The following is a 115,343-nucleotide window of genomic DNA, read 5'->3' as shown; positions in this document are numbered from 1 at the left end:
CAATTAATGTGGCCTATATACTCTCTTTTGAACGCCTTGAATTCTATTTTGAATTCCATTTTTATAAAAGGATACAACTACACTTATACTCCAGACTTACTGTATAACCAATTATATTTTTTATATTATGTATCTATGTTTTGTTCAAAGATAAAATCACAATATTTGCATAAATAGAATAAATCGAGGAATAAAATCAAAAGTCCTCGGTTTATTTAAAATGAGCCGAGGACTTTAAGCGATTAAACAATAGTATTAGGACTATTGTTTCGGCAGCTCTTTAACAGGACTCCCACCCATGGCTTGCATTAAAGTCACATAGGCATTGTATTGATTCTGCTTGGTTTCCACCAAGCTGAGTCGTGCATTACGTGTGGTTTCCTGCGCATCCAATAAGTTCTTTAATGCAATCGCACCATTGCGATAACGCACTTCGGTTAAACGTTCTGTCTTATCTGCCAGCTCGACATTACGTTGCTGTAACTGCACTTGCTGATTGAGTTGAGTGCGATTGGATAAAGCATTTTCGACATCGGCAAAAGCTTGGTATAGCGTCTGACGATATTGGGTAATGGCTTTTTCATATTCAAGGTCACTGATCGCAATGTCTTTCTTCATATCATTATATTGAAGAAAAGGCAGGCTAAGACTTGCACCCAAGGTCAATGCAGGATTCTTTAACAGTTGGGTTAAAGACGTGCTTGAAGAACCAACATTTCCAGTCAAATTAATCGAAGGATAATAGCTGGCTTTGGTCGCATCCTTATTGGCTAAGGTCTTGCGTAAGCGTAACTCAGATGCTTGTAGGTCTGGGCGGCGCGATAGAATATCAGCAGGGAGTCCGACCGCGATATTCGGCAGGGCATTGCGAGGTAACTGCGCAGGCTCTTGAATATTTAATTGTTGTACAGGTTCATGCAACAGCACTGCAAGGGCAGTGCGAGCTTCAACACGCTGCTGCTCAATCTGACTGAGACTGGCTTTTTGGCTTTGCACCGATTGTTCAGCTTGGGTGAGGTCCAAACCAGATACTGCACCTGCTTTATATTGCGACTGTACCAAAGAATAGGTCTTTTGAGTTGAGGCTAAATTTTGCTGAATGGTTTGATAGCGCTCATTCAGATAGCCTAGCTGCCAATACAGTTTTGCTGTCGTGCCAACTAGACTTTGTGCTGTCGCTTGCAAATCTTGTTCAGTGGCTAAAGCTTCCCATCTGCTTGCTTCGGTTTGGCTGGCAAGCTTGCCAAATAAATCGAGTTCATAGCTAACGCCAACGCTAGTCGATAAACCACGATCAGAGCCATCGCCAGAACGTAGATCATAATTATGACCCGTAGAGACACTAGAACTGGTTCGAATCCCTTGTTTATTTTCAGCGAGCCCTGCTTGTAGTCGGGCTTGTTGCAGGGTGATGCCTGCGACACTTAAGTCACTATTTTTAGCCAACACTTGATCGACCAATTGATTCAACTGGGCATCATTAAATAGCGTCCACCATTGATCAGTTAAATTGATACTTTTACTTTTTTGGGCATCGTATTGGAACTGCTGCGGCACTTGGACGGTTGGTGCGTTATAGGGTGTTTTGACCACAGCAGAACAGCCAGCTAAGGAACCAGTGAGTACCAGTGCAAGTCCTAATTTTGTGAATTGAAAAGACATACTCAAATTCCTTATTCTCTCGCTAAAGCAGCAACTGGATCGAGTTGTGCTGCATTTCGTGCTGGCAAGAAGCCAAATACAATACCAATCATGCTTGAGCAGACAAAGGCTGCAACAATCGAGGTGGTGGAATAACTCATCTCAATTACGCCTTTGGCAAAGTGTCCGATGATTTGTCCAATCCCTAAAGAGAGCAGTACACCTAAGATACCGCCCAGTAAACAGACCAGAATTGCTTCAATCAGGAATTGCTGCAAAATATCGCTTTGACGTGCACCGACCGCCATACGTACCCCGATTTCTTGAGTCCGCTCGGTCACAGAAACCAGCATAATGTTCATTACCCCAATGCCACCCACCACCAAAGAAATCACGGCGATTGCTGAAATTAGCAAGGTCATGGTTGCAGTGGTTTGTTGGATGGTTTCGCGAATACTGTCAGAGTTTTGGGTAAACACATCTTGTGCGCCGTGACGCTGTTCCAGCAAGGTCAGAATCGCATTTTCAGCAGCGCTACTTGGGTATTCATCTTTGATACGCACGATGATGCTACGTACATTGGATTGCCCCAGCATACGGCTCATGACCGTCGAGTAGGGCAGATAAACATTCAGGCTGTCTGAATTTCCCATAAAGCCTTGTTGGGCATCAATCACGCCGATAATTCGACTTGGCACACTACCTAATAGCAGCACTTGACCGACAGGATTGGTGCCATCTGCAAAGAAGGTCTTTTCAGTATTGGTATCAATCACCACATCTTGGGCCCGTTCAGTCACACTTGCCTTGTCAAAAGGTTGCCCTGATTTAAAGGTCATACCACGGACATAGAAGAAATCAGAACTGACGCCATTCACCGTTGCCGCTGCTTCGGTATCTTTATAACGCAGGGTTAAACTGGTATTGGCAGAAGGGCTGACCCCATCCACATAGGGCTGTTCAGCCAATGCTTCGGCATCGGCAGGGACCAGTGTTTTGGCTTGTGAGGTCCGAGAGTTATCACCAAAGCCACGCCCCTGATACACGGTGATGGTGTTGGTACCCAGACTACTGATATTTTCTAAAATTTGCTTCTGCGAGCCATTACCTAGCGCCACTACGGAGACCACGGATGCAATCCCGATAATAATCCCAAGCATGGTCAAAAAGGTCCGCATACGATGCGCATTCATGGCAAGCAATGCCATGCGGAAGGCTTCACCAAGACGGTCGAAGAACGAGCGCCAAGCAGAGGTTTTCTTCTGCGGGTTACGCTCTAAGGTTTGATGCTCCAGTTCTGGATCACTATGTTCAGGCTCATTGGCACGGTCGGAAATGATATTTCCGTCACTGATCTCGATAATACGGGTCGCATTTTTCGCGACATTGAGATCGTGCGTGACCAGAATAATGGTATGGCCTTTGGCATTCAGCTCACGCAAAATGCGCATTACTTCGATACCGCTATTCTTATCCAAGGCACCTGTGGGTTCATCGGCAAGAATCACATCACCACCATTCATCAGCGCACGTGCAATCGACACACGTTGTTGCTGACCACCAGATAGCTGGCTAGGGCGATGATGCAAACGTTCTTCTAGTCCAAGTTCGGATAATAGTTCAGCAGAACGTTCTTGGCGAAGATGACTGTCTACACCCGCATAAATGGCAGGGACTTCAACGTTTCCTGAAGCACTCAGATCACCCAATAAGTGATAGCGCTGGAAAATAAAGCCAAAATATTCACGGCGCAGTTGTGCCAGTTCATCAGGTTCAAGCTGACGGGTTTCCCGCCCATTGACCCGATAGCTGCCTGCGGTCGGTTTATCCAGACAACCCAAGATATTCATCAGGGTCGATTTACCTGAGCCGGATTGCCCGACAATCGCAACCAACTCGCCTGCATAAATTTTTAAATCAATGCCTTTGAGAATCTGTACGGTTGCTTCGCCCGCGGGAAATTCACGGGTGAGCTGACTGACCTCAAGCAATGGCTGTGATGAATGTGTTTGATTTTGAGTCATATTACATTCTCATTGCACGTTGATTGCTACGTTTGGCTGCTTCATTCGAATTGTCAGAGGCATCTGCAATCACTACTTGGTCGCCTTGTTTTAAACCTTTCAGCACTTGTGCAGTGACTCGGTTATTCAGGCCAATCAATACAGGTTGTGGTTGAGCCGTACCATCAGCTTGTAGAACACGAACCATACCTGTTGAGGCTTTGCCCTGTGCAACTAAGGCCTTTTCTTCGTCACTGAGTTCTAGGCGTTTTGGACGTTGAGTCTTGTCAGTATCGGATTTTTTCGCTTGATCAGCTGATGAAGCAGCATTGGCTTGGTTACCTTTAGCACGGTTACCACGTTGAGTCTGGATAGCTGCCGCAGGCACAGTCAGTGCATTCTTTGCTTCTGCCAACACAATATAAACCTGCGCGGTCATATCAATACGAAGTTTGCCGTCTTCATTCGGCACATCAAATAAAGCGTTGTAGTACACCGCAGCATTCGACGTTGATGAACTGCTGCTACTGGTGGTTTCTGTATTAATTGAATTCGGTGCAGGTTCCACTTGGCGCAATTTAGCGTAATGTTTTTTATCACTATTGCCTAAAGTGGTGAAATACACGGTTTGGCCTTTTTCAACTTTCATGACATCGGCTTCAGAAATCTGCGCTTTAATGGTCATGGTGTCGAGTTTGGCCAATTTCACAATCGTTGGCGCAGTCTGGTTGGCGTTTACGGTTTGACCTTCTTCAGTCACAATCGCCACAATGGTGCCATCCATCGGTGCCACGATACGGGTATAACCTAAATCTTCTTTCGCAGTTGCCAAGGTCAGGCGAGATTGCTCGATCTGTGCATTAATCGACGCAATTTGTGCCTGAGCTGTTTTAAAGTTTGCCAACGCACTTTCGAGTTCAGCACGCGAAGTGGCATCTTGGCTGTACATGGCTTGTTGGCGTTTATATTCCGCTTCAACTTTGGCTAAATTGGCTTGCTGTACTGCCAGCTGCGCTTGCTGATTTTTAATACTGGCATCGGCTGTTTTGAGTTCGTTTTCTTGGCGAATTGAATCAATTTGTGCGATTAACTGACCTTGTTTAACTTGGTCGCCTAATTGCACATACATTTTTTTCACCTGACCCGATACCTGCGCACCGACACTGACCATTTTAGTGGCTTCCAGTACCCCTGTTGCCAATACCGAATTTTCGATATCGCCGCGAGAGACTTCAGCGCTAATATATTGTGGTGCTTGGGCTTTGGGCTTGAAGAACATCCATCCGAGCGCTGCAATAATCAGCACTCCGATAGCGATCATGATGATTTTGCGAGGCTGGATTTTTTTAGCATTTGTTTTTGGCATGGCAGCAGGTCAAAAGTGAAAAACTGGACTTAGTATAAAAGTGAAATAAGGATAAAGCGTGAATATTTTTAATCTAGAATGAGAATTATTTGCTATTTTGTTGGTAAGTTATTCTATAAAAATCTGATAAATACTGCGGACTCCTTGTTCGGCAGTTGTTGCAAGGGCGATGCCACCTGATGCAGGGAGCGTATATTCACGTAGGTTAATTCGAATCAGACCTGGCGCAAATTGCTCACTAAAATAACGTACGGTTGGAATGGCTGTACCCGCACCCATTTCGATCACCACAGGACGCTGATGATCTTTTAGAAAAGCTTTTAAGCGTTGTGCCTGCTGATCATGTTGATGGCTGATCCAACCCATATCATTGAACATTAAGATATTTGGTCGTGCCAAACCGCCACAGTGTGGGCATTGTGGTAACTGTCCTCGCCATTGGCAGTCTTGATGATCAATTTGTGGCCTTAATTCATCTGCGGACCAAATGGTCTGTGTACACGCGTCCAGACATTGCAGGTGGTGAATTGAACCATGACATTCATAAATGTGATCAGGATTAAATCCCGCTTTTTGAAATTGACCGTCAACATTCGAGGTAAATACAAAGGTAGGAAGTTCTAATATTTTTGCCAGTTGCTTGAGTTGTTGAAAACCAGAATGGGGCGTGGTCTGACGATACAGTGCCAAGCGATGCCCGTAAAACCCCCAAGCCAAACGTGGATGCCGTTTAAATGCGGCAGGATTGGCAATTTCGGTAAAATCGATACGTTGTTTACCCAGCTCGGGATAGGCTTGCCACATGCCTTGATTACCGCGGAAATCGGGCAACCCCGAGTCAACGCCCATGCCTGCACCAGCGCTAATGATTAGACTATCGGCTTGTTGGAATAGACTTTTGATCTGCTTGATTTGGTCAAGGCTTAAATGGAATGACATCGGCTGATCCATTATTTTTATTATGTACGCTGTGGTTTAAGCAGGTTGAGCAAACAGGGTGGTACCACACAGTTCAGCTAAGGCTTGTAGCATCAGCTGTTCAGGGTTTTCTTTGGACATGCCTTTGATCGAAGCATCAATGCGCAGTAATAAATCAGACCAAGTTAGGAATTGTCTCGGATTTAAACGACGTAGTGCTTGTTGATATTGTGATACTTTGGTTTTCCAGATCCCGAGTTGAATCGCATTATGCGGTTGTTCAAACAATTGCATCAATAAGCGCATTTCTTTGCTTAAGGTCCATAAGATCAGGCTATCAGGCTCGCCCGCAGCAATCAGGTATTGATAAATCTTGACCGACTGCGCCAAGTTTCCAGCAAGCAAGGCATCACTTAAATCATACGTCGTATAACGTGATTGATCCTGTAAGCAGGAATATAGTTGTTCAATCTGAATCTGTTGAATATCGGGGAATGTATCGGCAACCCGCATTAAACTGTTTTTAGCAGCCAATAAGTTGTGTTCATGATGCTGCATCAACCATTGCCATGCATCATGATTCAGTTGAATCCCCAGTTTTTCGGCTTCGATGCTTAAGATGCGTTGTCGATCTTGTGGATAGGTCGCGGTCAGCGGAACCACTACACCATTAGCTTCAACCACTTGGAAAAAAGCTGACTTTAAACTGCTGCTGTCTTGCTTCGGTAAAACAATCAGCAAGAGATTATGTTCATTATGTTGAATATAGCTTTTCAGCAGTTTTAAGCCATTGGCATCAGGTTTGATATTGCCATGCACTTCAATCGCAAGCTGTTGCGAGAACAGGGATAAACTATTCAGTGCGTTAAAGACATTTTTCCAGTCATTGGCGCTACTGATATCATAACGCTGCCGCTCAACTTCTTGTTGTTGCCAGCTTTTACGGAATGCATCAAGCAAGTTTTGTTCAAGTAGAGGCTCTTGTCCATGCATGATCCATGCACCGCGAGCCTCGTGAACCCGTTTTAAGGCTTGAACATAATCCAGTTTCATAATGACAAACTAAGGCTGTGCTTTCGGTAAACGATTGGCTGCGATTTGACGCGTAATTTGCTGTGCCACATCATCAATCACAATACGATTCAAATACGCTTCTTGTTGGTTATCGGTGTTGACCGTTGCCACGTCGTATTGATAGGTACGAGAAGCGGTTAAGGTACGTGGTTCAGTGATCTTTTTACCTTGACGGTCTTCGATCTGGAAAGTCACGGTTAAACGCAGCAACACTTCAGTCAGCTTACCATTCAGTAATTGGCGACGCGGGGTGTAATCCAAAACACGGAGGACATAAGCATCATTGGCATTACTGAGTTGTACACCAGTTGCTCCAAGATAAATGCTGAGTTGGTTTTCAAGCTGATCGGTATTGTCAGGCAGGACTAAAGTCAGTTTGTTGTAGACCAAGGGTGCCGCTGTAGGATTGCTTCCCTTTAAATGAAAGCCACAGCCGACCAAGCCTGCACTTAGACCTAAAGTTAAAACGATAGCAGCTAAACGTTGAGCTAAATGCATGCTTTGTCCTTATGATATTCCATCAAATATGGAAGATTTAATCTTGGTAAATTGACCACATTTTAGAATCAAAGCCCGATGAATGACAGCGGGCTTTGATGAGGTTTTGTTTCGATAAATTCCGCCGCCTGTTTAGGAGGGGGAATTTAAGCAGCACATTAAACCACTAAATTAACAAGTTTATTGGGTACTACAATTTCTTTCTTGGTTGGGCCAGTCAAGAATTGTTGTACTTCTGGTAATGCTTTTGCCAATGCCAATAACTCATCTTTTGAGATATCGACTGCGACGTCTAACTTACCACGAAGTTTACCATTCACTTGTACAACAATCGTTTGCGTATTACGGGTTAACGCAGATTCATCCACTTGCGGGAATTCAATGGTCGTTAATTCCAAACCAAACTGAGTTAATAAAGTTTGACTCAAATGCGGTGCAAATGGGGCAAGTAGCGTCAATAAGGTGGTGATTGCTTCACGTGCAACAGCAACATCATTGTCATCTTTTGCTTCAAACTTGTTGCTGGCATTGAGCAATTCCATCAATGCTGCAATTGCCGTATTGAACGCATGACGACGTTCGATGTCATCACCCACTTTCTGGATGGTTTCATGGGTTTTACGACGTAAATCCTGCGCATCTTTCGATAAGGTTGCAGTATCAATTGCCGTTGCTGGGTTGCCTTTTTCCAAGAAACCAGCAGCCAAACGCCATACACGTTTCAAGAAGCGGTTAGCACCTTCAACACCTGCATCAGACCATTCGAGTGATTGATCTGGTGGCGCAGCGAACATCATGAAGACACGAGCTGTATCTGCGCCGTATTGATCAATAATCGCTTGTGGGTCGATGCCGTTGTTTTTTGACTTCGACATTTTTTCTTGTCCACCAATCACAACTTCCTGACCATCACCTGAATATTTCGCAGACAGGATACGACCTTTTTCATCACGCTCTAATTCGATGTCAGCAGGGTTGAACCAAGTTTTCTTACCATTCTCTGCTTCACGATAGAAGGTATCCGCCAACACCATGCCTTGGGTGAGCAAGTTAGTAAATGGTTCGTTACCTTGTACCACACCTTCATCGCGCATCAATTTATGGAAGAAACGTGCATAAAGTAAGTGCAAGATTGCATGTTCAACCCCACCGATATATTGGTTCACAGGAAGCCAGCTTTGTGCTGCTTCAGGTTTTACCATACCACCTGTGAAATCAGGAGATGCATAACGTGCATAGTACCAAGATGATTCTACAAAGGTGTCCAAGGTATCGGTTTCACGACGTGCATCGCCGCCACAGCTTGGGCATTTGGTTTCATAGAATTCAGGCATCTTATTCAATGGGTTACCTGAGCCATCTGGAACTACATCGGTCGGTAATACCACAGGTAATTGATCTTCTGGAACAGTGACTTGACCACAGCTGTTACAGTTGATCATTGGAATTGGGCAACCCCAGTAACGTTGACGAGAAACACCCCAGTCACGTAAACGGAATTGAACCTTAGAATTGGCTAATGCCTGTGGTTCTAATTTTGCAAGGAAGGCATCATAAGCAGCTTGGAATGCAAGACCATCAAACTCGCCAGAATTAACCAGTTTGCCATCTTTAGAACCATACCATTCTTGCCATTCAGCAACTGAGTATTCAGCATCGTCAGCGCCTTTGGCATCAATTACTTGTTTGATTGGTAAGTCGAATTTATTGGCAAATTCAAAATCACGTTCGTCATGCGCAGGAACCGCCATTACAGCGCCTGAACCGTATGACATCAATACATAGTTAGCAATCCAGACAGGGAGGTCTTCGCCAGTCACTGGATGTTTAACAGATAAGCCTGTTGCCATGCCTTTCTTTTCAGCCGTGGCTAAATCCGCTTCTGCCACTGAACCCATACGGCATTCTTCAATAAATGCAGCAAGTTCCGGGTTGCCTGCTTCTGCTTGGAGGGCAGCCGCTTTAAGCGCCATTGGGTGTTCTGCTGCAACAGCAACATAGGTCACACCCATCAAGGTATCAGCACGCGTGGTATAAACGGTTAGGCCATCTGCATAAATTTCAGTATTGGCAGAAGGGAAGGTAATTTCCATCCCCGTTGAACGACCAATCCAGTTACGCTGCATGGTCAAGACCTGTTGCGGCCAGCCATCTTTTAACGTATCTAGGTCGTCTAATAATTCTTGTGCATAGTCGGTAATGCGGAAGTAGTACATTGGAATATCGCGTTTTTCAACCAATGCACCTGAACGCCAGCCACGACCATTTTCAACTTGTTCATTCGCAAGCACAGTCTGGTCAACAGGGTCCCAGTTCACGGTTGAAAGCTTACGATAGATCAAGCCTTTCTTATAAAGTTGTACGAATAACCATTGTTCCCAGTGATAGTACTCTGGTGTACAGGTCGCAAATTCGCGATCCCAGTCGACAGACAGACCCAATTTTTTTAATTGGTCACGCATGTAAGCGATGTTTTCAAAGGTCCATTTCGCTGGTGCAACTTGGTGTGCAATCGCTGCATTTTCAGCCGGCAAACCAAACGCATCCCAACCCATTGGTTGTAATACTGTTTCGCCTTTTAAGCGATGGAAACGGCTGATCACGTCACCAATGGTGTAGTTACGCACATGCCCCATGTGCAGTTTGCCACTTGGGTAAGGGAACATCGACAGGATATAGCGATGTTTGCCCTCTACAGTGTCTGCAACTTTAAAAACTTTGCGATTGTCCCAGTCTTGTTGAACTTGAGGCTCAATGGCACTTGCTTGATATTCGGAGTCAATGTGAGAAGTCGTCATAGGGATATGCGATACAACAAAAAAGTAAAGTTAAGATTGCTGCACAGCATAGCGCAAAATTGTAGGAAATGTCAGTTTTTAGATCGGGATTTTATCTGCAAGGCCGCCGTGTTGAAGATGACCTTGCAGGATTATGCAGGGGTTTAGCGATCAGATGATGCTGCTGCAGATGGCTGGCTTTGTGGTTTCACTGTGTTAGTCGGCGTGGATGGCGCTGTCTGCGGTGCTTGCTGTGTTACATTCGGAGTGGCTTCAGAATTCGCTCGATGGCCTTGCTGAGTCGTTGGGTTGCTGCTTTGAGGGCTATTGCCATACGTTGAAACTTTGTCCAAACGCTTGGCACCTTTTGGCGGCGGCGTGGTGGTGTAATGGGTTGAACCTTTGGCATCAACCCATTTGTAATATTGTTGTGCATAGTTCTGGCTGGAACACAGTAGTATTGCAGCGGTTGATGTTGTGTAAAGTATTGTTTTTAAATAAGATAAATTCATGTTTAATCTCCCCAAATGAATGCCGTCTATATTCGATCAAAGTACTTAAATAAGCAATTTACAATGCCTATTTTTCATTAAAAAGAAAATAGTTTTTTGATAAATGGGCGTTTTGACAAGACCAAATAATTCCGTGAAATGTGTCTAAAAAAACAACAGCTAAAAAATATTCGTTAAAATCCTTTTCTTTGTTCTTGACATTGCTTATGAAAGAAACAAGAATGCTTTCTCAAGTTTTATATGTGTTTATTTGATCACCCTTCGAATAAATGTCATGGCTTGCAATGGACATTCTTTCTAGCCGAGAGAATGATTTTTTGAAATATGCTTATCCCAGCACATTTTGATTCGAGATGTCATCAAGTTTATACGGCTGATGAGTCTCAGAAAATTTTTCCTATTGCAGCAAAAACGAGTAGAATACGCACACTTATAAGAAGTGCAAAAGTTAATGAATGAACACAATTTATGTCTCCCATAAATTGTGCAAAATACTAGGGTGAATCACGTTGGAACTTTTATCTGGTGGTGAAATGCTCGTTCGTGCGCTTGCGGACGAAGGCGTAGAGCATGTTTTTGGGTATCCAGGCGGCGCTGTATTACATATTTATGATGCGCTATTTCAACAAGACAAAATCAACCATTACCTCGTTCGTCATGAGCAAGCTGCCGGTCATATGGCAGACGCATACTCACGCGTAACAGGTAAGACAGGTGTGGTACTGGTCACTTCTGGACCGGGCGCAACCAATACCGTCACTCCAATCGCAACAGCCTACATGGACTCAATCCCAATGGTGATTCTGTCTGGTCAGGTTGCAAGCCATCTGATTGGAGAAGATGCATTCCAAGAAACAGATATGGTTGGTATTTCTCGTCCAATCGTAAAACATAGTTTCCAAGTGCGTCACGCTAGCGAAATTCCTGCAATTATTAAGAAAGCATTCTATATTGCTGCGTCTGGCCGTCCGGGTCCAGTTGTGGTTGATATTCCGAAAGATGCGACCAATCCTGCGGAAAAGTTTGCCTACGAATATCCTGACAAAGTGAAGATGCGTTCATATCAGCCGCCTTCACGTGGTCACTCGGGTCAAATTCGCAAAGCGATTGATGAGTTGATTACGGCTAAACGCCCAATGATCTATACCGGTGGTGGTGTGGTTCAAGGCAATGCGTCTGGCTTATTGACTGAGCTTGCACATTTATTGGGTTATCCAGTTACGAATACTTTAATGGGCTTAGGTGCTTTCCCTGGTAATGATCCACAGTTCGTGGGCATGTTGGGGATGCATGGTACTTATGAAGCCAACATGGCGATGCATAATGCAGATGTGATTTTGGCCATTGGTGCACGTTTCGATGACCGTGTAACCAACAACCCTGCAAAATTCTGTACCAATGCAAAAGTCATTCATATTGATGTTGATCCAGCAACCATCTCGAAGACCATTATGGCGCACATCCCAATCGTGGGTGCTGTAGAGCCTGTACTTCAAGAAATGTTGGCGCAACTCAAACAAATGAATGTATCTAAGCCAAACCCTGAAGCAATTGCGGCATGGTGGTCTCAGATCAATGAATGGCGCAAAGTACACGGCTTACGTTATGAAGCAGGTCAAAATGGTGTAATGAAACCTCAGCAAGTGGTTGAGGCATTAGATCGTGCGACCAATGGTGAAGCCATCATTACTTCTGACGTGGGTCAGCATCAGATGTTTGGTGCAAACTACTATAAATACAAACGTCCGCGTCAGTGGATTAACTCAGGTGGCTTAGGCACCATGGGTGTAGGTTTGCCGTATGCGATGGCTGCAAAGCTTGCATTCCCAGACCAGCAAGTGGTTTGTATTACTGGTGAAGCATCGATTCAGATGTGTATCCAAGAATTATCGACCTGCAAGCAATATGGCTTGAATGTAAAAATTCTCTGCTTAAACAACCAAGCCTTGGGCATGGTGAAGCAGTGGCAAGATATGAACTACGAAGGACGTCATTCAAGTTCTTATGTAGATTCATTACCTGATTTTGCCAAGTTAATGGAAGCGTATGGTCATGTTGGTATTCAGATTAACCACGCTGACGAGCTCGATTCTAAATTAGCTGAAGCGATGGCAATTAATGATAAATGTGTATTCATTAATGTCATGGTTGATCGTACAGAACATGTTTATCCAATGTTGATTGCAGGCCAGTCCATGAAGGATATGTGGTTAGGTAAAGGAGAGCGTACATAATGAGACATATTATTTCTGTACTCGTTGAAAACGAAGCTGGTGCGCTTTCTCGTCTTGTTGGCTTATTCAGTCAACGTGGCTACAACATTGAAACACTGAATGTTGCACCAACAGAAGACGAAACCCTATCGCGTTTAACCTTAACGACTTATGGCGATGATCATAAAATCGAGCAGATTACCAAGCAACTGAACAAATTGGTTGAAGTGGTAAAAGTGGTTGATCTCTCAGAAGGTTCGCATATCGAACGTGAGTTGATGCTCATCAAAGTGAAAGCATTGGGTGCTGCACGTGCGGAAATCAAACGTACAGCGGATATCTTCCGTGCGCAAATCGTTGATGTGACACCGACGACCTATACCATTCAGATTGCCGGTACCACTGAAAAGATTGATGGTTTTATTGATGCACTCGCAGAAAATACCATTCTTGAAGTTGTACGCTCTGGTGTTTCAGGCATCGCGCGTGGCGAAAAAGTTTTAACAATTTAAGTTTTTAAAAACCCTCATCCCAACCTTCTCCCAGAGGGAGAAGGAGTTCCCTCTCCTTGGGGAGAGGGTTAGGGTGAGGGGGAAATACCCAACATATTTTAAAGTTTTCATGGAGAAAACAGATGCAAATTTTTTACGATAAAGACTGTGACTTATCAATCATCCAAGGCAAGAAAGTTGCAATCATTGGTTATGGTTCACAAGGCCATGCGCATGCACTTAACTTGAAAGATTCTGGCGTAGACGTAACTGTTGGTTTACGTGCTGGTTCTACTTCTTGGAAAAAAGCTGAAAACTCAGGTCTTAAAGTTTCTGAAGTTCCAGCTGCGGTTGCTCAAGCTGACTTAGTCATGATTTTGACGCCAGATGAGTTCCAATCTCAACTTTATCGTGATGTGATTGAACCAAACATCAAAGAAGGTGCAACTTTAGCATTTGCTCATGGTTTCTCTATTCTTTATAACCAAGTTGTTCCACGTAAAGACCTAGACGTAATCATGGTTGCACCGAAAGCACCTGGTCACACTGTACGTTCTGAATACCAACGTGGTTCAGGTGTTCCTGATTTAATCGCGATCCATCAAGATGCTTCTGGTAATGCACGCAACGTTGCACTTTCTTATGCTTCAGGCGTAGGTGGTGGTCGTACAGGTATCATCGAAACTTCTTTCCGTGAAGAAACTGAAACTGACTTATTTGGTGAGCAAGCAGTTCTTTGTGGTGGTGCCGTTGAATTGGTTAAAATGGGCTTCGAAACTTTGGTTGAAGCTGGTTATGCACCAGAAATGGCTTACTTCGAATGCTTGCATGAACTTAAGTTAATCGTTGACTTGATGTTCGAAGGCGGTATCGCGGACATGAACTATTCAGTATCTAACAATGCTGAATATGGTGAATATGTGACTGGTACTGAAGTCATCAACGAACAGTCTCGTGAAGCAATGCGTAATGCGTTGAAACGTATTCAGTCTGGTGAATATGCGAAGATGTTCATCCAAGAAGGTGCGTTGAACTATCCGTCAATGACTGCACGTCGTCGTCAAAACGCTGCACACGGTATTGAAGTAACAGGTAACAAGTTACGTGCGATGATGCCTTGGATTCAAGCGAACAAAATCGTAGATAAAGAGAAAAACTAAGTTTTAGTTTAATCTTTAAAAGCCCTTGTTTGTACAGGGGCTTTTTTATTGGGTAATCCTGATGCTGCGTGCGTTAGCGAAGCATAGCTTCACTCTTACGCAGGGGAAAAGCGATGCTTTTCTATTTCCCTGCTCATGCCTTGGATTCAAGCGAACAAGATTGTTGATAAAGAGAAAAACTAATTTCTCGAATCAATTGATTTGAACGCGAAGACCCACTCTATTTGAGTGGGTTTTTTATGTTTATCTTTACGTGCCTCAAAAAGATGAAAGCAGTGCTTTCATCTTTTTTCGTACCTTGGATTCAAGCAAACAAAATCGTAGACAAAGAAAAGAACTAATTTTTTCTAAGTCAAATAAAGACCCTTGTTTATTCAAGGGTTTTTTTATGGAAAATCCTAATGTTACGTACGTTAGCGAAGCATAGCTTCACTCTTGCGCAGGGGCCTTACGAAGCGATGCTTCTCATGCTTTTCTATTTCCCTGCTCATGCCTTGAATTCAAGTAAACAAAATCGTAGACAAAGACAAGAACTAATTTTTACTCTGAGTTAAACAAAAAATCTTGTCGAAGATAAACAAGGTTTTTTTATGGGGTGCGATAACAGAGTTATAACAATATAGATGAATAAATCAGCTTATATTGTTTATGTTTTAATCATATTGCTGAGGATGAGCAGTTCGGATTCAAGCTAAAAAAGTGTTGCATGCTTTGGGGTGTCTGCACGACTAAAAATAAACACATTGTAATGACTTAAAAATTAAAATGATTTAGCAAAAATAAATGAGTCTTTTGGTCAAAAAAATGAAATAAAAAAACAAGATTTTTCATTGGTTTGAAATGATTATGTGCTTTTATTCTATTGATTTATAAAGTGAAAAAGACTTGACCTTATGCTAGATGATGTTATTGTTAAGGAAAGTTTATGAATACACTATTCATGACTTCTTTGGGTGTGAAACGTCGTTCGGATTTCGAGCATTTTGCTCATCATATAAAAAAAAGTACTGAATAATCATGGAAGTCCTTTATGGTTCACGTTGATTACGATAGCACATTGGTCATCGTTTCCATTTTGGTTGCAGTCGTGACATGTTACGTTGCAGTATCGATGGAAGAACTCGTCTTTAAGGGTGCTTATAAAAAGTTTGAAAAAAGCATTTTGATTGCGAGCGGGCTAATCTTAGGCTTAGCCATATGGTCAATGCACTTTGTGGGAATGCTGGCTAGCCATTTGCCAGAAGGCTATCATTTTGATGTTAATTTAACCATACTATCTTATTTAATTGGTGCTGCGGCTTCGATTTTTGCCGTTTGGCTCACTTCAAGACCCACTTTACCGATCCCTCGTTTAATCCTTGGTGCTGTATTCATGGGCTTGGGAATATCTGGGATGCACTATACGGGGATGGCCGCATTGATGGTAGAACATCATGCCATGCATTATGATCCGCTTTTGGTTCTGTGTTCTGTTCTCATTGCAATTAGTGGTTCTGGTCTGAGTTTCTTCTTTATTTTTAAATATAAAACCGCAGTGACATACCGGACCTTACTGAAAGTTGTGGTTGCTGTCCTCATGGCCTTAAGTATCGTTGGGATGCATTACACGGGTATGGCGGCAACTTATTTCGATGAAAGTTTGGCGCAAATACTGACGTCAGAACATACGGAACAAAGTGTCTTGCTGTTTACCATTATCTTTATTACCAGTCTTGTTCTGGTGGCGGGTTTTGCCGTTGCAGTGCTTGAGGCCCGACTCGAAGAGAGAAATGAACAACTCACCTTAATCAATAAAGAACTAGCGACTCAATCTTTACATGATGCATTGACCAAGCTCCCAAATCGTTTGTATCTGACCGAACATGCAGAAGTGGTGTTTAACCATCATCGTTTAAATGGGCAAAAAGCGGCATTTCTGTATATTGATTTAGATCGTTTTAAATCAGTGAATGATGCTTTTGGCCATCATATTGGCGATCAGCTCCTGATCCAAATGGCAAACCGTTTATACAATAAGCTGGATTCGAGTCATAAGTTGTTTCGGATTGGCGGTGATGAGTTTGTCTTAATTTCTGAAGATACCGATATTAATGAAGCGATGCAGCTTTCAGAAGATATTTTGCACTACATTCAGGAAACCTATCTGATTGCGGCAAAGGATATTAATATTTCTGCCAGTGTCGGGATTGCCATGTATCCTGAGCATGGTTGTAATGTACAAGACCTGTTGATTAATGCCGATGTCGCGATGCTGATCTCCAAAGATCAAGGCCGTAACACCTATACCATGTTCCATTCCATGTCCGATCAGCAAGATGTACGCAGTCAGTCCAAACTGATTAATGACTTGTATAAGGCTGTTGATGAGCAACAGTTTGTCTTGTTCTACCAACCCAAATTTACTTCGAATTATGAGGTCTGCGGGGTGGAAGCACTGATTCGATGGAAGCATCCAACCCTAGGACTACTGACCCCACAAATGTTTATTGAAGGGGCAGAAAAAACCGGTTTGATTATTCCGATGGGATATTGGGCACTGGAACAAGCCTGCCAACAAATCCAGAAGTGGGAACGAAGTAAGAGTCCGTTTTATCCAATTGCTGTTAATCTTTCTGCACTACAATTTGAAAATAAAAAGCTGTTTAGTGTCCTCGAACAATTATTAGAACAATACCAAATCCAACCCCATCACCTCATTCTTGAAATTACTGAATCTACAGCCATGCATCATATTGATTCCAGTATTCGTACTTTGGAGCGCCTGCGTAAGCTCGGCATTCGCATTGCCATTGATGACTTTGGTACAGGCTATTCAAGCTTCTTATATTTAAAAGACTTGCCTGTAGATGAACTTAAAATTGACCGCGGTTTTCTGATCGACCTCAAACCGAATTCTAAAGAAGAAGCAATTCTGGAAAGCATTATCCATTTGGCTGCAAAACTGGGTTTGGTCGTAACAGCAGAAGGCGTCGAAACACAGCAACAAGCAGACATCCTAACCAGTTTAGGTTGCAACCAGTTACAGGGCTATTTATTGGGTACGCCTGTCAATGTGGAAGGTTTGGTATTGCATCGTTATCAACATTTTGCATGATCAAGCTGCATGGGAATTAAAAAAGGCTGCCTAGATGGCCGCCTTTTATTTGTGTAGATGAGTGACATTTATTCAGAACGTGGCGCTAACCACTGCGTTACCACAGGCCAGACCAGTTCTGGTGCTTGGCTGCCTGAGACCAGCCCCATATGTCCGCCGGGAACAATTTCAAATTGCTTGTCGCTACTGCTGATTAAATCCATCAGTGGACGTACTGCTTCCGCAGTTACGATAATGTCGCTACTGCCGCCAATTGCCAGTACTGAACAATCAATATCTTTTAGATTTGCACTTTGCTCACCAAATTGAACCGAACCCGTCGATAGTTCATTATCAATCCAGAAGCGCAGAATAATATCGCGCATTACACCGCCTGGATAGGCCAGCATATTGTCGACAAAGGAGCTTGAGGTGGCGTGGTTAATCACAAATTGGCGATCATTCAGGTTTTTTAACAGATCCCAATAGTTTTTAAAGTTTCCGATTGGATCGGTGAGTTTAAATCCCAGCGTATTTTGCCAGCCATGAATATGGAACACTCGGCTCGGCACTTGATGAATACGGAACTTGGTATTACTCCGAATCCATTGCGCAGGTACGGTAAGACGCTGATAAAACTTACCCATATAACCTGATTTATGCGTGTTGATAGGTGAAGCCAAGATCATCAGATTCTGGATGTTTTTATCTTTGAATAGAGCGGTATAACACAAGGATAAAGCGCCGCCTAGACTCCAGCCAAACAGTGAAAGTTGTTGCTGACCGCTATGCTCACGAATCTTTTCGATAAAGTCGGGCATAAACGTTTTCACGTAAGTACCAAGATTATATTTGGCTTGGCGTAGGCTCGGGGTACCCCAGTCAATCAGATACACATCAAAACCTTGGGCCAGAAAATAGCGCACGAGGCTGCGATTTGGAAATAAATCATAGATCAGCATATTGGCAGCCAGAGGGGGCACAATCACCAAGGGAATACGATGCTGGGTTGTGTTCTCCGTTGCCGCTGTATAGTGACGTAGGCTGATAATTTCACGTTGATACACAATATCAAAAGGTGTGCTTCCAGAAAGCGCAAGTTGATGCCCACGTAAAATGCGATCAGTCGCATTCGAGAAGATATGGCGTGCCTGACGTCCGCTACGGCTATTCAGCAATTTTTTCGCAGTTTGCGAGTTGAGAAGACGACGTTTAACTTTTGGCAATTGAGTCATGTGAACCTAACGCTCGAAGCTTGCTATTCAATAGCCGCATATTAGAAGAAAAAATAAATTTGCTCAGTGACTCATTTACTGAACTTATCTTTCAAAATGATCAATTCGGTGAGAAGTGAACATCTACTAGAGTTGAAATAATGAAAAATATGTAAAGTATGCTTTACATTATGTTGTGTGCTAAATATACTGATGTAAAGCTTACTTTACATGGTGTGGTATGAATTATTCTCGGAATTTGTTGCAGCTGCTGATCGCGATTGCAATCTATGTGGTGGTTTTGATCGGCTCATTAAAAGTTTTAAATTTTATTGATCAACAATGGCTTAAAATTGTTGTTTCATTAACGCCAATGTTGCCGGCATTGCTGATTGCATTTGTGATTATTCAACAATTCAAACGTTTTGATGAACTGCAACAGAAGATACAATTACAGGCGCTTGGCATCAGCTTTGTAGGCACATCTCTGATTACGTTTAGTTATGGCTTTCTGGAAAATGTGGGCTTTCCAAAACTGACCATGTTTATCATTTGGCCGATGATGGCGATGCTTTGGTCAATTGCAACCGCCGTAGGAACTTGGAAATATCGATGAAAAATAATGTACCCCAGTTGAGAAAAGACAAAGGCTGGTCGCAAAGCGACTTGGGGGATCATGTCAGTGTATCGCGGCAAACCATTAATGCCATTGAAAAAGAGCGCTATGACCCGAGTCTAACGCTTGCCTTTAAAATTGCTCATGCATTTGGGTTGAGCATTGAACACGTGTTTCTTTATGAGGACGAATAAGTCTTTAGGGGCTGATGTGTAGATGTAAAAGCGGATAGGGGTTTCCCTGACCATCGAGCTCTGAACGACTCATCGTCTGAAATCCCATTTTTTGATAAAACTGAACGGCTTGTAGATTCTGCTCATTCACATCAACTTTATAGATCTGAAGTTGTGTGACTGCAAAATCGAGTAGGGCCTTGCCGATCCCCGATCTTCGATATTCTGGCAGAATAAACAGCATTTCAATATTGTCGCTACTGCTGCCAAGAAAGCCGACAATTTTATGCTCAATCACATATTTATATAGTGCAACATGATGAAAATATTCATTCATGATCAGTGGCTTGAGCTCTGCAATCATCGCTTCAGGTAAAAAGTCATGCGTCGCTCTGACCGATTTTTCCCAGATGTCTAATAAGGTTACATGGTCTTGTTGGGTCGCTTTGATAATCATAGATTTACTTCAGTCATCGCTACTTATTCAAGTTCTAACTGATCATCGTCCTTGGTCAGTTTGATTTTCAGTTTCTTGTATTTACGTTTATTCGGATCGAGTGCGGAATTTAGGACTTCGTTAGAAAAGTTTTGGTCTTGCATGAGGGTGGTATAGGCTTTATACCCGAGAATAATTCGTGTTGGTTGATATCCATTCCGTGTCACATAATAATGAATCATTTGATTTAATTCAGTTAACAGACCGACATCGCTCATTATTAAATATCACATTTAAGAGACCTATACAGCATAGTCTATAAAAGAAAACTTATCTAGCTGATGTTCATTGATTTTTTCTGAATTATTAAACTGTCATAAAAACGTCATCTAAAAACATTATCGTGATTTATATAATAAAAACTAAATAATAATAAAAATGCTTCCACACGTATCAGAATAAATTTAAATCATGGTGAATGAAGGGGAAGGGCTGAGAAAAACGAGGAGCGATTTATATGCAGGAGAAAGCGTTTACATTAAGAGAGAGCAAGCCACTAAGCCATCGTTTAAGTGTATTGCTTGCAGCTTATCAGGCATTTTTGGCAGCTAAAGGTTTGGTCAACAGCGAATTTAGCCGTCTGATTTTTGTTGAAAACTACACTCAAACCCTGAAATTTAAAATTTATGATGATGATTTAAAGAAACAGCTCATTGATGAACTGGAACGCTTTAGCGCTTTTCAATAATTCAACCTCCATCCACGATTTAAAAAAATAGTTCAAGTTGAGTCTCTCTATCTTTTTGATTTTTATCGGGTCTATTAAAAAATAGATTGAGCGCTAAATATATGGAATTGCATATATATGAATATTCATATATAAAAGGTCTATTCTCTTATTAAAAGATCAAGTGCAATGGACGACATCACGATTTACCACAATCCTGCGTGTGGAACTTCACGCAATACACTGGCTTTGATTCGCAATACTGGGGTTGAGCCGACCGTGATTGAATATCTGATTCACCCACCAACAAGGGATGAGCTGATGGGTTTGATTCGGGATGCACAATTAACGGTCAGAGAAGCAATCCGCCAGAATGTCGAGCCTTATCGTAATTTGTCACTTGATCGAGACGATTGGAGCGATGCTCAACTGATCGAGTTTATGCTTGAATATCCGATTCTGATCAATCGTCCCTTTGTGGTCACGACTTTGGGTACACGTTTATGTCGGCCATCGGAACGTGTACTCGACATTTTACCTTTCCCTCAAAAAGGTGCATTTCGCAAAGAAGATGGTGAACAGGTGATTGATGAACATGGTCAGCGAATTCAGTAAATCTTAAGCCCGAAAATTGAAGATCTAAATAGGAAACTGAAATGGAAGCTGTCGCTTTTTTTAAGTGTTTATCTGATGAAACCCGACTCAATATCGTAATGTTGGTTGCCCAGCATCAAGAGTTATGTGTATGTGATCTGACTGAAAAATTACAATTGAGTCAACCGAAAATTTCGCGTCATCTGGCTTTATTACGTGCATCAGGTTTGTTGCAAGATCGCCGTCAGGGGCAATGGGTGTATTACCGGATCAATCCGCAACTTCCCGCATGGGGGCATGAGGTTCTGTCGGTTTTAGATACGCAAGCGGTGACCTTATTACCAAGTTTGCAAAGCTTGGTATCAAAAAGTTGCTGTGATTAAAAAGCCATGCAGACCCTTTCCTTTTTAGATCGTAACCTGACGCTCTGGATTTTTATCGCCATGGCTTTAGGTGTTGCGATAGGTGTGTTTATCCCGCAAGCCTCGGTCAGCTTAAACCAAATGAGTGTCGATTCAGTCAATATTCCAATTGCGCTGGGTTTGATTTTGATGATGTATCCACCCTTAGCCAAAGTGGATTACGCCACACTACCGCAAGTGTTTAAAGACAAAAAAACTTTAAGCTTGTCTTTAGTGCAGAACTGGGTGATTGCACCTGTGCTGATGTTTGCATTAGCCATTCTTTTTTTGCATAGCTATCCAGAATATATGACTGGACTGATTTTGATTGGTTTGGCCCGTTGTATTGCAATGGTCTTGGTCTGGAACGGTTTGGCTTGTGGTGATAATCAATATGTCGCAGCCTTGGTCGCTTTCAATAGTATTTTCCAGATTCTATTCTTTAGCACCTATGCTTGGTTATTCCTAACATTTTTACCGCCTTACTTTGGGATTGCAGGGCAAGTGATCCATGTTGATTTTTGGACCATTAGCCATGCGGTGTTGATCTATCTCGGTATTCCATTTTTACTTGGGTTTTTGACCCGTTTAATCTTGGTCCGTGCCAAAGGTTTACAGTGGTATCAGCATGTTTTTTTGCCCAAGATCAGTCCGCTCAGCTTGTTGGCATTGCTGTTTACCATTGTGGCGATGTTTAGCCTGAAAGGTGCTGAGGTTGTGAGCTTGCCTTTGGATGTGCTTCGTATCGCACTTCCATTGACCATATACTTTGTCGTGATGTTCTTCATCAGCTTCTTTATGAGTAAATGGATGGGCAATGACTATGCGAAAACCACCGCGATTTCATTTACTGCAGCAGGCAATAATTTTGAGTTGGCGTTGGCTGTTGCAATTGCGACCTTTGGTTTGGCTTCACCTGTCGCTTTTACCACGGTGATTGGGCCATTGATTGAAGTCCCTGTGTTGATTGCGCTTGTCAGTGTGTCTCTGTGGTTAAGAAAGAAATATTTCTCTAATAGATTGGATTAGCACTTTATTTAGAAAATTATATTTAAAGTATAAATTGGTAAGGCTAAAAAATAAAAAGCCTCAGTTGCCTAATTCGGGGTATCGACAACTGAGGGTAAACTGAGGGCTATATAAAATAGCAAATTTTATTTAATAATGAATAATGCAATTCATTATTAATGTGTGTTTTGAATAAAAAGCCTCAGTCGCCTAATTCGGGGTATCAACAACTGAGGGGAAACTAAGTTTTTATAATGTATCTGTCTTTTTTTAATAATGGAATAGTTTGGGTGAAAAATGCATATTATGTTTAAATTTATGGTAGATAATGTTTAATGTGTTGAGATTGATAATGAGTGAGTTATTTATATAGTTTTTTAGCCTTTTCAATAGAATAGCTTTTAATTGAACTGCGTTGTTCACGAATATAATCACTTGGTTTTTTACCTGTCCAGCCAAAAAAAGCCCGAGAAAAAGCACTAATATGGCTATAACCCAGTAAATCAGAGATTTCTTGAATATTACGATTTGAGTCAATCAACTTTTTGGCAAGCTCAAACTTCTTTGATTGTAGTAGTGCAGAAAAAGTTGTGTTGGCAAGTGCTAATTCTCTTTTTAAGGTTCTTTCTGAGAGTTTTAATTTTTCAGCGACATCAGTTAGGCTTGGAAAACCGACACCAGGGGTAAATTTGAGTTGTTGGTTGACTTTTAAAATAATCTTATTGTCTAGATCTTGGTAGAAAAGGTATTCCTTATTCACCATTTCTATTGCAAGTTGATAAGCGCTATTTGAGTTAAACGTCAGTGGTAGATCCAAACATTTTAGATCAAAGCTAATCTGATTGTGCTCTTGATTAAAATGCATCATGGGTAAGCGCTTTTCATAAAATGAATGATAATCCTCTTTATCCCAGGTCACATGCATATTAATTCCGGTTAAATTAAAATTAGTGATCATTTGTAAGTTATTAATAATATCAACCAAAGCACTTTCGATAAAAAATTTATTAACAGAATTTTTTTTGCTTTCATTGAGTTGAGGTGAGAGCTGATACAGTGGATTAAGCCTTAGAATGATTTTATTATTTTTATTTAGAACGGCTAAATCCATTTTATGAATACGCATACTATAATATTTTTGTAAATCAATAAGGACTTTGCCGATTGAACTATTAGTAATTAATAGAAACCCAAGTGCACCATGTGTGGTGGGTTTACAATTTAAACCAAATTGATAACCCACACCTTTATCGGGTAAAAGCTCTAACAAATGAATAATAATCTCTGTCCATTGGTCAAAACTAATACGTTCCTGTTTATTATTATCAGTAAGTAAAGATAAAGGGATTTGGCAATAGCGAATAACTTCAGCTTTGGGGACACCAAATGTGGTTGCGGTATCCACAAGTAATTTTAGGTAATCATTATGGATGTTAAGTAACTGTTTTTTCATAGCATAGGAATAGAAAAGGTGTCGAATGTCGAGATGACACACTTATACCTGAGCCTAAATATACAGTTGTGATTTATCTTAAAATAGTCCCATTATGTTTATTATTTTTGTTTAATATGTATTTTATTATGCATTATGGGAATACTTCATTAAAATTACTAAAAATGTGACGCAATTGTTAAATATTGGGCTTAATTGTTAATAGTGTGTAGGTTTTGTTTATTTAAATTTGTACGGGTTAGAATCCTCTAAGAAGTACTGATTATGAATAAAATTTATCGTTTGGTCTGGAATAAAAGTCTAAATTTATGGACTGTTGTTTCTGAAAATGCACGCGGCGTCACAAAAAAACGTAATGTAGCTGCGAATATATCTATAAAAACAGAGACCACCTCATCTGCTGCAACATATCAACAAACTCTGCTTAAACCTAGCTTAATTGCACTTACGATTAGTTCAGTATTCTGGAGCGTAGGTGCTTTTGCTGCTGTCAATACTGGGGGCGGGACTTCAAATAATAGTTCAAGCATGGCCATTTCACCGTCTTCATCACAATGTGGTACTGGGGTGAATGAAGCAACTATCAGTGGTGGTAATGGTACAGCGGTGGGATGTGGTAATGATATTGCTGGCACTAACGCTGCATACCAGCAGGGTGTTGTCAATCGCCGTGGTGCAGGTAATGTTGCTTATGGTACAGGAGTAGCTACAGGCAACCAAGGAGGAGTATTTAGTTCTTCAACAGCTGTAGGCCGTCAAAATACAATTCGTGGTGTAGGAGGAGCAACTGTTGTTGGGGCTGCTAATAATTCAACCACATCTTCAAACTTTCATAATGTTTTGATCGGACAGGGGAATAGTACAGCTGGTGCAGGTGGTTACAATACTTTAATGGGGATTGGTAACCAAGTGGTAGATGCCTCTAATGCGACATCTGATGGTACTGGAGTAGGTACCAACAGCATTGCAATTGGTGTGGCTAACCGTGTCACAGGTCAGACCGCGATTGCGTTTGGACGTCAGAGTTATGCCGATGCTGATTATGCGATTGCCCAAGGGAATACTGCGACAGTCAATACTGGTGCAACGGGCGGGATTGCACTCGGATATTCTGCAACAACCAGTGGACAACGTGGTATTGCGATTGGTAGTAGTGATGGTCTTAGAAACTATGATCCGAATAATGCACCGAATGCAGCAGGCGTTGACTCGATTGCGATGGGAACGCGATCTAAAGCAACAGGTAATGAAACCATTGCGTTAGGTCGACAAAGTACTGCAACCAATGAACGGGATATTGCTGTAGGACGTAATGCAACAGCACAAGGACGCACAGAAAATGGAACAATTTTTACGGCAATAGCTGTAGGTGATGGGGCGAGTGCAACCAATAAAAATACAATTGCGATGGGTGAGTCGAGTGAGGCTTCTGGTGATGGCTCAGTCGCTGTTGGTGGAGATACGCAAGCTACAGGTGATTTTTCTACTGCGACAGGTAATGATGCTAAAGCAACTGCTGACTTTGCGACCGCAACAGGAAATGCAGCCGAAGCAACAGGTGTAGGGGCAACGGTAACAGGTTCAAATGCAAAAGCCAGTGGTGAGACGGCAAGTGCTTTTGGTGCATTAGCAAATGCTATAGGTAATGAGGCGACAGCCATCGGTGCGGGTGCTCAGGCAAGCAGCGATTTTACTGTGGCATTAGGTGCAGAATCTCAAGCACGAAGTAATGGTGATATTGCGGTCGGTTTTAATGCAGCCACTGCGGCTGGAACAACTGGCGATAATATTGCGATGGGGAATGGTGTAACCACAGGGGCAACTGGTAAAAATGTTGCCATTGGCTCGGATGGCACCACAGCCAACTCAGAAACAGCCTCAGGTGGTGCAGTCGCGATTGGCCGAGATCAAGTTGCCAATGGTGATGGTGCAGTCGCCATCGGTGATCCAAACCGTGCCAGTGGTAGTGGTGCGGTTGCTTTAGGTAAGGACAATACTGCCGCTGGGGATACAGGTGCAACGACTTTGGCCAGTGGAGCAGTTGCAATTGGTAATACCAACCAAGCCATTGGTCAAGGTTCAGTGGCAATCGGTAATACATCCAATGCGGCAGCAGCAGGCGCGATCGCTTTGGGTGATACCGCAAATGCACAGGCAAGCCGAGGTGTAGCGCTGGGTTCTAATGCCGTGGCAACTAATGCGGATGATGTAGCATTGGGTTCAGGTTCAGTTACTGCAGCAGCCAATCCAACCGCGAACGGGACAGTTGGAGATATTACTTATAACTATGCAGGTACCAGTCCGAGCAGTGTAGTCAGTATTGGTAGTGAAGGTAATGAGCGCCAAATCACCAATGTGGCAGCAGGTCGTGTCAGCGAAAGCAGTACAGATGCAATCAATGGTTCACAGCTTTATTCAACCCAACAGGCTTTAGGTAATCTGGCAGATTCTACTGCAAATCATTTGGGTGGTGGTTCAACCGTGAATCCAGATGGTTCTATAACCGCACCAAGCTATATTGTGAATGATACTCCAATCAATAATGTGGGTGCTGCGATAGAAGCTTTGGATCAGGGTTGGAATTTACAAAGCAATGGTGCTGGTGCAGATGCCATTAAGGCAGGAGACATAGTTGATATCGGTACGGTCGATGGTGAAGAAAATCTCACAGTCACTAAGAATGGCAACACGATTCAATATGGTCTCAACAAAGACCTGAAAGTGGACAGTGTGACTGCGGGCGATACGGTTATTAACGACAACGGTGTCACCATTACTAATGGCCCAAGTATCACCAAGTCAGGGATTAATGCAGCAGGGAATACAATCAGTAATGTTGCAGATGGCACAGCACCAAGTGATGCAGTGAATAAAGGGCAGTTGGATAAAGCTGCTGCAGCCTCGAAGACCGAAGTGACTCAAGGCAAGAACATCACCGTTTCTAAAACCACGGGAGCAGATGGGCAAGACATCTATAACGTAGCAACAGCGGACAATGTTGACTTTAACAATGTCACTGTAGGTGATGTCACGATTGATGGCAGCACGGGCAAGATCAGTGGTGTAACTGCGGGCGAAGTCAGTGCAACATCCGATGAAGCGATCAATGGTAGCCAATTGGCAGGAACAGCCAAGAGCGTATCTGATGCTTTAGGTGGTGGTTCAGTAGTGAATCCAGATGGCACTGTCAGCGCACCAAGCTATACCGTGAATGGTGTAGAAAGCAACAACGTTGGCGCAGCGATTTCAGAACTGGATAAAGGCTGGAACTTGCAAAGCAATGGTGCCAATGGTGCAGCAATCAAAGCAGGTGATACAGTTGATATCGGTACAGTCAATGGTGAAGAAAATCTGACGGTGACTAAAGCAGGCAACACCATTCAATATGGTCTCAACAAAGACTTAAAAGTGGACAGTGTGACTGCGGGCGATACGGTTATTAACGACAACGGTGTCACCATTACTAATGGCCCAAGTATCACCAAGTCAGGGATTAATGCAGCAGGGAATACAATCAGTAATGTTGCAGATGGCACAGCACCAAGTGATGCAGTGAATAAAGGGCAGTTGGATAAAGCTGCTGCAGCCTCGAAGACCGAAGTGACTCAAGGCAAGAACATCACCGTTTCTAAAACCACGGGAGCAGATGGGCAAGACATCTATAACGTAGCAACAGCGGACAATGTTGACTTTAACAATGTCACTGTAGGTGATGTCACGATTGATGGCACCACGGGCAAAATCAGTGGTGTAACTGCGGGCGAAGTCAGTGCAACCTCGGATGAAGCGATCAATGGTAGCCAATTGGCAGGAACAGCCAAGAGCGTATCTGATGCTTTAGGTGGTGGTTCAGTAGTGAATCCAGATGGCACCGTCAGCGCACCAAGCTATACCGTGAATGGTGTAGAAAGCAACAACGTTGGCGCAGCGATTTCAGAACTGGACAAAGGCTGGAATTTACAAAGCAATGGTGCCAATGGTGCAGCAGTCAAAGCAGGTGATACGGTTGATATCGGTACAGTCAATGGTGAAGAAAATCTGACGGTGACTAAAGCAGGCAATACCATTCAATATGGTCTCAACAAAGACTTAAAAGTGGATAGCGTGACTGCGGGCGATACCGTCATTAACGACAATGGTGTCACCATTACTAATGGCCCAAGTATCACCAAGTCAGGGATTAATGCAGCAGGTAATCCAATTACCAATGTCGGTGCAGGTGTAAATGATACCGATGCAGTGAACAAAGGTCAGTTGGATGATGCCGCGGCAGCAGCGAAAACTGAGGTTGAAGCGGGCAAGAACATGACCGTAGAAAGCCGTACAGGTACAGATGGTCAGACCATCTACGAAGTTGCGACAGCTGATGATGTGTCATTTGATTCAGTCCAAGTGGGCGATGTGAACATTGATGGGTCGACAGGCAAGATTAGTGGCGTTACAGCTGGCACGATTGCCGCAGGTTCAACCGAAGCGGTTAATGGCGGTCAAATCCATGGCATTGCGGATAGTGTCAAAAACTCGATTGGAGGTGAAACAACGCTGAATCCAGATGGTTCGATCACTACGGCTAATGTCGGAAATACGGGTCAAGATAATATCCATGACGCGATCAACTCTGTACGTGGGACCGCAGTTGCTGCGAAAACTGAGGTTGAAGCGGGCAAGAACATGACCGTAGAAAGCCGTACAGGTACAGATGGTCAGACCATCTACGAAGTTGCGACAGCTGATGATGTTTCATTTGATTCAGTCCAAGTGGGCGATGTGAACATTGATGGGGCGACAGGCAAGATTAGTGGTGTAACTGCGGGCGAAGTCAGTGAGACTTCCGATGAAGTCATTAATGGTAGCCAATTGGCAGGTACAGCCAAGAGCGTATCCGATGCTTTAGGTGGCGGTTCGGTAGTGAATCCAGATGGCACAGTCACAGCACCAAGCTATGAAGTCAATGGAGAAACAGTTCGTAATGTTGGCGCTGCGATTTCAGAATTGGACAAAGGCTGGAACTTGCAAAGCAATGGTGCCAATACAGGTGCAGTGAAAGCTGGCGATACGGTTGATATTGGCACAGTTGCAGGCGAAGAAAACCTGACGGTGAGCAAAGATGGCAACACGATTCAGTACGGTCTCAACAAAGATCTGAAAGTGAATAGTGTGACAGCAGGTGATACCCGTTTAGATACCAGTGGCGTAACCGTAACGGATGCAGTGGGTAATAGCAGTTCGATTGTTGCTGGTGGTACTGTTGTTAAAGATGCACAAGGCAATAATACAGCGATTACTGCAAGTGGAACCACGGTTAAAAACGCACAAGGCGATACCACCCTTATTAACAGTACGGGATTAGGTTTTACCGATGCAGCAGGTAATCCGACAGGACCTCGTGTTGATCGTACTGGTATTGATGCAGGCGGTTCTAAATTGACCAATGTTGCAGATGGTACGGTTGCAGCAGGCTCTAAAGATGCGATCAATGGCGGACAACTCAATGACAGCATCACGTCAACAGGCGATATCTTAGGCGGTGGTGTGACCAATGAAGGCGGTAAGCTGAATGGTCCATTTACCGTGAGCGGTAAAGGTTACGATACGGTTGCCGATGCAATTCAAGCTGAAGCAGCAGCAGCGAAAACCGAAGTTGAAGCGGGCAAGAACATGACCGTGGAAAGCCGTACAGGTGCAGATGGACAAACCATCTACGAAGTTGCAACCGCAGACGATGTGTCATTTGATTCAGTCCAAGTGGGTGATGTCAACATTGATGGCACGACAGGTAAGATCAGCGGCGTCGCAGATGGCACAATTGCCGCAGGTTCAACTGAAGCGATTAATGGTGGTCAAATCCATGGCATTGCAGACAGTGTCAAAAACTCAATTGGTGGTGAAACGACGTTGAATCCAGATGGTTCAATCACAACGGCCAACGTGGGGAACACAGGTCAAAACAACATCCATGATGCGATTGACTCAGTTCGAGGTCAGGCCGTTGCAGCTAAAACCACGGTGACCGAAGGCGACAATATGGTGGTGACGCAATCCACTAATCCAGATGGCAGCACCAACTATGAAGTTGCAACAGCACGCGATGTGGACTTTGATTCAGTCCAAGTCGGTGACGTCAACATTGATGGCGCAACAGGCAAGATCAGTGGTGTAGCAGATGGCACGATCGCAGCAGGCTCTAAAGATGCGGTCAATGGCGGACAACTCAATGACAGCATCACGTCAACAGGCGATATCTTAGGCGGTGGTGTGACCAATGAAGGCGGTAAGCTGAATGGTCCATTTACCGTGAGCGGTAAAGGTTACGATACCGTTGCCGATGCGATTCAAGGCGAAGCTGCTGCTGCAAAAACCGAAGTTGAAGCGGGCAAGAATATGACCGTAGAAAGCCGTACAGGTGCAGATGGACAAACCATCTACGAAGTTGCGACAGCAGACGATGTGTCATTTGATTCGGTTCAAGTCGGTGATGTCAACATTGATGGCACGACAGGCAAGATCAGTGGCGTTGCAGATGGCACGATTGCCGCAGGTTCAACTGAAGCGATTAATGGTGGTCAAATCCATGGCATTGCGGACAGTGTCAAAAACTCAATTGGTGGTGAAACGACGCTGAATCCAGATGGTTCAATCACAACGGCCAACGTGGGGAACACAGGTCAAAACAACATCCATGATGCGATTGACTCAGTTCGAGGTCAGGCCGTTGCAGCCAAAACCACGGTGACCGAAGGTGACAATATGGTGGTGACGCAATCCACTAATCCAGATGGCAGCACCAACTATGAAGTTGCAACAGCACGTGATGTGGACTTTGATTCAGTCCAAGTCGGTGACGTCAATATTGATGCAGCAACAGGCAAGATCAGTGGTGTAGCCGATGGCACGATTGCGGCAGGCTCTAAAGATGCAATCAATGGTGGTCAGCTCAATGACAGCATCACATCAACAGGCGATATCTTGGGCGGTGGCGTGACCAATGAAGGCGGCAAGTTGAATGGTCCATTTACTGTGAGCGGCAAAGGCTACGATACGGTTGCCGATGCGATTCAAGGTGAAGCCGCAGCCTCTAAAACGGAAGTGACCGAAGGTAAGAATGTCACGGTGACTAAAACGACAGGTGCAGATGGTCAAGATATTTACAACGTTGCGACCAAAGATGACGTGTCCTTTGATTCAGTCCAAGTGGGTGACGTCAACATTGATGGCGCAACAGGCAAAATCAGTGGTGTAGCCGATGGCACGATTGCCTCAGGTTCAAAAGATGCAATCAATGGTGGTCAGCTTAATGACAGCATCACATCTACAGGCGATATCTTGGGCGGTGGCGTAACCAATGAAGGCGGCAAGTTGAATGGTCCATTTACCGTGAGCGGCAAAGGCTACGATACGGTTGCCGATGCGATTCAAGGTGAAGCAGCAGCTTCTAAAACGGAAGTGACTGAAGGCAAGAATGTTACGGTGACTAAAACGACAGGCGCAGATGGTCAAGACATCTACAACGTTGCGACCAAAGATGATGTGTCCTTTGATTCAGTCCAAGTCGGTGACGTCAACATTGATGGCGCAACAGGCAAGATTAGTGGTGTAGCAGATGGCACGATTGCCGCAGGTTCCACTGAAGCGATTAATGGTGGTCAAATCCATGCTATTGCAGACAGTGTCAAAAACTCAATTGGTGGTGAAACTGTATTGAATCCAAATGGATCAGTAACGACCAGCAATGTGGGGAACACGGGTGAAAATAACATCCATGATGCAATTGACTCGGTTCGTGGTCAGGCCGTTGCAGCCAAAACCACGGTGACCGAAGGTGACAATATGCTGGTGACGCAAACCAAGAATGCTGATGGTAGCACCAACTATGAGGTTGCCACTGCAAAAGATGTGAAATTTGACAGTGTTACCTCAACAGATGCAGAAGGGAATGAAACCATTCTGGATGCCAAAGGTGTGAGCTTAAAAGATCAAGCTGGAAACACCACGATTCTTGGTCAGGATGGTCTTGGTTTCGCTGACCCGATGGGGAATAGCGTTGGTCCACGTATCAGTGCAAGAGGCATAGATGCAGGCAATACGGTGATTACAGGTGTTGCAGCAGGGCGTATTGCAACTGATTCACAAGATGCAATCAATGGCAGCCAGTTAAAAGGTGTTGCGGATAGTGTTGCAGGAGCGATTGGTGGAGATACCACGGTGAATCCTGATGGCAGCATTAGCACAAGCAACATTGGCGGAACGGGTAAAGACAACATCAATGATGCAATTGGTGCTGTGGGTAAAGCCGCACAAGAGGCCAAAACCACGGTAAGTAAAGCGGCTGGCGACGAAAATGTCACAGTTAGAAGTCGTCCAAATGCTGAAGGTGGTACAGACTTTGAAGTTGGCCTATCGAAGGATATTAAAGTCGATAGCGTGACTGCGGGTGATACGGTCATCAATGGCGATGGTTTAACCATTGCGGGTGGTCCAAGCGTGACAAAAGACGGCATTGATGCAGGTGATAACAAAGTCACGGGTGTTGCCGATGGTACGGTCGCGGCAGGTTCTAAAGATGCGATCAACGGTGGTCAATTGCATGGTGTTGCTGACAGCGTGAAAAACGTGGTCGGTGGTAATGCCAAAGTGAATCCAGATGGCTCAATTACGACCAGTAATGTGGGTGGTACGGGTGAAAGCAACATTGATGATGCGATCAACTCTGTTCGAGGTGCGGCTGCAGCAGCCAAATCGACGGTCAGCAATAAAGATGGCAATATTTTAGTCACGCCAACCGCCAAAGATGATGGCAGTAAGGACTTTGAAGTCGGTCTAGCCAAAGACATTACCGTAGACAGTGTCACGGCTAAGGATGTCAATGCTAATCAGGTCAATGTGGGCGGTGCTGGTGGAACCACAATTGCTGCTGATGGCGTGCGTATCGTTGATGGGCCAAGCATGACCAAAGAAGGCATCAATGCGGGTGGCAAGAAAGTCACAGGTGTTGCCGATGGTGCGATTGCCAGCGGTTCTCAAGATGGCATCAATGGTGGGCAGTTACATCGTTCTTATGAAGATGTTGGCAAGGCGCTTGGTGGCGGCGCGGGTTACGACCCAAGCACAGGCTGGAAAGGGCCAAGCTATGAGGTTGCTGGCGGAAAATATGACAACGTTGGTGATGCCTTAGGTGCAGTGGATAACCGTGTGACCAATCTTGGTGATCAGTTACAACAAGCCTTCTACGATACCAACAAGCGTATGGATAAGCTGGAAGACAAAATGTCTGCAGGTATTGCTGCAACTGCTGCACTTGAAAATGCGCCATTTGTTCCTGGTAAGGTCACCATGGCGGCAGGGGCGGCATATTACAACGATCAAAGTGCGATTGGTGTGACTTTCCGTAAAACAGCCGACAATGGCCGTTGGTCACTCACGACGGGGGCGGCAATGGGAAGCCAAGGCAATAGTCCACTTGTTCGCGTTGGTGTCAGCACCATCATTGATTAAGTCTTTTGAGGAGAGCCGTTTTGGCTCTCCTTTCTTCAAACAATAATTAAGTGAGAACGGATATGAAAAAGATTCAAGCTTTCATGGTGATTGCATTTGCAGGCATGGCATTTCAGAGTTATGCAGAAGAAACCCAAGCCGAAGTCGAACTGGAAACAACTCAAGAGGTGACTTTTCCCGAGGTGAACAGAAGTTACCTAAAACTGGTGAAACGTTATGAATATAACGATGTTGCCCGTTTAGATGTCGGTATGAACAAAGACCAATTCCGTCATATTCTCGGCAATCCACACTTTAGTGAAGGTGTTTTTGCGGTGAAAACATGGAACTATGTTTTAGATATCCGTGTACCGAATACACAGGATTATAAACGTTGTCAGTTACGCATTGATTTTGATAAGAAATACCTTGCCAATCGTTTGTCTTGGAAAGGTGAGGAGTGTCAAGGTTTGATGACTTGGGGCGTGAATAACGCTGTTCCAGCCGTATTGCCTGCACCGATTCAAACGGCAGCTCAATCAGGGACGGTATTTTTTGCGTTCGACCGTTCTGATGCCAATGCGATTGAAGCGGGTTCAGCGAATATTGGCAGTATGGCCAGTGCCATTCAACAATCCAAAAATCCAGTCATTATCTCGGGCTATGCTGATCGCTTAGGTAAGTTTGGCTATAACCAAGATTTATCTTCACGCCGTGCCAATACCGTGGCGCAGCTTTTGGTACAGCAAGGTGTGGATCCGAGTCGTATTCAATTGCAGGTGAGTGGTGGAACCAGTGTTTATCAGGAGTGTTCTGGTCAAGCACGTAATACCCAATTGGTTCAATGTCTAGCGCCAAACCGCCGTGTGAATATTCAATGGTAAGTTCAACTTAATCAACAGAGCAAACGATTTTTAGTTTGCTCTGTTTTTATATCAGTGTTTATTGAATAAATAATGTTGAATACTTAAAATAAGAAATGATTATTCGTATCACATTTGAATATTTAGTTTTATAGCATCGTGTTTTAAATTGAAATTGATTAAGGTAATGTGTTGGTGATAAATTAAATTTACAAAAGCAAATATTATATTTTCTTTAACTGTTTCTATTTATAAAGTGTTTCAATTGTAAATATTGTCTGCCTATTCTGTTTATAAAAAACTCCTGTAATGTTAATGTTTGTCTGTTTTTTGGTTTGATTTTATAACTTACAAAAAAAGCAACTTAAATGTTAAATTTTTGGATGCAACTGTTAAATGGTCTCTTATTTTATTCTCTAAATTAAATAGTGCTTGATTAATAATAAAGGCACTGGATCATGAATAAAATATATCGCTTAGTTTGGAATAAATATTTAGGTTTATGGACGGTTGTTTCAGAACTTGCACGCGGCACAACGAAAAAACGTAACGTTTCTGCGAATGTAACAGCAGCTCTTAACCCTCCCGTAAATACAGATTCTCTTTATACAAAACCTTATCTAACGCCAGTCATATTGGCGACGATGATGGGTTCAATTTTTTATAGTAGTCACGTGTTTGCAGGTTATGAAGCAGGTGGTGGAAGTACCTACCAGAATTGTAATGCAGGTGGTGTTGTCGGAAGTGGCTCTAAATCGAATAATAGTGTAGCGATTGGAGCAGGTTCTTGTGCTGCGGGGCATGGTAGTGTTTCTCAAGGTTATAGAGCCACCAGTCGTGGTTCAGATAATATTACGCTTGGTACAAATGCTTACACTGGGAATGTACAGTCTCCGACAGGTGATGGAACTCCACTTAATGGTGGCGGACAGATTGCCATTGGTAAAAATGCGCAGACACAGGTCGCAGGTTCAATTGCCATTGGGAATGATGCGAAAGCGACTGGACAAAATTTTGGTATCGCCCTTGGTGGTTATGCTGAGGCACTGGGAAATAGTTCGATTGCGATAGGTCGACGTGCTGCAGGGAATGGTCAAAATAGTGTGTCTGTTGGAGCATTTAGTGCCGCATCTGGTTTGGGCTCGACATCCGTCGGACAGAATGCACAATCGAGTGGTCTGTCTGCCAGTTCATTGGGGAGCAACGCTTCGGCCGCAGGTGCAGAGTCTACTGCTATTGGTGCAAACTCGGTCACCAGTGGACAGGCGGCAACAGCCTTGGGAAATCAAGCCGCAGCGACTGCTCGTGGCGCCACCGCACTGGGTTTTGGTTCTCAGGCGATCACAGTGGGGGCGGTGGCTGTAGGGATAAACTCCTATGCTGCTGGGAGAGTCAAAGATGGTGAGGATTGGGAGTCAAGCGCATTTGGTTCTAATTCCAGAGCGGATGGTGCTGGTGCAGTGGCTTTGGGGAATTATTCAAAAGCGACTGCAGATGAAACACTTGCAGTGGGAAATGGTGCGCAAGCAACTTCTCGTTATGCTGCAGCCGTGGGGACTTTAGCTGAGGCAACTGCAGAAGAATCAGTAGCAGTTGGTCATCTTTCGAAGGCGAGAAGTTTTGCTGATATTGCGATAGGAAGTGATGCAACTACAGCAACGGGTACGGGGGGTAAAAACATTGCGGTGGGTAATGATGTAACCACGGGTGCAACGGGCCAAAACATTTCCATTGGTTCAGATGGCACAATAGCTAACTCAGCAACCGCTGATGGTGGTGCAGTTGCGATTGGCCGTGCTCAAACCGCAACAGGTGATGGTGCGGTGGCCATCGGTGACCCAAACACCGCAAATGGTGACGGTGCGGTTGCGCTGGGGAAAGACAACACAGCGGCGGGCAATATTGGGGGGACGGCTGCGGCAAGTGGCGCAGTGGCAATTGGTAATACTAATCAAGCGATTGGTCAGGGTTCTATAGCCCTTGGTAGTACATCTAGGGCGGCAGTGGCAGGTGCGATCGCTTTGGGTGATACCGCTAATGCACAGGCAAGCCGAGGTGTAGCACTGGGTTCCAATGCCGTGGCAAGCAATGCAGATGATGTGGCATTGGGTGCAGGTTCGGTCACTTCAGCAGCCAATCCAACTTCGAATGGTACAGTGGGTGGAGTTACTTATAACTATGCAGGCACTAGTCCGAGCAGTGTGGCCAGTGTTGGTAGTGAGGGTAACGAGCGCCAAATCACCAATGTTGCGGCAGGTCGTGTCAGCGAAAGCAGTACCGATGCAATCAATGGTTCACAGCTTTATTCAACCCAACAGGCTTTAGGCAATTTGGCTGAGTCAACCGCAAATCATTTGGGTGGTGGTTCAACCGTCAATCCAGATGGTTCTATAACCGCACCAAGCTATATTGTGAATGATACTCCAATCAATAATGTCGGTGCTGCGATAGAAGCTTTGGATCAAGGTTGGAATTTACAAACAAATGGTGCTGGCGCAGATGCTATTAAGGCAGGCGACACAGTTGATATCGGAACCGTTGCAGGCGAAGAAAATCTCACAGTCACTAAGAACGGCAACACCATCCAATATGGTCTCAACAAAGACTTAAAAGTGGACAGTGTGACTGCGGGCGATACGGTGATTAACACTGACGGTGTAAGCATTAGTAATGGCCCAAGTATCACCAAATCAGGCATCAATGCTGCGGGTAATCAGATCAGTAATGTCGGTGCAGGGGTTGCTGGTACAGATGCGGTGAATAAAAGCCAGTTAGATGCAGCCACCGCAGCAGGTAAAAACACCGTGAGTGAAGGTAAAAATATCACGGTCACAGAATCAAGCAATGCAGATGGCAGTACCAATTATCAAGTCGCAACTGCAGATAACGTTGAGTTTAACAATGTCGCAGTCGGTGATGTCAGGATTGATGCAACTACGGGCAAGATCAGTGGTGTAACTGCGGGTGATGTGAGTGCAACTTCTACTGAAGCCATTAATGGTAGCCAATTGGCAGGTACAGCCAAGAGTGTATCGGATGCTTTGGGTGGTGGTTCAGTAGTGAATCCAGATGGCACTGTGACTGCGCCAAGCTATGAGATCAACGGCAACACCATGACCAATGTGGGTGCTGCCTTGACTGAGTTGGATAAAGGTTGGAACTTACAGAGCAATGGTGCTAATGCAGGTGCAGTCAAAGCAGGTGATACGGTTGATATCGGTACAGTCAATGGTGAAGAAAACCTGACTGTGACCAAAGACGGGAATACCATTCAATTTGGTCTCAATAAAAACCTTCGCGTTGATAGTGTACGGGCTGGCGACACCTTAGTGAATGATAATGGTGTGACCATTACCAATGGCCCAAGTATCACCAAGTCAGGGATTAATGCGGCGGGTAACCCAATTAGCAATGTCGGTGCAGGCGTGAATGATAGCGACGCCGTCAATAAAGGTCAGCTCGATGATGCCGCGGCAGCAGCCAAAACCGAAGTCACCCAAGGCAAGAACATCACCGTTTCTAAAACCACGGGAGCAGATGGACAAGACATCTATAACGTTGCAACTGCAGATAATGTTGACTTTAACAATGTCGCAGTCGGTGATGTCACGATTGATGGCACTACGGGCAAGATCAGTGGTGTAACTGCGGGCGAAGTCAGTGCAACCTCAGATGAAGCAATCAATGGTAGCCAATTGGCAGGTACAGCCAAGAGTGTATCGGATGCTTTGGGTGGCGGTTCGGTGGTGAATCCAGATGGAACCGTGACGGCGCCAAGCTATGAGATCAACGGTAACACCATGACCAATGTGGGTGCTGCCTTGACTGAGTTGGATAAAGGCTGGAACTTACAGAGCAATGGTGCCAATGCCGGTGCAGTCAAAGCAGGTGATACCGTTGATATCGGTACGGTCAATGGTGAAGAAAATCTAACTGTGACTAAAGATGGTAATATCATTCAATATGGTCTCAACAAAGACCTGAAAGTGGACAGCGTGACTGCGGGTGACACTGTCATTAACGACAATGGTGTGACCATTAGCAATGGCCCAAGCATCACCAAGTCTGGCATAAACGCCGCAGGTAACAAAATTACCAACCTTGCCGATGGTGCAATTGCAACAGGTTCACGCGAAGCAGTTAATGGTGGCCAACTACATGGTGTGGCGGATAGTGTGAGGAATTCAATTGGAGGGGAAACAACTTTAAACCCTGATGGTTCAATTAGCACTAGCAATGTTGGGAATACGGGGCAAAATAATATCCATGATGCGATTAATTCGATTAGAGGAACGGCTACAGCAGCAAAAACAACGGTTAGCGAAGGTGACAATATTGTTGTAACCGAATCGACCAATGCTGATGGCAGTACGAATTATGAAGTTGCGACAGCGCGCGATGTGGATTTTGATTCAGCCCAAGTGGGTGATGTCACGATTGATGGCACTACGGGCAAGATCAGTGGTGTAACTGCGGGCGAAGTCAGTGCAACCTCAGATGAAGCAATCAATGGTAGCCAATTGGCAGGTACAGCGCAGAGTGTATCCGATGCATTGGGCGGTGGTTCAGTGGTGAATCCAGATGGAACAGTGACTGCGCCAAGCTATGAGATCAACGGCAACACCATGACCAATGTGGGTGCTGCCTTGACTGAGTTGGATAAAGGTTGGAATTTGCAAAGCAATGTTGCCAATGCAGGTGCAGTCAAAGCAGGTGATACGGTTGATATCGGTACAGTTGCAGGTGAAGAAAATCTAACTGTGACCAAAGATGGCAATACCATTCAATATGGTCTCAACAAAGACCTGAAAGTAGATCGCGTGACTGCGGGTGATACCGTGCTTAATACCGATGGTGTGACCATTACTGGTGGCCCAAGCATCACCAAAGCAGGTATTGATGTTGCGGGTAACAAAATCAGTAATGTTGCACCAGGCACAGCGGGTACCGATGCAGTGAACAAGGATCAATTAGATTCAGCGGCTGCGGCATCAAAAACCGAAGTGACCGAAGGCAAGAATATCACGGTGACTAAAACCACAGGTGCAGATGGACAGGACATTTACAACGTTGCAACTGCGGATAATGTTGAGTTTAACAATGTCACAGTGGGTGATGTGAATATTGATGGAACCACAGGCAAGATCAGTGGGGTAACTGCGGGTGATGTAAATCCAACTTCGACTGATGTAATTAATGGTAGCCAATTGGCAGGTACAGCGCAGAGTGTATCCGATGCTTTGGGTGGCGGTTCAGTGGTGAATCCAGATGGCACGGTCACAGCCCCAAGTTATGATATTAATGGAACAACGGTGAGTAATGTTGGCGATGCTATTAGCCAGTTAGATAAAGGCTGGAATCTACAAAGTAATGGTGCCAATGTAGGTGCAGTCAAAACGGGAGATACAGTTGATATCGGCACGGTGGATGGCGAAGAAAATCTGACTGTGACCAAAGATGGGAATACCATTCAATATGGTCTCAACAAAGACCTGAAAGTAGATCGCGTGACTGCGGGTGATGCCGTGCTTAATACCGATGGTGTGACCATTGCTGGTGGCCCAAGTATCACCAAAGCAGGCATTGATGTTGCGGGTAATAAAATCAGTAATGTTGCACCAGGCACAGCGGGTACAGATGCAGTGAACAAGGATCAATTAGATTCAGCGGCTGCGGCATCAAAAACCGAAGTGACCGAAGGCAAGAATATCACGGTGACTAAAACGACAGGTGCAGATGGACAAGACATTTATAACGTTGCCACAGATGACGATGTTGATTTCAATAATGTGACAGTAGGTGGCCCAACTGGGGTGTCTATAGATGGCACGACGGGCAAGATTAGTGGTGTTGCAGCAGGTGAAGTCAGTGCAACTTCTACTGAAGCCATTAATGGCAGTCAGTTGCAGACTGTTGCGGAAGGCGTCAGAAATGCAATTGGCGGTGAAACGACTTTAAATCCAGATGGTTCGGTGACAACCAACAATGTGGGTAATACTGGTCAAAGTAACATTCATGATGCGATTGATTCTGTACGTGGTCAGGCTGCGGCATCTAAAACTGAAGTAACCGAAGGCAAGAATATCACGGTGACTAAAATAACGGGTGCAGATGGGCAAGACATCTATAACGTTGCAACCGCAGATAATGTTGAGTTTAACAATGTCGCAGTGGGTGATGTCACGATTGATGGAACCACGGGCAAGATCAGTGGTGTTGCAGCAGGTGATGTCAATCCAACTTCAACTGATGTCATCAATGGTAGTCAGTTGGCAGGCACAGCGCAGAGTGTGTCGAATGCTTTAGGCGGTGGTTCGGTAGTCAATCCAGATGGCACAGTCACAGCACCAAGCTATAACGTCAATGGGGTAGCAAGTAACAATGTGGGTGATGCCATTAATGCCTTGGATAAAGGTTGGAATCTGCAAAGTAATGGTGCAGACCAAGCTGCAATTAAAGCAGGTGACACGGTTGATATTGGTACAGTTGCAGGTGAAGAAAATCTGACGGTAAGCAAAGAAGGTAACACCATTCAATATGGTCTCAATAAAGACCTGAAAGTCGACAGCGTAACGACAGGTGACACGGTGCTAAATAGCGATGGACTAACCATTGCAGATGGTCCAAGCATCACCAAGTCTGGGATTGATGCGGCTGGGAATAAAATCAGCAATATTGCAGATGGCACAATTGCAGCGGGCTCTAAGGATGCCGTCAATGGTGGTCAGCTCAATGACAGTATCACGTCTACAGGCGATATCTTGGGTGGTGGTGTGACCAATGCAGGTGGCAAACTCAATGGTCCATTCACAGTAAATGACAAAGGCTACGCTACGGTTGCCGATGCGATTCAAGGTGAAGCCGCAGCCTCTAAAACGGAAGTGACTGAAGGCAAGAATGTCACAGTGACTAAAACGACAGGTGCTGATGGGCAAGACATCTACAACGTTGCGACCAAAGATGATGTGTCCTTTGATTCAGTCCAAGTGGGTGACGTCAACATTGATGGCGCAACAGGCAAGATCAATGGTGTAGCAGATGGCACGATTGCCGCAGGTTCAACCGAAGCGATTAATGGTGGTCAAATCCATGCTATTGCAGACAGTGTCAAAAACTCAATTGGTGGTGAAACTGTATTGAATCCAAATGGATCAGTAACGACCAGCAATGTGGGGAATACGGGTGAAAATAACATCCATGATGCAATTGACTCGGTTCGTGGTCAGGCCGTTGCAGCCAAAACCACGGTGACCGAAGGTGACAATATGCTGGTGACGCAAACCAAGAATGCTGATGGTAGCACCAACTATGAAGTTGCCACTGCAAAAGATGTGAAATTTGACAGTGTTACCTCAACAGATGCTGACGGAAACGAAACTGTCCTAAACGCAACTGGAACACAAGTTAAAGATGCTGAGGGTAATCAAGCTGATTATGGTGCTAAGGGGATCTCCCTGAAAGATCAGGCAGGGAATGGCACAGTCATCAATCAAACTGGCATTGGCTTTATCGATGCAACTGGCAATAACCTTGGGCCAAGTATCAGTGCTGCTGGTATTGATGCGGGTAATACGCTAATCCGAGGCGTTGCAGCAGGACGTATTGCAACTGATTCACAAGATGCGATTAATGGCAGCCAATTAAAAGGTGTTGCGGATAGTGTTGCAGGAGCGATTGGTGGAGATACCACGGTGAATCCTGATGGCAGCATTAGCACGAGCAACATTGGCGGAACGGGTAAAGACGACATCAATGATGCAATTGGTGCTGTGGGTAAAGCTGCACAAGAGGCCAAAACCACAGTAAGTAAAGCGGCTGGCGATGAAAATGTCACTGTAAGTAGTCGTCAAAATGCAGATGGCAGTACGGATTATGAAGTTGGCTTATCGAAGGACGTTAAAGTCGATAGCGTGACTGCGGGTGATACGGTCATCAATGGCGATGGTTTAACCATTGCGGGTGGCCCAAGCGTGACTAAAGACGGCATTGATGCCGGTGATAACAAAGTCACGGGTGTTGCCGATGGTACGGTCGCGGTAGGTTCTAAAGAGGCCATCAACGGTGGTCAATTGCATGGTGTTGCTGACAGCGTGAAAAACGTGGTCGGTGGTAATGCCAAAGTGAATCCAGACGGCTCAATTACGACCAGTAATGTGGGTGGTACGGGTGAAAGCAACATTGATGATGCGATCAACTCTGTTCGAGGTGCGGCTGCAGCAGCCAAATCGACGGTGAGCAATAAAGATGGCAATATTTTAGTCACGCCAACCACCAAAGATGATGGCAGTAAGGACTTTGAAGTCGGTTTAGCCAAAGACATTCAGGTTGATAGTGTGACCGCTGCCAACCAAGTCAATGTGGGTGGCGCTGGAGGTACGACCATTGCCGCAGATGGTGTTCGTATCACGGGAGGACCAAGCATGACCAAAGGAGGGGTGAATGCTGGAAATCAGAAAGTTACAGCTGTGGCTGACGGTGCAATTGCAGCAGATTCAAAAGATGCGATTAACGGTAGCCAATTGCATCAATCTTATGAAAATGTGGGCAAGGCCTTCGGTGGCGGCGCGGGCTATGATCCAAGTACAGGTTGGACCGCACCAAGTTATCAGGTTGGCGGTAACACACATAACAATGTGGGAGATGCGCTCAATGCTTTAAACAATGCTGATCAGGCCTTGGGTGATCGAATCACGAACCTCGGTGATCAAATGCAGCAAGCATTCTACGACACCAATCAACGGATTGATGATGTCAAAAAAATGGCGAATGCTGGGGTTGCCGCAGCGATGGCACTGGAAACCGCGCCGTATATTTCAGGGAAATATACTTATGCGGTTGGGGCTGCTTATCACGGTGGTGAAAATGCAGTGGGCCTCACACTTCGTAAGACAGCAGATAATGGGCGTTGGTCGCTCACAACAGGCGTGGCAACAGCCTCACAGGGTGATCCAAGTTTCCGTGTTGGTCTAAGCGGCGTATTTGATTGATTTGAATTTAGGGGGAACCATTTCGGTTCTCCCTCTTTCAGCAGAATAAAGTGAGAATAAAAATGAAGAAGCTACGAGTTTTCATCATCACGACACTGTTTGCTGTTGTTGGGTCGGACCACGCCTATAGCAAGCAAGACGTTGAACAGGTGCAGGACGTCAATTTTCCGGAAGTGGATAAGAGTTATCTGAAATTGGTTAAACGTTATGAGTTAAATGATGTTGCGCGTTTAGGTGTGGGAATGAATAAGGATCAGCTCCGTCACATTCTGGGAAATCCACACTTTAATGAAGGATTGATGCTGGTCAAAACCTGGAACTATGTATTAGATATTCGCGTACCCAATACACAGGACTACAAACGTTGCCAGTTACGTATTGATTTTGATCAGAAATATAGAGCAGAACGATTGTCTTGGAAAGGCGATGCTTGTCAGGGCGGAATCGTTTAGAACTGAGCAGAATCATGTTATTGCTGATCAGGACGCAGCAAGTTTTAGTTTGAATTTAAATTAAGCAAACAAGACAAGAAAGACTTGTTTGTTTAATTTTCCTAAAATGGTTATTTATAAGATATAAAGTGTCAAAAAAATAAGACCAAGGTTTGATAAGCTCTTAAGAATTGAAATATGAGATGGATCATATGTTTCATACTTTTTCACATTGTGAAAAAAATATCAGACTGCATATTATTGAAGTCGGAAATAAAGATCTAAAGCATGCAGTTATTTTTTTTCTTTTAGATATAGATAGGTTTTTTTCTTTAATTAATAGTTTGTCTTTGGATCATTTTCGTATTGTCTTAATTTATCGCTGCGAAATATTAAGTCAGGATTTTATCGGCCAAGATCTGCTAGATGGATTTAAATGTTTAACAGATCGTTTAATTGTAGAAAATACACATTTTATATTTGAACCAGACTTGAATGATTCCTATAAATATGCCTTATATGACAGTGATTTATTTGATTCTATAACGATTTGTAAGAAGTTCGATGAGCTGTGTATGCAGGCATTTTTTGCATCCTGTCCACATAAGAATGAGGCAACTGTAGACTTTATTGAGAAAGTGAATATTCAAATTAGCAATATTTTATCGGAAGGAGAGCCATATCTTATTAAAGTAGCAAAAAAAATGAGGTTAACACCGCGGGTGTTGTCTAAAAGAATAAGAAGTGAAGGCGAAGAATTTAAATTATTAGTCAAACAAAAAAGGCATGAGAAAGCCTTGTTTTTATTAAAAAATGAAGATGTGAGTATGTCTGATATCGCATATACATTGGGTTATACGGAGCACAGTGCTTTTACACGCGCATTTAGAGGCTGGACTGGATGTTCACCTTGCCAGTTTAGAAAGTATTTAAAGTAATTCGATCTGAGGTCTAAAGTTTTGGATATTAGGGACTTAAAAACTTTTATATATGTAGCTGATCATCAGTCTATCACCATCGCTTCTGAAAAATTAGGTGTGAATCAATCGACCGTGACCAAACGTATTTTTAATATGGAAGCGGTTGTTAAAGGCGTTTTATTTAACCGCAGTACGCGACCATTACAATTAACCAAATTAGGGAAAAAAGTTTATTTCAAAAGTTGTTTTATTTTAAAGCAGTTAGAGTCACTGAGAAACGTTCAGAGTGAGGCCCATGAGGGGGTTAAAAGAAACATTAAGATAGGCATTGCTCAGGCATTGATTGACGATCTATTGGATGCTGTGACGAATGAATCAAAAAAAATTAACCCGCATTATGAGGTTGATATTTATAGCGGATGGGGGTGCAGCCTGATTCAACAGGTCAATGAGGGGGAAATTGACTTAGCCGCTTTGATGATTCCATCAAATCTGACTTTTAGCAGCAATATTTCCTTTTTGGAAGTTGGGACGCTACCTTTTGTGGTGGTTGCTAGAAAGAGTGAGGCTTATAAATATCGCAGTCTAGAGAAGTGTAGTAAGAGAGGCTGGATACTTCATCCTGAAAGCTGCTGCTTTAGAGAAAGCTTAGCCAAGCTGTTATATGAAAGAAAGTTAGGCTTTTATATTAATAAAGAGATTTTTGGATTAGAACTCCAATTACAAAGTATCTTAAAAGGTGAGGGCTTAGGGGTTTATCCAAAATCGTTTTTAGATAAATTTATGTTAGAGCATGAAGGATTGGCCGTCATTGAGTTAAATGATTTTCCTGTCCATTTACATGTGGGAGTAGTCAAATCGCAACAGATGAGTATTGAAGAGACCAACGCATTTATCGAGATCGTGAAAAATCATTATTTTTAGTCGCTCGGAATTGTATTTCGAATAAAAATTTTCGAATGGCTTTCATTTTTGATGAATGAAAGTGCTAAAAGCCCTAATTTGATTAGGGCTTTTTTATCTTGATTTTAATCACAGCTTATTGCGCTTGATATTCATTGATGACTTCTAGTGCTGCTCGGAAAGCCTCCTGTGTTGCAGGTGCGCCACAATATGGCAAGCTATGCAATAACACTTCTTGGATTTCCTCAACTGTTGCACCATTGTTCAATGCACCACGAATATGCCCTTTCAGTTCGGTTGGACTTTTTAGTGCTGTCAAAAAGGCAATGGTCACAAGAGAGCGGTATTTACGCGGTAACACACCCTCACGCTGCCATGTTGAGCCCCAAGCATGTTCATTGATCCAGTCTTGTAATGGTTGGGTAAAAGGTACGGTATTGTCCTGCGCGCGTTTGACAAAGGATTCGCCCATCACTTCAGTACGAACTTTTAATCCATTTTCATAATCTTGTTGTGACATATTTTTACTCTTATAGCAGTAAGAAAAGGTGGGATGAGTTAGTAAGAAATAGTCTCAATGGTAACTAAATTGTAATGAGAGTAAAAGCAGCGTGATAGATTTTAAGGTTTAAGCGCTGGAAGGGGAAAGGCTGAGCTAGATATGTAGGCGTGAATGAAAAGCTAAGTATATTGTTTAATGTTTTATTTATGCCCTATTGCATTTTTTTACTGGGGGTTGTGAAGATTTTATTAAATATTTCGTAAAGTGATTTTTATTTAAAAATAATAAGGGTTTTAGTTGTGGGTGGATTATTTTTTAGATTATTTCAATGCTGTTTAAAGATAGGCTTAATCTTAATTTAAAACATATGCACTTTTTTCTGATGCTGAATTTTAACTAAGAAGTTACTTATTTCTTGTTTTTCTGTGCTTGTTATTTATTTTTAATAGATGGTGTGTGTTCTTAATTCAAGGTGGAGTTTGAGTTAAATTGATATTGGTGCTATTTTTTGATTTTTTAAATGAGTCAGTTTGATTCATTTTTATTATCAGAGAATGTTTAGGTATCAATAAATAATGAAAATTTATGAAATGATATTTCAGAAAGGTTTGGACGAAGCGACACGTTTTTTTTGTGAAAGTAATACTGTAATTTCACGGCGTTATTTTATGAAATTAATACGTGAAGAGGTTGATAGAGAGTTAAAAGACTTTAAGAAAAATTGTGTTGAGAGTTATTCACGAGACATGCTTATTTTGTTTGAAGAAGTTTATAAGGAAAGTCACTTTCATCTGGATATGATGGAAGATTTTTTCATAAAAAGTGGTAAAGCAAATTTTTGTGAAAGTGTTTATTTAAATGTAGAAGAAAGACAGTTGTTCAGGATTGAAGACATAGCTGAGTAATTTTTAATATGTGGGTTTTATTTTTTGTTTTTATGCATGTGTTTAATAATATTTACATCTTTGAATCAATGGATAAATATAAAATTTTTGTGAAATTTTATGAGAAGTTGGAAATGTGAGAAATGTGGTCAATATATTCCTTTTAATATTGATACTATAGAATTTAATGATGTTGTTGTTTTTAATATTCATAACCAGTCCAGGCGGTTTAGAGGCCATTTGACAATTCATGCACGTGTTTTGTCAAAGTCTAATCATTTTTTGTTTGTGGTGAGTGGGATTGATTTTTATTGTATTGATATTAAATATGTTTACCCAAGAGATGCTCCTGTAGCATTTATTTATAATATGTTTGGTGAGTGTATTTGTTAGTTTTTGCTTTTAATCAGAAATGTTTGGTTTTTAACTCTTGTGTGTATTAAACATATTTTAAATATTTAAAATCTATTAAAAATAATATGTTAGTCTGTTTTTTCTCGTTTTTTTTGTTTCTGATGTTTTTTTATTCTTATATTTAATTATTCTCTAAAAAATTTTCCAATAAAAGTAAGGTTTTGAATTTTTTTATGAATATATGCTGACCACCTTTCTTATTTTTAGTATTTCAAGAGTTTAGATCTTCTGATGAGTAAAATATCGTTTCCAAAAAATCAGCTTCTATTTATATTTAGATCAACTACCCAATTCTTTTTTTGTTTTTGTATTGCTTCAGTTGTATCTACAGTAAGGGCAGAAACAATTCCAACCAAATCAGAAAAAGGTTTTAAGAAAAAGGTCTCTCAATTCTTTATGCCTGTACCTGATCAAAGCTATAGGTCCGTAGATTTACAAAAGTTAAGTCATCTTCAGTCAGGTGGAAGCCAATTTCAAAGGTTTGGGAGTGAAACTACTTTCTTAGCTCCATCCACATTAATGGCTAAAAATACCATTAATTTAGTAGATGCTATCCATTATTCGATTCAACAAAATCCTGATATTTCTCAATCAATTGCTAGTTTATCCTCACAAAATGCTGGTATCGACGTTGCGAAAGCTGGTTATTATCCTCAACTCTCTGGGGGCGTTAGTACTGGCGATTTAACAACTGGAGAGCGAGGCAGGCAATTATTGAGCTTAAATGCTACCCAGATGCTTTATGATTTTGGCAAGATAAAGTCTGGGGTTTCTGTAGCTCAAGCTAAAGTTCAAGTCGAACAAGCTAATGTGTTGGTGAGTATTGATGAAAATGCACAAGATGTGGCGCAAACAATTATCAATATTCAACGCTATCTTCAATTAAATAAGATTGCTGAACAGCAGATAGCTGGTATTCAACGTATTCAAGAAATTGCAAATCTTCGGGCAAAAGCCGGAATTAGTAGCCAAGCGGATCCTATTCAAGCGCAATCTTATTTAGAGTCAGCTCAGTCAGGTTTAATTGCTCAACAATCTTTATTACGTCAATATCAGCAACATTTAGCTACGCTTTTAGGCATAGATGTTTTTAATAAGGTCTGGCTCATCCCCGCAGATTTAGTCAAGCAGTCAGATTTATATGGTGAGCCACAGTTTAATATTATTCCAAAAATGATTGCTGCTCAGGCCAATGTGGAGGTTGCAAAAGCCCAAAAAGACCAGACTCGTTTAAGTCGTTATCCAACCTTAGCTGTTAAAGGGTCATTAAATCAGGCCTTGAATGGTCGCAATCCGAATAATAATAAAGATGATGGGTTTTATAGTTCAATCATGCTAGAAGCGACAAGCCAGTTTTATCAAGGAGGAGCAATTTCCTCTCAGGTCAAAATGGCAAGTTATGCAGAAGAAGCAGCAAGATCTCAAGTCAACTCTGTTTACCGAGAAGTTCTTGATCAGATTAGAGCCAGTCGCGAGCAAATTGAAAACAGGCAGCGCCAAATGCTGGTCTTAGCCAATCGACAAGCTACCACAGTTCGTACCCGAGAACTTTATCAGGAACAGTATAAGCTCGGCACACGTTCCTTGGTCGATTTACTCAATGCCGAACAGGCAATTCATAGCGCAAATACAGAACTCGAAACAGCACGATATGACATCTATAACAGCATTGTTCAATACATTGCTGCGACAGGTCGTTCCAGACAGGCCTATGGCTTAAATAATATTTCAATTCAGGGGTTTGAAGTTCAACCATGACGACAAAGATAAACTATCAACCTTGGCTACAAGCAATTCTTACGGTTGCCAAATATTATCGGATTGAACCATCTGAAGAAAGAATTCGCTTGCAGCTAGATTGGACTCAGGATCAAAAGCTGGACAATATTTTGCAGCTGATCTCGCGTCAGGTTGGTCTCAACTTACGCCGATCCACGTTTTCGCCAGAGCTTTTAAACCCTTGGCGTTTACCTGTTATTGTTGAATTTAAAGATGGGCATGTCGGAGTCATTGATAAAGCAGATACAGAAGGTAATCTCAGTATTCAACTGAGTGGCGATCAAGGTTTATCTCAAACCTTCCATGTGAATGTATTAAAAAATACAATCAAAAACGTCTATATTTTGCGGCCAGAAACATCAATTCCAGACGCGCGTGTTGATGAATACATTAAACCTTATGAGCCAAGTTGGTTCTGGTCGATTGCGTTGCGTGATTGGAAACGCTATATCGATATTATGTTTGCCTCTTTAATTGCCAACGTTTTGGCATTGGCAACAATTGTGTTTTCCATGCAAGTTTATGATCGGGTTGTACCTTCGCAATCCATTCCTACACTATGGGTATTGGCTGGTGGCGTATTAATCGCAGCAGTTTTTGAATTTATATTACGTGTATCAAGAATTTATTTATCCGATATTATTGGTAAAAGAGCTGATTTGCGCATCTCAGACCGAGTTTTTGGTCATGCCCTACGAATAAAGAATAAAGATCGTTCAAAATCTACGGGAAGTTTTATTTCTCAAATTCGTGAACTCGAAGGGGTTCGAGAATTGGTCACATCAACCACAATAGGCGCAATTGCTGATTTTCCTTTCTTCTTTTTGTTCTTGATTATCTTTGCGCTGATTGGTGGAAAACTATTTTGGGTGATGTTACTGGTTATTCCACTGATGATTTTGCCAGCTATTTTGGTACAGAAAAAATTAGCTCAATTGGCGCAAGAGGGGATGCGTGAGTCTTCGATTCGGAATGCAATTTTGGTTGAGGCTGTACAAGGCTTTGAAGATATCAAATTATTAAGAGCTGAGTCTCGGTTTCAGAATCAATGGAATCATATGAATGAGATTTCTGCTGATATCGGTATGAAACAACGCAAAATTGTTGGCATTTTGATGGCTTGGACACAAAAAATTCAAGGCCTGACTTATGCGATGGTGGTTTTAGTAGGTTGTTTTGCTGTCATGGATGGTGAAATGACGACGGGTGCTCTGGTTGCATGTTCAATTTTGTCATCGCGTATGCTAGCACCAATTTCGCAGATTACTGGCATTTTGGGGCGCCTACAGCAAGCTAAAGTGGCCAAACAAAGCTTAGATGAATTGATGAAACGCCCTGTAGATCAGGCTGATCGTGCCCATTTAGTACACAAGACTGTTTTGAATGGAGATTATGAATTAAAAAATATTCTGTTTCAGTATTCACAAGATGACCCAAAACCAAGTCTGGCAATCCGACATTTAAAAATTCGTGCTGGTGAAAGAATTGCAATATTAGGTCGTAATGGTGCGGGTAAATCAACTTTGCTGCAATTATTAGCAGGTATGCAGGAACCAACTCAAGGGGCAGTTCATCTTGATGAACTAGATTTATCTTTAATAGATCCATCTGATGTGCGTCGTGATATGGGTTTATTGAATCAGAATGCCCATCTATTCTACGGAACTATTCGTGAAAATCTGACTTTAGGTGCTCCTTTAGCTACAGATCAAGACATATTACGCGCATTGACGGTCACAGGCGCTTTACCTTTTGTTCAAGAAAAAAAAGAAGGCTTAGATCATTTGATTCTGGAAGGTGGTGTTGGTTTTTCTGGTGGCCAGAAACAAGCATTTTTATTAGCCCGCTTGTTAATCCGTCAACCTAATATTCTCTTATTAGACGAACCTACTGCATCGCTTGATGATGTTGCAGAAAAGCAACTCATCAATCATCTCAAAGAATGGCTTTCATATCGAACCTTGATCGTTGCAACACATCGACGTGCAGTATTGGAACTGGTAGATCGTATCATTGTTGTGAGTGATGGTCAGATTGTAATGGATGGTCCAAGGGATCAGGTATTAAGTCAGTCCACAGCCCCACAGAAGAAAGTTACACAAGGAGATAATTGATGAGTGACCAACAACAAGGATCAAACCGCTCAATAAAAGTCTCCTACACTGAGCCCCCTTTACCTCGTGCAAGTCTAGTGATTTGGGTGGTGGGCATTGGTTTATTAATTCTTTTAGTTTGGGCTTGGATTTTTAATCTTGAGGAAGTTTCTACAGGAACAGGTAAGGTCATTCCCTCTTCAAAAGAACAGGTTATCCAATCTTTAGAAGGAGGGATTTTGACTAAGTTAAATGTACAAGAAGGTGATATCGTCCAAAAAGGCGAGATTTTGGCGCAGTTGGATCCTACTCGCTTCGCATCAAACGTCGGTGAGTCTCAATCGTTGTTAATTGCGGCTCAGGCAACGGCAGCTCGTTTACGTGCAGAAGTTAATGGAACTCCTTTGAATTTTCCTGAAATTGTTGCCAAAGATCAAAAACTTGTAGATGAAGAAACAGCGTTATATTTATCGCGTAAAGAGGATCAGGAACAGACTTTGGCTGGTTATAAAGAAGCCTTACAACTGGTCCAGCAAGAGTTAACGATGACTGAACCATTGGTTGCTAAAGGCGCTGCCAGTGAGGTTGAAGTTTTACGTTTAAGACGTTCAGCAAATGATTTGCAAAATAAAATGAATGATGCTCGGAATCAGTATTATGTTAAAGCCCGAGAAGAATTATCCAAAGCAAATACAGATATTCAAACCCAACAACAAGTCGTTATGGGGCGCAATGACAGTTTAGAACGAGCAGTTTTTAGAGCGCCTGTGCGTGGTGTTGTGAAAGAAATTGCTGTAACAACACATGGTGGTGTAATCCCGCAGAATGGCAAATTAATGACGATTGTACCCATTGACGAAAAACTTTTGATTGAAGCCCGTATTTTGCCTCGAGATATTGCTTTCATCCGCCCTGGGCAAGAGGCCCTAGTCAAAATTACAGCATATGATTATTCAATTTATGGTGGTTTAACTGGGAAAGTGACCGTGATATCCCCTGATACAATAAGAGATGAAGTGAAACAAGATCAGTTCTATTATCGCGTATATATTCGAACAGACTCAGATAAGCTTTATAACAAGGATAAAAAAGCCTTTGCTATTACTCCAGGGATGGTTGCGACCGTAGATATTAGAACTGGTGAGAAAACAATTCTTAATTATCTTCTTAAACCATTTAATAAGGCAAAAGAAGCATTGCGAGAGAGGTAGTTAAAACTAGAAGGTGTGGATTGTAAATAAAGATAATTCACACCGTTAATATTTTTGTTTTAAAGATGTGGTTTTTATTTTTTATAGTTTAAAACATAAAAACAATTAAATAATACTATCAATAATAAGCTTAATTAAGCTACTGAAAAACAATGATTATTTTTTATTCAATCATGTTGGTTAATAATTACACTACTTGCTTACTAATTTTTTGTGATGTAATTCATGTTTATAATTTATTTCCGTGTTGAGGTTGGCTTTTATTTTATCTAATTTATCCCCTAATTTGGGCTCTTTTTATTTTCTTAAATTTAAGAGCTTTAAATTGGATTTGTTTAATAAATAATCCTAATAAGGGGCAGAAAATATGTCGGAAATAAGGGTTGTTTCTAAGGAAAGTCATGAGACTTTAGAAACCACAACAAAAGATACTGTTTCGCTTTCGGAAGCATCAGTCGTTTTAGTCAAAGTGAATAAAGATGATGTTGCCGAAATCAAACAAGATGGTAACAACGCAATTATTACTTTAAAAAATGGTGAACAGATTGTAATAGTTAACTTCTTTAATGGAGGGAATTATTCAACTGATAACAGCCTAGTTTTTGAAGATAACAATCATAAATTAATTTGGGTGCAATTTACTGATAGTAATGGAGCTTTATTAGAAAATATTACTTATAGCTATATCGATGATATAGAGCCTTTACTTTATCACGATGGTATAGCATCCCCATGGGCATGGTTATCAGTACCATTAGCTGGTGCCGGCATTTTATGGTGGGCGCATAATGGCGATGATAAAGATAGATCTTCTCCTAGTGAGCCAAAAGACACGACTCCACCAGCGGCGCCAACGGGTGTAGTGGTTAGTAAAGATGGCACAACTGTTACAGGTAAGGGTGAGCCTGGAACCAAAGTTATCATTAAAGATGAAAATGGTAATGTGATTGGTGAAGGTACAGTTAAGCCGGATGGTACATTTGAAGTCGAACTGGACAAGCCGTTAACCAATGGAGAAGAAATTACCGTAGGTCTTGAAGACCAAGCGGGTAATAAATCTCCTGAAGTTACAGTTAATGCCCCAGATACGACAGCACCAGCAGCACCAACAGATGTAGCCGTTAGCGAAGATGGCACAACTGTTACAGGTAAGGGTGAGCCTGGAACCAAAGTTATCATTAAAGATGAAAATGGTAATGTGATTGGTGAAGGTACAGTTAAAGCCGGATGGTACATTTGAAGTCGAACTGGACAAGCCGTTAACCAATGGAGAAGAAATTACCGTAGGTCTTGAAGACCAAGCGGGTAATAAATCTCCTGAAGTTACAGTTAATGCCCCAGATACGACAGCACCAGCAGCACCAACAGATGTAGCCGTTAGCGAAGATGGCACAACTGTTACAGGTAAGGGTGAGCCTGGAACCAAAGTTATCATTAAAGATGAAAATGGTAATGTGATTGGTGAAGGTACAGTTAAGCCGGATGGTACATTTGAAGTCGAACTGGACAAGCCGTTAACCAATGGAGAAGAAATTACCGTAGGTCTTGAAGACCAAGCGGGTAATAAATCTCCTGAAGTTGCAGTTAATGCCCCAGATACGACAGCACCAGCAGCACCAACAGATGTAGCCGTTAGCGAAGATGGCACAACTGTTACAGGTAAGGGTGAGCCTGGAACCAAAGTTATCATTAAAGATGAAAAAAATGAAGGTACAGTTAAGCCGGATGGTACATTTGATTGGATGAAGGTGAAAAAATCAAAGTAGGCCTTGAAGACCAAGCGGGTAATAAATCTTGAAGTTACGTAATCGCTCCAGATGATGGCGACAGCGACTCAGACTCTGACAGCGACTCAGATTCTGACTCTGACAGCGATTCTGACTCGACACTCTGATTCTGACAGCGACTCTGACAGACTCTGACAGCGACTCAGATTCTGACTCTGACAGCGATTCTGACTCTGACAGCGATTCTGACTCTGACAGCGATTCTGACTCTGACAGCGATTCTGACTCTGACAGCGATTCTGACTCTGACTCAGACTCTGACAGCGATTCTGACTCTGACAGCGATTCTGACTCTGACAGCGACTCAGACTCTGACAGCGATTCTGACTCTGACTCAGCGATTCTGACTCTGACAGCGATTCTGACTCTGACAGCGATTCTGACTCTGACAGCGATTCTGACTCTGACTGAGCGATTCTGACTCTGACAGCGATTCTGACTCTGACAGCGATTCTGACTCTGACAGCGATTCTGACTCTGACAGCGATTCTGACTTGACAGCGATTCTGACTCTGACAGCGATTCTGACTCTGACAGCGATTCTGACTCTGACGGCGAGCGATTCTGATTCTGATTCTGACTCTGACAGTGATTCTGACTCTGACAGCGATTCTGACTCTGACAGCGACTCTGACTCAGACTGACTCTGACAGCGATTCTGATTCTGACAGCGACTTGTTCTGACTCTGACAGCGATTCTGACTCTGACAGCGATTCTGACTCTGACAGATTCGATTCTCAGACTCTGACAGCGATTCTGACTCTGACAGCGATTCTGACTCTGACAGCGATTCTGACTCTGACAGCGACTCTGACAGCGATTCTGACTCTGACAGCGATTCGATTCTGACTCTGACAGCGATTCTGACTCTGACAGACTCGATTCTCTCTGACAGCGATTCTGACTCTGACAGCGATTCTGACTCTGACAGTGATTCTGATTCTGACTCTGATTCTGACTCAGACTCTGACAGCGATTCTGACTCTGACAGCGAGACTCTGACTGATTCTGACTCTGACAGCGATTCTGACTCTGACAGCGACTCTGACTCTGACAGCGACTCTCAGATTCTGACAGCGATTCTGACTCTGACAGCGATTCTGACTCTGACAGCGACTCTGACTCTGACAGCGATTCTGATTCTGACAGCGACAGCGATTCTGACTCTGACAGCGATTCTGACTCTGACAGCGACTCAGACTCTGACAGCGACAGCGATTCTGATTCTGACGACTCGATTCTGACTCTGACAGCGATTCTGACTCTGACAGCGATTCTGACAGTGACTCTGACTCTGACAGCGATTCTGACTCTGACAGCGACTCAGACTCTGACAGCGATTCTGACTCTGACAGCGATTCTGACTCTGACAGCGATTCTGACTCTGACAGCGATTCTGACTCTGACAGCGATTCTGACTCTGACAGCGATTCTGACTCTGACAGCGATTCTGACTCTGACAGTGATTCTGACTCTGACAGCGATTCTGACTCTGACAGCGATTCTGACTCTGACAGCGACTCAGACTCTGATGACTCTGACAGCGATTCTGACTCTGACAGCGACTCTGACTCAGATTCTGACTCTGACAGCGATTCTGACTCTGACAGCGATTCTGACTCTGACAGCGATTCTGACTCTGACAGCGATTCTGACTCTGACAGCGATTCTGACTCTGACAGCGATTCTGACTCTCAGCGACTCAGACTCTGACAGCGATTCTGACTCTGACAGCGATTCTGATCTGACTCTGACAGCGATTCTCTGACAGACTCTGACAGCGATTCTGACTCTGACAGCGATTCAGACTCTGACTCTGACAGCGACTCAGACTCTGACAGCGACAGCGACTCTGACAGCGATTCTGACAGCGATTCTGACACGATTCTGACTCTGACAGCGATTCTGACTCTTCTGACTCAGACTCTGACAGCGATTCTGACTCTGACAGCGATTCAGACTCTGACAGCGATTCTGACTCTGACAGCGACTCAGATTGACTCTCTGATTCTGACTCTGACAGATTCGATTCTGACTCTGACAGCGATCTGACAGCGACTCGATTCTGACTCTGACAGCGATTCTGACTCTGACAGACTCTGACGATTCTGACTCTGACAGCGATTCTGACTCTGACAGCGATCTCTGACTCTGACAGCGATTCTGACTCTGACAGCGATTCTGACTCTGACAGCGATTCTCAGCGACTCTGACAGCGATTCTGACTCTGACAGCGATTCTGACTCTGACTCAGCGATTCTGACTCTGACAGATTCTGACTCGACAGCGATTCTGACTCTGACAGCGATTCTGACTCTGACAGCGATTCTGACTCTGACAGCGATTCTGACTCTGACAGCGATTCTGACTCTGACAGCGATTCTGACTCTGACAGCGACTCAGATTCTGACTCTGACAGCGATTCGACTCTCTGACTCTGACTCTGACAGCGATTCAGCGACTCTCTGACAGACTCGACAGCGATTCTGACTCTGACAGCGACTCTCAGACTCTGACAGCGATTCTGACTCTGACAGCGATTCTGACTCTGACAGCGATTCTGACTCTGACAGACTCGACTCTCAGCGATTCTGACTCTGACAGCGACTCAGACTCTCTGACAGCGATTCTGACTCTGACAGCGATTCTGACTGACAGCGATTCTGACTCTGACAGCGATTCTGACTCTGACAGCGACTCAGACTCTGACAGCGACTCGATTCTGATTCTGACTGACAGCAGATTCTGACATTCTGACTCTGACAGCGACTCAGACTCTGACAGTGATTCTGACTCTGACAGCGATTCTGACTCTGACAGCGACTCTGATTCTCTGACAGTGATTCAGACTCTGATTCTGACTCTGACAGCGATTCAGACTCTGACAGCGACTGACATTCTGACTCTGACAGCGACAGCGATTCTGACTCTGACAGCGACTCAGACTCTGACAGCGATTCTGACTCTGACAGCGATTCTGACTCTGACAGCGACTCAGACGACTCAGACTCTGACAGCGACAGCGCGATTCTGACTCTGACAGCGACTCAGACTCTGACAGCGATTCTGACTCTGACAGCGATTCTGATTCTGACAGCGACTCAGATTCTGACAGCGACTCTGACTCTGACAGCGATTCTGACTCTGACAGCGATTCTGACTCTGACAGCGATTCTGATGACACTACTGCGCCAGATGCTCCAACAGCTGATGTTGTTAATGACGGCACGCAAGTTACAGGTACAGCAGAACCAGGTTCAACAATCACTGTTAAAGACCAAAACGGCAACGTATTGGGTACAGCGGTTACCGATGAAAACGGCAACTACACAGTAGATCTCACGACGCCATTAACCAATGGTGAAGTGGTTGATGTAACTGCAACAGATGCTGCTGGAAATGAATCTGAACCAACACAAGCGACAGCTGATGACACAACTGCACCGAATGCACCGACTGCGGATGTTGTTAATGACGGCACGCAAGTAACAGGTACAGCAGAACCAGGTTCAACAGTGACGGTTAAAGACCAAAACGGCAACGTATTGGGTACAGCGGTTACCGATGAAAACGGCAACTACACAGTAGATCTCACTTCACCATTAACCAATGGTGAAGTGGTCGATGTAACTGCGACAGATGCTGCTGGAAATGAATCTGAACCAACACAAGCGACAGCTGATGACACAACTGCACCAAATGCACCAACTGCGGATGTTGTTAATGATGGCACGCAAGTAACAGGTACAGCAGAACCAGGTTCAACAGTGACGGTTAAAGACCAAAACGGCAACGTATTGGGTACAGCGGTTACCGATGAAAACGGCAACTATACAGTAGATCTCACGACGCCATTAACCAATGGTGAAGTGGTCGATGTGACTGCAACAGATGCTGCTGGAAATGAATCTGAACCAACACAAGCGACAGCTGATGACACAACTGCACCAAATGCACCGACTGCAGAGTTCAACGATGACGGTGATGCAGTAACAGGTACAGCGGAACCAGGTTCAACAGTGACAGTTAAAGACCAAGACGGTAATGTATTGGGTACAGCGGTTACCGATGAAAATGGCAACTACACTGTTCCAGTCAACCCAGCGGATCTTGCGAATAATGAAGTAGTCGATGTGACTGCGACAGATGCTGCAGGTAATGAATCACAACCGACAGAAGCAACAGCACCATTGTATTTAGATGCAATTAGTGATGTAGCAACTGTTTTAAGTGAGATTACTCCTGTAGTCACTAATCCAGACATTCCTGGTGGTGCATTAGTTACCTTCCCATCATTGTCATTCATCGGTCCAATTATTGATCTTAAAGGTCAAACACCTATGGAAGTAACCGTACCAGAAGGCGGAGTAATGACATTTGATGTGTCTTTCTTCGGTGTTCTCGCTGGTGGAGGCTTAGGTGCTTATGATCTCAATGTGCTTCGTTACAATGAGAACACAGGTGGTTATGAACCGTATGACAAACTAGATAGTGTTGGTCTAATGATCGGTTTCATCGGAGGTATTATTTCAGGTGGTGCTACGATTACTGACTTACCTGAAGGTAAATATGCTCTGGTATTAACTCCTGGAGTCGGTGTTAACGTTACAGCAATTGGTATTGCTGGAATTAATGTTTCCAACGAAGTATTAAGTGATTATGGTGATGTCGTTGCGAAAGGTAATGTGATTACAGCGAATAATCCTGAGAATCCAACTGATGTAGCTGATGTGATTCATGCTGGTCAAACAGCAACTGTTATTAGCGTAGCGAATGAAAGTGGCGCAGTGATTGCTTTACCGCAAGATCAGAATGGTGCAACACGTATTCAAGGTGAATATGGTGAACTGTTTATTGATAAGAATGGTAATTATGAATACATCCGTGATTTCACCATTCCAAATAGTCTAGGTAAAGTTGATAGCTTCACTTATACCCTTCAAGACAGCGATGGGCATCAAGATACAGCGACTTTGAATATTCGCATTGATACAAATGATCTTGATATCACGTGGCCAGAAGATCCAACTCAAGATGGCGTAGTAGAGTTGACGGCAACTGATAATACAGCAGCAGCTGCGATTACTTTAGTTCCATCAACCAATACAACTGTTGATACGGGTAGTATGCAAGCAAGTAGTACGAAACCATTATTTGGTGCTGCTACTTCAGTTGCTGGTAGTGATACGAGTGATGTGATTAATGTCGCTGCAAATACTGCCGCATCGATTAATTTCTCTGTTACTACACAAGGTGGTATCTTCGATAGCTCTGCTAATGGTGATACTTTCAGTTATCAAGTACAAAAACTTGTGAATGGTGTTTGGACAACTCAACCAGGAGCGTCAGCGTCTGTTGTACATTCATCACCAATTTTAGGTGATGCTGGTGGTACCGTGTTGATCAGTGGCTCTTATCAGGTTTCTGCTTCAGATACTACTAGCCAATGGCGAGTCGTGTTTGGTAGCACAGAATCGAATATTCCTCTGATTGCTGGAACGAATACAACCACTGTCAACACTACAGTAAATGCTACTTTCACACATTATGACCAATTCGTTGGTAATGGTGCGACGGTAACTGCTACGGGTAACTTGTTAACAGATGATTCTGGTAATGGTGTCGATGTAACGGGCGGTGCAAGTACGAAAGTATTTGTAGAAACATCACCTGGTACATATGTACAAGCCAATGGTCAAACAATCTCGGTTGAAGATGGTACCTTCGTTGTTTCGGCAAATGGAACATATACGTTCACAGCAAATGGTTCTGCGACTTCTGGTGATGTTGCTACATTGAACTATAAACTGGTTGCTGCAACGGGTGACGAAAGTACACCTGCAACATTGAGCGTGAACATTGGTAGTGAGGTTATCAGTACGGCTAGTCATGACATCATCACGGCTGGAGCTGGAGCAGATACAGTTGTCTATAACTTACTGAACGCTGCAGATGCAACGGGCGGTAATGGTAAAGATGAATGGACTGACTTCAATTTGGCACAAGGTGATAAAGTTGATGTTAGTGCATTGTTAGATGGTGCTAATGCAGACAATATTGCAAATTATGTGTCTGTAACTTCTGACGGTGCGGGTAATACTTTGATTAGTATTGATCGTGACGGTACAGGAAATGCCTATAACTCGACAGATCTCATTGTGCTGAAAAATACAGATACAACACTGGATGAGTTGTTAAATAACAATCAGTTGCTGTTTTAATTGATTGTTATTGATATAAGCTTATAAATAAAAGAGAAGGCATAAGTGCCTTCTCTTTTTTATTTAAAAAAAAGCAATGACTGCTAGAGAGTAGTTTATTTAGTTTTTTATGAAAATAAAATTAATGAGGTTTTTAATTTTTGATGATTTTTTTTAAAAGTTTTTGAAAATTTCTTTTCTCTGCATGATGCTGATTTTCTTTTTCTAAAGTTATCAATAAAGTATTTAAAACTTGCTGATTAAAACGAGCTGATTTCTGATCGCCTTCTTTCCAGCGATACAAATCCCAATTATTTAAATGAGCAATTTGTTGATCTTGCTTGCCAAGATTTTCAAGAAATGTCCTTATAAAGAAAGTGCCTTTTAGATAGGGATCTTGAAATACTGGTTGTCCATCAGTGTATTTCATTTCTAAGAGGGGTGATGGTAAACGTAGTTCTTCATTAGATGTATCATCTATAAGGACGGTGAGTCGGTTCCATAATTGAGAGGTCTTATACGTTCTTTGCAAAATATATTTATTAAAATCTTCTTCATTTTCAGGCAAGTTTCTTTGGCCATATGCACCAATCTTACCTTTCCTAATAATACCTTCTGACCAGGCTGCTAAGCTTTCGGCGAGCCAGGGTTGTTTAAACATTGTATAGCCATAGGTATAAAGATGAAATAACTCATGGGCAACAACCGAAGAGTTTCCCGTTAGATTTGGAATATTATTGCTAATCAATATAACTAAAGCACATGCATTTTGCTTCAATGGATTGTTGACATGTCGATGGGGCTCATCAAAGGCAAGGCCGAGACCATTTAATTGCTGTATTTGTATATCAATATATTGGACCCTTTCTTTATAACGTGGACTTTTTAATGGATCCTGATAACCTAGTAATGTCCAAGCTTGACGTATTGAATTTGCTTGAATTGCAATATTTTCAATATAATCGGGTACTTTATTTTTGTTTTTATCTACAGGAAATTGCAGGGCATTTTCTCCAGATTTTGTATAAAAAATCCGGAGATTAGAGCTTGCATAATAGACATGATCAAGTTGAGCAACGACAGAAGGACTGCTAGAGTCACAATCGGCATTTGCATTAACGTAAAAGCCGAAATGAAGTATTGAAAATAAAAAAATGACTCCTTTATTTGAAGAAAATTGCTTTATCATTGAATTGCATCAAAAAGAGCTTGCCATTTTTGAGCAAATTTTTGTTGATCTGTCAGATGAGTGCAAGCATAGGCTGCTTGACTAAACTGCTCTCGCTTATGTTGATCTTTAAGTAAAGAAATGACTTTTTCAGCATATAGTGTTTCATCTTGGAAAGGGATCAAGAAGCCATTCGTATCATCTTGAATCATATCTGATGGACCATAATCGATATTGTAACTGACAACTGGGCAGCCATGACATAAGGCTTCTAGAACAGCCATACCAAAGCCTTCAGAGCGGCTTGAGAACAGAAATAGACTTGCTTTATTGTATAAACTATCAGTATTTTCATCATAGCCCATCAGCTTAATATGACTATTTAACTTATGATGATCAATCTCATTTTGCAAAAAATTCTGCTCGCTACCAAAACCATAAATATTTAAATAAGCATTCGGTACTTCCTCAATAACTTGTTTGAATATTCGAATAAGACTGTCTAGATTTTTAGCTTTATCATAACGAGCTATAGTTAAGCAGAATTGAGGATCTCGTTGGCTGTGATTGACATGATCAATGGGTTTTTCATAAATATGTGGAATAACAAATAGTTTTTTGTCTAACCCAAATCTCTTTTGAATATGATCTTTTTGGTGTTCAGTTAAAATGACGAGTGCATCTAGTGCGTCACTATTGTCAAAATAACCTCGATAATGTCGGTTAATACTCGATTTATAAATGTCTGATCCATTTAAATGAGTAGCATGAATTGTGCCAACGAAACGCATATTTTTTTGCTTTATTTTTTGAAGAGGTTCAAAAAAATGAATAGCACGATCAATCAAAATATACATGAGATCATTTTGATAGCTTTTTGAAATTTTTAAAAACCAATATTGAATGAGTTGAGCTTCCGTATCAAATACTTCAGTAATAACACCACTTTCATTCAATAAAAAAATATTAATAAGCGTATTTTTATTTTTTTCATTTAGTTGGTAATTTTTAATAATTACGGGGTGGCCTTTGGTATGAAAATAAGTCTCTGTTATAACGGTTTGAGAGCTAGGGCTGATAATTTGAATACAGCTTAGAAAACCATAGCTATCATATATAAGACGTCCATTTTTAATACCCTTTTGAAATGTATTTACATAGCGCAAAGTAGGAGATTCTTCTTGTCGTATTTCGTATAGGTAATTTTTATTACTAAAATCGTGAAATCGTTGATTAAAAGTATTTGATATTTGCATGTTTAATACGTTTTCATTAAACATTTTTTTCTCATGGATATGATGTTTTTTTTCAGCAAGCCGTAAAGGAGTTCCTTGTAAGTCGCCATATAAGTTGAGATAGCCAATAGTCGAAGGAGCTAGATCAGTAGAAATTAAGTTCCAATAATTTTTAGCTAAAGCACGATCAAAATCTGTTGTAATAATGATTGGATCAATTCCCAATCTTTCATGAAGTATTTTTGCACGTTTTAATAGGGCAAAAACCAATCCATTTTTTTTCTCGTCAATTTTTGGAAATAAGAAGAAATATTGCTTTTTCATAATATTAAGTCAACTTGAATTAGAGGGCTAGGTGGTTTTTGCATTGATTTTGCTTAATAGATCATCTTTTGTAAAAGATGGAGGAGAGTATTCTTTCAATTTTTCTAATTCTATATTTTCTCTAAGGGAATCTATAAATAAATAAGGTTCATCAAACATTAACCCCTTTAAATCCTTTTTATGGAATCTCCACCATTTTAAGTCTATTAATTTTTCAATAATATCATCACTAAATCTAGGTCTAATGATTTTTGCTGGATTACCACCAACAATCATATAAGGAGGAACATCCTTAGTTACGATACTATTCGATGCAATAATAGCGCCATCTCCAATGTTGATATCGCTTTTTAAAACAACATCAGCACCTATCCATACATCATTTCCAATAGTAACATTTCGTTTAGTTCGGTGAATATGGGTCACCATTTGAGGGTCAACACTATGGTAACTTTCAGCATAAAAGTGGGGGGAAGTTGATATCCATTCGGGGAAATGGTGTGCTCCCATAATTTTTATATTGGCCGCTAAGCTTGAGTAACGACCTATAGAAACACCATAGCCTAAATTTGAAGAGGAATAGGAAAATGCACCAATGGTGCATAAATTTAAGATATTACTATAGAAGTTGTTATATCCTTCAATTCTTAAGTCATTGTTTAAATTAATAAGCTTATGAGGGTTTCTTTTTAAGAAAAGCATATTAATATTTATTTTTTGAAGAAATTTTTCAATTTTAAAAAATTCAATTTGAGTGGTTTCATTTGATAGAATATATTTATGTTTGTTCATGGTTTATCCTTAAAATGTAAGTAATAAGCAATATAACCAGATAGGTTGTGTTCGTTATCATCAATCCGAGTACGAAAGTTTTCTTGTCTAACAAAAAAACTATTTAAAATAATATTCGGTTTTTTAAAATACATCGCAATTTCTGGGTAAAAATAACCAATTACTCGTTGATATTCTAATCTTGTATTTATAACATCGCATAATTCAGAAAATTTAGATTTTTCAAATAGCGCGTTACTTTTTTGATGTGGGAGTCTGGAAACCATTTTGTAAGAAGCCATGAGCATTTCAAGAAATGTTCCTCTGGCAGTTCGGCGGTATTTATATCTCTTTAAATATGGTAAATAATTTTTTATTCCAAATTCAAAGTATTTTTCCTCAGGACATATAAGGCTAAGTTCGTTTGTACAGTAACTAAGCCAGTGGTCATTATATTTCCAGTAGTCATTTTTGATAAAGTGCTCATACATTATTTTTACTGTTGTAAGTAGATCTTGATCATTATTCAATTGGTAAAGTCGGAGTAATGCTAAAGCTGCTTCACCATCATAGTAAATAACTCTATATTCTTCTTTAATTTCTAGTGATGGATAATCAATGATATGGATGGTTTGTCCATTTGGCTTAATCATCGTTTTAATGCCATTGGCTAATTTTTCAGTAATAAATAAAAATTCATTACTACCTGTAATTTCTTGATGTTTTGTAAACATTAAGATGGCAGCAGCATTTGCCCCCAATTTTATTTCAATATTATCTTTGTTTTTTTCAATAATGAAAGCTGATGATTTATCATCACTGAATTTTATAAGGTTGTTGATGGTGTAGTTAATTCCTGCTTTAATTTTGTCATGGTTAATAAAATCATCAGAAACTTCAAATACCTCCAATAAAGAATATAGTGAAGTACAATGACGAATACTGTTGTAGCTTATTAATTTTTCATTATGGGCTGGAACATATCCGTAGATAAATTTTCCTGTTTTGGGGTCTATTTGTGATTCTAAATAATTTGCATTGTTCTTGATTATTTCTAATAGGTGTTGTTTTTTTTCATTTTTTTTAATGACTCTGATACCGCTGCTTATATAGTCAGTGTTTAATTCATAAAATTCTGAATTATTAATGAAAACCCCGACACTTTTGAAAGTATAGATTGAACTTTTAGGGTTTATTTTTTCTCTCTTTTTGATGTTATATTTTTTTTCAATATATTGATTTAGTTTTTCTTCGTGGAATTCACTTGGTTTATCCCAAATTTTACCTTGAATAATTGCATTTCCATAAATTTCTTGTTCTAGAAAAGCTATACTGAAATTTTCATCAAAAGAAATTCCACTTCTAAAATAATTGTTTAGCTTTTCTTCTTTAATCATGGTTAAAAGGTCACTAAATTTTAATTCTTCTATATTATGTACGAGATCTATTTTTAAGTAATCAGGGATTTTATTTTTCTTTTCGTAGATCTTTTTAATGTGTTGTAAAGTTTTTTTTACAGCGAGATCTTTTGGTAATGGCGAGGTGTTCCATACATTGGCTCTTAAGTTTTTGGGACCTGAGGAAATAAAAATTATAACTCTATTATCTTTATTTGATGAAGATAAGTTAGTGTTGGTACTATTAATATTTTTTTCTATAAAACTAGATATTTGAGTATCGAGTTGATTTAGGTAATTGAGAGATGTATTCATCTGTAATCCTGTGCTTTTAATATTTTAGGTTTGATAGGCCTATTCATTTTTGATTAGTATTCAATATTGCTTTTATTTTTTCAATATGTTGTAAATTATAATTTTAATACTATTTTTTATTTATTTTTTTGTTAAAAATCAATATTTTGAATTATTTCTTAAATTGTTATAAAACTGTTTTTTTGATGGTCAATGCTTTTTATATGGTTTGTTTATTTTTATTTTTTTGTTTTCTTTTAATATGGTAAGTGTTGATTATTTTTAGTTTTTTGGTGTGATTGGTTCGGAGGGGCGGGTTTAAAATTTGAATTTGTTTTACTGTGAATGGTTTTGAATTTTGAGTTTGGTTAGTGTTTTATTTTTATGTTTTAAATAAAAACATAATTTAGAACATGTTTTTTAATATTGTTTTTTTAAGATTAATTTTAATTTATCTTTAACCTTATTTTACTAAGTGTAGTTATGACTTTAGCTTAAATGGTTATGTATTTAACTATTAATTTGGGGAAACTTAAGATTTTTTGTATTGTTGGCATAATTGGTTGATTTTATTTAATTTTATTTAATTTTTATAAGTGTGTTTTAAACATTGTTGAATACAATAGTGTGATTTAGTTCATATTTTTTTAAAAAAATGTATGGTAGTATCGTTTTATTGTGTTTAATTTTGTTGCTTTCTGGTGTATTAATATGCGTACGTATGCCTATGTTAGAATTGATCCATGTGTAGATACTGAATCACGGAAGTTCCTTTCTTTTTTTAATGAGTACGGTTACAAGATCCAAAAAAATAGACTGGTTTTGGAAGAGGTTTCAGTTAATAAATCGATTGTTTTTAGAGATAAGCTTTTGAATTTAATTAACTACTCTTTAGAGGAGGACGATCTGTTGGTAATAAAAAGTATTGATTGTTTAGGAAGTAGTTTCGAAGAAATTTTATCTATAACGGATAAAATTTATCAGAAGAAAATTCGATTGATTTGTTTGGATTATTCTAAAAGTGAAATTAATGGCGATTTAAAAATATTTTTCCTACATTTTCTTAAGCTTTGTTTTGAGTTTGAAAAGCAATTTAGTGTGAACAACGAAAAACAAAATAAAATCGTTAAAAAGGTTGGTCGGCCTGAAATTTTAACAAATGATCAAAAGAATCAGGTGATTGAAATGTTTAAAAGAGGAGAGAGTGTTTATTCTTTGGCTAAACAGTTTTCAGTAACACGTACTGTTATACAAAGAGTTCTCGATAAAATGGCAAAAAAGTGATTTTAATAGCGAGCTGATAATAATATTAATAAAATATGTTTTCTGCTCGTTTTATAGCTTTTAATAATGTATTTAATGATGGGCTTGTTTTTCTTTTTTGAATATAATTTTTTAAAGTTAGTTTTTATAGTAATACTTATCCCCTTGAAGAATTCTATATTAAATTGTTTGATGGTACTGAGCTAAAGGTTCTAAGAAGTATCAACAATCGATAAATATATTTTCGAAATCTGCTACAATTGCGCCAATTTTAAATTCTTTCGCACGCCATCTGTTCTTGCCATCATTTGCAGATACACATGGGTGCACAAATTGTAGATTTTTAGCATGTTTAAAGATGAATTAGTGGCACAAGTTGCCCAACGTCGCACCTTTGCGATCATTTCCCACCCCGATGCGGGTAAGACCACCATGACCGAAAAACTGTTGTTATGGGGTAAGGCGATTCAAGTTGCAGGTATGGTCAAAAGCCGTAAGTCTGACCGTTCTGCGACATCTGACTGGATGGAAATGGAAAAAGAACGTGGTATTTCGATTACTACGTCGGTGATGCAGTTCCCTTATAAAAAGCACACTATTAACTTACTTGATACACCGGGGCATGAAGATTTCTCGGAAGATACCTATCGGACCTTGACCGCAGTGGACTCTGCATTGATGGTGATCGATGGTGCAAAAGGTGTCGAAGAACGTACCATTAAATTAATGGAAGTGTGTCGTATGCGCGATACACCTATCATTTCATTCGTCAATAAAATGGACCGTGAAATTCGTGAGCCTTTAGAGTTGCTCGATGAAATTGAAAATGTCCTGAATATTCGTTGTGTGCCGATTACATGGCCTTTAGGTATGGGGCGTGATTTTGCGGGTGTTTACAATCTGCTAGAAAACAAACTGTATGTCTATAAAGCAGGTTTTGGATCAACCATTACCGATATCGAAGTGCGTGATGGTTATGATCATGCTGATATTCGTGAAAAAGTCGGCGAGTTGGCATGGTCATCATTTGAGGAATCACTTGAATTGGTACAAATGGCTAATGAGCCATTAGACCGTGAGTTATTCTTGCAAGGTAAACAAACCCCTGTATTGTTCGGTACCGCGTTAGGTAACTTTGCGGTTGATCATGTATTGGATACCTTTATTAATTGGGCGCCAGAGCCGAAAGCACATCCGACGCAAGAACGTATTGTTGAAGCCAATGAAGAAGGTTTCACAGGCTTCGTGTTTAAAATTCAGGCCAATATGGATCCGAAACACCGTGACCGTATTGCCTTTATGCGTATTTGCTCAGGTAAATATGAAAAAGGTTTGAAAATGAATCATGTGCGTATCGGTAAAGATGTACGCATCAGTGATGCATTAACCTTCCTTGCGGGTGAGCGTGAGCATCTGGAAGAAGCTTGGCCAGGCGATATCATTGGTTTGCATAACCACGGGACCATTCAGATTGGCGATACCTTTACCAGTGGTGAAGATCTACATTTCACCGGGATTCCGCACTTCGCACCTGAAATGTTCCGCCGTGTTCGCCTAAAAGACCCTTTGAAATCGAAGCAATTGCAAAAAGGTTTGAAAGAATTATCTGAAGAAGGTGCAACCCAAGTATTTATGCCACAGATCAGTAATGACCTGATTGTTGGTGCAGTGGGTGTGTTACAGTTTGATGTGGTGGCTTACCGCTTAAAAGAAGAATATAAGGTTGACTGTATTTATGAGCCAGTCAGTGTGCATACCGTGCGCTGGGTGCATTGTGATGATGACAAGATCCTGAATGAATTCAAGAAAAAAGCACATGACCAGCTTTCAGTGGATGGTGGTGGTCATCTGACTTATCTTGCACCAAGTCGTGTAAACTTACAGTTAATGCAAGAACGTTGGCCAGATATTCAGTTCCGTAACACACGAGAACACTAAACTGCACAAAAACAGCTTCTAATTAGAGGCTGTTTTTAATTGAACGAACTAAAAATAAAGGATGATGCAATGAACACTTTAAAACCACTTTTAGCTGTCAGTCTGATGATTGGCATGATGGCTTTAACGGCATGTGATCATCCGAATAAAAATGAAAGTACTGCGGAGCAGACCAAAGAACAGGCTGCGTCATCAGTCGAAAAAGCCGATGTTCTTCCATACTTAAATATGAAAGAAGCCAAGGCCGATTATGCCTTGCCATTTTGTGAAAAAAAGAACTGTATTGATGTCGATATTCAAACCATTAAAACCCAAGATGAATGGCTGAATGCATGGATTGCAAAAAATCAGGCCAATGTGATTCAGCAACAAATTGAACAGAATAAAAACCTGACCCTGCAACAGGCGATTAATGCCTATGTGAAAAAGTCAGATGAGTGGCAGGATAAGTATTCTAAAAACAAAGCCTATGAACTGCATTTAACCACACGTATTGCCTCGCAACGGAATCAATATGTGTTGTTGCAAGTGGGCGTGGATACGCAACAAGAAGATATTGCGGTGAAAGATCGCTTCTACTTTTTTGTGGCAGATCGTAAGTTGCAGAAAAGTGTGAGTGTTTTGGATGTGATTCAGAAGAATCAGCAAAATGCCTTGAACCAGATTATTCAAAGCCACTATCAAACCTGGGTAGACAAGCAATCGGCAGAAGTCAAAAAGCAAGTGCCGAAAAAACTGTATTGGGGACAGGCCGATTGGTTCTTTGATGGGGAAGGAATTGGAGTGCATTATCGTGCCAATGAAATCAGCAAAGATGCGCCACAACTAGATATCTATCTCACCACCGAACAAAGTAAACAGATGCTACAAGCTGAAATTTACCAGCAAATGTTTTAATTGAGACAGAAGTCACTATTCTAAGTTTCGTATAGAAATTGCATGTGCCTGTAGCGGTTTTGCTTTAACTTCGATAGCATTTAAAAATCTTGTGTAATAACAATGCTGATAGGTTTTAAATGAAAACAATTTCTAAATTTAGCGTTCTCGCATGTGCAATTCTGCTTGCCGCTTGCCAGCCGAAATCAGAGCCTAAAGAATCACAGGATAAACCGGCCGATCCGCCAGCGGTACAGCAAACTGCCGAGCCAATTTTACGCGGTGAAACGGTGAAGCTGCAGGTGAATTTACCTGAGTGTAAAGGCAATACCTGCCCTGATTTTACCGTCGAACGATTACAAAGTAATTTCCCGTTTATTGATCAATTACTGGATCAGCAAATTCTTGAACAACTGGGTAAGATTTTAGATGTGGTCGATGTCGATGCTTCTGCTGCCTCGGTGCCGAAGACTGCCGAAGATAAATCCAGTTTGGATGCTCAGGCACAAGCTTATGCCAATGCCTTTGTAAAAATTGACGAAGAGTTAAAAGCGCTCAGTAGTAGTCATCAGATCAGTTTGATGATTAAGCCAAAGATTTTACAACCGAAAGGAACATTGGCAACCGTAGTGTTGAATAGCAGCAGTTATTTGGGTGGGGCACATGGCTCGACTTCACAACGCTATTACAACTTTGATTTAACCACTCAAAAACAGGTGCAGTTACACGACTTATTGTTGCCGAAGCAAAAAGCGAGTTTAGACAAACTGGCACATGAGGCGTTTAAAACATGGATTGTCGATTCCAAACTTGCAACAGATCCGAAGGAGTATGAACAGGCTTGGCCTTTCCAAGTGACTGATAATTTCCTTCTGGGTGAGCAAGGTTTAATTTTACAATATGGCGAATACGAGGTTGGCCCATATGTGGTTGGTTTACCACGTTTGGTGATTCCATTCAGTGAGTTGCAAGGCGTGTTAAAACCTGAATATTTGCCAAAAATTGATACGCCAGCAGCGTCTACTCCAGCTGCAAGTACGCCAAGTCAAAGTTAATGCAACTGTTCGATACCCATACTCATTTTGATGTTGCCGATTTTGATCATGATCGGCAACATCTGGCTGAACAAGCAAAACAGGTTGGGGTCGATGCTTTGGTGTTAATCGGTTTTGTTGAATCACGATTCGATGAACTGATCCACACCCATCAACAATTACACGCTTGGGACAAGGTGCCGACTTCTTATCTGGCACCTGGCTTACATCCTTTTTATATCGAACAACATCAGCCAGAACATTTACAGCAGCTTGAGCAAGTCCTACAGCAGCATGACTGTGTGGCTGTAGGTGAAATTGGTTTAGATACTTTTTTAAAACAACATAAACAACCCGAACTGTTTGCCAAGCAACAGCACTATTTTAGTGAGCAATTGGCATTGGCAACACAATATCAAAAGCCAGTGTTATTACATATCCGTAAGGCACATGCAGAAACCCTTGCCATTTTAAAAGCACAAAAATTCAAATTGGGTGGCATTGCCCATGCGTTTAGTGGTGGAGTCGAAGAGGCCAAGGCCTTGGTTAAACTGGGCTTTAAAATTGGGGTGACAGGACAAATCACCAATCCAAATGCCAAAAAGCTGCATCAAGTGGTGCAGGCGATTGGCAGCGAAAACTTGGTGATCGAAACCGATTGTCCAGATATGACGCCGTTGTGTTGTCAGACTTCGACCGAGCACCGTACCCGTAATACCCCAGTCAACCTACCTTATGTTCTGGACAGTTTGGCTCAGACTCTTAATCAGCCTGAGTTACAGCTGGCAGCACAAATATGGCAAAACTCCTTGTCTGCATTGCGACTTAAATTTTAAGAGAATAAGCAAATAATCTCGTTAAAAATAAGATACTAAAAGGGAACACATACTTTTCTAAACAGGGGTACATTAAAAGAACAATTTGATAATAAACAACCAGCCAATACTGGGAGGGCAACCTTATGGCCAGATATAGCAAAATCAATAGTTTCAATGCATTACAAACACTCAGCGTCGGTTCGACATCCTATCAAATCTTTAGCTTGGCGCGAGCAGCTCAAACACTGGGTAATATTGATCAATTACCGAAGTCACTTAAGGTTTTGCTAGAAAATTTACTCCGTTTTGAAGATCAAAAAAGTGTAAAAGTAGAACATATTCAAGCCTTGGTTGACTGGCAGAAAAGCAAACGCTCGGATCAGGAAATTCAATATCGGCCAGCACGGGTGTTAATGCAGGATTTCACGGGTGTCCCTGCTGTGGTTGACCTTGCCGCGATGCGTGCCGCAATGGCACAGGCTGGCGGTGATCCTAATCTGATTAATCCTTTATCTCCTGTGGATCTGGTGATTGACCATTCGGTGATGGTGGATCATTTTGCCGATGACAATGCCTTTGCCGAGAACGTTGAAATTGAAATGCAACGCAATGGCGAGCGTTATCAATTCCTGCGTTGGGGGCAATCTGCCTTTAATAACTTTAGTGTGGTGCCACCCGGTACAGGGATTTGCCACCAAGTCAATTTAGAGTATTTAGCGCAAGCGGTCTGGTTGGGAGAAGATGAAGGTCAGACCTTTGCCTTTCCAGATACCTTGGTGGGAACAGATTCGCATACCACCATGATCAATGGATTAGGAGTCTTAGGCTGGGGTGTGGGCGGGATTGAAGCCGAAGCAGCCATGCTCGGGCAGCCTGTATCGATGTTGATTCCAGAAGTCATTGGTTTCAAACTCACAGGCAAGTTGAATGAAGGGATTACTGCGACCGATTTGGTGCTCACGATTACCCAGATGCTGCGCCAAAAAGGCGTAGTGGGTAAATTCGTTGAGTTTTATGGCGATGGTTTGGCTGATTTGCCTCTGGCTGATCGTGCCACGATTGCCAATATGGCACCTGAATATGGTGCAACCTGTGGTTTCTTCCCGATTGATGATGTGACATTGGGGTATTTAGCCCTAACTGGCCGCAAACAAGAACGTATAGATTTAGTAGAAGCTTATAGTAAGGAGCAAGGGCTATGGCGTCATACAGGAGATGAACCTGTATTTACCGATACCTTGAGTCTGGATATGAGTACCGTACAAGCCAGTCTGGCGGGGCCAAAGCGCCCACAAGATCGGGTTTTGTTGGGCGATGTTCCGAAAACGTTTAGCGCCTTGATGGAGCTGAATCTTAAACCAGCCAAAGACGCTAAAGAACGTTTAGAGAATGAAGGCGGCGGCGGTACGGCTGTTGAAGCCAAGAAAGCGAATTTAGCGCATGAAGAACCTTCTTGCACCATTGAAGGTAAATCTTATCCATTGAATCATGGTGATGTGGTGATTTCCGCGATTACCTCATGTACCAATACCTCGAATCCAAGTGTCATGCTGGCAGCAGGTTTGCTGGCGAAAAAAGCCATTGAAAAAGGTTTGCAGCGTAAACCGTGGGTGAAAAGTTCATTGGCGCCGGGTTCTAAAGTGGTGACCGATTATCTGGCTGCGGCAGGTTTAACGCCGTACTTGGATGAGTTGGGTTATAACTTGGTCGGTTATGGTTGTACTACCTGTATTGGTAACTCTGGGCCTTTACCAGAACCGATTGAAGAAGCAATTCAGTGCCATGATCTGAATGTGGCTTCGGTGCTTTCAGGTAACCGTAATTTTGAGGGGCGTGTCCATCCATTGGTAAAAACCAACTGGCTGGCTTCACCGCCATTGGTTGTGGCTTATGGTTTAGCGGGGAATATCCGTACTGATTTAACCACGCAACCAATTGGGCAAGATCAAAATGGACAAGATGTTTATTTGAAAGACATTTGGCCGAGTCAGTTTGAAATTGATCAAGTACTGCAAAAAGTGAATACCGACATGTTCCATAAGGAATATGCAGCAGTGTTTGATGGAGATGCAACTTGGCAGGCGATCCAAATCCCACAAAGCCAAACCTATGCGTGGCAGGATAACTCGACTTATATTCGTCATCCGCCATTTTTTGAAGAAATTAATCAACCACCCAAAGCCATTCGCAATATTGAACAGGCACGAATTTTGGCGGTATTGGGCGATTCAGTCACCACCGATCATATCTCTCCAGCAGGGAATATCAAAAAAGACAGCCCAGCAGGACGTTATTTACAGCAGCAGGGAGTTGAACCGAAAGATTTCAACTCTTATGGTTCTCGACGCGGCAACCATGAAGTGATGATGCGCGGGACCTTTGCCAATATCCGAATCAAGAACGAAATGCTGGGTGGTGAAGAAGGTGGCAATACTATCTTTATTCCAACGGGTGAAAAGCTGGCGATCTATGATGCATCCATGCTGTACCAGCAACAGCAAACACCGTTGCTGATTATTGCAGGTAAGGAATATGGAACTGGTTCGTCACGAGACTGGGCTGCAAAAGGGACCAATCTCTTAGGCATTAAAGCGGTCATTGCGGAAAGTTTTGAGCGGATTCATCGTTCGAATTTGGTCGGTATGGGCGTCTTGCCATTGCAGTTTATAGATGGACAAACCCGTCAATCCTTGAACCTCACTGGCCGTGAAGTACTGTCGATCCATGGATTATCTGATGATATCCAACCGCATCAAACGCTGGATATTCAGGTGCAGCGAGAAGATGGTAGTCAAGATCAGTTTAAAGTGTTATGCCGCATTGATACCTTGAATGAGGTGGAATACTTTAAAGCAGGCGGTATCTTGCATTATGTATTACGCAATCTGATTGCTGCATAAGGAAACACCCACTTAAATCAAAGATGAAAGCTGGTCTTTCATCTTTTTTTGTTTGAATTTCAAGCATTCAGCGTTAAGGTAGTCAGGCCCGATTAAATTGGATAAAGGCTTTGAATCAGTTACCACGCTATGTTTATTATCTCTTGGCTGCGCAGGCATTTAATTTAATTGCTGCTGTTCTGTCTGTTACTGTAGCGGCAATTGTGGGGTTGAAATTAGCGCCAACACAGGCTTTGGCTACGGTTCCGTATGGTTTGCAGTTTTTAGCGATGTTACTGACCACCTTTATTTTTTCATTTTTAATGAAAAAGCTAGGACGGCATTTGGTTTTCCAGTTTGGTTGTGTCTGCTTGTTCTTGGCAGGTGTCCTCGGTTATTTGGCCCTACAGCAGCAACAATTTTATTTATTGTGCCTGAGCCATTTTTCATTGGGTTTATTTATCTCAACTGCGAATTTTTATCGTTTTGCTGCTTCTGATCGGCTAGCAACAGATTTAATTCCGAAAGCCACCGCGATGGTGATTTCGGGTGGGGTGATTGCAGCAATTATTGCACCAATGTTGGCAATTCAGTTTCAACAGGTAGCAGGCTTACCTGATTTCACTGCGATCTATTTCATCTTCAGTGTCTTGGCCTTGTTACTCTCTCCGATCTTGTATCTATGGAACAAAAAATTCCAACGCCAGCAGATACAGCAAGTGCTGATTGAACCAACTCAACGTCGCAAACTGCCAAGCACTTTGATTATTGCTGCGGTGATCAGCGGTGCATTTGCCTACTATATTATGAATGTCATGATGATTATGTCCTCCTTGCATCTTAAGGAACATCACTCATTTCATTATGCTTCGATCTCGATTCAGCTACATGTGCTGGCAATGTTTATCCCATCTTTCTTTGTGTCAAAGCTGATACAACGCTGGGGCACGCACACCACGATTTATGCTGGTTTTGCTTTGTTGATGTTATCGTCTTTAATTCCAATGTTTGGACAGGTTGGCCTCTATATTAATGTTGCCTTGATCGTTCTAGGTGTGGGTTGGAATTTTGCTTATTCAGGCGCATCAACCTTGTTAGCAGGTCTCAACGAGCAGCAAAAACATCGTGTCCAAGGCATCAATGAAACAGGAATTGCTTTGTTTGCAACATTAGGAGCATTTTTACCTGCACCGATTTTGAGTAGCCTCGGATGGATCAATGCAAACCTGTTGGCTTTGTGCATGAGCCTGATCGTTTTTATCTTGTTGGTTATTTTAATTCGTCGAGATCAACTATCAACTAAAGTTTCTCTGGGCTAACCTAAAACCAGTTAAACACGGTAAAATAGTGCTTTGACTGCAAAGATAGACCACGACTGTGATGACCGATGTTCCTGTAAATGATGAATATGAGCGCCGTTTTGCGGGTGTCGCCAAAATTTATGGAGAAACTGCCTTTGCGCATTATGAACACAGTCATGTCATGGTGATTGGAATTGGTGGCGTCGGCAGTTGGGCGGTTGAGGCACTGGCGCGGACAGGGATTGGTGAACTGACCTTAGTCGATATGGATGTGGTGGCCGCATCGAATATTAACCGTCAATTGCCTGCGATGAGTTCAACACTGGGGCAAGAAAAAATTGAAGTGATGGCAGAGCGTTGTCGCCAGATCAATCCACGTATGAAAGTGAACGTGATTGATGATTACCTGACGCCTGAAAATGTCAAAGAAATTTTAAATCCAGTACCAAGCATTGTTTTGGATTGCATTGATGACGTCAAAGCCAAACTTGCCTTGATGCTGCATTGTCGTTTTAACAAAATCCCGTTGATCGTTTCGGGAGGAGCGGGCGGTAAACTTGATCCACTGAAGATTCGGGTGGCAGATTTATCCAAGACCGAACAAGACCCAATGTTGGCGAAGCTGCGTACTCAACTGCGTTCCATGGGAATTTGTAAAAAACCAAAAGAGAAGTTTGGCATTACTTGCGTGTATTCGATTGATAATCCATTTTCCAGTGCAGATGTTTGCCCAAGTGCGGGCCTACGCTGTGGCGGATATGGTTCGGCGGTGGTGGTGACTTCAAGCTTTGCCATGGTCGCGGTGGCTGAAGTCCTAAAAAAGCTGGATAAAAAATCAGGGCTGAAATAATTGCCCCAATAAATTAAGCCTGCGGATACTGTGGTGCTAAGCGGTAATAGCTATATGTCACATTCGGATCTTTATAGACATCATAGCTGCGTTGCTTATAATCAGACACCCATTGTGAACCGGTAAAGCCTGCGATGTGTCCGTAACGATGTTTTTTGGTGCGATGGATAATATAAATGTCGCCTGGCTGTGGGTTGTTAAATTCAGGTGTAATTTTTTGATAACCAATTTGCTGCAAAGTACGCCCCCAGTCTGATGCTGCAACAGGGTGTTGTACAATTTTAGCACCTGCTGACTGTAAAGCGATTCTGACAAATTTGGCACATTGTGATGAGCTACGATAAGACGCTCTTTTAGCCAACTTTTGAGAGAACTTACTGACATCAATGGCTGGCTCTAATGCAGGCTTCGGCATTTCTCGATAAGGAATAACCACCTGTTGCGAGGGTGGGTGAATCATACTGTGATCAACTGAAGGTACATCATAAATCATTGTGAATCTCTACCGCATTTTCAAAACAACTGAACGTGTGCCAGAATTTATTACGGCGCCCATAGTAAGCGATAAATCTTAAAAAAACTGAAATGTAACGTAATAATATAACATTTGAGCGAATATAAAGATCACTTAGCGAAATTGCTATTTAAGAATCTTTTTCATTATCAGTAAGTTGTTGGTTGATTAGTTTAGATAAAATGATTTGTAAGATTATATTTCATTTTTGATTAAAAAACAGACATGTTAGAGTGGGGTGCTCGATCTGATTTGATGCTTGGTTTTTATCTAAGTTTCTGTTTAATATCATGATATAGGATAAATTGTTTGGAGTGATCCATCCTGCGAAATATTCTAATCTTCATCAGCATACTGCAATGAATTCAGCGATATATCAAAGATTTTGTTTTAAATAGCTGAGTGTTTAAAATATTCAGTTCATTATTACGATGCTTGATGGTGAATACTTGAATATCAATCACCTCATTCTTAATAAAAAACAGAGCCATTTCCTAAGACTGCTTTTTGCATAAAATCTAAAAATATTCCTTTGGCTGACATCCGTATTGCCGCACTTGCCATGGCACCATTCCTGAACGTATAGTGATGCGCCGCGTTATGTTGAAGCTGCGCTGAATGTTAAATATTGAGTTTGAGGGAAATCGTATATGAAAAGGACATTACTGACTTCCTTTGTTTTTGCCAGTATCAGTTTGGGATGTTCACAGTCTAATGAGGCAAAAAATCAAAGCAATACGCAAGCACAAACGCCAGATCTACACTCAAATAAGCAACATTTTGTTAATCATCCTGAGCTTAAGGCATGGGTCGGGCATTATTCTGGCGTGGTTCCATGTGCGACTTGCGTAACCAGTTGTGATGGCTGTTTGGGTACAGGAATTGATCTTAAAATCAACGCAGATCAAACCTTTGTCTTGGAACAAACCAATAATAATGATAATAGCCCAGCTAAAATTTATGCAGGGCAATTTAAGTTTCTGGATAATGATCAATTAAAGATTCAGCTACAAGGTGTTCCCACCCGGAATATGCTTATGTTAGGTGATGAACTGACTGAAATCATTGATACAAAAACACAACTGCCTTTTGATTCTTATGAAGAGTTCCAGTTAGCTAGAAAAGCTTAACTTTGGTTATGTTTATATTGAAAGGGTGTCATCGCATGCCGACAACCTGCACATTTTTACATTTTTTCTAGATCGACAAGTCCTGCAACAGGTAATGTCAACTTTGTTTGTTTCTGGAAGACAAAATTATGAAATCACGCTTGAGCATAACCATGAGTTTAAGTGGTTAAGCTCAAGTGATTGGTGAGACTTTTAGGTTATCGCAAGCTCAGTGGTGGTGGAACATAGCGGATTGCGCTATGTTCCTATGCAGAAAAGTGATGTTTAGCAGATCAGATTAGTTCTGATGCTCTTTTAAATAATCTTCCGTACGTTGCATCGCAGCCTGAATATTTTGAATGGCCTGTTCAATATCAGCGATGGTTTTGGCATTACCGCCACTCAGCGCTTGACGCCATTTACGTGCGCCCGGCAAGTTTTGAAATAAGCCCAGAATATGACGGGTGATAATTGAAAGCGGTGCACCTTCGGCCACACGTTGATGAATATAAGGCATCATTTGCTGCATGATCTCAAAACGATCAGGTGCTTCCAAATTCCAGAGTTGGCCCATCTCTGCCAATAAATACGGATTGTGATAAGCCTCACGACCAATCATCACCCCATCAACATGCTGTAAATGTTGCTGTGTTTCTTCAAAGGTTTTAATACCGCCGTTAATCTCAATGGTGAGGTGTGGGCGTTCTTGTTTAAGACGATAGACATCTTCATAGCGCAAGGGTGGGACTTCACGGTTCTCTTTTGGAGATAAGCCCTGCAAGATGGCAATACGCGCATGTACGATAAAATGGGTACAGCCTGTTGCTGCTACCGTATCGACAAAATGTAGCATTTCTTCATAGGAGTGCATGTCATCAATCCCGATACGATGTTTTACCGTTACAGGAATCGAAACAGCTTTTTGCATGCTGTGAATACATTCAGCCACTAGATTGGGTTCAGCCATTAGGCATGCCCCAATTTTGTTGTTTTGCACGCGATCACTTGGGCAGCCGACATTTAAATTGACTTCGTTATAACCCCAGTCTTCAGCCATTTTGGTACAGGTGGCTAACTCTTGTGGATTGGAGCCACCGAGTTGCAGCACAATTGGCTGTTCTTGTTGATTGAAGTCGAGATGGCGATTGGCGCCGCCATAAATAATCGCCCCCGTGGTCACCATTTCGGTATAGAGCACCACATTGGGATTAAAAAGACGTGCAAAGAAACGATAGTCTTTTGTTGTCCAATCCATCATTGGCGCGACGGAAATACGTGGCTTTAATGATTCAAGTGAGTGCATAAACGGATCTCGGATGTGGACAAGCAAAGAAAGGGCAGCATTATACGAGTTTTGTGATCAATTCACCAATGCTGATCCCCGTCACTTCAATTTTCACTATAAGGATGAAGATCTAGGATGTGACGATCTTGTTTTTCTTTGTCAAAAGATGGTCGAAGAAACTAAACAACATACAGGCAAAGACCAGACTGATTCCAGCCAAACAGGTCATGCTCCAGCCGCCATGATTCCATGCAAAAATACCAAGGGCCGAACCACATGCACCACCAGTAAAGTAGGCGGTCATATAAATGGCATTGATACGGGATTTTGCATCAGGACGTAAACGGAAAATCACACTCTGATTGCTGGTATGGACCAAGGCCAATGCCAACTGAATCAGCGCAAAACCAAGGATATAGCTGAATAACACGCTTTGCCCAAAATAGAAGCAGATCCAACTCAAGATAAATAAAGCACAACCCATCCAAGTCAGTTGGCTGGTATAGCCCTGATCTGCATATTTACCGATATATTGCGTAGAGAGGGCACCAAAGATCCCGACCAAAGGCACCATACCAATCAACAGATCTTGCAGATGATGGGCCGAGGTCAGCAGTAGCGCGATCGTTGAATATAGAATACTAACTGCAGCGAAAGCAAAACCGCCTGCAAGCGCACGTAATACTAAGCGTTTTTCTTGCTTGAGTAACTGCGCCATGGAGACAAAGACTTGCCCATAATTCATTTTCATGCGCATGGCATAAGGCAAGCGGCTTTTCAAGGCATAGGCCAAGATCAGCATGAGCACGCCGCTGACCACATAAATGACTTTCCAATGAAACAGATTAGAAAACAAGCCTGCAAGACTGGTTGAGAGTAAAATACCGACCAGTAAACCACTCATCAAGAAGCCAATCACTTCCCCCGTTTTTTCGGGTTTCACTGTCATGGTGGCAAGCGGAATTAAGACCTGTGCTGCCACCGAGAACAGCCCTGCCATGACGGTACCCAGCCAAAGCATGGGTAGGTTGACCGAGAAAGCACTAATAAATAAACCTACAGCACAAAATACCATGAGCAAAGGAATGAATTTGGTTTTGTTCACCACATCGCCCATCGGGACAATAAACAGCAGGCCAAGTGCATAAGAGACTTGAGCAAAAGTTACCGTGAGCGCTGCTTGACCTTCAGTCACTGCAAAATACTGCTGAATCGAGTGAATCAAAGGCTGACTATAATAGTTGGCACCCGCACACAAACCACATGCTGCAGCCATAAACCAAAGTAAGGTTTTATTTTGACTAATATCTTGAGGGGCAGACATAATTTTCTCTATTACTGGTTTATGCGGTATAGGCGGTTGCTTCAACTTCAATTTGCATCCCTGCTAATGCCAAACCTGATACAGGAATAAGGGTACAGACTGGATAAGCTTGTTGCGGCCATAAGTGTTGTATGGTTTTAGCCAAGATTTGAAGTTTCTCAGCATTGTGATCAACCACCAATATCCGTAAAACGGCAATGTCTGATAGTTGTACTTGGGCTGAAGCTAAAGCATGTTGAATATTATAGAAGACTTGTTGTACCTGTTGGTCAAAATCTTTAGGCAACTCCCCCTTTTTATTCTCACCACCCTGACCGGCAATATGAATAGTACGCATATTGGGTGGAACAATGCTCACATGACTATAGCCATTACTGCGTGGATCATAAAGTTCACTGGGATTGATCATTTTAAATGTCGGTTTCATCGTGACTCATCACATGGAAGATGGAGATGACTCAGTATCAAAGCTCAACCTAACTTGAGGTCAAGGGTGTTTTGCGCCCAAAGCAAGCACGGTTCATAATAAATGAGCGATTTCTTCGCATTTTGGTTTTTTAGGGCTTCAATTGAAGAGATGAATTGAGTAGGTGTTTAATATTTGCACCAATGTTGTGCAATAAAGCAGCTTTTGCTAGACAAAACCATACAAATATCACTTGAAAAAATGCCTATTTAAGTTTTTTTCATTCTTTTAAATTTTTCTGAGCAACTAACTTCATCTCATTCAGATTTACTGATAAGCAAAAATGGTCTTTCATCCTCACTCTTTGATGGCTTGTTATAAATTGTCAGATAAAAACTCGCCGAAAAGACCAATAAAAGTTCAGTGAAGCCAATCCCTCGCCACAACTGCATGATTATGATGCCGATTCAACCAATGCATCGGTAGAGCGTCAAAGAAATAACCAATGTTGATGAAAATAGATTTGGTTAAACGTGACTGATGATCAGGATGAGGGTAGAGATGTTGAATAGATATCTCAGTGATCTTCCAAATCAGGAAGGGCACTGTATAGAAATGAACTGATGATGTGCGTAAGCAATCAGATTTATATGTGAAGCAGAGATGAAAAATCTGTAGTGTTCGATCAAAAGGCAAACCTGCGGATCATACAAGCTCTAAATATAAATGTGAATCATCAGTTCAAAATATAGGTATTTATTAAATAAATATTGGGTGGCATTTTAAAAAAGTTCCATTAGAATCCAAATTTCTACAAAGAATACTCCTGGGGGAAACATTGCTCTTGGCGATGTTTACTTAAGAAAAACTAGCTTGAGGAACGCTCATGCAGATCGGAATCCCAACCGAAACTGTTGCAGGTGAAAGTCGTGTAGCGGCTACACCAGAAACAGTTAAGAAGTTGATTAACGCAGGTCATAGTATTGTCATTCAACGTGGTGCTGGTGTTAAAGCCGCGTATATTGACAGTGCTTATGAACAAGTTGGCGCAACCATTACGGACGATGCATATACAGGCAGCCAAATTATTTTGAAGGTACGTGCCCCTAAAGGTGACGAAATTCAAAAGCTTGCGGCGAATACGACTGTAATTGCAATGTTTGACCCTTACCGCAATCCAGAATTAGACCAGTTTGCAACTCAGCAAGTGTCTGCTTTTGCATTGGAATTACTGCCACGTACGCTATCACGCGCACAAAATATGGACGTACTTTCTTCTCAAGCAAACTTGGCAGGTTATAAGTCTGTATTGTTAGCTGCGGCTGAATATCAACGTATGTTCCCAATGTTAATGACGGCTGCAGGTACTGTAAAACCAGCACGTGTTGTGATTATGGGTGTTGGTGTTGCGGGTCTTCAAGCGATTGCGACTGCGAAACGTTTAGGTGCAGTCGTAGAAGCAACTGACTTACGTCCAACAGCAAAAGAGCAGGTTGAATCTTTAGGCGGCAAATGGCTCGATGTGCCAATGTCGGATGAAGAAAAACAACGTGCTGCTGAAGCTGCGAAAAGTGGCTATGGTTGGCAGCCGGGTGAGCAATACATCAAAGATCAAGCTGCGATTGTAGATAAAGCTGTATCAAATGCTGACATCGTAATCACCACTGCATTGATCCCGGGTCGTAATGCTCCGCGTTTAATTAAAGCTGAAACCGTTGCCAAAATGAAACCGGGTTCTGTCATTTTAGATATGGCAGTTGAAACTGGTGGCAACGTGGAAGGTTCTAAAGAAGGCGAAACAGTCACAACTGAAAATGGCGTGAAAATTTTGGGTATTCCAAATATTCCAGGCACAGTAGCGACTGAAGCATCTGCACTGTATGCACGTAACGTTTTTAACTTCCTTGAGACATTATTCGACAAAGACAAAGCCTTTGCGATCAATCAAGAAGAAGAAATCCAAAAAGCGTTACTCGTGACTCATGGCGGTCAAGTACTGCTTAAGCGCGGTTAAGGAGAGTTCTCATGGTTGAAACGATTACAATTTTCGTCCTTGCTATCTTCGTGGGTTATTACGTGGTGTGGGGTGTAACACCTGCGTTACATACTCCATTAATGGCGGTAACCAATGCGTTGTCTTCCATTATTGTGGTTGGCGCGATGATTCAAACAGTGGGTATGCCTGCGATTGGTGTAGATGCTAATGTTGCATTCCAAAGTGTAAACGTGGTGAGTATCCTTGGTGCGATTGCTGTGTTCTTGGCAAGTATCAACATCTTCGGTGGATTTGCTGTAACTGCTCGTATGCTTGAAATGTTCAAGCCGAAGCAAAAGAAAAAAGAGGGCTAAGCAATGGAATTCATTCGAGACTATGCGGATTGGTTCTACCTGATTGGTGCTGTCCTCTTTATCTTAACTTTACGTGGCTTGTCTGGTCCTAAGACTGCAATTGCCGGTAACCGCTACGGTATGATCGCAATGGCGATTGCGGTAGTAACCACCTTCTTTGTTGCTGAACATCCGGTTGTTTGGATGATCGGTGGTGCAATGGTCTTGGGTGCTGTCGTTGGTATCGCACGTGCGAAAACAGTGCCAATGACACAAATGCCTGAGACGGTTGCGTTGATGCACTCTCTGGTCGGTTTGGCTGCGGTATTGATTGCAATTGCGGCGATTCTGCACAACAACCAACTTACTGCATTATTTGAACAAAACGAGGCGGCATTAACGGCTGCGGGTGTTCAACATGCACATATGAGTTCAGTTCATTTATTTGAATTGTTTGTTGGCTGCTTCGTTGGTGCGATCACATTTACTGCATCTGTATTTGCTTACGGTAAATTGGCTGCGAAGAAATGGGCAAAAACAATTTCGGGTGCATGGGTTAAACCCGTTCAAGCAACCATCTTTATTGCGATGCTTGCATGTGGTTTCTACTTCTTTACTACGGGTAACATGACTGCATTCTGGGCAATGACAGCACTTGCACTTGCATTTGGCTGGGTATGGATTGCGCCAGTCGGTGGTGGTGATATGCCAGTTGTGGTCTCACTTTTGAACTCATTCTCGGGTTGGGCTGCGGCAGGTATTGGTTTCACACTTGAAAACAATATGTTGATCGTTGCAGGTTCGCTTGTGGGTTCATCTGGTGCGATTCTTTCTTACATCATGTGTAAGGCGATGAACCGTTCAATCATCAATGTATTGTTTGGTGGTGCAATGGGCGGTGCAGCAGTTGCATCAGCAGATAAAGGTGAACAAGTTCAACGTAACCACCGTTCTGGTTCAGCAGATGACGCAGGCTTCCTGATGTCAAATGCAGACAGCGTTGTGATTGTACCAGGTTATGGTATGGCGCAAGGTCGTGCACAGAATGCGGTGAAAGAATTGTGTGAAATCTTGAAAGAGCAGGGCGTAAAAGTTCGCTTCGCGATTCACCCAGTTGCTGGTCGTATGCCTGGTCACATGAACGTTTTACTCGCTGAAGCAGATGTTGCCTATGAAGACATCTTGGAAATGGATGAGATCAACTCAGATTTCCCTGCAACAGATGTGGTACTGGTGATTGGTGCAAACGATGTGGTTAACCCTGCGGCGAAAGATGATCCGACCTCACCGATTTATGGGATGCCGATTCTTGAAGCGCATAAAGCACGTACGATTATGGTGATCAAGCGCTCTATGGCGACAGGTTATGCTGGTTTAGACAACGACTTGTTCTACAATGAAAAAACCATGATGATCTTTGGTGATGCCAAGAAAGTTGTGGAAGACATGACCAAAGCAATCAATGGTGGTGGTCACTAAACTGGCCTTAATCAAGATTGTAAAAGCCACCTTCGGGTGGCTTTTTATTTGGCTTATTTTTAAAGAAACTTTTCAACCAATTGCATAGATTGTTGATAAAGATCACGTGCCAATTGCTGGTTTTTGGCATGTGGAGATTTCCAATCTGGCATATGCGCACTGACATACGCTCCATTACGATTTTTCCATTCGTCTCCAATTGCCATTTTGCTAATCAAATTTGCAGGAACAGAGGTTGGGACTAAACCTAATTTCATCGCCGCATAGACAGGTTTGGGTAGATCGCGATAAATATCCGAAGCGACGCCACCTGGGTGTAACGCATTATTGGTAATTGAGCTATCTGCTAGTTGTTCTGCTAATGCATTGCTGAATAGTAAATTCGCGAGCTTGGATTGTCCATAATAAAATAGTGGATTATAAAACCCCTCTGCGCGGAATTTGTTGGGTTTGATTGAGCCTGCCCAATGTGCAATTGAGGCTAAATGGACAATACGTGCTTGAGGCGATTGTTTTAAAACAGGAAGCAGTTTTTGGGTCAATAAAAAATGACCGAGATAATTGACACCAAACTGTTGCTCGAAGCCATCAGCAGTCAGTTGTTTGGTTTTGGCAAATAAGCCAGCATTGTTGATCAACACATCCAGATTGCCATAACGGTCTACAATTTCATCTGCTGCTTTTCGAGTTAATTCAAGGCTGTTGAGGTCGAGGGAGATGAGATCGACTTGCCCTTGGTCGAGCGCCCGTAATTTGTTTTGTGCTTGTTGTGCTTTCTGTGGGTTTCGGCAGGCCAGAATCACGTGTTGCCCTTGTTTAACCAGCTGTTCTGCTGTGGCAAAACCAATGCCTGTATTGGCACCTGTAATCAGTATTTTCACTTCCTGTACTCCAGTTATGCTATTTATTGGTGGGATTGCAAGAATCTGTATAGTGCTGCAATTTTGACAATTTGTCATGTCAAATTTAAAGGTGGGAGATGGTCGACATTTGCTCATCTTTTGGTGAGAGCGATATTGTTGTTTGGGGATTATGTTTTTGATGAGTTCTTTAAATTAGAAGTTAGTCGAAATAAGTATTCTCCGGTAATCCCTGTAGTAACTCAAAAAATTGATGGATTTGTGCCTCGGTAACACGCGCTGTAGAAATTGGAGGTAATTCATCCTTGCCAAAGAAAGCCACCTCTGAGGTTTCGATGCTTGGTTTGAGTTCGCCACCAATCAGTTCACACCAAAAAAAGGCTTTATACACGTGTAAGAACATGGCAGGGTGAGGGTGCTTTCTACGATCTGTGAGTGCGAGGAGTCTAACGGCTTTCACCTCTAACCCAGTTTCTTCAAGGACTTCTTTTTCAGCATTTTCTGCAGCGGAATAGCCAACATCTGCCCAACCTCCAGGAATAGACCATAAGCCATCCTGTGTCTCTTTGGCTAATAGAAGTTTATTGTCCTTAAAGACAACAGCGCGCACATCGATTTTGGGTGTTGCATAGCCAATATCTTGCAAGACATTGGAAATAAAATGAGTGGTATCAATTTCTTTTAATTCAATCAGGGTACGGACGTGATCAAGTAATTGCTCATAACGCTCTTTATCGTATACATCTTTGCTGTAGTGCAAACCTGATTGAGCCAATCCAGTAATCTTATGGAGTGTTTCAATCCATGCGGCTGAATCTTTCATCTTATTCTAGCTGTACTTGAGGGGAGGATTTAATACTAGCACTGCGATTATATTTTACAACGAATGGTCGGAAATTTAGGGCTAAATCGGCTTGTTACGTGTTCTTGTTTAGGGCTATTTTTGACTTGAATTCGCTATAAAAAAAGCGACCTATTCGGTCGCTTTTTTGAGGAGCTTTACGCTACAGATTCGGGCGCACGCCATAAGCTTTCTAAGTCGTAGAACTTACGCGCGGTTGGTAACATTACATGTACCACAACAAAACCGAGGTCGATTAAGATCCACTCAGCATCGCGTTCACCTTCGACACCGATTGGGCGGAAACCTGCTTTACGTGCTTCATCAGCAACATTGTCTGCAAGGGCTTTAACATGACGAGTCGATGTACCGCTTGCAATCACAATTGCATCGGCAACATTACTGATCGTACTTACGTCAAGTTCAAGAATATCTTTGGCTTTTACATCAGTGAGAGCTTCATGTACAACGTTTAGGCACGCTTGTACATCTTTGTTCGCTGTTTTGATTTTTAGGTCGTGAGAATTAGAAGCGCTGGGCGATGGTTCTAAATTCATAGAGGGTATATTTTCCTGACAATTGCTCATTGTCAAATATACCGTTTTTCTCTAAAAAGTTCAAATTTTAGCAGTAACAGTTTATGTATTCACATCATTGGAAAAATACTTGTTTTTCCATGCAAAAGATTGATCTGACTGCGTTTTTGGTCTGTATTCCGCTGCAATTAGACCTCGATAGTCACTTTGTAGCAACCAGTCAAAGATTTGTTTATAGGGGATATTTCCAGTATCGGGTTCATGCCGGTCTGGACAGTCGGCAAATTGGATGTGCCCAATCTGATCGATATTTTCCTGTAATCCCGCTAATACATCTTCACCCATCATCGCCATGTGGTAACAGTCATATTGCATTTTCAGGGCGGGATGGTTGATGGCTTCCAGCATTTCTTGGGCTTGGGCAATGTTCTGAACCAAGAAGCGTGGCATATCAGTACCATTGATCATTTCAAAAACGGGTTCAATACCTTGTTCCGTGAGCATGTGACAGGCTAGTTTTAGATTGCTTGCAAGTGTATTCAGACACGGCAGCAGATCGGCATCCAGCGGTTGTTTACCGGCGAGAATATTCACACGTGGCACATCCAGTGCAGTGGCATAACGAATTGCCAGCTCAAGCGCTTGATGGAATTCAATTTCTCGCCCCGGCACACCTGCAAGCCCATTGCCGCCTTGCATCAAGTCACCCGCAGGGACATTAATCAGGCAGAGGGAAAGATTGTGTTGTTCAAGTTGAGTTCGAATATCGATCACGTCGAGTTCATAGGGAAATTGAATTTCTACATGCTGAAAACCATGGGCGTGCGCTAAAGCAAAGCGCTCAATTAAAGGGACTTCAGTAAAAATCATGGATAAATTGACTGCAAGATGGCTCATTTTCAGACTCCCTGAATCAATAATTATTGTTCTGTAATTTTGATGATAGTCGCTAAATCCTTATCAGCAAAGCCATTTTCTTGGTGAGCTTGTAACTGTAATAGAGCTTTTTGTGCCACAGGTATCTTTAAGTTAAAACTCTGTGCCAGAAGTAATGCATTGTTTAAATCTTTTGATAGGGTTTGCACCTTCCATTGTACTGGCTCAAAGGTCTGTGTTGCCATACGCGGCGCAAGGATTTGAAAGGGTTTTGAGTCGGCAAAACCACCCGCGAGTGCAGGTGCAAGTAATGCGGTGTCGACGCCTGCTTGGTCGGCAAGGGCGACAGCTTCTGCAATCAGGGTACTATTGGCGGCAACAATTAATTGATTGCAAATTTTAGTCGCTTGTCCTGTACCCGATGTTCCCATACGGGTGACACGCTGTGAGAGTACATTGTAAATTGGGGTGAGTTGCTTGATCGTCTTCGCATCACCGCCTGCAAAAATAACCAATGTACCTTGTTCGGCTCCCATGGTTCCGCCTGATACGGGAGAGTCAATCCATGTGACCTGTTGTTGTTGAGCAGACTGAGCCAATTCTTGAGTTGCAGAGACTGACAAGCTCGAGAAATCAACAATGATTTGCTCAGCTTTCAAATAGGGTTGAATTTGGGTGAAAACATTTTGCACCGCTTGATCATCGGCTAAACAGGTCAAAATAACAGGATAGCTGCCGATGTCATCGAGCTTTAAGTGTAATGCACCTTGCTGCTGCAAAGGTTCACATGCGAGCGGACTACGGTTCCAGACCGCCACAGGATAACCTGCTTGTAAGAGTCGGCTGGCCATACGTGTACCCATTAAACCCATACCCAAGAAAGCGATTGGTGTTTTTTGATTCAAGATCATGGCAATGTATTTCCTTTTTGGGTGCGGCAAGCTTCGCTAAGCAAGCGGTCTGGCGTACTATTGGGGATCGGTTGAACAGAACTATTGAAGCGTTCAGGATAATTTTTATGACTTCCATCCTTTGCATAAAAAGTTTGTTCTATTGGGCTGAATTCATGGGTAATGCAATTCATCTTGCTTTTATAGGTTAAATAAGCCTGACCTTTATAAATTTCCTCACATTCTTTCATTTCACTAAAATCATATTTTTCGAGCAGAATGTTTTTTTGAGCGGAAGCTTGATCATAAAAAACATGAATATTGCAGGCATTCTCTTTGGCAGGAATCTCAATCCATTGAGTTGCATAAGCCGTTTGTGCACAGGAAAAGAGTAGGATTAAGCTGATTATTTTAGAATTAAACATAAATTGATAATTATTTAAGAAGTTGAATATCAGATTTCAAATGATCTGATATTCAATGTCTATGATTATTTGTATTGACGTGGTAAGAATTGAACTTCTGGGTTCTTGTCCTTTTTACGCGCAAGGCTACTGTTTTTACCTAAAAGTAGTTTGAGTTGCCAAAGTTTTTCTAAGCGTAATGCTTTTTCAGGTTGGTGCTCCATCGCATCCAAAACACGTTTCGCCGCCATAATGGCATCTGGTGAACGTTGTAAAATTTCTTCGGCAATGATATTCGCTTTCGCTAATGGGTCATTGTCTAAATGGGTGACTAGACCAATTTTTTTGGCATATTCAGCATCAAAGATACGCGCAGTTAAGGTCAGTTCTTTGGCCAAATCAACGCCAATCAGCCCTTTTAGTGAACGGGTGAGCCCCATATCGGGTACCAGGCCCCAGCGACTTTCCATGATTGACATTTGCGTGCTTGGTGTCGCAATACGAATATCGGCTGCGAGTGCGAGCTGCATGCCTGCACCAAAGCAATAGCCTTCGATTGCTGCAATTACAGGGATCGGCAGATTCTGCCAGATCAGGAAGGCTTTTTGAAACAAGCTTTGCCCTGGTTTAATCAGTTCCCATGCAGCAAAAGCAGTATTTTTAGGATTGTTTAAATCAGAAAGGTCGATGCCTGCACTAAAGACCTGTGCTTCACCAGTGAGAATGACACAGCGGATTGAACGATCTTTTTCAATTTTTTTTGCAGTTGCCACCAGCTCTTTGAGTAAGGCAAAGCTCATTGCATTACGTTTATCTGGACGGTTTAAGGAAACTGTTGCGATTCCATTGTTCTTTTCAACGCGTAAAAGTGCCATCTGCCTTACTCTTATTGTGTTTGATTTGGCAGCATAACATGAGTCCCAGCATCGAAACATGACAGGGCAGTCACGTTAATTGTCATGCGCATGCAAGATCAAATTGGCAGCCTGTCTAACCTGTTCAATGGCGGTACTGAGTTCATTGAAGCGATGACTGGTCTCACGAATAAATACATCATCGGCCTTACGACGCTCTTTACGTAAGGTTGAGACAAATTGCTCAAACTCGCCTGATACTTGCTGCAAGTTTGGTGTGCCGACATAGCGGGTTGCGCCATAGAGACGGTGTAGAACATGTTCCAATTGTGGGAAATCTTCCATCTCAATCAATTGTTGCATTTCAGCCAGTTCGGTATCAAAGCTGTCCACCAGCATATTCAATAAGTCTTGTGCCAAATCTTCTTTGTTGGCTGCAAGCTGCACACTTTGTTGCCAGTTCAGAATTTGGGGATCAATTGATTCGGTTGGGCGCTTGGGCTCAGTTGTCGTAGGTTGAGTCGTGAAATTGTTCTTGGTCCAATGGGTCAGGATTTGAATGATTTGCTCCATCTGGATTGGTTTGGTCACATAATCATTCATACCGACTTTGAGCAGCTTTTGTTTTTCATCGGCCAGTGCATGCGCGGTGAGCGCAATGATTGGCAGTTGCATGCCTGAATCAAGTGTGGATTCTAGTGAGCGAATGGCACGCGTAGTATCAATCCCAGACATGACTGGCATTTGAATATCCATAAAGACCAAATCAAACGGCGGCGATTTTTGTTCAATTCGCTCTTGAATAATGTCGATAGCCTTTTGTCCACTCAATGCTTTGGTGGTGGTGACATTGAGCTCACCGAGTAAGGCTTCAAGCACAATCAAGTTTGGGAGGTGATCATCCACCGCCAACACATGCAAACCCTGACCGTTAAAGTCTTCAGGCTCTTGCTCGAAAACAGGTTGATTGCCGAGGAGTTGTACCAACTCACGACGACTCAGCGGTTGATACAGTGGTCGTGCACGGTATTCATTGAGCATATTTGGCTCAAGGCTCATCTGATAACCATAAACAGCCAAGTTACCATGATAACGCTGACGAATCTCTTTGAGTAAGGCTTCGGTATCACCGCTATGATCGACAATCAGCCATGTATTTTCCTGCTGATTCAGATGATTTAAGCGGCTGAATAGATCCAGAATCGATTGGGTCTCAATATGTGAGACATGGTAATTCTCGAGGTATGAACGCAGTACGCTGGCCGTTGCAGGGTGAGCGAGATAAGACACCACTTGCAAATGATCGAAACGTGGATGTTCCACAAACTCATCTTGCTCTTCGACTTTAAATGAAGCCGTGAACCAGAAGGTTGAGCCTTTTTCGGTTGGGGCACGTTCTTGGTTGTCCTCAAAGCCAATCTGACCATGCATCAAATGCACCAGCTGTTTGGAAATGGCCAGACCAAGTCCTGTGCCACCGAACTGACGGGTAACTGAAGCATCGCCCTGAGAGAACGATTCGAACAGCTTCTTACGATCTGTACCGCTCAGACCAATGCCGCTGTCTTGTACACTAAAATGTAGTAAGCATTGTCCGATTTCATCATCTTCCATACGCACACGGACAATGATTTCCCCATCAGGGGTGAACTTGATGGCATTGGAAATCAGATTGGTCAGAATCTGTTTAAAGCGTAGTGCATCACCGACCACATGCTTTGGAATATTCTCTGCATAGTAGAAGGCCATATTGATATGCTTTTGTGCCGCCAAAGGCGAGAGCATATCCATCACATCAAAAATAGCTTCCTCAAGGTCAAAGGGTGCGGTTTCGAGCTCGAGTTTACCTGCATCAATTTTAGAGAAATCCAACACGTCATTGATCAGTGCCAATAGATGTGCCGATGATTTTCGGATGGTTTGCAGATAGAGATTTTGCTCATTGCTCAGGTTTTGCTGACGTAGTAATAAGTGAATAAAACCATCAATACTGTTCAGCGGTGTTCTGAGTTCATGGCTGATATTGGCCAAAAACACCGACTTAGATTGATTCGATGAAATCGCTTGGTCACGTGCTTGGCGGTAGGTAATGTTCTGGACTTCTAAGGTGTCCAGTGTTCGACGTAAATCTTCTTCGGTTTGTTCAGTATGTTCTTTTAATTCTAAGAAACTAAAGTGTAGGCGTTTCACCACATTGGCGATATCACGCTGTAGCAAACGCAGCTCACCGGTACTGTTCACCACAATATGCTGATCAAGCGTGTCGGCGTTGAGGCGTTGCATTTGCATGCGAATTTCATACAGCGGTGCGAGCCAGCGACGAGAGAACACATTTAAACAGAATAGGAGAATCAGTATGGTGATCAGTCCAGTCACGACCAGGGACAGTAGAATTTTATAGCGAGCCAATTCCAAGGGTTGGTTGTCTAATTCAATCATCAACCAAACAGAATTAGGATCGCCACTGTCGAGTTTCGAACCATAAATGCTATTGTGATTATGCGAAATTGGGCCAAAGAAGTTACTGTTTTCTGGAAAGTTTGGCCAAAAGCGATTGTTTTGATAGCCAACGCTTAAATAAGTCTGACCACGATTATCAATCAGTACCGCACGCTGTAGATTTTTTTCATCAAACATCTTCTGCATGATGTTTTGAGCACGATCATATTGATCGGGTTGTTCTTGGACCAGTTTTAATAAATCATTCGCAGTTTGGTGGTAACGTGCCAAAATTGCAGACGCATCAGAACGTTGTTGTGATTTTGCAGAACTGGTGGTTTCGGATAAAACCCAAAGAATACCAACACCTGTCAAGATGGCAATCGGCACTAAAATCAGTGCAATCAATTGTCCGTAGGCATGATTGAGGCGTAAGCGTTTCGATATGGTTTTATTGAAATTTGACATAGTTCGGTCAGATTTATCATTCTGCGCAACATCTTAGCATGCTTTGCGATAAGCGAAGACATCTGCTTGCCAATAAAAAGCAGAGTGAAATGGTGCAGTATTTCCGTTTTTTTCATACAATAGTCGCCACCTTAATATCGGTGTCGATCATGACGAATACGCAAACTGATTTTTTAGCAGATGAATTTTTACTGGATTACTATGTCGGTAAAACCCCTTTGGTGCGTTTGCAACGTTTAGCGTGTCATACCCAAGCCACGGTATTAGCAAAATTAGAAGGCAATAATCCAGCAGGATCGGTCAAAGATCGCCCTGCCTATAACATGATTGTTCAAGCGGAAAAGCGTGGACAGATTCAACCTGGGGATACCTTGATCGAAGCGACTAGTGGCAACACGGGGATCGCGTTGGCCATGGTTGCAGCCATGCGCGGCTATAAAATGAAGCTGATCATGCCGAACAACATGAGCCAAGAGCGTAAAGATGCGATGTTGGCCTATGGCGCAGAGCTGATTGAAGTCACGCAGCAGCAAGGCATGGAAGGTGCACGCGACCTTGCTTTACAAATGCAGGCTGAAGGCAAAGGCTTTGTGCTGAATCAGTTTGGTAATCCAGACAATGTTGAAGCACATTACCTGACCACAGGTCCAGAAATCTGGAAGCAAACAGGTGGCAAGATTACCCATTTTGTCAGCTCAATGGGCACGACGGGAACCATCATGGGAGTGTCTAAATATCTGAAAGAGCAAAACCCAGATATTCAAATTGTGGGTTTACAGCCTTCAGATGGCTCAAGCATTGCAGGGATTCGCCGTTGGCCAGAAGAATATTTGCCAACCATCTTTGATCGCAGTCGTGTCGACCGCATCATTGATATTCCACAGATTGAAGCGGAAAAAACCATGCGTAAGCTGGCGCGTACTGAGGGCATCAGTGCAGGAACATCTTCTGGTGGTGCGGTTTGGGCATCAATTAAAATTGCAGAAGAACAACCAGATGCGGTGATTGTCTGCATTATCTGTGACCGTGGTGATCGTTACTTATCAACGGGATTATTCTCAGTACAAGATGAAGACTAAGATCCGACCTGACACTGTTATACTTACAGTTCACCCTTGGCTGCAGGGAGCTGTATTGCAGCTCTGTAAGGGAATTCTGAAATGAATTTACGTTTTCCGATTTTAGTTTTTGATATTGAGACCCTGACCGATTTAAAGGCGGGTGCACATCTTTATCACCTTGATTTACCTGAAGCAGATGTCGAGCAGGCACTCACCAAAATTCGTCGCCAAGAGTCGGGGATGGATTTTCAACGTCTGCCTTTGCATGAAATTGTCTGTATTTCTGGTTTATGGATTGATGAAAAAGGCTATCGCCTGTTTTCATTTAGTCAGGAACAGCATAACGAAGCTGAAATGTTGGCAAAATTCTTATCGATTTTTGACAAGAAGCAGCCGACACTGGTCAGCTGGAATGGCTCGCAATTTGATTTGCCTGTGATTCTGTTTCGTGCCATGTATCACGGTTTGTCTGCACCGAGCTTGTTTGACCAAGGTGAAATTGATCAGCAAAAACGCTTTAACAACTATCAGAACCGTTACCACCATCGTCATGTTGACTTGATGGATGTGATGGCGATGTTTAATGGTCGTAATTTTCAGAAACTGGATGATATTGCCTGTTTGCTTGGTTTTCCTGGCAAGCGTGGTGAAACGGGCTATCACGTGCCTGAATATGTACGTAATAAACAATGGTTAGAATTGACCCGTTATTGCGAAGGCGATGTGTTGAATACGTGGTTGGTCTATCTTCGCTGGTTGTTGCTCAAAGGCCAGTTGAATCAAAAAGATCATCAGTATTTAGTTCAATCCACTATTGATTATTTACAAACGCAAACGCAACAAACAGATTTTTTACAGGTATGGCAGCAAACATCGCAATATACTGTATTCACCGCAGATACTTTTGCGCCAAAAAATTAGGTTCATCTTTTGAAACACAAAGCGAAACAACGTCCAACGCAATATCCAAGCTATACCTTTCAAATCGAGGCATTTTCGCATGAAGGGCGAGGCATTGCGCATTATGGAACGCACCCAGATCATCCTAAAGAAAAACACGGCAAGAAAGTTTTTATCCGTTATGCCCTTGTCGGCGAAACGGTGCAGGCCAAGATTACCAATCAAACCTCACGCTTAGAAGAAGCGGACATGGTCAAGCTGGAAAGTGAGGCCGCTGAGGGGCGAGTTGATCCGATTTGTCCTCATTTTGGGGTGTGTGGCGGCTGCAGTTTGCAGCATATTCATCCTGATGAACAGATTGTGTTGAAACAGAATGTTTTAAAATCGCATTTGCAACATTTTGCAGGATTGCAACCTGAACAATGGCTCGATCCGATTCGTTCGGTTAAAGCAGATTATCGTCGCCGTGCCCGAATCGGGGTGCGCTATATTGCCAAGCAAAATCGTTTGGTGATGGGTTTTCGTGAGCATCATAGTAATCATTTAACTGAAATTCAGCAGTGTAAGGTACTTGATCAAACCTTATCTGAATGTTTACCAGAACTTAAGAAACTACTCGAAAGTCTTACAGGCAAAGCGCATATTGGTCATATAGAATTGGCGATGGGAGACTCTGAGGTTGCATTATTAATTCGCCACTTAGATGAATTAAATGTGTCGGATGTCAACCAATTACGTCAATTTACGTTACTCAAAGGATGGCAGTTGTATTTGCAGCCAAAAGGGGCGGATAGTTTACATCGCGTAGATGATTCACAGGCAGAAATGCGTTTGCATTACAGTTTGGATGATTTTGCAGTCAAATTTGCATTTTCACCGTTAGATTTTACGCAGGTCAACAGTGGTGTAAATGCGCAGATGATTCAGTTGGCATGTGAATTGCTTCAATTACAGAAAGGGGAAAGAGTACTTGACCTATTCTGTGGATTAGGTAATTTTTCTCTACCGATTGCACGTTGTGTGGGTGAGGCAGGTCAAGTGGTCGGCGTTGAGGCGAGTGATGAGATGGTCAACAGAGCAACTGAGAATGCGCAAGCAAATCATTTGTCTCAGGCGGCGTTCTTTTCACAAGATTTAACAAAAGACTTTTCGCATCATTCTTGGGCGAAACAGGGATTTGATGCATTATTAATTGATCCTCCACGATCGGGCGCATTTGAAGTTATGCAATATGTACCTAATTTTGGAGCGAAAAGAATCGTTTATGTTTCATGTAACCCATCAACACTGGCAAGGGATGCAGGTGTACTGGCACAATATGGCTATCAATTGAAGAAAGCAGCAGTCATGGACATGTTTACGCATACTGAACATGTTGAATCGATTGCCTTGTTTGAAAAAGTTGAACGGCTTGAAAAAATCGAAGAGATAAACGATTAAAAAATGAGTTACATATCCAGAGGAGAAAGGTATGGTCACAGTACGTGAGCAGTTACCTGGACGACTCCAAGAGTTGTCTGAGGAAGCGACTGTAGAACATGCCGCTGAAGCGCAAAGTAGTCTTGTCTCTTGGCTAGATCGAGTGCGTGGTATTTTGGATGGGGCAGAGCTGAAGCAACTTCAACAGGTTGCGGAGCTAACCTTAGCAAAAGAGTTACAAGCGACGGGAAATCATCGTATCAATACCTTTAGTACCGGGATTGGTATGGCGGATATTTTGGCCCATTTACATGTCGATGAAGACACGCTTTCAGCGGCGGTGTTATATCGGAGTGTACGTGAGGGTTTGATTACCTTAGAGGACATTCAGCAACAGTTTGGCGAGCAGGTTTTGGGTCTGGTGAAAGGCACACTTGCGATGGGTAAACTGTCTGAGTTGATTGAAAAGAACAAACGCTTAGAAGATCATTTTAATAATAATCAGCGTGAACACTTAAACGGCATTTATAAAATGCTGATTTCAGTGACGGAAGATGTGCGGGTTGTATTGATCAAACTGGCAGAGCGAACCTATGCACTGCGTGAATTGGCAACCGCAAGTAAAGAACGTCAGGAACGTGTTGCACGTGAAATTCTCACCATTTATTCACCATTGGCGCATCGTTTAGGCATTGCCCAGCTCAAGTGGGAATTGGAAGATCTCGCCTTTCGTTATTTAGCCCCAGAACGCTATAAAGAGATTGCCTCTTTACTGAATGAGAAGCGTTTGGAACGTGAGCAGTATATTCAGTTTGTCATCGATAAATTGAAAACTGAACTGGCTGCCTATGATATTCAGGCCGAAATCACCGGGCGTGTGAAGCACATTTATTCGATTTATCGAAAAATGAAAAGCAAGAACCTCAGCTTCGATCAGCTTTACGATATTCGTGCAGTGCGTGTGTTGGTGAAAAGTGTTCCAGATTGTTATCACGCTTTGGGTATCGTACATCAGATATGGCGCCATATTCCGAACCAGTTTGATGACTATGTCACCAATCCGAAAGCCAATGGTTATCGTTCATTGCATACCGCAGTGATTGCTGAGAATAAATCTCTGGAAGTACAAATTCGTACCTTTGAGATGCATAACGAAGCGGAATTGGGGGTGTGCTCGCACTTTAACTACAAAGAAGGTGCCAAGAATACCGATCATTCCTTTAATGATCGTTTGCATTCATTACGTGCTGTGCTTGAGCATTATCAAGAGCGCACTGAAACTACACCGCATGGTGAAGATGAAGAGTCGAATGGCATTGATCAAATTCAAGATTTTGAGAATTTTGAAAAGATCTATGTGTTTAGCCGTGATGGGGATATCAAAGAGTTACCACGTGGTTCAACCGTTCTAGACTTTGCGTACCATGTGCATACCGAAGTCGGTAATAAGTGCTATGCCGCTCGTGTGAACCAGCGTTATGTGCCTTTAACTTATACCTTAAAGACAGGTGAGCAGGTTGAGATTTTAACCAAGAAAGATCGTGAGCCGAACCGTGACTGGTTGGTGAACTCTTTGGGGTATATCAAGACCGCACGTGCACGTGACAAGCTACGTCATTGGTTTAGACAACAAGATCGCAGTAAGAATGTTGAAGTTGGGCGTGAGTTACTCAATAAAGAGTTGGCTCGTTTAGCGATTCACCCGAAAAGTATTGATCTGAAAGACTATTCATCACATTTCAACCTGAAATCTGGTGATGATATTCTGGTGGCATTGGTCAGTGGTGATATCAGTCTGCATGCTTTGATGAATCAAGTGAATCGTCAGATGCATTTGGATCAAGACGAGCCAGAATTGGTGTTAAAACCTGCGTTAAATCCTCGTGCCAGCCATACGTTATCGGCGCATGGGATTTTGATTGATGGGTTGGATAATGTTGAATTGCATATTGCACAATGTTGTCAGCCGGTACATGGCGAGTCGATTGGCGGTTATATCACCTTGAATCGTGGGGTCAGTATCCATAAGATCGCGTGTCCTGACTACTTACGCATGACCACTCAAGAACCTGAGCGTGCTGTTGAAGCCGATTGGGAAATGCAGCCGACCCGTGGTCAGAGCGTTCAGATCGTGGTGGAAGCTTATGATCGACGTGGTTTACTCAAAGATCTGACTCAGGTGATTTTCTCAGACCAAATCAATATTCGTCAGGTCAATACCATTTCTGAGGCAGATGGTATTGCCAATATGAAGTTGTTGATCGAAGTCAAGGGTTTGGCACAGTTGTCACGTTTGTTGGCTCGTTTAGAGCAGCAACCGGGGATTATCAGTGCCAGACGGTTGGTTCAAGGCAGCTAATTTCATCATATTTCTGAAAGGATGATCATACGATGCCTCGTGCAAAGTTAATATCAACTCGAGGACGATATTTAGATGCTGTGATCGAGGTTGATCAACAGATCTATCATGTATTTGATGAGTTTAGCCTTGATGAGATTGATAACAAAGAGCAGCACTGTTTTGATTTTGACTGGTCTATAGAGTGTGCTGATGATGAAAGTTGGGATGAGATATTTATCAATAACGTTGAACAGAAGTATGGTTTAGTACATCTCAGTGGATGGACTTATTATGCATTTGGTCAAATTGTTAATGTTAATCCCGTTGTAGTTGATTGTCAGGTTTTACAGGTTGAAGATGTTGTTATCTCAAGTGATGAGCAGCTTGTTGGTGAATGGGTTCGATTCACGATTTGCCGTTTAGGGTGTTTTAGCAATTAACGATTCAATTTATTAAAAAGAGGCTTTAATTCATTTAAAGCCTCTTTTTTTTAGCGTTTGGTTAAAAAGATATTGGTAAGTCTATTTAAAAACTGTGGGCTAATACTGGACAGTTGATACATCAATTTGGTTTTTATCCCAACAGGTGTGTGGGTTGGGATTAGGGCATGGTCTTTTTGTTGTGCCAAATGCAGCACTTGTTTCGCCACATCGGCAGGGGTTAAATCCACACCAATATGTTGAATGCTGCCCGCATCCATATCTTTCACCATACTGGTTTGTACAAAGAGCGGCATGACGTCTAAGACACGAATATTGTATTTTTTCCATTCGACATCCAAGGCTTCGGTTAAACCGCGAACTGCAAATTTGCTGGCAGAGTAAGATGCTAAATCCGCTTGACCATAAATCGCGGATGCTGAGGATAGGTTAATTACACGTGCAAAACTGGCTTGTTGTAGATGGGCTAGGGCGGTGTGGCAGCCATTGAGAACACCCTTAACGTTAATATCAATGGTGCGGTGATGTGATTGAATGGGGGTGTTTTCAAACGCACCTGAATAGAGAATCCCGGCATTATTGACCAAGATATTCAGTTCACCGGCCCAACTTTTAAATTCCTGTAGTGCGATCTGCCATTGACGCTGATTACTGACATCGAGATAACCTGCTTTGGCATGCATTCCAAGTTCGGCAGCCAAAGCCTGAGCCTGCGCTTCATTGATGTCATAAATACCCACTTTAAAGCCTTTTTGATGAAAAAGACGAGCGATTTCGGCACCAATTCCTTGTGCGGCCCCACTAATAAAAACACTATATGGCATGACTTTCCCTTGCTTTATATTGATAATTTTTGCGTGCGTGTATATTACGCATATGCAGCTGAGTGCTGCAACAATTTGCTTATTTGGGTGTGGAGATCATCATGGAAAAATTATTGGCAATCATGCAAGAGTTAAGACAAAAATGCCCGTGGGATCAACAACAAACCCCAGAAAGTTTGACACGATATGCCATTGAGGAGGCCTATGAGGTTGAGGCTGCAATTCGCTCTGGTGAAGTGGATGAAATCCGCAATGAACTCGGCGATTTATTGTTGCAAGTGGTGTTTCAATCTCAAATGTTTGATGAAAAAGGATTATTTAACTTTCAGGATGTGGTGGAAGCCATTAGTGAAAAATTAATTCGTCGTCATCCGCATGTTTTTCAGGCTGAAAAATATCAAAATTTGGATTCCGAGCAGGTCGGTGAGTTGTGGAAACAAATCAAACAACAAGAAAAACAAGGTAAGATACAGTCACGCTTAGATGAGATTAAACATGCGCCAGCCTTGGTTCAGTCACATGAAATTCAGAACAAAGCTGCTCAGTTAGGCTTTGATTTTGAAAGTGTGGATGATGCTTATGCCAAATTAGATGAAGAGTTGGCCGAGTTACAACAGGCGATAACAAGCCAAGATGTTGATCATATTCAAGAAGAGTTTGGTGATTGTTTATTTTCTTTAATTAATGTGGGGCGAAAGCTGGGGCTGTCAAGTGAGACCGCACTACTGGCAACAATCCATAAATTTAGAAGCCGTTTTGCTTTTATTGAACAACAAGCTCAGCAACAACAGAAAGACTTGCAAAATATGAGTTTGGCAGAAATGGACGAACTCTGGGAGCAAGCTAAACAACAATTAAAATCTCAGGAGAAAGACCATGACGTTGCCGCATCTGCGCAGCAAACTTAATTTTTTTATAGGCTTTATTCTCTGCTTGGGAGGTGTTACACACCTCCACGCACAGCAGTTTGATCAATCTTATCAGCAGTGGAAGGCACAGCAGCAGGCACGTGATCAGCAATTGGCAAAGCAGGCTAACAACAACTATTACTTGGCTCGGCCAACGCAGCAACAAACTTCAAAGCAAAATTCATCATCTGTAAATATTCAAGGCGATAAAATAAGTTTGAATCAAGCGAATCTGCAACAATTACAGATGCTCAGTGGTGTGGGGGAAAAAAAGGCACAGGCGATTATGGAGTATCGGCAAAAACATGGTGGTTTTAAAAGCATCGATGAATTAATGAATATCAAAGGGATTGGGCCAAAATTACTTGAGAAAAATAAGAGTAAGCTTATGTTGTAAACTTGAGAAAGTAAAAATCGGATTGATTAGATAGACTGAACTGTTGAAACTTCCAACAGAATAAATTGCCCTTTGTGTGTGTTAGAGCTATGATTAGCGACAAATTGTTATTTACGTCCTGACGTAGGAGACAGTGTCTTTTGCAAACTTTGCGTGCGTCAAAATGTGGTTTGTCCACAACTCAACTTCCTTCCTCAATTTTAGATGTGATCGATAGTCTGACTAAAGCAGGCTACGAGGCATATATTGTGGGCGGTGGTGTTCGAGACATGATGTTAGGTCTTAATCCAAAGGATTTTGACGCGGTTACTAATGCTACACCAGCCCAAGTGAAAGAGGTTTTTGGTCGACGTTGCCGAATTATCGGACGACGTTTTGAGTTAGCACATGTATATTCTGGTCGCGAACTGATTGAAGTTGCGACCTTCCGTGCCCCACCGAAAAAAGCAGTCACCAGTGCATCTGGGATGATTCTTCGTGATAATAACTGGGGAACGATTGAGCAAGACTTTGCTCGTCGAGATTTTTCGATCAATACCTTGTATTACCAGCCACGTAAAGGCATCGTGCTTGATTTCTGCCATGCGGTGGATGATATCAATAGTCGTACCTTACGGTTCTTGGGTGAACCTGCACAGCGCTTTGAAGAAGATCCAGTGCGGATGTTGCGTGCTTTGCGTTTTGCAGCAAAATTAAATTTCCAGATTGATCAATCGATTTTGGATGTTTTTGATCCTGAAATGACGCAATTGTTGCGAGATGTCTCGCCACATCGTTTATATGATGAGTCGCAAAAGCTATTCACCATGGGGCACCTGACCCGTGTATTACCGATGTTGATTGAGTTTGGTGTTTGGAAGCAGTTATTTGCTGAAATTCCACCGAACCTGACCGCTTTTATCGACCGTGCAGCACGTAATACTGATCAACGAATTCAAATTGGTAAAACCATCAATCCTGCATTTTTCTATGCGGTGTTGTTATGGAAACCTTTCTTGGAACGCTGCGATTTCTATTTGAACAAAGGTGTCGTGCCAGCGGAAGCGCGTGCACAAGCAGGTTTGGATGTGTTGAAGCGTCAAGCAACGCGGACCATCATTCCACGTTTTGCTGAAACCTTTATTCGTGAAGTTTGGGAAATGCAAACCCGTTTGCTCAATCCAAAGCCACAGCAAATTGAAGCTTTGGCTGGTCATGCACGTTTCCGTGCAGGCTTTGACTTCTTGTTATTGCGTGAGAAATCAGGCGATAGCGGTACTGAAGGTATGGGCGTTTGGTGGGAAGCCTACCAAGAAATGAGCACGGATCAAAAAGAAGCAGTGATTCGTCAATACAACCGTCAACGTAGTAAGACACGTCGTAAGGCTGTTGAAGTTGATGAGCCGAAGACTGCTGAAATTGAGCCTTTGGTGAATGTACCTGAGCCACGAAGCCGCCGTGCCAAGAAAGAACGGGTCAGAGCGGATGAATCAAGCAGTCGTTTCATTGAAAAAGCGACTACGGGCTCAGTGAATGCCGATCACCCGATCCTCAAGCGTAAACGTATACAACGTGATCTCAGCCAAGTGGTTTTTGGGCCAACACAATGACCATTCGTACTTATATTGGTCTAGGCAGTAACTTAGGCGATTCGCGGCAGATTCTGAGTGAAGCTGTTGCGAAGCTTGCAAGCTTGGGAGCTGTACAGGTATCGCGACTATATCAAAGTCCGCCGATGGGGCCGCAAGATCAACCTCACTATTTAAATGCCGTTGTTCAACTGGACACTACGCTAGCACCGCTTGCTTTACTTGATCAATTACAACAATTTGAGCAAGAGTCAGGGCGTGTCCGTTTACGACGTTGGGGAGAGCGTACCCTTGATCTGGATTTATTAATCTATGGTCAAGAGCAGATCCAAAATGAACGTTTAACCGTACCACATATCGGTATTCTGCAACGTGATTTTGTATTGCTTCCCTTATTAGATTTAGATGCTCATTTGCAATTAAATGGTCATTCATTAAAAGATTTAGAACTGGTGCAGCAAGCAAACTTGACTGTAATAGCAGACCAGTCTTGGGCAACCGCTTAAGACTGTTTCGTTCTGGAAACGCCTGTAGAGGACATCATCATGATTAGTCTAAGTGACTTAAGAAAGTTTAAAGCCGAAGGACGCAAGTTCTCATGCCTCACTTGCTATGATGCAAGTATGGCTAAAGCTATGGAATTGGCTGAAATTGATACGATTTTAATCGGTGACTCTCTAGGAATGGCGATTCAAGGCAGAGACTCTACACTTCCTGTCACAGTTGAAGATATGGCTTACCATACTGCAGCTGTACGCCGTGGTAATGCACATGCCTTAATCATGACTGACCTGCCATTTATGAGCTATGCCACACTTGAAGATGGCTTGAAAAATGCCAAGTCGGTGATGCAGGTCGGCGCACAAATGGTCAAGATTGAAGGTGGGGCTTGGCTCAGTGAACTGGTGACGGTATTAACCCGTAATGGTATTCCTGTCTGTGTACATTTAGGCCTAACACCGCAATCTGTGCATGTGTTTGGTGGTTATAAGCTTCAAGCAAGAACACGTGAAGCAGCAGATCAATTGATTGCTGATTGCCAAGCGGTGGTTGATGCGGGTGCGGCGGTTTTATTGCTTGAATGTGTCCCAGCTCAACTCGGTAAAGAAATTGCTGAATTATTCCCGAATACGCCAGTGATCGGAATTGGCGCGGGCAATGAAACCGATGGTCAAGTGCTGGTGGTACAGGACATGCTCGGTTTAACCTTTGGTCGCGTGGCACGTTTTGTACGCAACTTTATGAAAGAGCAAGCAGGTGAAACTGCGATCGTCGATGCATTTAAATCGTACCATGCCGCAGTGCAAGACCAGTCGTTCCCAGCCAAGGAACATACTTTCCAAGTTGAGCTTTAATTCATGAAAACTGAAACAACAATACAAGGCTTAACTGCATCACTTGCGCCTGCGCGTAGTTCAAAAAAGTTGATTGGTTTTGTACCGACTATGGGGAACTTGCACGAAGGGCATTTGACTTTGGTGCGTGAAGCAAAAAAACTGTGTGATGTCGTGGTGGTGAGTATTTTCGTCAATCCAATTCAGTTTGGTGCAGGCGAGGATTTTGATAGCTATCCACGTACTTTAGAGCAAGATAGTCGTTTATTGGCAGATGTTGGTTGCGATATTATTTTTGCCCCGACGGTTGAGCAAATGTATGGCACACAACCACGTTTGACCAATATCAGTGTGGGTCAAATTACCGATGACCTGTGTGGAAAATCGCGTCCAGGTCATTTTGATGGTGTTGCGGTTGTGGTGACCAAACTATTCAATATCGTCCAACCTGATTTTGCTTTCTTTGGTCAAAAGGACTATCAGCAATTGGCCGTGATTCGTCAGTTGGTACAAGACTTGAATATGCCATTGGAAGTGATTGGCGTACCGATTGTCCGTGCTGAAGATGGTCTTGCTTTAAGCTCGCGTAATGGTTATCTGACTGAACAGCAACGTGCCGCCGCGCCGACGATTTATCAATTGCTCAAACAAGCCGAACAGCAGTTACATGAAGGCCAAGCTTTGTCGCAAGTGTTAGAAAATATCTCTGCTCAATTGACACAAGCGGGTTTTGTTGTGGATTATGTGGAGGCTCGACAAACCAACTTGCAACCGATTCAACAGTTTGATCAAAACTTGGTGTTATTTATTGCAGCCAAGCTTGGTTCAACCCGGTTGATTGATAACCTACAAATCGACTTTAAAACATAAAAAATGAAGGGCAAAACGCCATGAAGCGTATTCTTATCGTTACAGGTCAATCCGGTTCGGGAAAATCCTCAGCCTTACAAGTACTTGAAGACTTGGGCTATTATTGTATAGATAACTTACCTTTGGCGTTATTGCCTGAAATTGTAGCCAAACTTGATCATGAAAATAATCTGGAGCAACTGGCACTGGGGGTCGATATTCGAAGTACCCGTGCCGATATGCAAGAGTTTGATCATGTGTTTCAGCAATTACAGCGACATGGTACCGTCGATATTATTTATCTGACCACGCAGGATCAGGATTTGATTGCACGTTTTAGTGCATCCCGTCGTCCTCATCCTTTGGCTAGTCGCTTTAATAGTTTGTTGCAATGTATTCAGGAAGAGAAACAGCTATTAATTCCGATACAATTCCGTTCTACAGTACATATTGATACCACTGATAAAAGCGTTCATGATTTAAAACATATTTTATTGTCTAAGCTTGGACAATCAGATAATTTGATCGTCATTTTACAGTCCTTTGGTTATAAGCATGGTATTCCACTGGATGCAGATTATGTATTTGACGTACGGCATTTACCAAATCCACATTGGGATTTAGAATTACGCCGTTTTTCAGGTTTAGATGAACCTGTGCGCCGCTTTTTGGAAGGCAGTCAACAAACCAATGACATGTTTGAAGATATTTATACTTTCCTAGAAAAGTGGTTACCTGCTTTTGCAGAAGGGCATCGCCATTACATGACCATTTCGGTGGGATGTACTGGTGGGCAGCATCGTTCAGTTTATATCGTGGATAGACTCAAACAAGCCCTTGAGGCAAAATGGACTGTCCAAATCTTACATAGAGAAATGAAGCACTGGTCATGATAGACACAACAATTGATGTAATTAATAAACTCGGCTTACATGCGCGTGCATCTGGTAAACTGATTGAAGTGACGACCAAGTTTCGTGCTTCGATCCAAATTGGCAAGGGCGATAAGTTGGTTGATGCAAAAAATATTATGTCATTGTTGATGTTAGGTGCGGGTAAGGGCACCACATTAAGACTGGTAATCGAAGGTGCTGATGAAGAGCAGGCACTGGAAGAAATTCAAACGCTGTTCGCAGCAAAATTTTATGAGGCAGAGTAATAGTGGCACGTGGTCCCCAACGTTATACCGATGAAGATTTTGAGTCATTAGACGGGCGTGCAAGTCGAACCGAGCAAAAGAAAGCCGTACAACGCATGGCCGCTTTGGGTGAGCAGTTGGCTCAACTCAATCCTAAGCAGATTCAAAAGCTTCCTGTCGATGAACGTTTAATTGATGCATTGCTTGAAGTGCAAAAGATCAGTTCATTTGAAGCACGTCGTCGTCAGTTCCAACGTGTTGGTAAGTTATTGCGTAATGAAGATGAAACAACGATTTTGTCTTATCTCACTCCGCAACAAGGCGCGAAAAAACAAATGCAGTTGATGCGTTGGGTTGATCGTATGATTGATCAAGGTGATCCAATCATTAATGAATTTAGCAAAGTATTTAATGCATCTGAACGTCATACTTTACGTCAGCATGTATTGCGAATTCACCGTGACATCAAACAACAGGTGAGTGAAGAGGAGCTAGAGGCTTCGAAACGCAAATTTGTGAACTATGTACAGCAGGTCGCGCTGCTATCTGAACAGTAATTAGCATGTTAAAAGAAGTTTCCACGGAAACTTCTTTTTTTATCTGTGAGTTTAACCGCCAAACTCGCTGCTTGCCCGTTCTTTGGCCCACTCCCTTAAAATAAATTTCTGCAATTTTCCTGTCGAAGTTTTAGGAATCTCGGTAATCACCACATCTTTGGGGACTTTAAAACGAGCCAGTTCTTGCTGACAATGGGCAATGATTTCCTCAGCTGATGCGGATGCTCCTTGTTTGAGTTCAATAAAGGCACAGGGTACTTCCTGCCAACGCGGATCAGGCTTAGCCACCACTGCGGCTGTGAGTACCGCAGGATGCCGATACAGCACATCTTCAACTTCCAAAGATGAAATATTTTCACCACCTGAAATAATGATATCTTTGGAACGATCAGTAATTTTGGCGTAACCATCCGCATGACTGACGGCCAAGTCTCCGGTGTGGAACCATCCTCCTTTAAAGGCCTCTTCAGTGGCTTGGGGATTCTTTAAATAACCTTTCATGACAATGTTGCCACGAAACATGATTTCCCCCATGGTTTTTCCATCATTGGGGACGGGCTGCATGGTTTCTGGATCAAGTACCCGCATACTATCCTGTAACGGATAAGGCACGCCTTGGCGAGAGTGTAGTTGCGCTTGCTCCTGAATGGATAAATCACTCCAGCCTGCTTGTGACGCACATAAGGCTGAAGGACCGTAGGTTTCGGTCAAACCATAGACATGATTGACGTTAATGCCGATATTGCGCATTCCCTCGATGATTGCCACAGGTGGCGCAGCGCCCGCAACCATCACTTCAACATCATGCTCAAATGCTGTTTTCTGTTCGCTTGGTGTGTTGATCAGCATGGACAGCACAATTGGCGCACCGCAGAAATAATCCACTTTATATACTGCGATGTATTTGAAAATTAACGCGGGGTCGACACGACGTAGGCAAATATTAGTACCGCCACTGGCTGCAATTGACCAAGCAAAGCACCAACCATTGCAATGAAATAGCGGCAGGGTCCAAAGGTATGTAGCCCGAGGTTTCATGCCACAGGCCAAGATATTACTGGCAGCATTCAAATAAGCACCACGGTGATGGTAGACTACACCTTTAGGGTTGCCTGTGGTACCCGAAGTATAACTCAGGCTAATTGCATCCCATTCATCTTGAGGAAGTCGCCATTCAAATTCAGGATCACCTTGGGCGATCCATGCTTCATATTCATACTGTCCAAGCGCAATTTGTTCACCTTCAAATTCAGAATCAAAGACATCAATCACAATAATTTCTTGTGAGACAAGCGTGAGCGCTTCTTCAGCCACTTGACGAAATTCAGGATCAACCAACAGCACTTTGGTTTCCGCGTGTTCTAGCATAAAAGCAATGGTCTTGGCATCAAGACGGGTATTCAAGGTGTTGAGTACTGCACCTGCCATTGGCACGGCAAAATGTGCTTCGATCATGGCGGGAATATTGGGTAAGAGTACTGAAACAGTCTCGTTTTTTTGAATGCCCAAACGGCTTAACTGGTGTGCAAATTGACGACAACGCTGATAAGTCTGCTGCCAGGTAATCTGACGTTCAGCATGAATAATCGCGGCATGCTGCGGATAAATATAAGCCGCGCGTTCTAAATAACGTAACGGGGATAAGGCAACAAAATTTGCAGGGGTCTTGGGTAATTGATCATATGCACTCACCATGTGTCTTGCTCCATTTCTGTTCTTTTCATTGATAACTAAACTATTCTGTCATCGAGTCTAAATCATTTAGGCTTTAGTCGGAGATGAATCTGGACTGATCTTGGGTTTTTCTGGCTTAGAGGTTTCATCCACAGCTAAACCCGTGTAAAATCTTGGATACTTTTTTATCCGCCGTTTTTTATCTTTTGAGGCTGCGCCTCAATACATAATCTCGCGGTGATATGCTCCTTCGTATAGGGCATCACTCCTTAAGGATTTTATTATGCCAATCATTACTTTACCAAATGGTGATCAGAAGCAGTTTGATCATCCAATTTCCGTGATGGAACTTGCTCAGAGCATTGGTCCGGGTCTTGCAAAAAATACAGTTGCTGGCCGTATCAATGATCGCTTGGTGGATGCTTGTGACTTAATCACAGAAGATGCAACAGTTCAGATTATTACCCCTAAAGATGAAGAAGGTTTAGAAATCATTCGTCACTCATGCGCGCACTTGGTCGGACATGCAGTTAAGCAATTGTTCCCAGAAGCGAAAATGGTGATCGGTCCTGTAATCGAAGAAGGTTTCTACTACGACATCTGGATGCCACGTCCATTTACTTTGGATGATATGGCTGCGGTTGAAGAGCGCATGAAAAAGCTCATCGATCAAGATTATGACGTCATCAAAAAGATGACTCCACGTGATGAAGTGATTGCAGAATTCACAGCACGTGGTGAAGAATATAAATTGCGCTTGATTGCAGACATGCCAAACGAAACACAAATGGGCTTGTACTACCATCAAGATTATTTGGATATGTGCCGTGGTCCGCACGTACCCAACACTAAATTCTTAAAATCATTCAAACTCACTAAAATCTCTGGTGCTTACTGGCGTGGTGATGCGAAGAATGAACAGCTACAGCGTATTTATGGTACGGCTTGGGCGGACAAAAAGCAGTTAGCTGCTTATATCAAACGTATTGAAGAAGCTGAAAAGCGTGACCATCGTAAAATTGGTAAAGCTTTAGACCTGTTCCATATGCAAGAAGAAGCACCGGGTATGGTGTTCTGGCATCCGAACGGCTGGACGATTTACCAAGTGCTTGAACAATACATGCGTAAAGTTCAGCAAGACAATGGTTACCAAGAAATCAAGACACCACAGATTGTTGATTTCACTTTGTGGGAAAAGTCTGGACATGCGGCAAACTATGCTGAAAACATGTTTACGACGCATTCTGAAAGCCGTAACTATGCAGTGAAGCCAATGAACTGCCCATGTCACGTGCAAGTGTTTAACCAAGGTTTGAAATCTTACCGTGACTTACCAATTCGCTTGGCGGAGTTTGGTTCTTGCCACCGTAACGAACCATCAGGTTCTTTACACGGAATTATGCGTGTTCGCGGCTTTACTCAAGATGATGCGCACATTTTCTGTACCAAAGAACAGATTGGTAAAGAAGTCGCTGACTTTATTAAACTGACTTTAGATGTGTACAAAGACTTCGGTTTCGAAGAAGTGCAAATGAAATTGTCTACACGTCCAGAAAAACGTGTGGGTGATGATGCACTTTGGGACTTAGCTGAAAAATCTTTAGCGGATGCTTTAGATGATGCTGGCTTGGCTTGGGACTTACAACCAGGTGAAGGTGCATTCTATGGCCCGAAAATTGAATTCTCATTGAAAGACTGCTTAGGTCGTATCTGGCAGTGCGGTACAATTCAGTGTGACTTCAACTTGCCAATCCGTTTAGACGCGTCTTATGTCACTGAAGACAATGATCGTGATCAGCCAGTCATGTTGCATCGTGCAATTCTTGGCAGTTTTGAGCGTTTTATTGGTATACTAATTGAACACTATGCGGGCTTCATGCCACCATGGCTCACTCCAATTCAAGCTTGTGTCATGAATATTACGGATTCACAAGCCGAGGCAAGTGAGCAAGTGGTCGCAAAACTCAAAGAAAATGGTCTTCGTGCTATTTCTGACTTGAGAAATGAAAAGATCGGATTTAAGATTCGTGAGCGTACCCTAGAGCGTATTCCTTACCTTCTGGTTCTTGGTGATCGAGAAGTTGAAGAAGGTACAGTTAATGTGCGTACTCGCTCAGGAAAAAATTTAGGTACTATGTCAGTAGATGCATTTATTGACTTAGTGAAATCTGCCGTTGCCGAACGTGGCCGGTACATCGTGGAGTAATAAAGATTAAACAGCCTGACCGTAACCAACAACAAGGTGCTAAAAGTAACCGTCCTGCAATTAACGATGAGATCCGTGCGAAAGAAGTACGCCTCGTCGCTGCAGATGGAGAACAAAAAGGTGTTGTTTCATTAAATGAAGCATTGCGTGCTGCAGAAGAAGCTAATCTTGACCTTGTTGAGATTGTTGCTAATGCAGAACCACCTGTTTGTAAGATCATGGACTACAACAAGCACTTATTTGACTTGAAACAGAAGCAAAAAGATGCGAAGAAAAAACAGCATCAAGTGCAAGTGAAAGAAATCAAGTTACGTCCAGCGACGGACGTAGGTGATTACCAAGTAAAATTGCGTGCAATTTTACGTTTCCTTGAAGAAGGAAATAAGGTGAAAATCACTTTGCGTTTCCGTGGTCGTGAGATGGCACATCAACAGCTTGGTTTAGCTCAATTACAAAAAATTGAAGCTGACGTTGCTGAGTTTGGTGTTGTTGAACAAGCTCCGAAGATGGAAGGCCGTCAGATGGGCATGTTACTTGGTCCGAAAAAGAAAAAGTAATTTTTTCTTAGAAAAAGCACCGCAATAGGCGGTGCTTTTTTATGTCTATAATAATGCATTATTTCATTAGAAATGTTCTAAGTATCATCAACAGGCATCCGAATCAAAATATGATAGGGTAAATTAAACATCCCAGAACTTAAAAATAGGAACAAGATATGTCAACAATTACAGGTACTGAACAGCTCTCTGAAATTAATCAAAAAGTGGTGCAAGAAGGCGAAGTTCTGCCTCAAGTTAAACTCAAAGATGGCAGTCGTGTCCAAACAGGAACGGTTGCCACCATGCTGCATAATATTAATCTTTATAATGTTGGTGTTCGAGGTGCTGTCGAAGACGAACTGATTTTAGCTGTACCGACCTTGTTTAAAGTCGGGATGTTTGATTTATTCACCGTTGATGAATGGATCAATGGCAGCAATGCAGGTCGTAAATTTGTCGGTGAAAAGGCCAAGGAGTTCTTGGAAAGCCAAGCTTGAATCTTCACAACATTATCTTTGAAAACACGGCTTTATTGTTTCTTTTCGTGCCTATTTGCTGATTGAGATTGATGAAATGTGCTATAACGCAACAACAGTCAAGATAATGATGAACAGGACAATATAAATGATTGACTTATATTATTGGGGGACACCCAATGGGCATAAAATAACAATTGCTTTAGAAGAAATGGGACTCGAATATCAGATTTTCCCAATCAATATTTTAGAAAATGATCAGTTTCAACCTGATTTTCTAAGAATCTCTCCCAATAATAAAATTCCAGCAATTGTTGATCAAAATGGTCCACGAGGCGAACCCATCTCAGTGTTTGAGTCAGGCGCAATCTTGCAATATTTAGGTCGAAAAACAGGTCTGTTCTATCCGACTGATGAACAAGAGCGAGTTGAAGTGGAACAATGGTTGATGTGGCAAATGGGTGGATTTGGTCCAATGCTGGGGCAAAATCACCACTTTAACAAGTTTGCCCCTGAACGGATTCCTTATGCCATTGATCGTTATGTGAATGAAACCAAACGCCTTTACACTGTTTTAAATAAGCAGTTAATTGGTCAAAAGTTTGTAGCAGGTGAATACTCGATTGCAGATATGGCGATCTTACCTTGGGCCTTGCGTTATGAATGGCAGGGCATTCAGCTTGAAGACTACCCGTATGTGCAAGATTATATTGAACGCTTAACAGCTCGTCCTGCGATACAAAAAGCCTTGTCGATCAAAGTGGGATGAGTCTGAATCAAAAGGCTGGATGGCGTTGCTATTTCAAGCATTGGGTGATTGCGATGGGATTGCTGTTGCTTACGGCAATCCTTTGTGCTCAGTTGCAAAAGCTCTATTCAGAGAGTCATTTGGCGGTTTTGGTATTTGCATTTATTACTGTTTTAGGGCTCTTATTTTCTACACTCTTTGCTTGGCTACAGCTAGAGACCAAAAATTCATATTGTAGTAGCTGGTTTTTTACTGGCTTTTTAAGTTTATCATTGGTGTTATGTAGCTATCTTGACCATCAAGTGTCTATGACTTTGGTGGCTGTTTCAAATGCAGAAGTCCAACTGAATCTGTATCAGAAAATTGTAAGCTCTGATCTTACATTTTGGCTGTTATTTGTTTTTCCATTCATTTTTTCAGTTATGTATTTTTCTATTCGGTCTAAAAAAGCGAAAACTAAAAATTAATCTTTGCAAAAGCTATGATTTCGGGCATGTAAGCCTGACTGTTTTATAATTGTGTAATTTTTCATCTAGTCTATGCATGTTCAGGCTACGATGCTTTAAGTTCAAAAAAGATAACGCATCATGCAAGCAAAAATATCAGCCCTTTATTTAAAAAAGCTTGGTTTTGAAGGTCAGTTTTTACCGACCTTGGAGCATCTTAAGACCTTATTAAACCTTCATGTGCAAACGATTCCTTTTGGTAACCTATCCTCTTTTTTAGGAGAAGAGGTTTCATTAGCGTCAGACGTACTTGTGCAAAAATTATTGATTGAAAATCGTGAAGGCTATTGTCTAGAACACAGCACCCTAACCAGAATTGCCTTAACTGAACTGGGCTATGAGGCCTATAATGTGCTCGGTCGAGTCTATTATCAGAGCTCGCCGATCACGACTCCTGTACGCACGCATTTGGTGACTCTGGTGCGTATAGATCAGCATTTATTTTTATATGATCCAGGGTTTGGTGGGATGACTCCAACCACGGTTTTATCGCTGGATCAGGTCGGTGAAACACAGCAGACACCACTTGAACCGTTTAGGTTTGTTGAGCTTGAACAGAGTGGTTTGGATGCGACAGTGCTGACGGATATGACTTATATGCTGCAAGTCTATCTTCATAATGAATGGATCAATGTCTATGCGATTAACCCCCAACAACACATTGCAGATGCTGATACCTTGATTGCCAATTGGTATATTTCGACTTCTCCAGAATCTCTATTTACCCAGCATTTAATGTTGTTTACAGCCAACAATGATGTGCGTATGACGCTTAAAGATCGTGTACTTCGAATTCATGGCAAAGGACAATCTGATAAACAAGAGTTATCCACTTTTGAAGCGTTTGAGCATGTGATTAAAACCGTATTTCGAATTAATATTTCGCAACAGCAGCTTAAAGAAGCTTGGGCTAAATTAGCCTTGAATCCATAGTGTTCACGTTATATGGTCTGCTCTTGATGATGTGCTGATCCTAGTTTGAGTGAATCCTGTTTTGATGTCCTATTTTTTATTATTTCTCTCAGCCTTTGGCGCTGCGACCTTATTGCCGTTACAGTCTGAAGCGGTATTAATGACATTATTGGTACAAGGACTTTCCAATCCTTTTTATCTAATTTTGGTTGCGACCATTGGTAATGTCTTGGGTTCCTGTGTGAATTGGTGGCTTGGACTGAAAATTGAACATTTTAAAAATAAGAAATGGTTTCCTGTTTCAGAGCAACGGTTGCTGCAAGCACAACAGATTTATCATAAATATGGTTTTTATTCGCTGCTACTGAGTTGGACTCCTGTGATTGGTGATCCCATTACCTTGATTGCTGGGTTGATGAAAGAGAACTTTTGGCGATTCTTGTTGATTGTCTCCATTGCCAAAGGTGGACGTTATCTCACTTTATACGCACTCTATTTAGGAATTTTTTAAAAATGGGAAAGGAGAGATGAGCTTTCCCGTTCAGTTTATTGTTCAGTTCCTTTGGTAATATCGACTGTAAATAAGTCACTGGTTTTAAACCAGCAATAACTCACTACGGCAAGGGTCATACATCCACCCAGAATGGTTGCTGTAATGGTACCGAGGTATTTGGCGGCAAGACCTGATTCAAAAGCCCCCAGTTCATTACTTGAAGAAACAAACATCCCATTCACTGCTGCGACACGGCCTCGCATATTTTCAGGCGGGAAAATTTGCAAGATGGTTTGACGAACTACGACTGAAACACTGTCACAAGCACCAGTCATGGCCAAAGCAAATAGGGACAGCCACATATTGTTCGAGAAAGCGAACAGAATGGTAAAAATACCAAAGCCCGCGACCGCTAAAAGCATATTGCGCCACGCATGGTGCATTGGCGGGAACTTGGTCAGCACAATCATGGTGATCAGTGCACCGATAGATGGGGCT

89 protein-coding genes and 2 pseudogenes (1 of these 91 cut by a window edge) are annotated in these 115,343 nt (G+C 42.3%); 59 read left to right on the top strand and 32 right to left on the bottom strand.

The features are described 5' to 3' along the window. Window positions 1-261: 261 nt before the first annotated feature. From NDN13_RS11520 to NDN13_RS11485, 8 genes are all read right to left on the bottom strand, one after another. Window positions 262-1,662, bottom strand: a complete 1,401-nt coding sequence (locus tag NDN13_RS11520; RefSeq protein WP_251115560.1) for an efflux transporter outer membrane subunit — start codon at window positions 1,660-1,662, stop codon at window positions 262-264. Window positions 1,663-1,673: 11 nt separating this feature from the next. Further along, complete coding sequence (locus NDN13_RS11515) at window positions 1,674-3,665, bottom strand: MacB family efflux pump subunit (protein WP_251115559.1); 1,992 nt, start codon at window positions 3,663-3,665, stop codon at window positions 1,674-1,676. 1 nt (window position 3,666) lies between these two features. Then, on the bottom strand, window positions 3,667-5,010 hold the full coding sequence (locus NDN13_RS11510; RefSeq protein ID WP_251115558.1) for a MacA family efflux pump subunit: 1,344 nt from the start codon (window positions 5,008-5,010) through the stop codon (window positions 3,667-3,669). Window positions 5,011-5,118: 108 nt separating this feature from the next. Further along, window positions 5,119-5,949 carry an SIR2 family NAD-dependent protein deacylase gene (locus NDN13_RS11505; protein ID WP_251115557.1) on the bottom strand — a complete coding sequence of 277 codons (831 nt, stop codon included), beginning with the start codon at window positions 5,947-5,949 and terminating at the stop codon, window positions 5,119-5,121. A 36-nt stretch (window positions 5,950-5,985) separates the two neighbouring features. Then, the gene (gene holA / locus NDN13_RS11500; protein WP_251115556.1) at window positions 5,986-6,981 is read right to left on the bottom strand and encodes a DNA polymerase III subunit delta; all 996 of its coding nucleotides are present in this window, start codon (window positions 6,979-6,981) and stop codon (window positions 5,986-5,988) included. Between the two features lie 9 nt (window positions 6,982-6,990). Next, a complete protein-coding gene (locus tag NDN13_RS11495) occupies window positions 6,991-7,500 on the bottom strand; it encodes an LPS-assembly lipoprotein LptE (RefSeq protein ID WP_167251289.1) in 510 nt (169 codons plus the stop codon). A 158-nt stretch (window positions 7,501-7,658) separates the two neighbouring features. Further along, window positions 7,659-10,298 (bottom strand): leucine--tRNA ligase, encoded by a 2,640-nt coding sequence (gene leuS / locus NDN13_RS11490; RefSeq protein WP_251115555.1) that lies wholly within the window; start codon window positions 10,296-10,298, stop codon window positions 7,659-7,661. 143 nt (window positions 10,299-10,441) lie between these two features. Beyond that, window positions 10,442-10,789: a DUF4124 domain-containing protein gene (locus tag NDN13_RS11485; protein ID WP_251115554.1), complete on the bottom strand. Its 348-nt coding sequence runs from the start codon at window positions 10,787-10,789 to the stop codon at window positions 10,442-10,444. Window positions 10,790-11,298: 509 nt separating this feature from the next. Here NDN13_RS11485 and NDN13_RS11480 point away from each other — a divergent pair. The 4 genes from NDN13_RS11480 to NDN13_RS11465 all read left to right on the top strand — a co-directional run bounded on the left by NDN13_RS11480 (window position 11,299) and on the right by NDN13_RS11465 (window position 17,747). Further along, window positions 11,299-13,023 carry an acetolactate synthase 3 large subunit gene (locus NDN13_RS11480; RefSeq protein WP_251115553.1) on the top strand — a complete coding sequence of 575 codons (1,725 nt, stop codon included), beginning with the start codon at window positions 11,299-11,301 and terminating at the stop codon, window positions 13,021-13,023. Next, window positions 13,023-13,514 carry an acetolactate synthase small subunit gene (ilvN, locus tag NDN13_RS11475; protein WP_004655854.1) on the top strand — a complete coding sequence of 164 codons (492 nt, stop codon included), beginning with the start codon at window positions 13,023-13,025 and terminating at the stop codon, window positions 13,512-13,514. Before NDN13_RS11480 ends, ilvN begins: the two co-directional genes overlap by 1 nt. A 122-nt stretch (window positions 13,515-13,636) precedes the next feature. Next, entirely contained in the window at window positions 13,637-14,653 is a 1,017-nt protein-coding gene (gene ilvC / locus NDN13_RS11470) for a ketol-acid reductoisomerase (protein WP_004655853.1), read from the top strand. 1,030 nt (window positions 14,654-15,683) lie between these two features. Next, window positions 15,684-17,747, top strand: a complete 2,064-nt coding sequence (locus NDN13_RS11465; protein ID WP_251115552.1) for a putative bifunctional diguanylate cyclase/phosphodiesterase — start codon at window positions 15,684-15,686, stop codon at window positions 17,745-17,747. Window positions 17,748-17,815: 68 nt separating this feature from the next. On the opposite strand, the gene NDN13_RS11460 is transcribed toward NDN13_RS11465, so the two are convergent. After that, window positions 17,816-18,961 (bottom strand): alpha/beta fold hydrolase, encoded by a 1,146-nt coding sequence (locus NDN13_RS11460; protein WP_016543099.1) that lies wholly within the window; start codon window positions 18,959-18,961, stop codon window positions 17,816-17,818. Between the two features lie 220 nt (window positions 18,962-19,181). On the opposite strand from NDN13_RS11460, the gene NDN13_RS11455 reads away from it, so the two are divergent. Beyond that, window positions 19,182-19,556: a hypothetical protein gene (locus NDN13_RS11455; RefSeq protein ID WP_251115551.1), complete on the top strand. Its 375-nt coding sequence runs from the start codon at window positions 19,182-19,184 to the stop codon at window positions 19,554-19,556. Continuing rightward, window positions 19,553-19,750 carry a helix-turn-helix transcriptional regulator gene (locus NDN13_RS11450; RefSeq protein ID WP_251115550.1) on the top strand — a complete coding sequence of 66 codons (198 nt, stop codon included), beginning with the start codon at window positions 19,553-19,555 and terminating at the stop codon, window positions 19,748-19,750. The genes NDN13_RS11455 and NDN13_RS11450 overlap by 4 nt, the downstream gene beginning before the upstream one ends. 4 nt (window positions 19,751-19,754) lie before the next feature. On the opposite strand, the gene NDN13_RS11445 is transcribed toward NDN13_RS11450, so the two are convergent. Further along, window positions 19,755-20,186 carry a GNAT family N-acetyltransferase gene (locus NDN13_RS11445; RefSeq protein WP_251115549.1) on the bottom strand — a complete coding sequence of 144 codons (432 nt, stop codon included), beginning with the start codon at window positions 20,184-20,186 and terminating at the stop codon, window positions 19,755-19,757. A 23-nt stretch (window positions 20,187-20,209) separates the two neighbouring features. Then, entirely contained in the window at window positions 20,210-20,443 is a 234-nt protein-coding gene (locus NDN13_RS11440; protein WP_251115548.1) for a hypothetical protein, read from the bottom strand. 239 nt (window positions 20,444-20,682) lie between these two features. Here NDN13_RS11440 and NDN13_RS11435 point away from each other — a divergent pair, with 239 nt between their 5' ends. From NDN13_RS11435 to arsB, 4 genes are all read left to right on the top strand, one after another. Continuing rightward, a complete protein-coding gene (locus tag NDN13_RS11435; RefSeq protein ID WP_251115547.1) occupies window positions 20,683-20,913 on the top strand; it encodes a hypothetical protein in 231 nt (76 codons plus the stop codon). A gap of 168 nt (window positions 20,914-21,081) precedes the next feature. Next, on the top strand, window positions 21,082-21,507 hold the full coding sequence (gene arsC, locus NDN13_RS11430) for an arsenate reductase (glutaredoxin) (RefSeq protein WP_251115546.1): 426 nt from the start codon (window positions 21,082-21,084) through the stop codon (window positions 21,505-21,507). A 41-nt stretch (window positions 21,508-21,548) separates the two neighbouring features. Continuing rightward, entirely contained in the window at window positions 21,549-21,869 is a 321-nt protein-coding gene (locus NDN13_RS11425; RefSeq protein WP_251115545.1) for a metalloregulator ArsR/SmtB family transcription factor, read from the top strand. Window positions 21,870-21,875: 6 nt separating this feature from the next. Further along, window positions 21,876-22,916 carry an ACR3 family arsenite efflux transporter gene (gene arsB, locus NDN13_RS11420; protein ID WP_251115544.1) on the top strand — a complete coding sequence of 347 codons (1,041 nt, stop codon included), beginning with the start codon at window positions 21,876-21,878 and terminating at the stop codon, window positions 22,914-22,916. A 340-nt stretch (window positions 22,917-23,256) separates the two neighbouring features. Here arsB and NDN13_RS11415 read toward each other — a convergent pair whose 3' ends face one another. Further along, window positions 23,257-24,348: an AraC family transcriptional regulator gene (locus NDN13_RS11415; RefSeq protein ID WP_251115543.1), complete on the bottom strand. Its 1,092-nt coding sequence runs from the start codon at window positions 24,346-24,348 to the stop codon at window positions 23,257-23,259. Window positions 24,349-24,612: 264 nt separating this feature from the next. On the opposite strand from NDN13_RS11415, the gene NDN13_RS11410 reads away from it, so the two are divergent. From NDN13_RS11410 to NDN13_RS11385, 6 genes are all read left to right on the top strand, one after another. Next, entirely contained in the window at window positions 24,613-33,840 is a 9,228-nt protein-coding gene (locus tag NDN13_RS11410; protein WP_251115542.1) for an ESPR-type extended signal peptide-containing protein, read from the top strand. Between the two features lie 62 nt (window positions 33,841-33,902). Next, window positions 33,903-34,703, top strand: coding sequence for a trimeric autotransporter adhesin/peptidogylcan-associated protein TpgA (gene tpgA / locus NDN13_RS11405; RefSeq protein WP_251115541.1), 801 nt, complete (start codon window positions 33,903-33,905; stop codon window positions 34,701-34,703). 437 nt (window positions 34,704-35,140) lie between these two features. Beyond that, window positions 35,141-43,669, top strand: coding sequence for an ESPR-type extended signal peptide-containing protein (locus NDN13_RS11400; protein WP_251115540.1), 8,529 nt, complete (start codon window positions 35,141-35,143; stop codon window positions 43,667-43,669). A gap of 62 nt (window positions 43,670-43,731) precedes the next feature. After that, window positions 43,732-44,121 (top strand): outer membrane protein assembly factor BamE, encoded by a 390-nt coding sequence (locus NDN13_RS11395; protein WP_251115539.1) that lies wholly within the window; start codon window positions 43,732-43,734, stop codon window positions 44,119-44,121. A 191-nt stretch (window positions 44,122-44,312) separates the two neighbouring features. Continuing rightward, entirely contained in the window at window positions 44,313-45,038 is a 726-nt protein-coding gene (locus NDN13_RS11390; protein WP_251118225.1) for a helix-turn-helix domain-containing protein, read from the top strand. Between the two features lie 21 nt (window positions 45,039-45,059). Then, window positions 45,060-45,944, top strand: coding sequence for a LysR family transcriptional regulator (locus tag NDN13_RS11385; RefSeq protein WP_251115538.1), 885 nt, complete (start codon window positions 45,060-45,062; stop codon window positions 45,942-45,944). A 115-nt stretch (window positions 45,945-46,059) separates the two neighbouring features. On the opposite strand, the gene NDN13_RS11380 is transcribed toward NDN13_RS11385, so the two are convergent. Then, window positions 46,060-46,443 (bottom strand): carboxymuconolactone decarboxylase family protein, encoded by a 384-nt coding sequence (locus NDN13_RS11380; protein ID WP_004804368.1) that lies wholly within the window; start codon window positions 46,441-46,443, stop codon window positions 46,060-46,062. A gap of 557 nt (window positions 46,444-47,000) precedes the next feature. Here NDN13_RS11380 and NDN13_RS11375 point away from each other — a divergent pair. The 10 genes and pseudogenes from NDN13_RS11375 to NDN13_RS19885 form a co-directional block, all read left to right on the top strand. Continuing rightward, the gene (locus NDN13_RS11375; RefSeq protein WP_251115537.1) at window positions 47,001-47,330 is read left to right on the top strand and encodes a hypothetical protein; all 330 of its coding nucleotides are present in this window, start codon (window positions 47,001-47,003) and stop codon (window positions 47,328-47,330) included. 663 nt (window positions 47,331-47,993) lie between these two features. Beyond that, window positions 47,994-49,481 carry a TolC family protein gene (locus tag NDN13_RS11370; protein ID WP_502799565.1) on the top strand — a complete coding sequence of 496 codons (1,488 nt, stop codon included), beginning with the start codon at window positions 47,994-47,996 and terminating at the stop codon, window positions 49,479-49,481. Continuing rightward, window positions 49,478-51,616: a type I secretion system permease/ATPase gene (locus NDN13_RS11365; RefSeq protein ID WP_251115535.1), complete on the top strand. Its 2,139-nt coding sequence runs from the start codon at window positions 49,478-49,480 to the stop codon at window positions 51,614-51,616. Before NDN13_RS11370 ends, NDN13_RS11365 begins: the two co-directional genes overlap by 4 nt. Beyond that, a complete protein-coding gene (locus tag NDN13_RS11360; RefSeq protein ID WP_251115534.1) occupies window positions 51,616-52,806 on the top strand; it encodes a beta-barrel domain-containing protein in 1,191 nt (396 codons plus the stop codon). Before NDN13_RS11365 ends, NDN13_RS11360 begins: the two co-directional genes overlap by 1 nt. 367 nt (window positions 52,807-53,173) lie before the next feature. Then, window positions 53,174-53,617, top strand: a pseudogene (locus tag NDN13_RS11355) (BapA/Bap/LapF family prefix-like domain-containing protein); the annotation flags it as partial. Window positions 53,618-53,668: 51 nt separating this feature from the next. Then, on the top strand, window positions 53,669-54,046 hold the full coding sequence (locus tag NDN13_RS11350) for an Ig-like domain-containing protein (protein ID WP_251118224.1): 378 nt from the start codon (window positions 53,669-53,671) through the stop codon (window positions 54,044-54,046). After that, a complete protein-coding gene (locus NDN13_RS11345) occupies window positions 54,012-54,572 on the top strand; it encodes an Ig-like domain-containing protein (protein WP_251115533.1) in 561 nt (186 codons plus the stop codon). Before NDN13_RS11350 ends, NDN13_RS11345 begins: the two co-directional genes overlap by 35 nt. 1,304 nt (window positions 54,573-55,876) lie before the next feature. Then, window positions 55,877-56,362: a hypothetical protein gene (locus NDN13_RS19895; RefSeq protein WP_502799537.1), complete on the top strand. Its 486-nt coding sequence runs from the start codon at window positions 55,877-55,879 to the stop codon at window positions 56,360-56,362. Between the two features lie 1,071 nt (window positions 56,363-57,433). Continuing rightward, complete coding sequence (locus tag NDN13_RS19890; protein ID WP_502799536.1) at window positions 57,434-57,628, top strand: hypothetical protein; 195 nt, start codon at window positions 57,434-57,436, stop codon at window positions 57,626-57,628. A 139-nt stretch (window positions 57,629-57,767) separates the two neighbouring features. Continuing rightward, window positions 57,768-60,815 (top strand): annotated as a pseudogene (locus tag NDN13_RS19885) (ABSDF2314 family large adhesin); the annotation flags it as partial. Window positions 60,816-60,948: 133 nt separating this feature from the next. On the opposite strand, the gene NDN13_RS11325 reads toward NDN13_RS19885, so the two are convergent. The 4 genes from NDN13_RS11325 to NDN13_RS11310 are packed head-to-tail and all read right to left on the bottom strand — an operon-like array spanning window position 60,949 to window position 66,004. Further along, window positions 60,949-61,983, bottom strand: a complete 1,035-nt coding sequence (locus NDN13_RS11325) for a peptidase MA family protein (RefSeq protein ID WP_251115532.1) — start codon at window positions 61,981-61,983, stop codon at window positions 60,949-60,951. Then, window positions 61,980-63,521 (bottom strand): glycosyltransferase, encoded by a 1,542-nt coding sequence (locus tag NDN13_RS11320; RefSeq protein ID WP_251115531.1) that lies wholly within the window; start codon window positions 63,519-63,521, stop codon window positions 61,980-61,982. The genes NDN13_RS11325 and NDN13_RS11320 overlap by 4 nt, the downstream gene beginning before the upstream one ends. 27 nt (window positions 63,522-63,548) lie before the next feature. After that, complete coding sequence (locus NDN13_RS11315; protein ID WP_251115530.1) at window positions 63,549-64,313, bottom strand: CatB-related O-acetyltransferase; 765 nt, start codon at window positions 64,311-64,313, stop codon at window positions 63,549-63,551. Next, window positions 64,310-66,004, bottom strand: a complete 1,695-nt coding sequence (locus NDN13_RS11310; RefSeq protein ID WP_251115529.1) for a hypothetical protein — start codon at window positions 66,002-66,004, stop codon at window positions 64,310-64,312. The genes NDN13_RS11315 and NDN13_RS11310 overlap by 4 nt, the downstream gene beginning before the upstream one ends. 690 nt (window positions 66,005-66,694) lie before the next feature. Between NDN13_RS11310 and NDN13_RS11305 the strand changes: the two genes are divergently transcribed. The 8 genes from NDN13_RS11305 to NDN13_RS11270 all read left to right on the top strand — a co-directional run bounded on the left by NDN13_RS11305 (window position 66,695) and on the right by NDN13_RS11270 (window position 76,942). After that, window positions 66,695-67,267, top strand: a complete 573-nt coding sequence (locus NDN13_RS11305; protein WP_251115528.1) for a helix-turn-helix domain-containing protein — start codon at window positions 66,695-66,697, stop codon at window positions 67,265-67,267. A 327-nt stretch (window positions 67,268-67,594) separates the two neighbouring features. Next, window positions 67,595-69,184: a peptide chain release factor 3 gene (locus tag NDN13_RS11300; protein ID WP_251115527.1), complete on the top strand. Its 1,590-nt coding sequence runs from the start codon at window positions 67,595-67,597 to the stop codon at window positions 69,182-69,184. Between the two features lie 69 nt (window positions 69,185-69,253). Then, window positions 69,254-70,081: a hypothetical protein gene (locus tag NDN13_RS11295; protein ID WP_251115526.1), complete on the top strand. Its 828-nt coding sequence runs from the start codon at window positions 69,254-69,256 to the stop codon at window positions 70,079-70,081. 119 nt (window positions 70,082-70,200) lie between these two features. Beyond that, on the top strand, window positions 70,201-71,115 hold the full coding sequence (locus NDN13_RS11290; protein WP_251115525.1) for an RsiV family protein: 915 nt from the start codon (window positions 70,201-70,203) through the stop codon (window positions 71,113-71,115). After that, complete coding sequence (locus NDN13_RS11285; protein ID WP_251115524.1) at window positions 71,115-71,930, top strand: TatD family hydrolase; 816 nt, start codon at window positions 71,115-71,117, stop codon at window positions 71,928-71,930. Before NDN13_RS11290 ends, NDN13_RS11285 begins: the two co-directional genes overlap by 1 nt. A gap of 125 nt (window positions 71,931-72,055) precedes the next feature. After that, window positions 72,056-74,812, top strand: a complete 2,757-nt coding sequence (gene acnA / locus NDN13_RS11280; RefSeq protein WP_251115523.1) for an aconitate hydratase AcnA — start codon at window positions 72,056-72,058, stop codon at window positions 74,810-74,812. A 110-nt stretch (window positions 74,813-74,922) separates the two neighbouring features. Then, window positions 74,923-76,110, top strand: a complete 1,188-nt coding sequence (locus NDN13_RS11275) for an MFS transporter (RefSeq protein ID WP_251115522.1) — start codon at window positions 74,923-74,925, stop codon at window positions 76,108-76,110. 61 nt (window positions 76,111-76,171) lie between these two features. Continuing rightward, window positions 76,172-76,942 (top strand): tRNA threonylcarbamoyladenosine dehydratase, encoded by a 771-nt coding sequence (locus NDN13_RS11270; protein WP_251118222.1) that lies wholly within the window; start codon window positions 76,172-76,174, stop codon window positions 76,940-76,942. Window positions 76,943-76,955: 13 nt separating this feature from the next. Here the strand turns inward: NDN13_RS11270 and NDN13_RS11265 are convergent, their stop codons facing one another. Next, window positions 76,956-77,435 (bottom strand): CHAP domain-containing protein, encoded by a 480-nt coding sequence (locus NDN13_RS11265; protein WP_251115521.1) that lies wholly within the window; start codon window positions 77,433-77,435, stop codon window positions 76,956-76,958. Window positions 77,436-78,106: 671 nt separating this feature from the next. Between NDN13_RS11265 and NDN13_RS11260 the strand changes: the two genes are divergently transcribed. Next, window positions 78,107-78,586 (top strand): copper resistance protein NlpE N-terminal domain-containing protein, encoded by a 480-nt coding sequence (locus NDN13_RS11260; protein WP_251115520.1) that lies wholly within the window; start codon window positions 78,107-78,109, stop codon window positions 78,584-78,586. A gap of 277 nt (window positions 78,587-78,863) precedes the next feature. On the opposite strand, the gene dusA is transcribed toward NDN13_RS11260, so the two are convergent. From dusA to NDN13_RS11245, 3 genes are all read right to left on the bottom strand, one after another. Continuing rightward, on the bottom strand, window positions 78,864-79,868 hold the full coding sequence (gene dusA, locus NDN13_RS11255; RefSeq protein WP_251115519.1) for a tRNA dihydrouridine(20/20a) synthase DusA: 1,005 nt from the start codon (window positions 79,866-79,868) through the stop codon (window positions 78,864-78,866). Between the two features lie 112 nt (window positions 79,869-79,980). Next, complete coding sequence (locus NDN13_RS11250) at window positions 79,981-81,174, bottom strand: MFS transporter (RefSeq protein WP_241272532.1); 1,194 nt, start codon at window positions 81,172-81,174, stop codon at window positions 79,981-79,983. Between the two features lie 19 nt (window positions 81,175-81,193). Then, window positions 81,194-81,601 carry a RidA family protein gene (locus tag NDN13_RS11245; RefSeq protein ID WP_251115518.1) on the bottom strand — a complete coding sequence of 136 codons (408 nt, stop codon included), beginning with the start codon at window positions 81,599-81,601 and terminating at the stop codon, window positions 81,194-81,196. 865 nt (window positions 81,602-82,466) lie between these two features. On the opposite strand from NDN13_RS11245, the gene NDN13_RS11240 reads away from it, so the two are divergent. Genes NDN13_RS11240 through NDN13_RS11230 form a run of 3 tightly spaced genes read left to right on the top strand, consistent with a single transcriptional unit; the run spans window position 82,467 to window position 85,387 of the window. Then, on the top strand, window positions 82,467-83,594 hold the full coding sequence (locus tag NDN13_RS11240; protein ID WP_004804441.1) for a Re/Si-specific NAD(P)(+) transhydrogenase subunit alpha: 1,128 nt from the start codon (window positions 82,467-82,469) through the stop codon (window positions 83,592-83,594). A gap of 11 nt (window positions 83,595-83,605) precedes the next feature. Continuing rightward, window positions 83,606-83,929 (top strand): proton-translocating transhydrogenase family protein, encoded by a 324-nt coding sequence (locus tag NDN13_RS11235; protein WP_004655717.1) that lies wholly within the window; start codon window positions 83,606-83,608, stop codon window positions 83,927-83,929. Window positions 83,930-83,932: 3 nt separating this feature from the next. After that, complete coding sequence (locus NDN13_RS11230) at window positions 83,933-85,387, top strand: NAD(P)(+) transhydrogenase (Re/Si-specific) subunit beta (protein WP_004655715.1); 1,455 nt, start codon at window positions 83,933-83,935, stop codon at window positions 85,385-85,387. 59 nt (window positions 85,388-85,446) lie between these two features. Here NDN13_RS11230 and NDN13_RS11225 read toward each other — a convergent pair whose 3' ends face one another. The 8 genes from NDN13_RS11225 to NDN13_RS11190 form a co-directional block, all read right to left on the bottom strand. Continuing rightward, on the bottom strand, window positions 85,447-86,268 hold the full coding sequence (locus tag NDN13_RS11225) for an SDR family NAD(P)-dependent oxidoreductase (protein ID WP_171553413.1): 822 nt from the start codon (window positions 86,266-86,268) through the stop codon (window positions 85,447-85,449). Between the two features lie 181 nt (window positions 86,269-86,449). Continuing rightward, window positions 86,450-87,070, bottom strand: a complete 621-nt coding sequence (locus tag NDN13_RS11220; protein WP_171553412.1) for an NUDIX hydrolase — start codon at window positions 87,068-87,070, stop codon at window positions 86,450-86,452. A 176-nt stretch (window positions 87,071-87,246) separates the two neighbouring features. Continuing rightward, complete coding sequence (gene rsfS, locus NDN13_RS11215; protein ID WP_004655709.1) at window positions 87,247-87,645, bottom strand: ribosome silencing factor; 399 nt, start codon at window positions 87,643-87,645, stop codon at window positions 87,247-87,249. Window positions 87,646-87,726: 81 nt separating this feature from the next. After that, window positions 87,727-88,521, bottom strand: coding sequence for a hydroxypyruvate isomerase family protein (locus tag NDN13_RS11210; protein WP_171553411.1), 795 nt, complete (start codon window positions 88,519-88,521; stop codon window positions 87,727-87,729). A gap of 23 nt (window positions 88,522-88,544) precedes the next feature. Then, window positions 88,545-89,411: an NAD(P)-dependent oxidoreductase gene (locus NDN13_RS11205; RefSeq protein ID WP_251115517.1), complete on the bottom strand. Its 867-nt coding sequence runs from the start codon at window positions 89,409-89,411 to the stop codon at window positions 88,545-88,547. Beyond that, entirely contained in the window at window positions 89,408-89,815 is a 408-nt protein-coding gene (locus tag NDN13_RS11200; RefSeq protein WP_251115516.1) for a hypothetical protein, read from the bottom strand. The genes NDN13_RS11205 and NDN13_RS11200 overlap by 4 nt, the downstream gene beginning before the upstream one ends. A gap of 65 nt (window positions 89,816-89,880) precedes the next feature. Next, window positions 89,881-90,669, bottom strand: coding sequence for a crotonase/enoyl-CoA hydratase family protein (locus NDN13_RS11195; protein WP_241352265.1), 789 nt, complete (start codon window positions 90,667-90,669; stop codon window positions 89,881-89,883). A 75-nt stretch (window positions 90,670-90,744) separates the two neighbouring features. Then, window positions 90,745-93,555, bottom strand: a complete 2,811-nt coding sequence (locus tag NDN13_RS11190) for a GacS-like sensor histidine kinase (RefSeq protein ID WP_251115515.1) — start codon at window positions 93,553-93,555, stop codon at window positions 90,745-90,747. A 149-nt stretch (window positions 93,556-93,704) separates the two neighbouring features. Between NDN13_RS11190 and cysM the strand changes: the two genes are divergently transcribed. The 5 genes from cysM (at window position 93,705) to NDN13_RS11165 (ending at window position 99,716) form a co-directional block, all read left to right on the top strand. Beyond that, on the top strand, window positions 93,705-94,634 hold the full coding sequence (gene cysM, locus NDN13_RS11185; RefSeq protein WP_159413767.1) for a cysteine synthase CysM: 930 nt from the start codon (window positions 93,705-93,707) through the stop codon (window positions 94,632-94,634). Between the two features lie 81 nt (window positions 94,635-94,715). After that, a complete protein-coding gene (locus tag NDN13_RS11180; RefSeq protein WP_251115514.1) occupies window positions 94,716-95,537 on the top strand; it encodes a 3'-5' exonuclease in 822 nt (273 codons plus the stop codon). A gap of 9 nt (window positions 95,538-95,546) precedes the next feature. Then, window positions 95,547-96,956, top strand: a complete 1,410-nt coding sequence (rlmD, locus tag NDN13_RS11175; protein ID WP_251115513.1) for a 23S rRNA (uracil(1939)-C(5))-methyltransferase RlmD — start codon at window positions 95,547-95,549, stop codon at window positions 96,954-96,956. A 31-nt stretch (window positions 96,957-96,987) separates the two neighbouring features. Beyond that, complete coding sequence (locus NDN13_RS11170; protein ID WP_167251203.1) at window positions 96,988-99,294, top strand: RelA/SpoT family protein; 2,307 nt, start codon at window positions 96,988-96,990, stop codon at window positions 99,292-99,294. A gap of 32 nt (window positions 99,295-99,326) precedes the next feature. Then, on the top strand, window positions 99,327-99,716 hold the full coding sequence (locus tag NDN13_RS11165) for a hypothetical protein (protein WP_251115512.1): 390 nt from the start codon (window positions 99,327-99,329) through the stop codon (window positions 99,714-99,716). Window positions 99,717-99,766: 50 nt separating this feature from the next. Here the strand turns inward: NDN13_RS11165 and NDN13_RS11160 are convergent, their stop codons facing one another. Further along, window positions 99,767-100,540: an SDR family oxidoreductase gene (locus tag NDN13_RS11160; protein ID WP_251115511.1), complete on the bottom strand. Its 774-nt coding sequence runs from the start codon at window positions 100,538-100,540 to the stop codon at window positions 99,767-99,769. A gap of 101 nt (window positions 100,541-100,641) precedes the next feature. Here NDN13_RS11160 and mazG point away from each other — a divergent pair, with 101 nt between their 5' ends. The 9 genes from mazG (at window position 100,642) to yjgA (ending at window position 107,291) form a co-directional block, all read left to right on the top strand. After that, the gene (mazG, locus tag NDN13_RS11155; protein WP_251115510.1) at window positions 100,642-101,448 is read left to right on the top strand and encodes a nucleoside triphosphate pyrophosphohydrolase; all 807 of its coding nucleotides are present in this window, start codon (window positions 100,642-100,644) and stop codon (window positions 101,446-101,448) included. Continuing rightward, a complete protein-coding gene (locus tag NDN13_RS11150) occupies window positions 101,417-101,845 on the top strand; it encodes a ComEA family DNA-binding protein (protein WP_251115509.1) in 429 nt (142 codons plus the stop codon). The genes mazG and NDN13_RS11150 overlap by 32 nt, the downstream gene beginning before the upstream one ends. A gap of 140 nt (window positions 101,846-101,985) precedes the next feature. Then, window positions 101,986-103,434 carry a polynucleotide adenylyltransferase PcnB gene (gene pcnB / locus NDN13_RS11145; RefSeq protein ID WP_251115508.1) on the top strand — a complete coding sequence of 483 codons (1,449 nt, stop codon included), beginning with the start codon at window positions 101,986-101,988 and terminating at the stop codon, window positions 103,432-103,434. Further along, entirely contained in the window at window positions 103,431-103,919 is a 489-nt protein-coding gene (gene folK, locus NDN13_RS11140; protein WP_004655684.1) for a 2-amino-4-hydroxy-6-hydroxymethyldihydropteridine diphosphokinase, read from the top strand. The genes pcnB and folK overlap by 4 nt, the downstream gene beginning before the upstream one ends. A 39-nt stretch (window positions 103,920-103,958) precedes the next feature. Continuing rightward, complete coding sequence (gene panB / locus NDN13_RS11135; RefSeq protein ID WP_251115507.1) at window positions 103,959-104,768, top strand: 3-methyl-2-oxobutanoate hydroxymethyltransferase; 810 nt, start codon at window positions 103,959-103,961, stop codon at window positions 104,766-104,768. A gap of 3 nt (window positions 104,769-104,771) precedes the next feature. Further along, window positions 104,772-105,617, top strand: coding sequence for a pantoate--beta-alanine ligase (gene panC / locus NDN13_RS11130; protein WP_251115506.1), 846 nt, complete (start codon window positions 104,772-104,774; stop codon window positions 105,615-105,617). A gap of 20 nt (window positions 105,618-105,637) precedes the next feature. Continuing rightward, window positions 105,638-106,489, top strand: coding sequence for an RNase adapter RapZ (gene rapZ / locus NDN13_RS11125; RefSeq protein WP_251115505.1), 852 nt, complete (start codon window positions 105,638-105,640; stop codon window positions 106,487-106,489). Beyond that, on the top strand, window positions 106,486-106,755 hold the full coding sequence (locus NDN13_RS11120; RefSeq protein ID WP_251115504.1) for an HPr family phosphocarrier protein: 270 nt from the start codon (window positions 106,486-106,488) through the stop codon (window positions 106,753-106,755). The genes rapZ and NDN13_RS11120 overlap by 4 nt, the downstream gene beginning before the upstream one ends. Window positions 106,756-106,757: 2 nt before the next feature. After that, window positions 106,758-107,291 carry a ribosome biogenesis factor YjgA gene (gene yjgA / locus NDN13_RS11115; RefSeq protein WP_005239647.1) on the top strand — a complete coding sequence of 178 codons (534 nt, stop codon included), beginning with the start codon at window positions 106,758-106,760 and terminating at the stop codon, window positions 107,289-107,291. 51 nt (window positions 107,292-107,342) lie between these two features. Here the strand turns inward: yjgA and NDN13_RS11110 are convergent, their stop codons facing one another. Further along, window positions 107,343-108,986, bottom strand: coding sequence for an acyl-CoA synthetase (locus tag NDN13_RS11110; protein ID WP_251115503.1), 1,644 nt, complete (start codon window positions 108,984-108,986; stop codon window positions 107,343-107,345). A 262-nt stretch (window positions 108,987-109,248) separates the two neighbouring features. On the opposite strand from NDN13_RS11110, the gene thrS reads away from it, so the two are divergent. The 7 genes from thrS to NDN13_RS11075 all read left to right on the top strand — a co-directional run bounded on the left by thrS (window position 109,249) and on the right by NDN13_RS11075 (window position 114,863). Beyond that, window positions 109,249-111,171 carry a threonine--tRNA ligase gene (gene thrS, locus NDN13_RS11105; RefSeq protein WP_101237106.1) on the top strand — a complete coding sequence of 641 codons (1,923 nt, stop codon included), beginning with the start codon at window positions 109,249-109,251 and terminating at the stop codon, window positions 111,169-111,171. Between the two features lie 5 nt (window positions 111,172-111,176). Beyond that, on the top strand, window positions 111,177-111,728 hold the full coding sequence (infC, locus tag NDN13_RS11100) for a translation initiation factor IF-3 (RefSeq protein ID WP_079281829.1): 552 nt from the start codon (window positions 111,177-111,179) through the stop codon (window positions 111,726-111,728). 158 nt (window positions 111,729-111,886) lie between these two features. Continuing rightward, on the top strand, window positions 111,887-112,207 hold the full coding sequence (locus NDN13_RS11095; protein ID WP_251115502.1) for a DUF7709 family protein: 321 nt from the start codon (window positions 111,887-111,889) through the stop codon (window positions 112,205-112,207). Window positions 112,208-112,334: 127 nt separating this feature from the next. Beyond that, the gene (locus NDN13_RS11090; RefSeq protein ID WP_251115501.1) at window positions 112,335-112,955 is read left to right on the top strand and encodes a glutathione S-transferase N-terminal domain-containing protein; all 621 of its coding nucleotides are present in this window, start codon (window positions 112,335-112,337) and stop codon (window positions 112,953-112,955) included. Then, window positions 112,952-113,401 (top strand): hypothetical protein, encoded by a 450-nt coding sequence (locus NDN13_RS11085; RefSeq protein WP_251115500.1) that lies wholly within the window; start codon window positions 112,952-112,954, stop codon window positions 113,399-113,401. Before NDN13_RS11090 ends, NDN13_RS11085 begins: the two co-directional genes overlap by 4 nt. A 120-nt stretch (window positions 113,402-113,521) precedes the next feature. Then, window positions 113,522-114,373 carry an arylamine N-acetyltransferase family protein gene (locus NDN13_RS11080; protein ID WP_251115499.1) on the top strand — a complete coding sequence of 284 codons (852 nt, stop codon included), beginning with the start codon at window positions 113,522-113,524 and terminating at the stop codon, window positions 114,371-114,373. 64 nt (window positions 114,374-114,437) lie between these two features. After that, window positions 114,438-114,863, top strand: coding sequence for a YqaA family protein (locus tag NDN13_RS11075; RefSeq protein ID WP_251115498.1), 426 nt, complete (start codon window positions 114,438-114,440; stop codon window positions 114,861-114,863). Window positions 114,864-114,898: 35 nt separating this feature from the next. Here the strand turns inward: NDN13_RS11075 and NDN13_RS11070 are convergent, their stop codons facing one another. Beyond that, window positions 114,899-115,343, bottom strand: partial view of an MFS transporter gene (locus NDN13_RS11070; protein ID WP_251115497.1) — the end only. 809 nt of this gene lie beyond the right edge of the window; only the last 445 of its 1,254 coding nucleotides appear in the window; the start codon falls outside the window, past its right edge; it ends in the stop codon at window positions 114,899-114,901.

This window comes from Acinetobacter sp. C32I (genome assembly GCF_023702715.1).
Lineage (GTDB): Bacteria > Pseudomonadota > Gammaproteobacteria > Pseudomonadales > Moraxellaceae > Acinetobacter.
This window is presented reverse-complemented; position numbering and strand designations above follow the sequence as displayed.

What these genes read in the sequence shown, in the direction of transcription:
- NDN13_RS11520 (WP_251115560.1), bottom strand. Translation starts at nt 1,662, where the DNA reads ATGTCTTTTCAATTCACAAAATTAGGACTTGCACTGGTACTCACTGGT.
- NDN13_RS11515 (WP_251115559.1), bottom strand. Translation starts at nt 3,665, where the DNA reads ATGACTCAAAATCAAACACATTCATCACAGCCATTGCTTGAGGTCAGT.
- NDN13_RS11510 (WP_251115558.1), bottom strand. Translation starts at nt 5,010, where the DNA reads ATGCCAAAAACAAATGCTAAAAAAATCCAGCCTCGCAAAATCATCATG.
- NDN13_RS11505 (WP_251115557.1), bottom strand. Translation starts at nt 5,949, where the DNA reads ATGTCATTCCATTTAAGCCTTGACCAAATCAAGCAGATCAAAAGTCTA.
- holA (WP_251115556.1), bottom strand. Translation starts at nt 6,981, where the DNA reads ATGAAACTGGATTATGTTCAAGCCTTAAAACGGGTTCACGAGGCTCGC.
- NDN13_RS11495 (WP_167251289.1), bottom strand. Translation starts at nt 7,500, where the DNA reads ATGCATTTAGCTCAACGTTTAGCTGCTATCGTTTTAACTTTAGGTCTA.
- leuS (WP_251115555.1), bottom strand. Translation starts at nt 10,298, where the DNA reads ATGACGACTTCTCACATTGACTCCGAATATCAAGCAAGTGCCATTGAG.
- NDN13_RS11485 (WP_251115554.1), bottom strand. Translation starts at nt 10,789, where the DNA reads ATGAATTTATCTTATTTAAAAACAATACTTTACACAACATCAACCGCT.
- ilvN (WP_004655854.1), top strand. Translation starts at nt 13,023, where the DNA reads ATGAGACATATTATTTCTGTACTCGTTGAAAACGAAGCTGGTGCGCTT.
- ilvC (WP_004655853.1), top strand. Translation starts at nt 13,637, where the DNA reads ATGCAAATTTTTTACGATAAAGACTGTGACTTATCAATCATCCAAGGC.
- NDN13_RS11465 (WP_251115552.1), top strand. Translation starts at nt 15,684, where the DNA reads ATGGTTCACGTTGATTACGATAGCACATTGGTCATCGTTTCCATTTTG.
- NDN13_RS11460 (WP_016543099.1), bottom strand. Translation starts at nt 18,961, where the DNA reads ATGACTCAATTGCCAAAAGTTAAACGTCGTCTTCTCAACTCGCAAACT.
- NDN13_RS11455 (WP_251115551.1), top strand. Translation starts at nt 19,182, where the DNA reads ATGAATTATTCTCGGAATTTGTTGCAGCTGCTGATCGCGATTGCAATC.
- NDN13_RS11450 (WP_251115550.1), top strand. Translation starts at nt 19,553, where the DNA reads ATGAAAAATAATGTACCCCAGTTGAGAAAAGACAAAGGCTGGTCGCAA.
- NDN13_RS11445 (WP_251115549.1), bottom strand. Translation starts at nt 20,186, where the DNA reads ATGATTATCAAAGCGACCCAACAAGACCATGTAACCTTATTAGACATC.
- NDN13_RS11440 (WP_251115548.1), bottom strand. Translation starts at nt 20,443, where the DNA reads ATGAGCGATGTCGGTCTGTTAACTGAATTAAATCAAATGATTCATTAT.
- NDN13_RS11435 (WP_251115547.1), top strand. Translation starts at nt 20,683, where the DNA reads ATGCAGGAGAAAGCGTTTACATTAAGAGAGAGCAAGCCACTAAGCCAT.
- arsC (WP_251115546.1), top strand. Translation starts at nt 21,082, where the DNA reads ATGGACGACATCACGATTTACCACAATCCTGCGTGTGGAACTTCACGC.
- NDN13_RS11425 (WP_251115545.1), top strand. Translation starts at nt 21,549, where the DNA reads ATGGAAGCTGTCGCTTTTTTTAAGTGTTTATCTGATGAAACCCGACTC.
- arsB (WP_251115544.1), top strand. Translation starts at nt 21,876, where the DNA reads ATGCAGACCCTTTCCTTTTTAGATCGTAACCTGACGCTCTGGATTTTT.
- NDN13_RS11415 (WP_251115543.1), bottom strand. Translation starts at nt 24,348, where the DNA reads ATGAAAAAACAGTTACTTAACATCCATAATGATTACCTAAAATTACTT.
- NDN13_RS11410 (WP_251115542.1), top strand. Translation starts at nt 24,613, where the DNA reads ATGAATAAAATTTATCGTTTGGTCTGGAATAAAAGTCTAAATTTATGG.
- tpgA (WP_251115541.1), top strand. Translation starts at nt 33,903, where the DNA reads ATGAAAAAGATTCAAGCTTTCATGGTGATTGCATTTGCAGGCATGGCA.
- NDN13_RS11400 (WP_251115540.1), top strand. Translation starts at nt 35,141, where the DNA reads ATGAATAAAATATATCGCTTAGTTTGGAATAAATATTTAGGTTTATGG.
- NDN13_RS11395 (WP_251115539.1), top strand. Translation starts at nt 43,732, where the DNA reads ATGAAGAAGCTACGAGTTTTCATCATCACGACACTGTTTGCTGTTGTT.
- NDN13_RS11390 (WP_251118225.1), top strand. Translation starts at nt 44,313, where the DNA reads ATGTTTCATACTTTTTCACATTGTGAAAAAAATATCAGACTGCATATT.
- NDN13_RS11380 (WP_004804368.1), bottom strand. Translation starts at nt 46,443, where the DNA reads ATGTCACAACAAGATTATGAAAATGGATTAAAAGTTCGTACTGAAGTG.
- NDN13_RS11375 (WP_251115537.1), top strand. Translation starts at nt 47,001, where the DNA reads ATGAAAATTTATGAAATGATATTTCAGAAAGGTTTGGACGAAGCGACA.
- NDN13_RS11365 (WP_251115535.1), top strand. Translation starts at nt 49,478, where the DNA reads ATGACGACAAAGATAAACTATCAACCTTGGCTACAAGCAATTCTTACG.
- NDN13_RS11360 (WP_251115534.1), top strand. Translation starts at nt 51,616, where the DNA reads ATGAGTGACCAACAACAAGGATCAAACCGCTCAATAAAAGTCTCCTAC.
- NDN13_RS11325 (WP_251115532.1), bottom strand. Translation starts at nt 61,983, where the DNA reads ATGATAAAGCAATTTTCTTCAAATAAAGGAGTCATTTTTTTATTTTCA.
- NDN13_RS11320 (WP_251115531.1), bottom strand. Translation starts at nt 63,521, where the DNA reads ATGAAAAAGCAATATTTCTTCTTATTTCCAAAAATTGACGAGAAAAAA.
- NDN13_RS11315 (WP_251115530.1), bottom strand. Translation starts at nt 64,313, where the DNA reads ATGAACAAACATAAATATATTCTATCAAATGAAACCACTCAAATTGAA.
- NDN13_RS11310 (WP_251115529.1), bottom strand. Translation starts at nt 66,004, where the DNA reads ATGAATACATCTCTCAATTACCTAAATCAACTCGATACTCAAATATCT.
- NDN13_RS11305 (WP_251115528.1), top strand. Translation starts at nt 66,695, where the DNA reads ATGCGTACGTATGCCTATGTTAGAATTGATCCATGTGTAGATACTGAA.
- NDN13_RS11300 (WP_251115527.1), top strand. Translation starts at nt 67,595, where the DNA reads ATGTTTAAAGATGAATTAGTGGCACAAGTTGCCCAACGTCGCACCTTT.
- NDN13_RS11295 (WP_251115526.1), top strand. Translation starts at nt 69,254, where the DNA reads ATGAACACTTTAAAACCACTTTTAGCTGTCAGTCTGATGATTGGCATG.
- NDN13_RS11290 (WP_251115525.1), top strand. Translation starts at nt 70,201, where the DNA reads ATGAAAACAATTTCTAAATTTAGCGTTCTCGCATGTGCAATTCTGCTT.
- NDN13_RS11285 (WP_251115524.1), top strand. Translation starts at nt 71,115, where the DNA reads ATGCAACTGTTCGATACCCATACTCATTTTGATGTTGCCGATTTTGAT.
- acnA (WP_251115523.1), top strand. Translation starts at nt 72,056, where the DNA reads ATGGCCAGATATAGCAAAATCAATAGTTTCAATGCATTACAAACACTC.
- NDN13_RS11270 (WP_251118222.1), top strand. Translation starts at nt 76,172, where the DNA reads ATGACCGATGTTCCTGTAAATGATGAATATGAGCGCCGTTTTGCGGGT.
- NDN13_RS11265 (WP_251115521.1), bottom strand. Translation starts at nt 77,435, where the DNA reads ATGATTTATGATGTACCTTCAGTTGATCACAGTATGATTCACCCACCC.
- NDN13_RS11260 (WP_251115520.1), top strand. Translation starts at nt 78,107, where the DNA reads ATGAAAAGGACATTACTGACTTCCTTTGTTTTTGCCAGTATCAGTTTG.
- dusA (WP_251115519.1), bottom strand. Translation starts at nt 79,868, where the DNA reads ATGCACTCACTTGAATCATTAAAGCCACGTATTTCCGTCGCGCCAATG.
- NDN13_RS11250 (WP_241272532.1), bottom strand. Translation starts at nt 81,174, where the DNA reads ATGTCTGCCCCTCAAGATATTAGTCAAAATAAAACCTTACTTTGGTTT.
- NDN13_RS11245 (WP_251115518.1), bottom strand. Translation starts at nt 81,601, where the DNA reads ATGAAACCGACATTTAAAATGATCAATCCCAGTGAACTTTATGATCCA.
- NDN13_RS11240 (WP_004804441.1), top strand. Translation starts at nt 82,467, where the DNA reads ATGCAGATCGGAATCCCAACCGAAACTGTTGCAGGTGAAAGTCGTGTA.
- NDN13_RS11235 (WP_004655717.1), top strand. Translation starts at nt 83,606, where the DNA reads ATGGTTGAAACGATTACAATTTTCGTCCTTGCTATCTTCGTGGGTTAT.
- NDN13_RS11230 (WP_004655715.1), top strand. Translation starts at nt 83,933, where the DNA reads ATGGAATTCATTCGAGACTATGCGGATTGGTTCTACCTGATTGGTGCT.
- NDN13_RS11220 (WP_171553412.1), bottom strand. Translation starts at nt 87,070, where the DNA reads ATGAAAGATTCAGCCGCATGGATTGAAACACTCCATAAGATTACTGGA.
- rsfS (WP_004655709.1), bottom strand. Translation starts at nt 87,645, where the DNA reads ATGAATTTAGAACCATCGCCCAGCGCTTCTAATTCTCACGACCTAAAA.
- NDN13_RS11210 (WP_171553411.1), bottom strand. Translation starts at nt 88,521, where the DNA reads ATGAGCCATCTTGCAGTCAATTTATCCATGATTTTTACTGAAGTCCCT.
- NDN13_RS11205 (WP_251115517.1), bottom strand. Translation starts at nt 89,411, where the DNA reads ATGATCTTGAATCAAAAAACACCAATCGCTTTCTTGGGTATGGGTTTA.
- NDN13_RS11200 (WP_251115516.1), bottom strand. Translation starts at nt 89,815, where the DNA reads ATGTTTAATTCTAAAATAATCAGCTTAATCCTACTCTTTTCCTGTGCA.
- NDN13_RS11195 (WP_241352265.1), bottom strand. Translation starts at nt 90,669, where the DNA reads ATGGCACTTTTACGCGTTGAAAAGAACAATGGAATCGCAACAGTTTCC.
- NDN13_RS11190 (WP_251115515.1), bottom strand. Translation starts at nt 93,555, where the DNA reads ATGTCAAATTTCAATAAAACCATATCGAAACGCTTACGCCTCAATCAT.
- cysM (WP_159413767.1), top strand. Translation starts at nt 93,705, where the DNA reads ATGACGAATACGCAAACTGATTTTTTAGCAGATGAATTTTTACTGGAT.
- NDN13_RS11180 (WP_251115514.1), top strand. Translation starts at nt 94,716, where the DNA reads ATGAATTTACGTTTTCCGATTTTAGTTTTTGATATTGAGACCCTGACC.
- NDN13_RS11170 (WP_167251203.1), top strand. Translation starts at nt 96,988, where the DNA reads ATGGTCACAGTACGTGAGCAGTTACCTGGACGACTCCAAGAGTTGTCT.
- NDN13_RS11165 (WP_251115512.1), top strand. Translation starts at nt 99,327, where the DNA reads ATGCCTCGTGCAAAGTTAATATCAACTCGAGGACGATATTTAGATGCT.
- NDN13_RS11160 (WP_251115511.1), bottom strand. Translation starts at nt 100,540, where the DNA reads ATGCCATATAGTGTTTTTATTAGTGGGGCCGCACAAGGAATTGGTGCC.
- mazG (WP_251115510.1), top strand. Translation starts at nt 100,642, where the DNA reads ATGGAAAAATTATTGGCAATCATGCAAGAGTTAAGACAAAAATGCCCG.
- NDN13_RS11150 (WP_251115509.1), top strand. Translation starts at nt 101,417, where the DNA reads ATGACGTTGCCGCATCTGCGCAGCAAACTTAATTTTTTTATAGGCTTT.
- folK (WP_004655684.1), top strand. Translation starts at nt 103,431, where the DNA reads ATGACCATTCGTACTTATATTGGTCTAGGCAGTAACTTAGGCGATTCG.
- panB (WP_251115507.1), top strand. Translation starts at nt 103,959, where the DNA reads ATGATTAGTCTAAGTGACTTAAGAAAGTTTAAAGCCGAAGGACGCAAG.
- panC (WP_251115506.1), top strand. Translation starts at nt 104,772, where the DNA reads ATGAAAACTGAAACAACAATACAAGGCTTAACTGCATCACTTGCGCCT.
- rapZ (WP_251115505.1), top strand. Translation starts at nt 105,638, where the DNA reads ATGAAGCGTATTCTTATCGTTACAGGTCAATCCGGTTCGGGAAAATCC.
- NDN13_RS11120 (WP_251115504.1), top strand. Translation starts at nt 106,486, where the DNA reads ATGATAGACACAACAATTGATGTAATTAATAAACTCGGCTTACATGCG.
- NDN13_RS11110 (WP_251115503.1), bottom strand. Translation starts at nt 108,986, where the DNA reads ATGGTGAGTGCATATGATCAATTACCCAAGACCCCTGCAAATTTTGTT.
- thrS (WP_101237106.1), top strand. Translation starts at nt 109,249, where the DNA reads ATGCCAATCATTACTTTACCAAATGGTGATCAGAAGCAGTTTGATCAT.
- NDN13_RS11095 (WP_251115502.1), top strand. Translation starts at nt 111,887, where the DNA reads ATGTCAACAATTACAGGTACTGAACAGCTCTCTGAAATTAATCAAAAA.
- NDN13_RS11090 (WP_251115501.1), top strand. Translation starts at nt 112,335, where the DNA reads ATGATTGACTTATATTATTGGGGGACACCCAATGGGCATAAAATAACA.
- NDN13_RS11085 (WP_251115500.1), top strand. Translation starts at nt 112,952, where the DNA reads ATGAGTCTGAATCAAAAGGCTGGATGGCGTTGCTATTTCAAGCATTGG.
- NDN13_RS11080 (WP_251115499.1), top strand. Translation starts at nt 113,522, where the DNA reads ATGCAAGCAAAAATATCAGCCCTTTATTTAAAAAAGCTTGGTTTTGAA.
- NDN13_RS11075 (WP_251115498.1), top strand. Translation starts at nt 114,438, where the DNA reads ATGTCCTATTTTTTATTATTTCTCTCAGCCTTTGGCGCTGCGACCTTA.